Origin of the sequence: Methylobacterium carpenticola (genome assembly GCF_042748905.1) — a bacterium.
Taxonomy (GTDB): domain Bacteria; phylum Pseudomonadota; class Alphaproteobacteria; order Rhizobiales; family Beijerinckiaceae; genus Methylobacterium; species Methylobacterium carpenticola.
On sequence record NZ_JBHZEO010000001.1, the window covers coordinates 5,612,501 to 5,726,769 of the forward strand.

Below are 114,269 nucleotides of genomic sequence, written 5' to 3' on the forward strand. Positions count from 1 at the left end.
TGGTCGGTTCGTGCGCAGCGGAACCGGACCCATGACCAGTGATCGCCGGACGACCTACCGGATGGATGCCTTCAAACTGGGATTGATCCGGCCCGCGGATGGCGAGCCGATCGATTGCCTGGTCTGGAACCGCACCGCGCTCGGCCTGATGCTGGAGGTCGAACCGGAGGCCGAGGTGCCGCCGCTCTTCCGCATCGTCGTCGAGTCGCTGCGGATCGACCGCGGGTGCCGCATCCGCTGGCGGCAGGGCCGCAAGCTCGGCGTCTCCTACGTCGATTGACCGCGCCCTCCGCCAAGCGACCCTGCCAGCGCTCGGCCGCCCGGCGCGGCGTCCACGTTTCGGGCCGCGGCACGACGCGCTATCGTGACCCCTTCGGATGGGACATCCGGAGCGGCCGGAGGCGCGCGTGCTCGAGTTCAGCCAGATCCGCTGCTTCGTCGCCGTCGCGGAGGAGCTGCATTTCGGCCGGGCGGCAGCTCGCCTCAGCATGACGCAGCCGCCCCTGTCGCGGCAGATCCAGGTGCTGGAGCGCGTCCTCGACGTGCAGCTCCTCGAACGCTCCAGCCGCTCCGTGCGCCTCACCGCCGCCGGCCGCAGCTTCCTGCCCGAGGCGGTGCGCATCCTGCGCCTCTCCGAGGCCGCCACCCACGTCACCCGGCAGGTCGCGGCCGGCCGGGCCGGCACGATCAAGCTCAGCTTCACCGCGGCCTCGGCCTACGACTTCCTGCCGAACCTCGTCACCGCCTGCCGTGCCGCGCTGCCCGACGTGACGCTCGCCCTGCGCGAGATGGTGACCAAGGACCAGATCGAGGAGCTGCTCGCCGGCCGCATCGACGCCGCCCTGGTGCGCCCACCGGTCACCCATCCCGAACTCGATTCCGTGCGCGCCCGCGCCGAGCCCCTGGTTGCCGCGCTCCCCGCCGGCCATCCGCTCGCCGCGCGCGAGGCCCTGGCCCTGGGGGATTTCGACGGCCTGCCCTTCATCGCCTATGCGCCGCACGAGGCGCGCTACTTCTACGACCTCGTCGCCGGCCTGTTCGCGGAGGCCCGGATCCAGCCCGACACCGTGCAGCAGCTCGCCCAGATCCATTCCATGCTCGCCCTGGTGCGGGCGGGGCTCGGCCTTGCCCTGGTGCCGCAGGCCGCCGAGCGCCTGCGCCTCGACGGTGTCGCCTACCGGCCCCTCGCCCTGGCGCGGCCGCGGCCGGTCGAGCTCGTCCTCGCGTGGCGACGCGACCACGACAATCCGCTGATCGCCCCGCTCGTCCGCTTGGTGGAGGCGGGGGCCGGGCCTTGAGCGATGCCCGCGCCGCATCGATCCATTCAGCCTTTGGCTTGGACGAGCATCGCCGGGTGGGCCTAGATGGGCATCAAGCACGGCGCGCCAGATGCCGTGGTCCGGGAGCACGCCATGGAGACCCATGCCGGCCGCACGCGCGGCCCCTCATCCACGCCGGTCGTCACCGCCATGCGGGTGGTGCCGGTGGCCGGCCGCGACAGCATGCTGCTCAACCTGTCGGGCGCGCACGGGCCGTTCTTCACCCGCAACCTCGTGGTCCTCACCGATTCGACGGGCGCCACCGGGCTCGGCGAGGTGCCGGGCGGCGAGCGCATCCGCCGGACCCTGGAGGAGGCCGGCGACCTCGTCATCGGCCAGCCCCTCGGCGCCTGGAACCGGGTGCTCGCCAGCATGCGGGCCCGCTTCGCCGACCGCGATGCCGGCGGGCGCGGGCTCCAGACCTTCGACCTGCGCGTCACCATCCACGCGGTCACGGCGGTGGAAGCCGCCTTTCTCGACCTGCTCGGCCAGTTCCTCGACGTGCCGGTGGCCGCGCTCCTCGGCGAGGGCCAGCAGCGCGACGCGGTCGAGATGCTGGGCTACCTGTTCTATGTCGGTGATCGCCGCCGCACGACCCTGCCGTATCGCGAGCCGGAGGCCGGCGACGGCTGGCTGCGCCTGCGCGACGAGGAGGTGCTGACGCCGGAGGCCGTGGCGCGCCTCGCGGAGGCCGCGCACGAAGCCTACGGCTTCAACGATTTCAAGCTCAAGGGAGGGGTGCTGCGGGGCGAGGAGGAGATCGCGGCGGTGACCGCGATCCACGAGCGCTTCCCCGCCGCCCGCGTCACCCTCGACCCGAACGGGGCGTGGTCGCTGGAGGAGGCGATCCGGCTCTGCCGGGGCCAGGGGCACGTGCTCGCCTACGCGGAGGATCCGTGCGGGGCCGAGAACGGCTTCTCGGGCCGCGAGATCATGGCCGAGTTCCGCCGGGCCACCGGCCTGCCCACCGCCACCAACATGATCGCCACCGACTGGCGGCAGCTGACCCATGCGGTGCAGCTTCACGCCGTCGACATTCCGCTCGCCGATCCGCATTTCTGGACGCTGGCGGGCGCGGTGCGCGTGGCTCAGACCTGCCGCGACCACGGCCTCACCTGGGGCTCGCACTCGAACAACCACTTCGACGTGTCGCTCGCCATGTTCACCCACGCGGCGGCGGCGGCGCCCGGCCGGGTCACGGCCATCGACACGCACTGGATCTGGCAGGACGGCCAGCGGCTCACGCGGGAGCCCCTGCGGATCCGGGGCGGCCTCGTGCGGGTGCCCGAGCGGCCGGGGCTCGGCATCGAGCTCGACTGGGCGGCGGTGGAGGAGGCGCACGCCCTCTACGAGCGCCACGGTCTCGGTGCCCGCGACGACGCCGCGGCGATGCAGTTCCTGATTCCCGGCTGGACCTTCGACCCCAAGCGCCCCTGCCTGGTGCGCTGAAGGATTCTCGTACTGAACGATCCGGAGAGAGCGACCATGGACATCCTCACCAACCGCTTCAAGGCCGGGCTCCGCGAGGGCCGTCAGCAGATCGGCCTGTGGTGCAGCCTCGCGAGTGCGATCACCACCGAGATCGTGGCCGGTTCCGGCTTCGACTGGCTGCTCCTCGACATGGAGCACTCGCCCAACGACCTGCGCGACATCTACGGCCAGCTCCAGGCCATGGCCGAGGGCAGCGCTTCCGCCGTAGTGCGGGTGCCGAGCGACGATCCCATCACCATCAAGCGCATCCTCGATGCGGGGGCGACCTCGCTGATGATCCCCAACATCGACGATGCCGAGCAGGCCCGCCGGGCGGTGGCGGCGACGCGCTACGCGCCGAACGGCATCCGCGGCTTCTCGCAGGCCCCGCGCGCCGCCCGCTTCGGCCGCATCCCGGACTACCACACCCGCTGCGAGGCCGAGATCGCGGTCGTGGTGCAGGTCGAGTCCCGCCGCGCCCTCGACAACCTGGAGGAGATCGCGGCGGTGGACGGCGTCGACGGCCTGTTCGTCGGCCCGGGTGATCTCTCGACCAGCCTCGGCTATCTTGGCCGCCAGAACCACCCCGACATCGTCGCGGTGATCGAGGAGACCATCGGGCGCATCCGGGCGACCGGCAAGGCGGCCGGCATCCTCACCGCCAACGAGGAACTCGCCGCCCGCTACGCCGCCGCCGGCACGCGCTTCACCGCCATCGGCTCGGATCTGGGACTGCTCGCGCGCAGCTCCGAGGCGCTGGCCGCGCGCTTCCGCGCCGGCCTCTGACCATCGCAGGGAGGATTCGCATGGACGTCGGATTCATCGGGCTCGGCATCATGGGCGCGCCCATGGCCGGGCACCTCATCGCGGGCGGGCACACGCTCCACCTCAAGAGCCGCCGCAGCGTGCCCGATCACCTCGTGGCGGCGGGCGGGCGCGCCTGCAAGAGTGCCGCCGAGGTGGCGGAGCGCTCCGACGTCGTCATTCTGATGGTGCCGGACACGCCGGACGTGGAGCTGGTGCTGTTCGGGGAGGACGGGGTCGCCGACGGGCTCCGCCCCGGCACGGTGGTGGTCGACATGAGTTCGATCTCGCCCATCGCCACCCGCGACTTCGCGGCCCGCATCGCCGGGAAGGGCGGCACCTACGTGGACGCGCCGGTCTCCGGCGGCGAGGTCGGCGCCAAGAACGCCGCGCTCTCGATCATGGTCGGCGGCAGCGCCGAGGCGGTGGCCCGGGTGCGCCCGCTCCTCGACCTGATGGGCAAGACCGTGACCCATGTGGGCGAGACCGGGGCCGGGCAGGTGGCCAAGGTGGCCAACCAGATCATCGTGGCGCTCACCATCGAGGCGGTGGCCGAGGGCCTGCTCTTCGCCTCCAGGGCGGGAGCGGATCCGGCCAAGGTCCGCGAGGCGATCACCGGCGGGCTCGCCACCTCGCGCATCCTCGAACTGCACGGGGAGCGGATGATCAAGCGCACCTTCGATCCGGGCTTCCGGATCGCGCTGCACCAGAAGGACCTCAACCTCGCCCTGGAGGGCGCGCGCAGCCTCGGCCTCAGCCTGCCCGGCACGGCGCTCGCCCAGCAGCTCTTCGCGGCCTGCGTGGCGAACGGGGCCGGGGGCTCGGATCACTCGGCGCTGGTGCGCGCCCTCGAGATCATGGGCAACCACAAGGTCGCGGAATAGAGCGCTTCCCGCCGGACTGGATCCCGGTTCGGCGCAAGGAAACGCGTCATACGGTTTCCGGATGATCGCTTCGCGATGCGGAAACCGGCCTCGCTCAGGCGCCGCGCGGGCTCCTGATACGGTTTCCGAAAGTGATCTTCCGGAAACCGTATCATACCAAATCCGCCTGATCCCTCGGCGCTTGCGAACGCCATCGCTGCCGGATGGCGGATTGGGACTTCGCTCGCCCGCCGCGCGGGCTTGCCGATCCGGCATCCGCTTCAATCAAGCGGATGCCGGATCGGACCAAAGACCGGGAGCGAGGCGTGCAGCCGGGGTGGCCGCCAGCCGGGCGGCCACCGGAGGTCAATCCTCCACGAAGTAGCCCGGAACCGGCCGGCCGCGCGGCACCACGACCACCGGCGCCCGCTCGAAGCGATCGACGGCGTAGGGGTTGACCCGCTCGTCGTACCACGCGCCGTAGCGGCGCTCGAGGCCCGCGCGCGGCCCGCCGGCCTGGGCGCCGGAGGCGTTGTACGGGGAGCCACCCTGCGCGAAGGCCGGGGCGGCCGCGACCAGCAGGGCCCCCGCGGCGAGGACAGGCTTGAGGATCATCGCTCATCTCCATCGTTGAGCCGCTCTCGCGGCCCTTCGGCCGCTCGGGCGGCGTGCCCCCCGGACGGGTGGGGCCGCCGCCGGGGCCCGAGCCCGGGCCGGCGCGGCGGCCGCGTGAAGACGACGTTCGCGCTCGCGAAAGGTTCGATCCGCCAGGTGCGGCAGCGCACAAGGCGCGGCCCGTCACGCCACCGGCGGCTCCGGATGGCGCACGGCGTGGTCGACCTGGGCCAGCACGTCGAGGGCGCGCCAGGGCTTGGGCATGTAGACGGCGCTCTCCGGCAGGTCCGCGGCGCGGCTGCGCGTGTAGCCCGAGGTGACCACGAGGCGCACCCCCGGCCAGAGCGTGTTCACGGCGCGGGCGAGCGCGACCCCGTCCATGTCCCCCGGCAGCCGCACATCCGTGAACACCATGGCGACGTCGTTGCCGCGCTCCCGCATCAGCGCCACCGCCGCTTCGCCGGTGTCGCAAGTGATGACGTCGAGCACCGTCTCCTTCAGGAGCGCCACCGCGAGATCGCGCACGGCCGGGTCGTCCTCGACGACCAGGACGAGCTGCGTCGGCTCCTGCGGCCCGTTCCGGTGCGCGGTGCCCTCCCGCCGCCCGACCGCGTCGCGGGCGAGCAGGAGATCGACGAGATCGCGCAGACGGTCCGGCAGCGTATCCTGCGGGGGCGGCCCGAAGACGTCCTGCAGCCCCCGTCCGACACCATGTGCCACGGCCGATTCCGAGCTGGTCTGGGCAGTCTGAAAGACAGTATCGGCACGACGCATCAGATATCCTCACGTAGGGCGCCCCACCGCCCATCCGGCTATCGCAGGTTAAATCTCACACAGAAGGAATGAGGCCGAGTGAGGTTGGTTTCAGCGTGGCATTACCTCGTGAAAGATGTGCGCAACTCAATCGCCCTAAACTTGTCGATCGCGGCAGGTGCGCTGGACATACCATGCCGGGGTAGGGGCGGCGCGGGCGAGCGGGGCCGCTGCCGATCCCGCCCGCGGTCCCGCCGGCCCACTTGACCCAGAGACGGGCCCCGGCCCGGCCGCCTGCCGCGACCCGCGACGATCACAACCGTGGCTGGTGGAACCATCGATGCAACAGCAGGGTTGGCGTCGTGCAGTGTGCAGCGTCTTGGCTCCTCTGCGGATCTCCTCCCTATACTGGGCCGTGCTGAAGAGGCACGGCCCTTTTTCGTCATTTTACCTGTGTTAGTCGGCGGTATTGCGTCAGGTTAATCTGCGCACCCGGTGCGGTGCCGGTCCGACTCGCCGTCGCGCGCATCATCGCTTATGTCCTGTCAAGCAGCAGGACGGAGGGCCGATGCGCTTCACCGGAACCGACACCTACGTCGCCTCGCAGGATCTCGCGGTGGCGGTCAATGCCGCCGTCACCCTGGAGCGCCCGCTCCTCGTCAAGGGCGAGCCCGGCACCGGCAAGACCGTGCTCGCCGAGGAGGTCGCCCGCGCCCTCGGCGCGCCGCTCCTCACCTGGCACGTCAAATCCACCACCAAGGCCCAGCAGGGGCTCTACGAGTACGATGCGGTCTCGCGCCTGCGCGATTCGCAGCTCGGCGACCCGCGGGTCTCGGACATCCGCCACTACATCCGGCGCGGCAGGCTGTGGGAGGCCTTCTCGGCCCCCGAGCGCCCGGTCCTGCTCATCGACGAGATCGACAAGGCCGACATCGAGTTCCCCAACGACCTGCTGCTCGAACTCGACCGCATGGAGTTCCACGTCTACGAAACGGGCGAGACCGTGCGGGCGGCGCGGCGGCCGGTCGTCATCATCACCTCGAACAACGAGAAGGAGCTGCCGGACGCCTTCCTGCGCCGCTGCTTCTTCCACTACATCCGCTTCCCGGACGCCGACACGCTGACGGCGATCGTCGCGGTGCATTACCCGGGCATCAAGCAGCGGCTGATCGAGGAGGCCCTGCGCGTCTTCTTCGAGGTGCGCGAGACCCCCGGCCTCAAGAAGAAGCCCTCGACCTCGGAGCTCCTCGACTGGCTGAAGCTGCTGATGGCCGAGGATATCGGGCCCGAGCAGTTGCGCGAGCGCGACCCCCGCAAGCTGATCCCGCCGCTGCACGGCGCGCTCCTGAAGAACGAGCAGGACGTTGGCCTGTTCGAGAAACTCGCCTTCCTGAGCCGCCGCGACGGCCGCTGACCGACCGAGGACCCGATGCGCCGCCTGATCCTCCTTCGCCACGCCAAGTCCGACTGGCCGGCCGGCATGGCCGACAGCGACCGGCCGCTCGCTGCCCGCGGTCGCGCGGCGGCGCCCCGCATGGCCGCCTACCTCGCCGAGGAGGGGCTGCGGCCCGACCGCGTGCTGGTCTCGCCCGCGCGCCGCACGCAGGAGACCTGGGCGCTGGTCCGGCCGTCCCTGCCCGAGGCCGCCGAGGAGCGGGTGCCGCAGATCTACGAGGCCTCGGCGTCGCGGCTCCTCGACGTGGTGCGCAGCGTGGACGACGGTGTCGCGACGCTGATGCTGGTCGGGCACAATCCCGGCCTGCAGGATCTCGGCCAGCTCCTCCTCTCCGACGCGGATCGCGACGGGTTGCGGGCCCTCTCGAAGAAATTCCCGACGGCGGGGCTCGCGGTGATCGATCTCGACGCGGCGGAGTGGTCGAAGGCGGGGCCCGGAACCGGCACGCTGGAGCGGTTCGTGACGCCCAAGAGCCTCGGCGCGGGCGAGGACGACTGAACCGGAAGGCAACTCGGCCGTTTCCCAGGCAGAGCGGCCTGAGCAAGTCTGCTCGTCGGTTTCGCATCGCCGCCGCCGCCGCCGAACCGGTGACCACGGCGGCGGGGGACGCGCCGGGCCGGCCCTGCGCGGGGAGGAACGACACGGTGAACGCATGACGCCGGCGGCCCCCGCCACCGCCCGGTCGGGCTGAGCCGGCCGATGCTGCTCGCCCCGCTCCTCGCCCTGGCCACGGCCCTGGGCCCCGCCGCCGACGCGACGGCCGCGCTGACGCGCGAGGGACTCGCGAGCGCCGGCGCGCGCTGGCGGCAGGCCGCCGCCGCCGCCGCGGCCGCGCCGCTCGCCGAGCCGCCGCTCTACCGACCCGAATCCCGCGCCGTCTCGAACTGGCGCGCCGAGACGCGGGCCTCCCTGCAACCCGTCTCCCTCGCGCTCGTCGCCGCGACGGCGCCGGTCGACCCGGCCTTCGTCGCCCGCTGCGTCAAGCTCAACAACTACTGGTGCATCAAGCGCGCGGGCTGGGACGGCGAGATCGGCGCCGATGCGGAGGGCCATACCGGCTTCGCCACGGCGGGGCAGGGGGCGGATGCCGCGGTGGCTCTGCTGCGCCGCTACTACACGGTGCTGGGGCGCCGCTCGGCCATCGCCATCGTGCGGCGCTGGGCCCCGGCCGAATGCGGCGCGCCCGTCGCCGCCCGCCGGCCGGCCCCGGCCGCGGCTCTTCCCGCCTCGCCCGCGCTCGCAGCGCTCGCCCCCCGGGGCCTCGGCCGCACCCTGCGGGCGCGCTATCTCGCGTCGCGCGGACGGCCCCTGCGCCGGGTCGCCCGCGCACCCGTCCCGTCATCCGCAATCAAGCCATCCGCGGCCTCTGCCGGGGTCGCGGCGGCGCCGGTCGCCGACGCCGCCCTGCGCGTCCAGCCCTGGTCGGCGCGGGCGCGGATGGCGGGGCGGGTGCGCGGGCGGCCCGGCGCAGGGGCTGCCCGCCCGCTGCCCGCCCGCGCCCGGCCGCTCCCGCTGATGGCGACGCCCTCGATCGCCACCGGTATCGGCGAGGCGCCGGCGCGCACCGCCGCCGTCACGCCCGCGCGCATCCTCGACGGCGACCGGCTCGTCGCCGAGGCCGCGGCGCTGCCGACCCTCACCTCGATCGCGGCCCTGCCGCTCTCCTGGCGCCCGCCCGCGCCGCTGTGCAGCTCGGACGAGGCGCGCATCCAGGCCTATGCGGCCCGCATCGCGGACAGCGTCGGGCTCAAGGCGGGCGACGATCTCGGCCTGTTCGACGCGGACGGGCGCGCCACCGGCCGGCTTGCCCCGGTGCTGCTCGCCATGTCGGCGGTGGAGCTGGGGCGCCTGCGGGCGACCCCGGCCCTCGTCGCTGCGGCGATCGGGCGGGCCGGGACGGGCGGTCCGCGGGCCGAGGCCCTGCCGACGCCGCACCGGCCGTGAGCGCCCCAACCTTGAGCGCCCCAACCTTGAGCGCCCTTGCGGAGCCGGCCCGCGGGCGCCACCTCCACCCCGTTCATCCAACGAGAGCGATCCCCTGGTGCTGCCCCTCCCCAGCTTCGTCGAGCGGGCCGGCTCGGCCGCCCGCGCCCTCGCCGAGGCGTCGAGCGACCTCCTCGTCCAGCCGACCGTGCGCCTCGGCGTCACCGGGCTCGCCCGCTCGGGCAAGACCGTGTTCACGGCGGCCCTCGTCCACCAGCTCACCGGCCTCAACCCGCTGCCGGCCCTGAAGGCCTCGCAGGAGGGCCGCCTGCGGCGGGCGCGCCTCGTGCCGCAGCCCGACGACGCGGTGCCGCGCTTTCCCTACGAGGAGCACATCGCCGCCCTCACGCAGGAGCGCCGCTGGCCGCGCTCCACCGACCGGATCAGCCAGCTGCGCCTCGCCGTCGAGTACGAGCGGAGGCCTGGCTGGCGCAGCGGCCCGGCGAGCCTGATGGTCGACATCGTCGACTATCCGGGCGAGTGGCTGCTCGACCTCGCGCTGATCGAGCAGACCTACGAGGGCTGGTCGCGGGAGACGATCGCGGCGGCCGAGCGCCCGGGGCGGGCGGCGGTCGCGGCGCCCTGGCTCGACACCCTGCGCGGCCTCGATCCGAACCAGCCCCTCGACGAGGTGCTGGCCGAGCGGGCGAGCGACGCCTTCAAGGCCTATCTGGCGGCGGTACGGGCGGGGCCGGAGGCGGTGGCCACCACGCCGCCGGGGCGCTTCCTGATGCCGGGCGACCTCGCGGGCTCGCCGGCGCTCACCTTCGCGCCGCTGGCCCTCACCGGCCCGACCGCCCCCGACAGCCTCGGCGGCCTGATGGAGCGCCGCTTCGAGGCCTACAAGAGCCGGGTGGTGGCGCCGTTCTTCCGCGACCATTTCCAGCGCATCGACCGGCAGATCGTGCTCGTGGACGTGCTCGCGGCGGTGGATGCGGGGACGGCGGCGCTGGCGGAGCTGGAGGACGCCCTCGACCGCGTCCTGTTCAGCCTGCGGGTCGGGCGCAACACGGTGCTGTCGCGCCTGTTCGCCCCGCGGGCGGACCGGATCCTGTTCGCCGCCACCAAGGCCGACCATCTCCACCACGCCAGCCACGACCGGCTCGACGCGCTGCTGCGCCTCCTCGTCGCCCGCTCCCTGCGGCGCACGGAGGCGGCGGGCGCCCGCGTCGGCACCGTGGCCCTCGCCTCGGTGCGGGCGACCCGCGAGACCCTGGTGCATGAGGGCGCCCACACCTTCCAGGCGGTGGCCGGCACCCCGGAGGCCGGCGAGACGATCGGCGACGAGGTCTTCGACGGCGAGACCGAGGCGGCGATCTTCCCCGGCGAACTGCCCGAGCGGCCGGAGGCGGTGCTGGAGGGGGCGGTGCCGCCCGGCTCCCTGCGCTTCCCGCGTTTCCGCCCGCCGCGCGTGCCGCCGGACGCCCTCGGCCGCCCCGGACGGCTGCCGCAGATCCGCCTCGACCGCGCCCTGCAATTCCTGATCGGCGACCGCCTCGCCTGAGACCGCCTCATGAGCCAGCCCCCGAAGCCCCGCGCCTTCCGCCTGCCCCCCGATCCTCCGCCCCCCGGCACCGGCCCCGGCGCGGAGACCCCGCTCGCCGACGGCGTGCGGGTGGTGGAGCAGCCCTTCGAGATCGTGGACGCGGCGGACGGCGTGCCGGTGCCGGTCGCGCCGCGATCGGGTCCGCCCTGGGCGACGCTGCTCCTCTCGGCGCTGGGCGGCCTCGCGAGCCTCGGCATCGGGCTTTCGGTCGAGCGGCTGATCGCCGACCTCTTCTCCGCCGCGCCCTGGCTCGGCGCCCTGGCCCTGGCGCTTCTCGGGCTCGCCCTCGTGGCGCTCCTCGCCCTCGTCTGGCGGGAACTCGCGGGTGTGCTGCGCGAGCGGCGCATCGAGGCGATCCGCGAGGCGGCCCTGGAGGCGCTGGCCTCGCGCGATCACACCGCCGCCAAGGCCGTGGTGCGCGACGTCTCCGCCCTCTACGCCGACCGGCCGGGCTTCGCCGCCGCGCGCGGGCGCCTCGACACGGTGGCGGAGGCGATCCTCGACGTGGAGGACCGGCTCGGCATCGCCGAGCGCGAGCTGCTCGGCCCTCTCGACCGCATGGCCAAGGCCGCGGTGGCGGACGCGGCCAAGCAGGTCTCGGCGGTGACGGCGCTCAGCCCGCGGGCGATCGTGGACGTGGCCTTCGTGGTCTTCGCGGCGGTGCGGCTGCTGCGGCGGGTGGCGACGATCTATGGCGGGCGCCCGGGCCTGTTCGGCTTCCTGCGGCTCGCCCGCGCGGCCTTCGCGCATCTCGCGGTCACGGGCGGCGTCGCGGTGGGCGACAGCCTCATCCAGCAGGTGCTGGGCCTGGGCGTGGCCGCCCGGATCTCGGCGAAGCTCGGGGAGGGCGTGCTCAACGGCCTGATGACGGCTCGCTTCGGCCTCGCCGCGCTGGCCGTGTGCCGCCCGTTGCCCTTCCTGCGCGAGCCCGCCCCGCGGCTGGGCGATGTCGCGGGGGAGCTGATCCGCACCGGGGAGGGAGAGTGATCCGGCTTCCGGACGATGGGTTCAGCGTGGCTGTTCTTGGCGACTCCGATGGCCATACCGCTCGCGACCGATGAGGAGCGAAGGGGTGCCAGGGACGCGGGGCTCATCACGCCACGCGCGTCGGTTCGGGCCGCCCAAAACTGATCGCCCGGACATCCGATCACTCCAGCGGCAGCCCCACGTAATTCTCCGCCAGCACCGTCTGCGCCGCCGCCGAGCCGCGGATATAGGCGAGTTCGGCCACCTGCATCCGGCGGGCGAAGGCGTCCATGTCGGGGAAGCGGTGGGTGAGGCCGGTGAACCACCAGCTGAACCGTTCCGCTTTCCACACCCGCGCCAGCGCCCGGGCCGAATAGCCGTCGAGGCCGGCCGAATCCCGGTCCGCGTAGTGCTGCACCAGGGCCTCGGCCAGCATGGCGACGTCCGACACCGCGAGGTTCATGCCCTTGGCCCCGGTGGGCGGCACGATGTGGGCGGCGTCGCCCGCCAGGAACAGGCGGCCGTGGCGCATCGGCTCAGCCACGAAGCTGCGCAGGGGGGCGATGCTCTTCTCGAAGGAGGGACCGCGCACCAGCCCCTCCGCGGCCGCCGGCCCGAGGCGCAGGGCCAGCTCGTCCCAGAAGCGATCGTCCGGCCAATCCTCGATGCGTTCGTCGAGCCCGACCTGCACGTAGTAGCGGCTGCGCCGGGCCGAGCGCATGCTGGCCAGCGCGAAGCCGTTGCGGTGGTTGGCGTAGATCAGCTCGTGGTTGACCGGCGGGACCTCCGCCAGGATGCCGAGCCAGCCGAACGGATAGACCCGCTCGAAGACCCGGAGCACCTCGGCCGGGATCGCCGCCCGGCTCACCCCGCGGAAGCCGTCGCAGCCGGCGATGAAGTCGCAGGCGAGGCTGCGGCTCTCGCCGCCCGCCCGGTAGCGGATGGTGGGCGAGGGCGTCGCGACGCCCTCCAGCGCCACCTCCTCGGCCTCGAAGACGATCCGCACGCCGCGCGCCCCGGCGGCGTCGAAGAGGTCGCGCATCACCTCCTGCTGGCCGTAGACCGTGACCGCCGAGCCCCCGGTGAGCGCCGCCATGTCGATGCGGAAGATCTCGCCGTCATAGGCGAGGTTGGTGCCCGTATGGACGAGGCCCTCCGCCTTCAGGCGCGCGTGGAGGCCGAGGCGTTCGAGCAGGGCGACGGTGCCCTGCTCCAGCACGCCCGCGCGCACCCGGCCCTCCACGTAGTCGCGGGTGCGCCGCTCCAGCACCACGGCGTCGATGCCGGCCCGGGCGAGCAGGTGGGCGAGGAACAGGCCGGCGGGGCCGGCCCCGATGATGGCGACCTGCGTGCGCATGCGCGACTCCTTGAAGCGTGTCTCCCGGACCGCGGCGCTTCTCGTGGCGCGCGGCCTCCGTCTCCGAGCCGGATGATGCGCCCGCGCCCCCGCCCTGGCGATGGACGCGGCGGCGAATAAGTTGGATTTCTTGCATCCCCCGGCTCCTCGGAGGACGTCGCCCGCGATGCCCGCACCGTCCGCACAAGTGCCTGTGATCCCGCACTTCTTCCTCTACGGGGAGGCGCCGCGGGACGTGGATGACCGCTTCCTGCACTTGGAGGCGCTGGACGATCGCAGCCGGCCGAACCGCTGGAGCATCCGTCCCCACGTCCATGCCGGCCTGCACCAGATCCTGCACCTGCCCGCGGGGGGCGGGGTGATGCGGGCGGAGGCCGAGACGATCTCCTTCGCGGCGCCCTGCTTCCTGCTGGTGCCGGCGGGCACCGCGCACGGGTTCCGCTTCGCGGACGAGACCGTCGGCACCGTGCTGACCCTCTCGGAGCGCTACTGGCGCGACCTCGCCCGGCGCGAGCCCGACCTCGCCGGGCTGTTCGCGGCCCCCGGCGCGCTCCCCGCCGACCCGGCGGGCGGGGCGGGCGAGAGCATCGCGGAACTCGCCCGCGAACTCGCCTGGGCGGCGCCGGGCCGGCGGGCGGCGATCGAGGGGCACCTCCTCGTGCTCCTCGTCGCGGTGCTGCGGCAGCGCCGGGCGGCACAGGGCGCTCTCGCGCAGCAGCCCGGGCCGCAGGCGGTGCTGGTGGCCCGGTTCCGCGAGGCGGTGGAGGCGCGCCACCGGGAGGAGCGGCCCCTCGACGCCTATGCGCGCGACCTCGGGGTGACGGCGGCCCGGCTGCGCGCCGCCGTCCGGGCGGTGACGGGCGCGAGTCCCGGCCGGCTCATCCGCGACCGGCGGCTCCTCGAAGCCAAGCGCACGCTGCTCTACTCGGACCTCGCCGTCGCGGAGGTGGCCTACAGCCTCGGCTTCTCCGACCCGGCCTATTTCTCCCGTTTCTTCGCCAAGGGCACCGGCGAGGCGCCGCGCGCGTTTCGCGAACGGCGCGGCGCGACGGAGTGAGACCGGATGAGCGGGATGGATGCGGGTTCCACGCGCAGGGCCGTGCTCCAGGGGGCCGCCGCCCTCGCCACGGGCCTTCCCGCGACGGGCCTTCCCGCGACGGGCCTTCCCGCGATGGGCCTGCCCGCGCGGGCGGAGGGAACCGGCATGCTGACGCGCACCATCCCGTCGAGCGGCGAGAGCCTGCCGGTGATCGGGCTCGGCACCTGGCTCGGCTTCGATGTCGGGGAGGGCGAGGCGGAGCGGGAACGGCTCGGCGCCGTGGTCCGCATCCTCCTCGACGGCGGCGGGCGGGTGATCGATTCCTCGCCGATGTACGGCCGCGCGGAGGGGGTCGTCGGCGATCTCCTCGCCGGATCCGGCGCACGGCCCCGCGCCTTCCTCGCCACCAAGGTCTGGACCAGTGGGCGCGCGGCCGGGCTCGCGCAGATGCGCCAGTCCTTCGCGCGGCTGCGCACCGATCGCGTCGACCTGATGCAGATCCACAATCTCGTCGACTGGCGCACGCACCTGCCGGCGCTGCGGGCCTGGAAGCAGGAGGGCCGGATCCGCTACCTCGGCATCTCGCACTACACCGAGAGCGCCTTCGACGCGGTCGAGGCCGTGCTGCGGGCCGAGCGCCTGGATTTCCTGCAGATCAACTACGCCCTCGACGACCGGGCGGCGGAAGCGCGGCTGCTGCCGCTCGCGGCCGAGCGGGGCGTCGCCGTGCTGGTCAACCGGCCGTTCGGCGGGGGCGGGCTGCTGCGGCGCCTGAAGGACCGTCCGCTGCCGGACTACGCCGCCGCCCTCGGCTGCGGAAGCTGGGCCGAGATCCTGCTCAAGTTCGTGCTGAGCCATCCGGCGGTGACCTGCGCGATCCCGGGCACCGGCCGGCCGGAGCACATGGCCGCGAACCTGCGCGCCGCCACCGGCCCGCTCCCCGATGCCGATCTGCGCCGCCGGATGGCGGAAATCTGAACGACAGTTCAGGTCGAGGCACAGTCAAGCTCGCGCGGCGGCAGACGAGGTCAAGCTTTCGCGGCTGCACGGCGCGGCGAAACGCCTCCATCCGGTAGTGTCCTTCAGCTGGAACCAGGCGCGGTCGCCGCATTTCCGCCCGCTCTCCCTGGTTAATACCCTTCATCCAAGCCATCGCCGAGGTGAGCGCGACGGGGGTCGTACCCCGAGGCGCGCCCGGTCCGGGTCGTGCCCGGTGTCATTCGAGGGGACCTCATGCTCATCAAGTCCGTCGTCGCCGCACTCACCGTCAGCGCTGGGCTGGTATCGTCGCTGCCGGCCCTCTCGGGCGAGGGCCGCGGCTACAACGGCACTTGGACCGTGCAGCTCGTCACCGAATCGGGCCTGTGCGACAGCCGCTACGTCGTCTCCCTCGCGGTGCGGGACGGGGACGTCCGGCTCGCCTCGCTGGGCGAGGGCGGCGCCACGGTGAGCGGGCGCGTCGGCGAGAACGGGAGCGTCGGCCTCACCGTCCGCAAGGGCTCCGCGAGCGGTGCGGCCTCCGGCCATCTCCAGGCCAGCTCCGGCTCCGGCACGTGGTCGGTTTCCTCGCTCTGCTCGGGCCGCTGGACCGCGCAGCGCCGCTCGACGCGCATCGCCCAGGCGGATTGAGTCTTCAGGCTGCCGGAAATCCGGCCGTCTGCCGCATCGCCTCGCCGAGAATCATGGCGGCGGCGACCGCGACGTTGAGGGAGCGCAGGCCCGGCCGCAGCGGGATCACCACGCGGGCCTCCGCCGCCGCGTGCACCGCCTCCGGCACGCCGGCGGATTCGCGCCCGACGAGCAGGCAATCGTCCGGCCCGTAGGCGAAGTCCGTATAGGGCAGGGCCCCCGCCGTGGTGGCGAGGACGAGGCGGATCCCCGCCTCCCGGCGCCATCCCTCGAAGGCCGCGAAGGAGCGGTGCCGCGTGATCGCCACGTGGTCGAGATAATCGAGGCCCGAGCGGCGCAGGTGCCGGTCGGAGACGTCGAATCCCGCCGGCTCGATGATCTCGACGGCCGCCCCGAGGCAGGCGGCGAGCCGCAGCATCGTGCCGGTGTTCTGCGGGATGTCGGGCTGGTAGAGGGCGAGGCGCAGCATCGGATGGCGGGGCGAGGGCGTAAAGACCTGCGGCATCGCCCCCCGGTTGGCAGGCCGTCAAGGCGGAATACCTAACCGGGTCCGTTTCCCCGAGAAGGCTCCGGCATGTTCCTCGACTGGCTCGAGCGCCGCATCGATCCGTTCGCGCCCTTCGACGAAGGGCGCCAGCCCCCCGGCACGGTCGCGGGCTTCGCCGGCTACTACCTGCGCCCGGTGCGCAAGGCCCTCGCGGTGCTGTTCGTCGTCGGCCTCGCCGCCGGCACAGTGGAGGCCTCCCTCTACCTGCTGATGGGCTGGTTCGTGGACATCCTGGCGAAGTCCGAGCCCGCGACCCTGTGGACGGCGCACGGCACCGGCCTCGTCCTCGCCGGGCTCCTCGTCCTCGTGGTGCGGCCGTGCCTGTCCTGGCTGCACGAGGCGCTCTCGAACCAGCTCGTGGTGCCCCAGACCACCAACATGGTCCGCTGGCGCACCCACCTCTACACGCTCGGCCACTCGCTCTCCTACTTCCAGGCCGATTTCGCCGGGCGGCTCGCCAACCGGGTCACCCAGGTCGGCCCGGCGGTGCGCGAGCTGGCGGTCGTGTTCATCGACACGCTGCTCTACGTGGCGATCTTCGCGGTGACCGCGGTCGGGCTGTTCTCCTCGATCAGCCCCTGGCTGGTGCTGCCCGTCGCGGTCTGGATCCTCGCCTATGCGGGGCTCACCAGCTACTTCGTGCCCCGCGCCCGCGCCCGCTCGCTCCAGGTCGCCGACACCCGCTCGGCGTTGATCGGGCGCATCGTCGACAGCTACACCAACATCCTGACGGTGAAGCTCTTCGCCCGCGACCGCGAGGAGCGCTCGGCGGTGCGCGAGGCGACGACCGCCCATACCGACGCCTACCTGCACTCGTTCCGGCTCATCACCGCCACCACGGCTGCGCTCTCGCTCCTCAACTCGACGCTGATCGTGGCGACGGCGGGGGCGGTCCTGGCGCTGTGGTCGCAGGGGCGCATGACCACCGGCGAGGGGGCGGCGGGGCTCGCTCTAGTGCTGCGCCTCATCGCCATGTCGGGCTGGGTGATGCAGACCGTGCGCGGGCTGTTCGAGAATATCGGCGTGATCCAGGAGAGCATGCAGACCATCGCCCGCCCGCACGCCATCGTGGACCGGGCGGGGGCGGGCGACCTCGCGGTGACGCAGGGCGCCATCGCCTTCGAGCAGGTGAGCTTCCATTACGGCCGCGAGGATCGCGGGGTGATCGAGGGCCTGAGCTTCGCGATCCGGCCCGGCGAGAAGGTCGGCCTCGTCGGCACCAGCGGCGCGGGCAAGACCACCATCACCTCGCTGCTCCTGCGCCTGCACGACCTCGAAGGCGGGCGCATCCTCATCGACGGGCAGGACATCGCGGGGGTCACGCAGGATTCCCTGCGCCGCCAGATCGCGGTGGTGACCCAGGACACCTCGCTCCTGCACCGCTCGATCCGCGACAACATCGCGTATGGCCGGCCGGAGGCGAGCGAGGCGGAGATCGTCGCGGCGGCGCAGCTCGCCCACGCGCACGACTTCATCGCGGATCTGGAGGACCACAAGGGCCGCCGGGGCTACGCCGCCCAGGTGGGCGAGCGGGGCGTGAAGCTCTCGGGCGGGCAGCGCCAGCGCATCGCCATCGCCCGGGTGATCCTGAAGGACGCGCCGATCCTGATCCTCGACGAGGCGACCTCGGCCCTCGATTCGGAGGTCGAGGCGGCGATCCAGGGCTCCCTCGACACGCTGATGCAGGGCAAGACGGTGCTCGCCATCGCGCATCGCCTCTCGACCATCGCGGCCCTCGACCGGCTGATCGTGCTCGACCGCGGCCGGATCGTGGAGGAGGGCCGGCACGCGGAGCTGGTCCGCCGCGGCGGTCTCTATGCGCGGCTGTGGGAGCGCCAGTCGGGCGGGTTCCTGGGGGTGGGCGAGCGCGAGGGCTTCGATCAGGCGGCGGAGTAGGGTGCGCAGACCGGGCAGCCGGGGTCGGCTGACGCCGGCCACGCGGCACGAGGAGGGGCCCCGGCCGGGGCCTACTGCGCGTTGCGGAAGGGCTCGTACTTGGTCAGGCCGCGCAGGAGCTGGCCGAGGAAGGCCTGCTCGCCGCCGCTCGTCGGCGTCGTGCGCGAGATGAAGTCGAACACCCGGCCGTCCTGCTGGCCGTAGAGCGCCACGCGCTCCACCTTGAAGCCCTGGTTGAAGTAGACGGCGAGCACGCGCTGGTCCTCGGTGCTCTCGCCCATGAACATGACCGTGCGCTTGGTGTTCTGGCTGATGTAGTACCAGGACTTGTTGCCCACCGTGGAGACGGTGGTGGGCGTGCCGAGGAGCTGCAGCACCTGCTCGGCGCTGGCGCCCGGCTTCACCTGGGCGACGGCGGCCTCGTCGATGAGATAGCCGCGGCGGAACTCTTCTCCGATCACGCAGCCGGCGACCGACAGGCCGATGAGACCTGCCGCGGCGAGGCGGGTGAGCGACGGGATGAAGCGACGCGGCATCGCGGCCCTCTGAACAGCGCAAGCGGACGGCGCCCTTGCGCCGGAACGGAGCGCTGCCGTACCCCGGGGTTGTGGCGTTGGCAAGGCACGGCCAAGGTTCGGCCATACCCGGAAACGGGTGTTGCTCGCGAAAACCCCTCGACAGCGCAAGGGCTTCGGGTACGGAGGAGGGATGATCCGCAATCTGTTCCGGCGCGATGACGGGCGCCGCCGCGCCATCGAGGCGCTGCACATCCGCATCAACGACGCGGCCCGGGTGCCGGCCCTCTACCGCGATCTCGGCGTGCCCGACACCGTGGAGGGCCGCTTCGAGGCCCTGTGCCTGCACGTGATCCTCACCCTGCGCCGGCTGCGGCACCTGCCGCCGCCGGCCGAGGACATCGCCCAGGACCTCGTCGATTCGGTCTTCGCGCAGCTCGATTCCTCCCTGCGGGAACTCGGCGTCGGCGATTTCGGCGTGTCCAAGCGCATGAAGAAGCTGGCCCAGGCCTTCTACGGCCGGGCGGCCGCCTATGACGGGGCGCTCGATGCGGGCGACGGGGAGGCGCTGGCGGCGGCGCTCGCCCGCAACGTGCTCGGGCGCGACGAGGCGGGGAGCGCCCGGCCGCTCGCCGCCTACGTGATGGCCGGCGCCGAGGCCCTCGCGGGGCAGGACCTCGCCCGCCTGATGGCGGAGGGGCCGGCCCTGCCCGATCCGGCCCGCTTCCGCGGCCCCGCTTGACCTGATCGGAACCCGTCGCGCCGCCCCGCGTGGATTCCCATATCCCCCTTCTCGACAGGAGCGCTCCCATGACCCCCGATTCCATCGGTCCGCTGTCCCGCCCGGTCATGGTGGAGCGCGCCCTCAAGGCGGGGCAGGAGATCGTGGTCGAGGCCGATGCGGAGGAGCGTGCGGCGCTCGCCCGCGATTTCGGACTCCCGGCGATCCACAGCCTCACCGGGCGCTTCCGCCTCGCGGGCTCGCTCCACCGGCTCCAGGTGACCGGGACCGTCGAGGCGGCCATCGCGCAAACCTGCGTGGTGACCCTCGACCCCTTCGACTCGCAGATGCGCGAGGAGGTGGAGGTCGATTTCGCCGCACCCGACGCCTTCGCGGGCACCCCGGCCGAGGATGCCGACATCCCCGACCCGATCGTCAACGGCCGCGTCGATCTCGGCAGCCTGACCGCGGAGTTCCTGGCGCTCGGCCTCGATCCCTATCCGCGCAAGCCCGGCGTCGCCTTCGAGCCGCCGGAGGCCGAGGCGGCGGAGAACCCCTTCGCGGGCCTCGACCGCCTGAAGGGCGAATGAGGCCCCTGCCGGAAGGGCCGACATCCTCCCGGCAGAATTCGTTTGCGGCCCGGCGTCAGGCCGCTATTTTCCGCCGCGCCGCGGCACCCCCCCGTCCCCCCGCCGCCGGAACGAGGCTCATCGACGTCCCCATGTCCCAGAGAGTGCGCATCTCGCTCGACGCGATGGGCGGCGATCATGGTCCGTCGACGGTGGTGCCCGGGGCGGCGATCGCCCGCGAGCACCATCCCGAGACGACCTTCCTGATGTTCGGCGACGAGGCGATCATCGGGCCGATGGTGGAGGCCGAGCCGCGCCTCAAGGGCGCCGTCGAGATCCGCCACACCAGCGTGGCGGTCTCCATGGACGACAAGCCGAGCCAGGCGGTGCGCACCGGCCGCGGCAAGTCCTCCATGTGGAAGGCGATCCAGGCCGTGCGCGACGGCGAGGCCGAGGCCGCGGTCTCGGCTGGCAACACCGGCGCGCTGATGGCGATGTCGAAGATCTGCCTCAAGACCATGGCGCATATCGAGCGCCCGGCCATCGCCTGCCTGTGGCCGACGGTGCGCGGCGAGAGCGTGGTGCTCGACGTCGGCGCCACCATCGGCACGGATGCCAACCACCTCGTCGACATGGCGCTGATGGGGGCCGCCATGGCCCGCATCGTGTTCGATCTCGACCGGCCGACGGTGGGGCTCCTCAACGTCGGCACCGAGGAGATCAAGGGCAACGAGGCCGTGAAGGAGGCCGCCCGCCTCCTGCGCGAGGCCGATCTGCCCAGCTTGCGCTACCACGGCTTCGTGGAGGGCACCGATCTCGGCCGCGGCACCACCGACGTGGTGGTGACCGAGGGCTTCACCGGCAACATCGCCCTCAAGACCGCCGAGGGAACCGCCAAGCAGATCGCCACGTATCTCAAGGGAGCGATGAGCCGCACCCTGATGGCGAGGATCGGCTACCTGTTCGCGCAGGGCGCCTTCGAGGCCCTGCGCGAGAAGATGAACCCGAGCCGCGCCAATGGCGGCGTCTTCCTCGGGCTCGAAGGCATCGTCATCAAGAGCCACGGCTCGGAGGATGCGCACGGCTTCGCGGCGGCGATCGACCTCGCCACCGACATGGCCCGTCACGATCTGATGCGGACGATCCGCGACATGCTCGAGGCCACGCCGGCGACGGCCTCGGCGTGAGGGAGGAGGACCCCACCCCAATGACCCGCCTTCGCTCGGTGGTGCGGGGCTGCGGCTCCTATCTGCCGCAAACCGTCGTCACCAACGACGACCTCGCCGCCCGCGTCGACACCTCGGACGAGTGGATCGTCCAGCGCACCGGCATCCGCCAGCGCCACATCGCCGGTCCGGACGAGACCACCTCGGTGCTCGGCATCCGGGCGGCGAAGGCCGCGCTCGCCGCGGCGGATCTCGATCCGGCGAGCATCGACCTCATCGTCTGCGCCACCTCGACCCCGGACCACACCTTCCCCTCGACGGCGACGCAGATCCAGGACGGGCTCGGCATCCATGGCGGTGCCGCCTTCGACCTGCAGGCGGTCTGCGCCGGCTTCGTCTACGCGGTCGCCACCGCCGACAAGTTCCTGACCACCGGCGCGGCCAAGCGCGCCCTCGTGATCGGCGCCGAAACCTTCTCTCGCCTCCTCGACTGGGAGGACCGCACCACCTGCGTGCTGTTCGGCGACGGGGCCGGGGCGATCGTGCTGGAGGCGCAGCCCGGCGAGGGCCATTCGGGCGACCGCGGCGTGCTCACCAGCCACCTGCGCTCGGACGGGCGCTACCGCGAGAAGCTCTACGTCGATGGCGGGCCGGGCTCCACCGGCACCACCGGCAAGCTCCGGATGGTGGGCAAGGAGGTCTTCCGCTTCGCGGTGGGCTCGGTCACCGACGTGGTCGCGGAGGCCTTCGCGGCCACCGGCACCACGGCGGAGGATCTCGACTGGTTCGTGCCCCACCAGGCCAACCGCCGCATCATCGAGGCGTCCGCCGACAAGCTCGGCATCGCCCGCGAGAAGGTGGTGCTCACCGTCGACCGGCACGGCAACACCTCGGCGGCCTCGATCCCGCTCGCCCTCGACGCCGCCTGCCGGGACGGGCGCATCAAGCGGGGCGACCTCGTGATGATCGAGGCGATCGGCGGCGGCTTCGCCTGGGGCAGCGCGCTGATCCGCTGGTAGCCGGACGGTTCCGGAAACATCCGGTTGACCCAGCGGGCGCGCCCGATTAGCGTGCCCGATCATAGACATATTTCGATTTCTTGAGAATCGCCGCCGGGGAGCAGTCAGGATGGCAGGCAAGACGGTCACGCGGGCTGACCTGACCGAGGCCGTCTATCAGCGGGTGGGCCTGTCGCGGACCGAGTCGGCGGCCCTCGTGGAGACGGTGCTGTCGGAGATCTGCGCCTGCCTCGCCTCCGGCGAGACCGTGAAGCTGTCCTCCTTCGGATCCTTCGTGGTGCGCGACAAGGGAAAGCGCGTCGGGCGCAACCCCAAGACCGGCGTCGAGGTGGCGATCGAGCCGCGCCGGGTGATGGTGTTCAAGCCCTCGAACGTCCTCAAGGCCCGCATCAACGGCGGTCCGGTGGAGGCCGAGGAGGAATCGTGATCCGCGCCGGGGCGCCGTGCTCCGGCTGATTGGTCCCGAGGCGGGAGGTCCCGCACATGACGACCCTCGCGGCCGCCGGGGAGCCCGGCGGCGACAAGGCCCCGGATGCCTTCCGCACCATCAGCGAGGTGGCGGAGGAACTCGACCTGCCGCAGCACGTGCTGCGGTTCTGGGAGACCCGGTTCGCCCAGATCCGGCCGCTCAAGCGCGGCGGCAACCGGCGCTACTATCGTCCTGACGACGTTGACCTGTTGCGCGGCGTGCGCCGGCTCCTCTACGGCCAGGGCTACACGATCCGCGGGGTGCAGCGCATCCTGCGCGAACGCGGCATGCGCTTCGTCCAGGCGGTGGGCCGCGGCGAGGAGGTGGCGCCCGCCGCCTTCGCGGAGGCCGAGCCGCCCCGCGAGGAGACGCCGGGACCGCCCCTCGCGCCCGAGGACCGGGCGGCGCTGACCCGCGCGCTCGACGACCTGCACATCTGCCGCGACCGCATCGCGGCCCTGCGCCGCGTCCTGCCGCGCCGGGCGGCGGAACCCGAACCGAACCCGACCGCATGAGGGACGTTCATCGCAGATGGCCGACCCGCCACGCCACGCCTCGCCGACCACCCAGCTGATCGCCCGGCTGATGCGCATCGTGCGCACCTGTCCGGAGGCGACGGCGGACGTGCTCGAACTCGTGCTGCTGGTGAGCCAGGTCGAGGCCCTGACCAACGTCGACCGCGATTACCGCGACGCCCGCCGGGTCATCGCCCGCCTGCGCCACCCGCTCTGGGACATGGCGCCCGAGCAGCGGGCCACCCTCCTGCGGGCCGCCGACACCATCAAGGCGGCCTGCGGCCTCGCGGAGCGCGACATCCCGTCCGACCCGATCGGCGATGCGGGCGAGCGGGCGCGCGTCGAGGTGCAGCTCGCTACGGCCCTCGCGGGCGAGTTCACTCCGGCCCAGATCGCCAAGGTCACGGGCGCGGTGATGGCGGTGCTGCAATCCTCCGGGAGCGGGGGAGCCGGCAAGGAGGGCCGAGCGGGCGGCGCCGGCCAAGCCGGCGAAGGCAGCCAAGCTGGCGACGCCAGCCAAGCCGGCGACGCCGGCCAGGAGGGCGGGTGATGTTCGGTGATTATCCGGTCGAAGGGCGGGGCTACTGGCTCTGGCTCGGGGGCATCGCGCTCCTGGGGCTGTTCAACCTCTTCGTGATGCTCTCGCTGCACTGAGGAGCGTGCCGCTGCGGCAGCATCCGGCGCGCCGGACCTCGACGGCGGCGGGCGGGCTCCCCACATCCGCCGCGGAGCGTCCTCGGAGTGAGCCCTGCCATGATCCGCCCCATCCTCGCCCTCGCCGCCTGCGCGGTTCTCGCCGGCCCGGCGCTCGCCCAGAGCGCCAAGACCCTCGAGCGCAGCGTCGCCTCGGGCAAGCAGATCCGCCTGCTCGCCGTGCCCAACCTCAAGAAGGATTGCTCGCTCGGGCCGCAGCCCGAGCTGAAGGTCACCACGCCGCCGAAGAACGGGTCGCTGATCCAGCGGGCCGGGCGCATGAAGACCCCCGCCACCTATCGCTGCCCGAATGTGGAGGCGACCATCCAGGCGGTGTTCTACGAGAGCAAGGCCGGCTTCACCGGCACCGACGAGGTGACGGTCGAGGTGAAGAGCCCGGACGGCTCCACCGCCGTGCGCACCATCAAGCTGAAGGTGGGCAGCGCCGGCGAGACCAAGAGCGACGCCACGGATCTGTGAGGCCGCCCGCGGCGGCGGGACCGCGAGCCCGCTGCCGCAGGCACGCCGCGGCGAGGAACGTCCGCCTGCCGCGGGGCGTTTCCCTTCCGCGGCGAAGGTGACCCGGCGGCGAGCGGGGTCTCAGAACGGCAGCGGGCGTGACCTTTTCGTCACAGAACTGTTGCCGAACGGGCTTTCGCCTTGGCGGATCTCGAACTTTCCGCGGGAGCGCGGTGCCGGCATCGCACCGGTCTCCCGCCGTTCGGGTCCGCCGACCAGCCTCCGCAATTCCCCGCTCTCGCCGCACTGCGACAAACATGGGGATATCGATTGCAATGGAGGCGGGACAGGATGAAGCTGGCGATGTCGTGAGGGTTCGGAATGCCAATGCCGTCAGCGAGCGATCTGTTTCAGACCTTTGCCCGCAGCTACGAGGCCCGGCGTGACGCGGAACTGTCGCTCACCGAGTACCTCGAAGCATGCCGTGACGATCCCCTGATGTATGCGAGCGCCCCGGAGCGGATTCTGGAGGCGATCGGTCAGCCGGAATTCGTCGACACCGCGCGGGATTCGCGCCTCGGCCGGATCTTCATGAACCGGACGATCCGCATCTACCCGGCCTTCTCGGAATTCTACGGCATGGAGGAGACGATCGAGCGGATCGTCTCGTTCTTCCGCCACGCCGCTCAGGGCCTGGAGGAGCGCAAGCAGATCCTCTACCTGCTCGGGCCGGTCGGCGGCGGCAAATCGTCCCTTGCCGAGCGCCTCAAGGCGCTGATGGAGGTGCATCCGATCTACGTGCTCAAGGCCGGCAACGAGCTGAGCCCGGTCTTCGAGAGCCCGCTGGTGCTGTTCGACCCCGAGACGATGGGGCCGGCCCTGGAGGAGCGCTACGGGATCCCGCGCCGCCGCCTCACCGGCCTGATGAGCCCCTGGTGCCTCAAGCGCCTGGACGAGTTCGGCGGCGACATCTCGCAGTTCAAGGTGGTCAAGGTCCGGCCCTCGCGGCTGCGCCAGATCGCCATCGCCAAGACCGAGCCCGGCGACGAGAACAACCAGGACATCTCCTCCCTCGTCGGCAAGGTGGACATCCGCAAGCTCGAGACCCTGAGCCAGGCGGATCCGGACGCCTATTCCTACTCGGGCGGCCTCAACCGGGCGAACCAGGGCATTCTCGAATTCGTCGAGATGTTCAAGGCGCCGATCAAGATGCTGCACCCCCTGCTGACCGCCACGCAGGAGGGCAACTACGTCGGCACCGAGAACATCGGCGCGATCCCGTTCTCCGGCATCATCCTCGCCCACTCGAACGAGGCCGAGTGGCAGAGCTTCAAGACCAACAAGAACAACGAAGCCTTCATCGACCGCATCTACGTCATCAAGGTTCCGTACTGCCTGCGGGTGACCGAGGAGCAGCGGATCTACGAGAAGCTCGTGTCCGGCTCCGAACTCGCCGCGGCGCCCTGCGCCCCCGGCACGCTGGAGATGCTGGCCCGGTTCTCGGTGCTCTCGCGCCTGCGCGAGCACCCGAACTCGAACGTGTTCTCCAAGATGCGGGTCTATGACGGCGAGTCCCTGCGCGAGGTCGACCCGCGCGCCCGCTCGCTGCAGGAATACAAGGACTCGGCCGGCGTCGACGAGGGCATGGACGGGATCTCGACCCGCTTCGCCTTCAAGGTCATGGCCGCGACCTTCAACCACGACACCACCGAGGTCTCGGCCGACCCGGTCCACCTGATGTACGTGCTGGAACAGTCGCTGCGCCGCGAGCAGCTCCCGCCGGAGATCGAGAAGCGCTACCTCGAATTCATCAAGGGTGAGCTGGCGCCGCGCTACGCGGAGTTCATCGGCCACGAGATCCAGAAGGCCTACCTCGAATCCTACCACGATTACGGTCAGAACCTGTTCGACCGCTACATCGACTACGCCGACGCCTGGATCGAGGATCAGGACTTCAAGGATCCGGAGACCGGGCAGCTGCTCAACCGCGAGCTCCTGAACCAGGAACTCACCAAGATCGAGAAGCCGGCGGGCATCGCCAACCCGAAGGACTTCCGCAACGAGGTGGTGAAGTTCGCCCTGCGCTCGCGGGCCCAGCACGGCGGCCGCAACCCGTCCTGGACCTCCTACGAGAAGATCCGCGAGGTGATCGAGCGGCGCATGTTCAGCCAGGTGGAGGAGCTGCTGCCGGTGATCTCCTTCGGCTCGAAGAAGGACAGCGAGACGGAGAAGAAGCACGGCGAGTTCGTCGAGCGCATGCGGGCGCGCGGCTACACCGAGCGTCAGGTGCGGCGCCTCGTCGAGTGGTACATGCGCGTGAAGCAGGCCGGCTGAGACGGGCCGGACGGGACCGGCGGACGCCGCCTCGGCGGCGCCGCCGGCTCCCCGGTCGGGGCGGGCCGCCCGCGGTCCGTCCCCGCGACGCGGTTGCTGATGCCGGGAGCCGCCCGGTAGGGTAAGATGGCGTGATCGGAAGTTCGGCCTGATGCACATTATCGATCGGCGCCTCAATCCGGGCGGCAAGTCTCTGGCGAACCGGCAGCGCTTCCTGCGCCGGGTGCGCGACGTGGCACAGCGCGCGGTGCGCGAGGCCGCCCGCGACCGCGACATCCGCAGCATCGACAAGGAGGCGAGCGTCACCGTCCCGGCGGACGGGGTGCGCGAGCCCCGCTTCAGCCGCGCCCCCGGGAGCGGCGTGCAGGACCACATCCTGCCCGGCAACAAGACCTACATCGAGGGCGACACGATCGAGCGTCCGCCGCGCGGCCAGGGCGGCGGCGGGGGCGGCCAGGCCGGGGAGGGCGGCCAGGACTCGGAGGATTCCTTCCAGTTCATGCTGACCCGGGAGGAGTTCCTCGAACTCTTCCTCGAGGATCTCGAACTGCCGGACCTCGCCAAGCGCCGCCTCGCCGTGGTCGAGACCCCGGCCCTGCGGCGGGCCGGCTACATGGTCTCGGGCTCGCCCGCCAACCTCGCGCTCACCCGCACCCTGCGCAACTCGCTGTCGCGGCGCATCGCCCTCAAGCGGCCGAAGCCCGAGGATCTCGCCGCCCTGGAGGCGGAACTCGCCGCCCTGGAGGCCCGCGACCCGGATTCGCCGGAGGCGGCGGCCTTGCGGGCCGAGTTCGACCGGCTGCTCACCCGCAGCCAGCGCATCCCCTACATCGACCCGATCGACCTGCGCTACCGGCGCTTCGAGCCCTATCCGCGTCCCGTGGCCCAGGCGGTGATGTTCTGCCTGATGGACGTCTCGGGCTCGATGACCGAGCACATGAAGGACCTCGCCAAAAGGTTCTACATCCTGCTGCACATCTTCCTGGTGCGCCGCTACAAGCACGTCGAGATCGTCTTCATCCGCCACACCGACCAAGCCAAGGAGGTGGACGAGGAGACCTTCTTCGGCTCGCGCGAGACCGGCGGCACGCTGGTCTCCTCGGCGCTCGTCGAGATGAAGCGGATCGTGGCCGAGCGCTACAATCCCGAGGACTGGAACATCTACGCCGCCCAGGCCTCGGACGGCGACAACGTGTCGAGCGATTCGACCACGTCGCAGGAGCTCCTGCGCTCCGCGATCCTGCCGGCCTGCCAGCACTTCGCCTATCTGGAGGTCGGCGACGAGACCGGGCCGCGGGCGGGCTTCGTGGAGCACCGCACCACGCTCTGGCGCACCTACGAGCCGGTCTCCAAGGCCAATCCGGTGCTCGCCATGCGCAAGGTCAACCACCGGCGGGACATCTACCCGGTCTTCCGCGAGCTGTTCGCCCGCAAGGCCGGCCAGGAGAGCGCCTCGGCCTGAGCCTGAGCACCCGTCCCCGAGCACCGTCCCGAAGCGTCGAAACGAGAGCTGCGAGGTCCGATGAGTTCAGCCACGACAGGGGTGATGCCACGGCCCGCCCTGGTTCGGACGGGGGAGCCTCTGTTCACCGGCAACGACTGGGACTTCGACACGATCCGGCGCATCCACGACGCCTGCGAGGCGATCGCCGGGCCGGAACTCGGCCTGAGCTGGTATCCGAACCAGATCGAGATCATCACCGCCGAGCAGATGCTCGACGCCTACGCGTCGATCGGCATGCCGCTCTTCTACAAGCACTGGTCCTTCGGCAAGCATTTCGCCCAGCACGAGGCCGGCTACCGCCGCGGCCTGATGGGGCTCGCCTACGAGATCGTCATCAACTCGAACCCGTGCATCTCCTACATCATGGAGGAGAACACGGCGACGATGCAGACGCTGGTGATCGCGCACGCCGCCTTCGGCCACAACCACTTCTTCAAGAACAACTATCTCTTCCGGCAGTGGACGGATGCGGAGGGCATCCTCGACTATCTCGACTTCGCCAAGAGCTACATCACCCGCTGCGAGGAGCGTTACGGCCACGGCGCGGTCGAGGCGGTGCTCGATGCCGCCCATGCCCTGATGAACCAGGGGGTGCACCGCTATCCCCGCAAGAAGCGCCCCGACCTCTCCTCCGAGCAGCGCCGCGAGCGCGAGCGGCAGGAGCACCAGGAGCGGATGTACAACGACCTCTGGCGGACGCTGCCCGCCAAGGCCAAGACGGACAAGCCGGACCTCTCGGCCGAGCGCCGCCGCGCCCTGCTCGAACTGCCTCAGGAGAACATCCTCTACTTCCTGGAGAAGGTGGCGCCGCGCCTGCAGCCCTGGCAGCGCGAGATCCTGCGCATCGTCCGCCACGTGGCGCAGTACTTCTACCCGCAGCGCCAGACCAAGGTGATGAACGAGGGCTGCGCCACCTATACGCATTACCAGATCATGACCCGCCTGAGCGAGACGGGGCAGATCAGCGAGGCGGCCTACCTCGAATTCCTGCAATCGCACACGAACGTCATCCGGCAGCCGACCTACGACGACCGGCATTACGGCGGGCACAATCCCTACGCCATCGGCTTCGCGATGATGACGGACATCGCCCGCATCGCCACCGAGCCGAGCGAGGAGGACCGGATCTGGTTCCCGGACATCGCCGGCTGCCGCGACCCGATGGGCGTCCTGCGCGACGTCTGGGAGAATTACCGCGACGAGAGCTTCATCGCGCAGTTCCTCTCGCCCCGCCTGATGCGCCAGCTGCGCCTGTTCCACGTGGTCGACGATCCCGACCAGCCGGAACTGCGGGTGGAGGCGATCCACGACGAGCGCGGCTACCGCCGCCTGCGCCGCGCCTTCGCGAAGCAGTACGACGTGGCGTGGCTCGATCCGGACATCGAGGTGGTGGACGTGGATCTGGAGGGCGACCGCCGCCTGATCCTCCACCACCGCGTGCTCAACCGCGTGCTGCTGCAGAAGGACGACGCGCAGCGCGTGCTCCAGCACCTCGCCGACCTGTGGGGCTACGACGTGGTGCTCAAGGAGGTCGATCCGGCCTCCGGCACGGTGCTGAAGGAGCACACGGCGACCGCCCGGCCGACCTTCTTCTGAGGGAGATCGGCCGGCCTCTCATACGGTTTCCGGATGATCGCTTCGCGATGCGGAAACCGGCCTCGCTCAGGCGCCGCGCGGGCTCGTGATCCGGTTTCCGAAAGTGATCTTCCGGAAACCGTATCACACGCGAGGCGATCCCCTGTGCGGGTCGTCAGGCCGCCCGGTCCTCCGCCCGCACGGCCCGCGCCGCCTCGGCGCCGGCGCGCAGGAACAGGTCCGGCACCTCGGCGGCCTCCGCATCGAGGCCGCGGCCGGTCAGTTCGGTGCGCAGGCGGGCGATCAGCGCGTCGTCCGTGACGGGCGAGGCGACGGCCTCCACGAGACCCCGCGTATAGGTCTCGGCCTCCTCGTTCGTGAGGCCGAGGCGCCGGCTCATCCAGGTTCCGATGATCCGGTTCCGGCGCACCAGCGCGCGGAACCGGATTTCCTCCTCGCGGGCGAACAAAGCCTCGAAGGCCCGCTCGCGATCCTGGAACAGGGTCGTCATGGGCTCCTCCCTGCAGCGACCGTTCCGCGGATGCTACGCCGATCGCGGCCGGACGCCAGGGGGCGCCTCAGCGCCGCGGCCGGGGATGCTCCCGGAAGAAGCGCCACATCTCCCGCGAGGCGTCGGGCCCGAGGGGGTCGGTGTAGCTCCCCGCCGCGTCGCCCCCGGACCACGCATGGCCGCTGCCCTGGATCACCCAATGCTCGAAGCGCGGCCGGCCGCGCTCATCCGCCAGGATGCTGCGCCGCCACGCCCGGCCGTTCGGCGAGGTGCCGGATTCGTCGCGCAGGAGGGTGGCGCCCGTCGCCGCGATGATCGCCGCGCCGTTGCGCGGATGCACGGTCGAATCCTGGTCGCCGTGGAACACGATGGTGGGCAGGGCGTCGCCGACGGGCACCGCCCCCTTCGCGCCCTCCCGCATGGCGCGCAGGGCCGAGGGCAGGTCGCTCGCCGCACCCGCGCAGAGGCCCGAATGGATGCCCACCGCCGCGAACAGGTCCGGATAGGCCGCCGCGAGGTTCGCCGCCGCGGCGCCGCCCGCCGAGAGCCCCGCCACGTAGACCCGGCGGGAATCGATGGAGAACTCCTCCATCACCGCCCGGGCGATGCCGGCGATGATCGCCGCCTCGCCGCGGTCCCGGCGCTGGTCGGCCGTGCTGAACCAGTTCCAGCAGCGGGCGTGGTTCGCGGCGGCCGTCTGGGCCGGATAGGCGACCAGGAAGGTCTCGGCCTCGGCGATCCGGTTCATCCCGGTGCCGGCGGCGAAATCGTCCGGGTTCTGCGTGCAGCCGTGCAGCATCACCACGAGCGGCACCGCCTGCCCCCGGTAGCCCCGCGGCACGTAGAGCTTGTAGGCGCGCTGGCCGGCGGCGGCGGCGAAGTGCCGGTCGAGGAACTGCCCGGGCTCGGTGGAGGCCGGGGTGGCGGGCTCGCCGACGAGCGGCCCGACGCGGCGGCCGATCTCCCGCACGAGGTCGCGCAGGCCCTCGGGCAGACCCGGCAATCCGTCGGCCAAGCCCGCGGCGGGGGCCGGCCGGGCCCCGGGAGAGGCGGCGGGCGGCGGCTCGACGACCTGAGGTTTGGCGATCTGCCGGACGGGCCGGAGAGGGGCCGGCGGCGAACCCGGCTGGGTGGGGGAGGGTGCGGGGGAATCCTCTCCCCGCACCACGCGCTGGATCACGGTCAGGGCCTCGCCGAGGCGCCCGGCGCGGGTGAGGCGGGTCGCCTCGGCCATGCCGGGAAGGATCTTGTTGCGCATGAGGGACCCTCGTCTTGCAGACGCGAGAGGAACCGGCGCCGGATCGCATGACCCGGCGCGGTGAGGCGGCGGAGGGCGGAGCGCCTCCGTCAGCGGATGCGGTCGGCGAGCGCGGCCTTGACGGCCGGGCTCGCATGCAGGGCGCCCAGCACCTCCACCGAGGCGATGGCGGCCCGGGCGAGGTCGGGCGTCACGTCCGATGCGATGGTGGCGAGCCCGAGGACGCGGATGTCGAGGGGACGGCCCGCATCCCGGGCCGCCTCGAGATCCGCCCGGGCGAAGTGGCGCAGGCCGAGTTCCACGCTCTTGCGCGCCACCGACTGGCGCGCCGCCTCGCCGTGGCGGTCGATCTGGTTGCGGATCGCCGTGCGGATGAAGTCGGTGCGGTTGGCGTAGAACCCGTCGCGCACCAGCAGGTCCACGTGCCCGAGATCGACGTAGCCGAGATTGATCGTGATCTTCTCGCTGTCGCCCGGCCGCGCCCGCAATTCCTGCACGCTCCCGCCCATCGATCCCATCCCGTCACCATCCGACTGGATGGAAGATGGGGCATGTTCGCAGATGCAGCAAGTGCGGTGCAGCAAAAATCTCGCCGCGCGCACCCCCCCCGAAGGATGTAGGCCTTGGCGGAGCGGGGGCGTTGAGGCGCCAACAACCCTCTGTTAAGCGCCCGCCTCATTACAACGAGGAGGAACGCCATGTGGAACCAGGTCTATGACCCGTTCGGGAATGCCTGGCTGTCGACGCTCGCGGCGGCGGTCCCGGTCGTGGCCCTCCTCGCGCTGATCGCGAGCGGCAAGGTCAAGGCCCACATCGCGGCCGTCATCGCCCTGGTGCTCGCCTTCGCGGTCGCGACCCTCCTGTTCGGCATGCCCACGGGCCTCGCGCTGCGGGCCACGGGCTTCGGCGTCGTCACCGGCCTGTTCCCGATCGGCTGGATCATCCTCAACGTCATCTTCCTCTACCGGCTGACGGTGGAGAAGGGCTGGTTCGCCACCCTCCAGCAATCGGTGGCCGGCATCACCACGGACCGGCGGCTCCAGCTCCTCCTCGTCGCCTTCGCGTTCGGCGCCTTCTTCGAGGGGGCGGGCGGCTTCGGCACCCCGGTGGCGGTGACGGGCGCGATCCTGATCGGGCTCGGCTTCTCGCCGCTCGCGGCCTCCGGCCTCTCGCTCATCGCCAACACGGCGCCCGTCGCCTACGGGGCGCTCGGCGCACCGATCCAGGGTCTGGCCTCGGTCACGGGCTACGATCCCTACGTGCTCGGCGCCATGATCGGCCGCCAGCTGCCCTTCTTCTCGCTCCTGGTGCCGTTCTGGCTGATCGCGGTCTTCGCGGGCTTCCGGGGCATGGCCCAGATCTGGCCGGCGATCCTCGTCTGCGGGGCTTCCTTCGCGGCGGCCCAGTTCCTGATCTCGAACTACGTCAATCCCTGGATCGTCGATATCGGCGCCTCGCTCGTCTCGATGGGGGCGCTCGTCGCCTTCCTGAAGGTCTGGCACCCGGCCGTGATCTGGACCTCGACGGCGCTGCGCACCCACGACGATTCCCTGGCCTACGCGCCGCCGCGCCCGGCCTCCGTCGGCGCCGCCGCGGTGGAGCGCTCCGCCTCGCAGCGCGAGATCCTGATGGCCTGGGTGCCGTGGATCATCCTCTCGGTGGTGGTCGCGATCTGGGGCACGGGCTGGTTCAAGGCCCTGGTCAACCCGCTCTTCACGTGGCGCTACGAGATCGAGGGCCTGCACAACCTGATCATGAAGGTGCCCCCGGTGGTGGCCAAGCCCCATCCGGAAGCGGCGGTGTTCCTGTTCACCTACATGTCGTTCACCGGCACGGGCGTGCTCTTCGCCGCGATCATCTCGGGCTTCATCATGGGCTTCGGGCCGATCCGGCTGATCCGGGCCTATCTCGAGACGATCTGGGTGCTGCGCACCTCGCTCATCACCATCGCGGCGATGCTGGCGCTCGGCGTGCTCACCCGCTACGCGGGGGTGGATGCCACGCTCGGCCTCGCCTTCGCGGGCACCGGCATCCTCTACCCGTTCTTCGGCACGCTGCTCGGCTGGCTCGGCGTCGCGCTCACCGGCTCCGACACCGCCTCCAACGTGCTGTTCGGCGGCCTCCAGCGGATCACCTCCGAGCAGCTCGGCCTCTCGGGCATCCTGATGGCCTCGGCCAATTCCTCGGGCGGCGTCATGGGCAAGATGATCGACGCGCAATCCATCGTCGTCGCCTCCACGGCCACCGGCTATTTCGGCCAGGAGAGCAAGATCCTGCGCTTCGTGTTCTGGCACTCGATCGTGCTCGCCTGCCTCGTCGGCGGCCTCGTGATGCTGCAGGCCTACGTGCCGCCCTTCACCGCGATGGTGCTGCACTGATCCGGTTTCCGGACGATCCGCGCGGAAACCGGATCGGGCAGCCCGCGCGGCGCGGAGCACGGCTCCGCGCACGCCTGAGCGAAGCCGATTTCCGCATTGCTCGGCGATTGCCTTGGCAATCGCCGAGCAATCAATCGGAAACCGCATGACAGGAGGGGCGCCCGTGACGATCACCCTGTACGAACTCGCGGGCGCCGATCCCGAGCGGCGCTTCTCGCCCTTCTGCTGGCGCATCCGCCTCGCCCTGGAGCACAAGGGCCTCGCCTTCGAGGGCCGGCCCTGGCGCTTCACCGAGAAGGATGCCATCGCCTTCGCGGGCAGCGAGACGGTGCCGGTGCTGGTGGATGGCGGGCGGGCCGTCGCCGAATCCTCGCTGATCGCCGCCCATCTGGAGGAGGCCTATCCGGACCGCCCGAGCCTGTTCGGCGGTCCCGCGGCCCGGGCCCTCACGCGCGTCCTCGTCCACTGGACGGACGGCGTGCTGCATCCGGCCTTGGCGCCGCTCCTCCTCGCGGAGATCCACGCGATCCTGGCGCCGCAGGACCGGGACTATTTCCGGCGCTCCCGCGAGACCCGCTTCGGCAAGGCGCTGGAGGCGGTCTGCCCCGACCGGGAGGCGCAGCTGCGGAGCCTGCGGCGCACCCTCTCGCCCGTCCGCGCCACCCTGCGCCAGCAGCCCTTCCTCGGGGGCGCGGAGCCGCTCTACGCGGATTTCGCGGTGATGGGCGCCTTCCTGTGGGCGCGGGGCGTCAGCGCGCTCCCGCTCCTCGACGCCGACGATCCCGTCGAGGGCTGGCGGCAGCGCATGCTGGCGCGGCTGCAACCGGCCTCGCGGGCGCTCGCGGCGTTCTGACACCGGCTCCGGCGCGGAGTCCTGTGGACCCCGCCCGTCCCCGCGGATCGCCTCCGCCCGGCCCGTGTTAGAGATCGGGTTCGGGTGACCGCGGAGCCGTGATGACGATCAGCGTGGAGATGGGAGCGGCGGCCGGGAACCAGCCTGCCTCCCTCGATCTGGAGGAACTCCTCGCCACCCGCCTCCTCGTCCAGGGCAATTCGGGTTCGGGCAAGTCGCACCTGCTGCGGCGCCTCCTGGAGCAGAGCGCCCCTCACGTGCAGCAGGTGGTGATCGACCCCGAGGGCGACTTCGTCACCCTGGCCGACCGCTACGGCCACGTGGTGGTGGACGGCTCGCACGGGGAAGCGGACCTGCAGCGCATCGCCGCGCGGGTGCGCGCCCACCGGGTCTCGGTGGTGCTGACCCTGGAGAGCCTGGACGTCGAGGCGCAGATGCGCGCCGCCGCCGCCTTCCTCGGCGGCCTGTTCGATGCCGAGCGCGACCATTGGTACCCGGTCCTCGTGGTGGTGGACGAGGCGCAGCTCTTCGCTCCCGCGGCTGCCGGCGAGGTCTCGGACGAGGCCCGCAAGGCGTCGCTCGGCGCCATGACCAACCTGATGTGCCGGGGCCGCAAGCGCGGGCTCGCCGGGGTCATCGCCACCCAGCGCCTCGCCAAGCTCGCCAAGAACGTGGCCGCGGAAGCCTCGAACTTCCTGATGGGCCGCACCTTCCTCGACATCGACATGGCCCGCGCCGCCGATCTCCTCGGCCTGGAGCGCCGTCAGGCCGAGAGCTTCCGCGATCTGGAACGCGGCTCCTTCGTGGCCCTCGGGCCGGCGCTGGCCAAGCGCCCGCTCACCCTGCGCATCGGTGCGGTCGAGACCGCGCCGCGCTCGACGAGCCCCAAGCTCGTGCCGCTGCCCGCCCCCGCCGCCGAGGACCTGCGCGACCTGATCCTGACGCCCGCCGCCGGCGAGCCCGTGCGGATGCCGAGCCCCCGCCCGGTCCCGCCGCCGCGCTCATCGCCGGCCGACCTGCTCCAGCAATTGGCGCAGGCCCGCCCGGTGCAGCCGGAGCCCGAGGAGGTGCCGGCCCTCACCCGGGAGGAGCGCGAGGCGGCCCTCGCCGCGATCCTGCACGAGATCGCGGCCGATCCCGACGCGGGCCATCACACGATCGCGGTGCTCTACCAGGATTTCCTCGTGCGCTGCCGGATGCGCCGGGTCGGCGAGCCCCTCGACCTGCCGGCCTTCCGGCGCCGGCTCGCGGTGGCGCGGGCGGGGCTCGATGCGGGAGCCGCGGAGGAGGGCGAGGCCGACGCGGTGCTCGACGCCTGCGCCACCCTGCCGGAGGAGGTGCAGGGACTGTTCCTGCTCATCGCCCGCGCGGCCCGCAGCGGCGCCCCGTGCCCGTCCGACGATGCGCTCGCCCGGGCCATCGGCTCGCGCTCGCCCGGCCGGGCGCGGCGGCTGCTCGCCTTCGTGGAGAGCCGGGGCGCCGTCGTCTGCCGCACGGATTTCCGCGGCAACCGCATCGTGGCGATCCCGAGCCTCGGCTGCGAGACCGGCCCCGGCGACCCGAAGGCCGCCCCGGCCGAGCTGACGGGGCTGTTCGCGGCGGAGTAGCGTCACCCGGATCGCCGGCGAACCCGCAGCGTCAGTGCCGGCGTTCGCAGAGGGTCTTCACGTAGGTGCTGCGGTCCTCGCTGCGGCCGGCGCCCGCCACCATCGTCGGTCCCATCAGCAGGCATTCCTGGGGCGAATGCGCCGGGGCCGTGATCACGTCCTGCGCGGTCTCGCGGGTGCAGTCCTTGGCGGCGAGGGTGGAGGCGCAGACGAGCGCCACGACGAGGATGACGGGCATGACACCTCCGGTCGGCATGAATCCGGAAATCTAATGCCGCAAGCGCCGGCTCCAAGCATCGGTTCCTGCGCTATAATGCATCATCCTCCGACATCCGTCGCGGGCGCCGCGATCTCGGCCAGCCGCGCGACGAGGCGCCGGGCGACCTCCTCCTTGCCGAGGGTGGGCCACGTCTCGACCGCGCCGTCGCGGCCGATCAGCAGCACGGTGTTGCGGTCGCCGCCCATCACCCCGGTGGCCGCCGAGACGTCGTTGGCGACGATGAGGTCGCAGCCCTTGCGGGCGATCTTGGCGCGGGCGTGCGCGACCACGTTGTGGGTCTCGGCCGCGAAGCCGACCACCAGGGGCGGGCGGTTCCCGGCCATCCGCGACACCGTCGCCAGGATGTCGGGGTTCTCGACGAGGGCGATGCCGGGCGGGCCGTCCGGTCCCTTCTTGATCTTCTCGTCGGTCGCGGCGGCGGGGCGCCAGTCGGCGACGGCGGCGGCGAAGACCGCGATCTCGGCGGGGAGCGCCGCCTCGACGGCGGCGAGCATGGCGCGCGCGGTCTCGACCCGCACCACGCTCACGCCGGGCGGGTCGGGGAGGGCGACCGGGCCGGAGACCAGCGTCACCCGGGCGCCGGCCTCCGCGGCGGCCTGCGCGATGGCGTGACCCTGCTTGCCCGAGGAGCGGTTGGCGATGTAGCGCACCGGGTCGATGGGCTCGTGGGTCGGCCCCGAGGTGACGAGGACGTGCCGGCCCGCGAGCGGGCCTTGCGCCAGCGGGCCCGTGCCGCGGTCCCGCTCCAGCAGCGCCGCCAGGGCGTCGGCGATCTCGTGCGGCTCGGCCATGCGGCCGGGCCCGGTCTCGGCCTCCGCCATCGCCCCCGCGTTGGGGCCGACCACCGCGACGCCGTCGGCGCGCAGGGTGGCGAGGTTGCGCTGGGTCGCCGGGTGCAGCCACATCCGCACGTTCATGGCCGGGGCGATCAGGATCGGCAGCGTGGTGGCGAGCAGCACCGTGGAGGCGAGGTCGTCCGCGTGGCCGCCGGCCATCCGCGCCATCAGGTTGGCGGTGGCGGGGGCCACCACCACCGCGTCGGCGTTCCGCGCGAGCTTGATGTGGCCGATATCGGCCTCGTCGTCGCGGTCGAACAGGTCGGTATGGGCCCGTTCGCCCGAGAGGGCGGCGGCGGCCAGCGGCGTCACGAAGCCCTGCGCGCCCTTGGTCAGCACGCAGCGCACCGCCGCGCCGCGCTCGCGCAGCCGCCGGATCAGGTCGAGGGCCTTGTAGGCCGCGATGCCGCCCCCGATCACGAGCAGCACCCTGCGGTTCGCCAGGGGAAGGGTCATGGGTGTCTCGGCGAGCGCGCCGGATCCGGATGCGGCGCGGGACACCCCTCTCCCGTGCGGGAGGGGGCAAGGGGAAGGCCCGGACGGCTCCGGTATAATGCACCGGGCGCGGCGTCGGCAGTCATCCGATTTCCGATCGACGGCTCGGCGATGGCCGAGGTCGTCGCCGAGCCATGCGGATCTCGGCTTGCCCAGGTGTGCGCGGAGCAAGGCTCCGCGCCGCGCCGGCTCATGATCCGGTTTCCGGAAGCAACTGTCCGGAAACCGGATCGGACGATCGAACCGTTCCGTCGGATCATCCGGGTCCGCTCGCCGGCCGCGCCGCCATGTGGCGGCGTCCCTTCAGTTCGCCGCCTTCACCAGCGGGCAGTTGCCCTCGGAGAGGGGGCGGAAGGCCTCGTCGCCCGGTACCGTGGCGATGAGCTTGTAGAGGTCCCACTCGCTCTTCGATTCCTTGGGGGTCTTCACCTGCATCAGGTACATGTCGTGCACCATGCGGCCGTCCGCGCGCACCTTGCCGCCCTTGGCGAACATGTCGTCCACCGGCATCTCGCGCATCTTGGCGACGACCGTCAGGGCATCGTCGGTGCCGGCGGCCTGCACGGCCTTCAGGTAATGCCCCACCGCCGAGTAGACGCCCGCCTGGTGCATGGTCGGCATCAGCCCGTAGGCCGCCTTGAAGCGCTGGGCGAAGGCCCGGGTGGCGTCGTCCCGGTCCCAGTAGAAGGCGGTGGTGAGGAGCAGCCCCTGGGCCACCTCGATCCCGAGGCTGTGCACGTCGTCGATGTTGATGAGCAGCGCGAGCAGCGTCTGGCCGCCCTGCACGATGCCGAATTCGTGCGCCTGCTTGATGGCGTTGACGGTGTCGCCGCCCGCATTGGCGAAGGCGATGAGCTTGGCGCCCGACCCCTGCGCCTGGAGGAGGAACGAGGAGAAATCGGCGGTCGCGAAGGGCGCCCGCACGGTCGAGAGCACCTTGCCGCCCGAGCGCTTCACCTCCGCGGCGCCGTCGCGCTCCAGCGCGTGGCCGAAGGCGTAATCGGCCGTGACGAAGGCCCAGGTGTCGAGCCCCTTCTTGACCGCGGCGTTCCCCGAGACGTGCGAGAGCGCGTAGGTGTCGTAGGTCCAGTGCAGGCCGGTGGGCGAGCAGGCGGGCCCGGTGAGGTCCGAGGTGCCGCCGCCCGACACGATCAGCATCTTGCCCTTCTCCTTGGCGATCTGCTGGACGGCGAGCGCCACCGAGGAGGTCGGCACGTCGAGGATCACGTCGACGCCCTCGCGGTCGTACCATTGCCGGGCGATGTTGGAGCCGATGTCGGGCTTGTTCTGGTGGTCGGCGGAGACGACCTCGATCGGCTTGCCCTGGAGCGTCCCGCCGAAATCCTTCACCGCCATCTCGGCGGCGATGGCCGAGCCGCGGCCGGTGGAATCGGCATAGACGCTCGACATGTCGGTGAGCACGGCGATCTTGACCTTGCCGTCGCTGAGCTGGGGCTCGGCCGCCGCGGCGGTCCCGGCAAGCGCGAGGGCGGCAACGGACGCGAGAAGGCCGCGGACGAGGGCGTGCGTCCGCCGGTGGCGTGAAGGCATCAGGCGTGTCTCCCGGGCGTATCGTTGGGGCGTTATCGTTGGTCCTGGTGCTCAGCGCAGGGCGAGCAACAGAACCGCGCCCGCGATGGCCCAGAGCCCCAGCGTAGACCAGATGGCCCGCCGCGTCTCGGCCCGAAGCCGCCGGTCGAGACGGGCGCCCTCGCGCGGGGCCGACTCGTCGAGGCGGACCAGGATGCGCTTGACGCGCTGCGCCAGGTCCGGCGCGTCGGTGATCACGTCGGCGAGCGTCAGCGCCGCGCGGCCCGCCTGCTCCACCCGGCCGATCGGCCCGAGATTGCGCGCGAGCCACGTGCGCACCACCGGCTCGGCGGTGCTCCACATGTCGAGGCGCGGATCGAGGGAGCGGGCGACGCCTTCCACCACCACCATGGTCTTCTGGAGCATCACCAGCTCGGTGCGGGTGCTCATGTCGAAGAGCGCGGTGACGTCGAAGAGCAGGGTGAGCACCTTGGCCATCGAGATCTCGTCGGCCCGGCGCTGGTGGATCGGCTCGCCGATGGCGCGGATCGCCTGGGCGAAATCGTCGACGGAATGGTGGGAGGGCACGTAGCCCGCCTCGAAATGCACCTCCGCCACGCGCCGGTAGTCGCGCAGGATGAAGCCGAGCAGGATCTCTGCGAGGAAGCGGCGCTCCTTGATCCCGAGCCGCCCCATGATGCCGAAATCCACCGCGGCGAGCCGCCCCGACGGATCCACGAACAGGTTCCCGGGATGCATGTCGGCGTGGAAGAAGCCGTCCCGGATGGCGTGGCGCAGGAAGGACTGGATCACCGTGCGCCCGAGCGCCGCCACGTCGTGGCCCGCCGCCACGATGGCGGGCCGGTCGTTGAGGCGGAAGCCGTCGATCCACTCGCTCACCAGCACGTCGCGGCCGGTGAGTTCCCAGACCGGGGCGGGCACCCGGAAATCGGTGTCGTCCTTGATGTTCTCGGCGAATTCCGAGAGGGCGGCGGCCTCCAGCCGCAGGTCCATCTCCATGGCGACGGAGCGGGCGAGCGTTTCCACCACCTCGCGCGGGCGCAGCCGCTCGGCCTCGGGGCGCAGGGCCTCCACGAAGCGGGCCATGAAGCGCATGGCCTGGATGTCGCGGGCGAAGCGCTCGCGCACGCCCGGCCGCATCACCTTCACGGCGACCATGCGCTCGGCGCCGGTGGCGTCGCGCAGGCGCGCCTGATGCACCTGCGCGATGGAGGCCGCCGCGATGGGCGGGCTGAAGGACAGGAAGAGCTCGCCGATCGGCCGCCCCAGCGTCTCCTCGATGCTCGCGACCGCCACCGCCTGCGGGAAGGGCGGCACCCGGTCCTGCAACTGCTCCAGGTCGCGGGCCGCCGCCACGCCGACGATGTCGGGCCGCGTCGCCAGGAACTGGCCGACCTTGACGTAGGAGGGCCCGAGCCGGGTGAGCGCCTTGGGCAGCCGGGCGGCGTTGCCGAGGCCGCGGCGCTCCAGCCGGCGGCCGAGCCGCAGGAAGGCGCGCAGGTGCGGGGGCAGGGCGGCGGCGTCGACGAAGGCGAGCGCGCCCTCGCGCGCCAGCACCCAGCCGACCTCGATGCCGCGCAGGAGGTGGATGACCGCGCTCAGCAAGGCCGGCGGCCTCCCTGCGGGACGGGGGCCGTCACGCGATCTTCCAGCCGGAATGGATGGCGCAGATGCCGCCGGAGAGCGGCCGGTGCGTGACCCGGGCGAAGCCCGCCTCCTCGATCATGCCGGAGAAGGCTCCGGGCGTCGGGAAGCGGCGGATCGATTCGACGAGGTAGCGGTAGGATTCCTTGTCGCCCGCCACCAATTCGCCGAGGCGCGGGATCACCCGGAACGAGTAGAGGTCGTAGATCCGGTCGAGGCCCGGCACGTCGACATGGGAGAATTCGAGGCACAGGAAGCGCCCGCCGGGCTGCAGCACCCGGTAGGCCTCCGCCAGCGCCCGGTCGATGCGCGGCACGTTCCGGATGCCGAAGGCGATGGTGTAGGCGTCGAAGGTGGTGTCGGGCAGGGGCAGCGCCTCGGCGTTGCCGGCCACGAAGTCGATGCGTCCCGGGAAGCGGTCGCCCGCCCGCTCGCGCCCCACCATGAGCATGGCGTCGTTGATGTCGAGCACGGTGACGTGGGTGTCCGGCCCGCCCGCCGCCAGCGTCCGGAAGGCGATGTCGCCGGTGCCGCCCGCCACGTCGAGATGCCGGAACGGCCGCGTGCGCGAGGGCCGCAGGGTCGAGATCAGCGCGCTCTTCCAGGCCCGATGCAGGCCCCCCGACATCAGGTCGTTCATCAGGTCGTAGCGCCGGGCGACCGAGCGGAAGACCGCGTTGACGCGCCCCTGCTTCTCGTCGAGGGGTACGCGTGAGAAGCCGAAATCGGTGCTGGTCTCGTCGGCGGCCATCGGTCCCTCCTGCGGTGGCCTCCATAGCGGGTGAGCGGCGGAATCACCATCTGCGGACAAGCCTTCCGGGTGCGGTTCTTCGCGCAGCCGCCCCGCCGCCCGTCGGAGTCCCATGCCCGAACTGCCCGAAGTCGAGACCGTGCGCCGGGGCCTCGAACCCGCCCTCGTCGGTGCCCGCTTCACCGACATCCACCTCGCCCGCCCGTCCCTGCGCTTCCCGCTCCCCGAGCGCTTCGCCGCGCGCCTCGCCGGGCAGCGGGTCGAGGCGCTGTCGCGACGCGCCAAGTACCTCGTGGCGGATCTCTCCTCGGGGGAGGCGCTGATCATGCATCTGGGCATGAGCGGGCGCTTCGACGTGGTGCTGGCGGACGGGCGCCAGCTCTCGCCCGGCGAGTTCTACCTCGAGGGCGCGCAGGGCCAGTCCAAGCACGACCACGTCCGCTTCGCGTTCTCGAACGGGGCGCGGGTCACCTACAACGACGTGCGCCGCTTCGGCTTCATGGACCTCGTGCCGGCCGCCGATCTCGCCACCTGCCGCCACTTCGCCGGCATGGGCATCGAGCCCCTCGGCAACGAACTCTCGGGCGAGACCGTGGCGCGGCTCTTCCGGGGGCGGCGCACGCCGCTCAAGGCGGCGCTTCTCGATCAGCGCCTGATCGCGGGACTCGGCAACATCTACGTCTGCGAGGCCCTGCACCGGGCGGGCCTGCATCCCGAGACGCCGGCCGGCGCCCTCGCGGATGCGGCCGGCCGCCCGACCCGCGCGGCCAAGCGCCTGGCCGAGGTGATCCGCGACGTGCTCACCGAGGCGGTGGCGGCGGGGGGCTCGACCCTGCGCGACTACGCCCACACGGACGGGACCAGGGGCGCGTTCCAGCACAGGTTCCGGGTCTACGACCGGGAGGGGCTCGCCTGCACCGCCCGGGGCTGCCGCGGGGTGGTGCGACGCATGGTGCAGTCGGGCCGCTCGACCTTCTATTGCGAGACCTGCCAACCGGCGCGCTGAGGCCCGACTCGTCCGTGTGCGCTCTCGCACATGGGCCCGGCGGGTTTCGGATTAGGTTCTCTCCCGCAGGACGCGATGGCGTCGTGGTCCTGCAGCCCTCTTTGGGCGTTTCCTCCCTAGACTTCGGCCGCCCCGCAAGGGCGGCCTTTCTTTTGGCCGGGATCCGCACCGGCTGGAGCATGTCCCGACGAAGCGGGTCCCGGTTCGTCGTAGAAAATGGGTCACGATCAAAGACCTAGAGCCTCGCCCGGTCGCCACGGGATCGGGCGAGGCTCTAGGCCGGCCTGCGCCCGGGCGACGCGCGCTACTGCGCGGGCGGCCCGGCTGTCCAGCGGCCCGGGATCCGCGCCCGCCAGGACGCGGCGCTTGAGCGCCACGAGGTCCGGATCGCCCCAGGTCTCCAGCAGCGCCTGGAAGGCCGCGTGGCGGGCGGGGTCGAACCGGCCCCCGGCACCGGGATGCGGGGGCTGAAGCATCACGACCGGCACGAGGCCCTGCGGGATCGGAGCCGTGGCCGCGTGACCGCGCCGCAGGCGCAGGAGCTTCGGCAGGATCTGGAGGCGCGCGCCCGTGGAGCCGGGCGCGGCCTCGGCGCGGTGGCCCGCCGCCAGCACCACCCGGTCGCAGGGGAGGGCGAGAAGGCCGGCGAGGCGCGCCTCGTCGTCGCGGAGGGACAGGCCGCGGGCCGCCCGCAGGGCCGCGAGGCTCGCCGGATCGGCGCCGCGCAGGCACAGGCGCGCGGGGCCGGGACCGGAGCCGAGGCCGAGATCGAACAGGATCCCCGTGCGGTCGCGGGGGCGGACGGCGCCGGCATCCGGGCCGATCTCCGTCACCCGGTCGGGCGGGACGTCCCCGCCCTCCGCCGCGACGCAGAGCGCGACCGCGTGGCTCCAGGCCGCGCCGCCGAGCGCGGTCTCGTAGGCAACCGGGCGGAGGCCCGACACGTCCCCGAAGGCGAGAGCGCCCGTCGCGGTCGTGAAACCGAGCCGGCCCAGCAGGGGCTCGGCCGATCCGGTTTCGTCCCGCGCGATCGCGATGGCGGCCCCGTAGGCGCCGAGGCTCCAGGTCGTGGCGGGATCGGCGAGGGCCGCCGCGACGAGAGCCCGGACGGCGGAGGCCGCGGAATGCGCGCCGCTCATCGGCCGCTGCCTTGAGCGCGGCGCAGCAAACCGCTACCTGTGCGCGGGCAGGGGGCGCCTGCGCTGGTGAGGGCGAGAGCGTGCAGGATCCGTCGCCGTTGATCCACGAGCCCGACTCCGGCGCGCGCAAGCGGGTCAGCATCCGCGGCCGCCTGCGCAACTACTTCTTCACCGGCGTCATCGTCGCCGGGCCTCTGGCCATCACCATCTACATCACGTGGTGGTGCATCAGCCTGATCGACGGCTGGGTCAAGCCGTGGGTGCCGACGACCTACCTGCCGGACCATTACCTGCCTTTCAACATCCCGGGGCTCGGCCTGCTGATCGCCTTCGTGGCGCTCACCCTGCTCGGCGCCTTCACGGCGAATCTCGTCGGGCGCTCGGTGGTGGAGTTCGGCGAGGTGCTGCTCGCCCGCACGCCGGTGATCTCGGGTCTCTACCGGGGCCTGCGGCAGGTCTTCGAGACGCTGTTCTCCACGAGCGGCACCTCCTTCCGCACCGTCGGCCTGGTGGAATTCCCCGTGAAGGGCACGTGGTCGGTGGTGTTCCTGTCGGCACCGGCCGGGCCGGACGTGCAGGCGGCGCTGCCGCCGAACGGCGAATACGTCGGCGTGTTCCTGCCCTGCGCCCCGAACCCGACCACCGGCTTCTTCTTCTACCTGCCGCGCTCCGAGGTGATCGAGGTGCCGATCAGCGTCGACGACGCGGCCAAGCTCGTGATGTCGGCCGGCGTGATCCAGCCGGAGGATCCGCAGACCCGGCTGCAGGCCATGGCGGCGGGTCTGCGCGTGGCGCAGGTGGGCCCCGTCGAGATGCCCGCCCGGGACAAGCAGGACGCCTGAACCCGGCGCGCTCCGAAGCAGACCTGAATCGGGCCATTCCGCCGAGGTCCCTGGTTTCGCATCATGGGCACCGCCGAACCGGGGACCGCTTCGGCACCGGCTGCTTCGGCCGGCGGCATGATGCTTAGCGGTCGGGTCCCGCGCGGCGCAGGGCCTTCTCGGCCGCGATGCGGCGGGCGAGGTCGAGGTAGCGCTGGCTGATGGAGCCCCAGGCGTAGCGCTCGGCCGTGGCGCGGGCGCCGGCCCGCAGGGCGGCGACGCGCTCCGGAACGGACAGGGCCCGCCCGATCACGGCCGCCACGTGGGTGGCCTGCGGCCTCACGAAATGCCCGTTCAGGCCCTCGACGAGGTAATCCTCGATGCCGCCGACGCCAGTCGCGAAGACCAGGATCCCGGCCGCCATCGCCTCCATGCAGACGAGCGAGAAGGTCTCGTAGCTCGACGGGTGCACCAGCGCGTCCGCCGCCGCGTAGAAGGCCGGCACGTCGGAGCGGGAGCCGGCGAAGATCACGTCCCGGGCCCGCGCCCCCGCGAGGTCGCGATAGGGGCCGGGATTGTCGGAGCCGACCACCAGGATCCGGTATTCGGGGCCGAGCAGCGGGAGTGCGCCGACGAGATGGGCGAGGCCCTTGCGGCCGAATTCGTGGCCGACGAAGAGCAGCACCTTCGCCTCGGCCGGGATGCCGAACTCGGCCCGGATCGCCCGGCCGGCCTCCGCGGAGGCGCTGAAGCGCCCGAGATCGATCCCGTTCGGGATCACCTCGATCCGCCCGGCCGGCACGCCGTAATGCGCCTGCAACTCGGTGGCGACGCGCCGGGACACGGCGACGTAGCGGGCGTAGCGCAGGCCGCCGATCATCCGGCGGTCGCGCAGGGCGACGAACAGGTGCAGGGGGTTGAGGCGCCAGCGCCACTCGCCTCCGCGGCGCTTCTCCTCCAGGTTCTGGGCGTTCACCGCGTGCACGACGAGGACGTCGCCCGCGAGGCTGTCGCCGTGGCTGATCACGACCGCGGCGGCGTGGCGCCGCAGCCGCGCGCTCGCCGCCAGGGTGAAGGCCGGCACCACGAGGAGCCGGCCGAGATAGCGCAGCAGCCCCCGCGTCGGAATGCGCGAGAGCCAGGCCGCCGCCGGCTCGACGGTCACGCCGGGCGCCACCGGGCCGCCGACCCGGTTCGCGATGACCCGGTTCGGCACGCCCGCCCGCGCGAAGTTGTGCGCGAGTTCCCACGACACCGTCTCGGCCCCGCCGTGCAGGCTGAATTCCGGGATCACCTGCACGATCTCGGGCGCGGGCTCCGCGGCGGGAGGCGGCTCGTCCCGCTCCGGGACGCCGTGCCGAAGCGGGAGATCCGGTGCGGCTTGCTGAGGGGCGTGGGGGGACATGCGCTGGCTCCAGCCGGTCGATCGCTTCCGTTCCGTTCCGTTCCGGGACGGGCAGGGTGGCGATCGCCGTCGCCCTGCAAGTTAGAGGACTTTGGGGAAGCGGGCAGCGAACAAGACCGCGTCTCGGTAGTCGACACGGATCTCCTCGAGGGTCACGGCGGCCGGCGGAAAGAGCCTCCCGCGGGGGCATCCTCCTGCGCGAGAACAGCGCCCGATCACGTTGCCATCGGGCGCTGCTCCAGGTCTCTGATTGTGCCGCATTGTCTGCGACGAACCGGGATCCACTTCGTCGGACAATGCGCTAAGCTCGGCCCCATGCGCAAGACCGAGCCGCTCGCCTGCCAGCGCCACCTCTTCGAGGTGCCCGATTCCGTCAGCTACCTGGATGCCGCCGCCTGGGCCTGCGTCCCGCGGGCGGTTCGCGCGGCCGGCGAGGCCGGCATGCTCGTGAAGAGCCGGCCCTGGTCGCATCCCCGCAGCGAGGCCGCGGCCTGGGCGGAGCGGGCCCGCTCGGCGGCTGCCGCCCTGATCGGCGCCCGCCCGGACGACGTCGCGATCGTCGGCTCGATCAGTCACGCCATCGCCACCGCGGCCCGCAACCTCGCGCCGCCGCCGGGCCACCGCATCCTGCGCATCGCCGACGAGTTTCCCTCCCAGTGCTACGCCTGGGACCGGCTGGCGGCGGAGCGCGGGCTCGTCCTCGACATCGTGCCGCGTCCCGCGGACGGCGACTGGACGCGAGCGCTGCTCGCCGCCATCGCCCCCCCGGGCGCGCCGCCCCTCGGCATCGCCGCGCTGACGCCCCTGCACTGGGCGGACGGGACCGTGATCGACCTCGATCGCCTCGCGCCCGCGATCCGCTCCGCGGGCGCCGCGCTGGTGGTGGACGCCACCCAGGCGGCGGGCGCGATGCCGATCGACGTCGCCGCGCTCCGGCCCGACTTCCTGGCCTTCCCGACCTACAAATGGGCGCTCGGCCCCTACAGCCTCGCCTTCCTGTACGCGGCGCCCCACCGGCAGGCGGGCGAGCCGCTGGAGGAGAACGAGGGCAACCGCCCGCCCGCCGCGGGGGCGCGGCGCTACGACCGGGGCGAGCGGAACGATCCCATCGCCCTGCCCATGGCCGCCACCGGGATGGAACTCCTCGCCGGCTGGGGAACGGCGGCGGTCGCGGCGCGCCTGCGCGGCCTCACCGACCTCCTGGCGGAGGGCGCGACCGAACTCGGCCTCGCCGTCGCGCCGCGGCCGCTGCGGTCGGCCCATATCCTGGGCCTGCGCGTCCCCGGCGACCTGCCCGGGGACCTCGTCGGCCGGCTCCGGGAGCGGCACGTCTTCGTCAGCGCCCGGCTCGGCGGGCTGCGCCTCAGCCCCCATGTCTGGGTCTCGGAGGACGACGTGGCGCGCGCCCTCGCGGAGCTGCGGGCCGCGCTCGGTCGCCGGGGCGCGACCGGCGGTGACGGGCCAGGGTGACGGGGACACCGGATGAGGGCCGTGCGCCCGCCCGCCGCCTTCGCGCCGTTCGAGGACCTCGCGGCGGACCTGCTCCGGCACCTCCCGGACGGGGGCGACGGATCCCACGACCGCGCCCATCTGCACAGGGTCTGGCGCAATGCCCGGGCCATCCGGGCGGAGGAGGGCGGCGATCCCGAGATCCTGGCCGCGGCCTGCCTCCTGCACGACGGCGTCGCCGTGGAGAAGACCTCGCCGCTGCGCCCGCGCGCCTCGCGCCTCGCCGCCGCGCGGGCGGACGATCTCCTCGCCCGGCTGGGCTGGCCGGAGGCGCGCCGGGCGGCGGTGCGCCACGCCATCGAGGCCCACAGCTTCTCGGCCGGCATCCCGCCGGAGACGATCGAGGCGAAGATCCTTCAGGATGCCGACCGGCTCGACGCCATCGGCGCCCTCGGCATCGCCCGCTGCTTCTACACCGCCGGCCGCACGGGAGCCGCGCTCTACGAGGCCGCTGATCCGGCGGCGCGGGGGCGGCCGCTCGACGATGGGCGCTTCGCCCTCGATCACTTCGCCACCAAGCTGCTCCGGCTCGCGGACGGCTTCCAGACCGCGGCGGGCCGGCGGATGGCGCGCGCCCGCCACGCCCGCATGGCGCACTTCCTCGCCGGGTTCCACGAGGAGATCGGCGGGCCGGAGGACGAAACCGCCGGGCCTTGAACATCCCCATGTCACATCCGGCGGGCCGTCCTCGTCATGCTGCCCGACGCGCCCGCGCATCTCGGACCGGCCCGCTTCGTCGATTGGCTCGACCGCCGATCCTGAGATCCATCCGCGGCCCTCACCGGAGAGAACCAGCATGATCGAGAACCTTGCGCGAGCCGTTGCCCTGGGCCTGCTCCTGAGCGGGCCCGCCGCCGCCCACGACGCGCCCGGCCGGGCCGCGACGGTGACGGTGGTGTTCGACCACGCGCTGCCGAACGTCCCGGGCAAGAGCCTGCGGGGCGTGATGGTCGCGTACGGGCCGGGCGGCTTCTCGCCGGCCCATACCCATGCGCCGAGCGCCTTCATCAGCGCGACGGTGCTCGAAGGGGCGATCCGCAGCCAAGTCAACGACGGGCCGGAGCGGACCTACCGGGCGGGCGAGACCTTCACGGAGCAGCCGGGCGACCGCCACGGCGTGAGCGCGAATGCGAGCGAGACCGCGCCCGCGCGTCTCCTCGCGGTCTTCGTGGTCGATACGGCCGAGACGGTCCTGACGACGCCGATCAAGCCCTGAGGCGCGGGGAGGCGGGCGAGCATGGCGGCTCGCCCGCAGGTGGGACATTCCAACTTTGCGCCAACTTTGCGCCCACAGCCCCGATTCGCATAAGGAAGATTATGGAACAGAACCGGCGCTGGTCGCCGATGCCGCTGATCCGAATTCGCTTCTTCGTGCAAGAATGATACGGTTTCCGGAAGATCACTTTCGGAAACCGTATCACGAGCCCGCGCGGCGCCTGAGCGAGGCCGGTTTCCGCATCGCGAAGCGATCATCCGGAAACCGTATGACATGCATAATGGGGACATGACCGAGCTGCTGGAACAAGCTGTCGAGCGCGTTCGCGCGCTCCCCCCGACCAGCAGGACGAGTTCGCCCGCGTTCTGCTCCGGCTCGCAGGTGACGGCGAGCCGCTTTACCAGCTGACTCCCGAGGAGGAGGCAGACCTGATCGAGGCCGAGATCGCGCGCGGCGAGTTCGCCACGGGCGTGCCGCGCCGGGCCGGCTGTCGCTGACTGCGCCGCCCCGGAGCCACGCCCCCGCCATGCCCGCCCCGACCGCCGACCTCTTCGCCGATTGCGCGCCGCCCGGCACTGCGGACGAGGTCGTCACCGCGATCCTGGCGCGGCCGGGCCTGCGCGTCGAGCGCATCGTCTCGACCGGCCAGGCGAGCCCGCCGGGCTTCTGGTACGACCAGCCGGAGGACGAGTGGGTGCTGCTGCTCGCGGGCGCGGCGGGCCTGTGGATCGAGGGCGAGGCCGAGCCGCGGGTGCTCGGGCCCGGCCATCATCTCCTCCTGCCGGCCCGGTGCCGGCACCGGGTCGAATGGACGAGCCCGGAGGGCCCGACGGTCTGGCTCTGCGTCTTCTGTCAGCCGTCGACCGAGACGGTCAGCCCGTCATAGGCTGGCACCACGCCCTCCGGCAGCCGGCGGCGCAGCGCCGCGTAGTCGAGGTCCGTGTGCAGGTTGGTGAGGATGGCCCGGCGCGGCCGCACCTCCTCGATCAGCGCGAGCGCGTCCGAGACGGAGTAATGCGTCGGGTGCGGGGTGTCCCGCAGGGCGTCGATGATGAGGAGATCGAGGCCTCGCAGATGCGCCTTGGCGGCCTCCGGCATGGTGCTGACGTCGGGCGCGTAGGCCGCATCCGCGAAGCGGAAGCCCAACGCCTCCTCGTTGCCGTGCTCCATCCGGAACGAGGTGGCGGTGACCGGGCCGCCCGGACCCTGGAGGGTGACCGGGAGCGCGTCCGGCAGGTCGTGCAGGTCGAGGATCGGCGGGTACTGGCTGCCCGGCGCGGTCTCGAAGCAGTAGCCGAAGCGCAGCCGGAGCAGCGCCTGCGTGGCCGCGTCGGCATGGACCGGGATGCGCCGCCGCATGTGGATCACCAGCGGGCGCACGTCGTCGATGCCGTGGGTGTGGTCGGCATGGGCGTGGGTGAACAGCACCGCGTCGAGGCGCATCACGCCCGCGTCGAGGAGTTGCTCGCGCAGATCCGGCGAGGTGTCGATCAGCACCGTCGTCGCCTCCGCCGCCGCGCCGCGGCGCTCGACCAGGAGGGAGCAGCGGCGGCGGCGGTTCTTCGGCTCGGCGGGATCGCAGGCGCCCCAGCCGGAGCCGACGCGCGGCACGCCCCCGGAGGAGCCGCAGCCGAGGATGCGGAGCGTGAGCGCGGGCATGGGGCAGACCTCACGAGGCCGTGTCGATGGGCGCGGCGTCGGCCCGCGCGGCCTTGTCGAACAGCCGGTGGAAGTTGGCGGTGGTGAGCCGCGCGAAGGCGTCGGGCGTCATGTCGAGGGTCCGGGCGAGCACCCGGGCGGTCTCGGCGACGTAGGACGGCTCGTTCGGACGGCCGCGATGGGGCTCGGGCGCCAGGAAGGGCGCGTCGGTCTCGACGAGGAGGCGCTCCCGCGGCAGCGCCGCCGCGATCGCCCGCAGCTCCTCCGAGCGGCGGAAGGTCACGATCCCCGAGAAGGAAACGAACAGGCCGAGTTCCACCCCCACCTCCGCGAGGCGCCGCCCGGCCGTGAAGCAGTGCAGCACCGCCCGGAAGGCTCCGCGCGCCATCTCCTCGGTGAGGATCCGCTCGACATCCGCATCCGCCTCGCGGGCGTGGATGACGAGGGGCAGGCCGCTCTCGCGCGCCGCCGCGATGTGGGTGCGGAAGACCCGCTCCTGCACGTCCCGGGGAGCGTTGTCGTAGTGGTGGTCGAGCCCCGCCTCGCCGATCCCGACGCAGCGCGGATGGTGCGAGAGCGCCACGATGTCGGCGGCCGGGACATCCGGCTCCTCGCCCGCCTGATGCGGATGCGTCCCGACCGTGAAGGAGACCTCCGGATGCGCCTCGGCGATGGCACGGTAGACCGCGGCCTTGCGCAGGAGAGTCGAGATCGTGACCATGCGGGTCACGCCCGCCGCGCGGGCGCGCTCCAGCAGCTCCGGGATCCGCTCGGCGAGGCCCGGGTAGTCGAGGTGGCAGTGGCTGTCGACCAGCATGCCGCCTCAGGCCTCCGGCTCGACGAAGCGCGGGAAGATCGGGCTCGGCGCCGGCAGCGCCGTGCCGGGGGCGAGCCGCGCCCCCTCCCCGACCGCGGCGAGCCCCCGCGCCGCCTCGGGAACGGCCAGGAGGTCGAGGAGCTTGGCGGCGGCGGCCGGCACGAAGGGCTGCACCAGGATGCCGATGGCCCGCAGGGTCTCGGCGGTGACGTAGAGCACGCTCGCCATCCGGGCCGGATCGGTCTTGCGCAGCGTCCAGGGCTCCTGGGCCGCGAAGTAGCGGTTGGCCTCCGCCACCACGGACCAGATCTCCGCGAGGGCGTGGTGCAGGGCGTAATCCGTCATCGCGGCCCGGGTGGCGGCCGGCAGCGCGTCGGCGGCGGCGAGCATCGCCCGGTCGGCCTCGCTCAGGGCGCCCGGCTCCGGCACCGCGCCGCCGCAATTGCGCGCGATCATGGTCAGCGAGCGCTGGGCGAGGTTGCCGAGGTCGTTGGCGAGGTCCGCGTTGGTGCGGTTGACGATCGCCTCGTGCGAGTAGTTGCCGTCCTGGCCGAAGGGCACCTCGCGCAGCACGAAGTAGCGCAGCGGATCGACCCCGTAGACGCCCGCGAGCTCGATCGGGTCCACCACGTTGCCGAGGGACTTCGACATCTTCTCGCCGCGGCTGAGCAGGAAGCCGTGCCCGAACACGCGCTTGGGCAGCGGCACCCCGGCCGACATCAGGAAGGCCGGCCAGTAGACCGCGTGGAAGCGGATGATGTCCTTGCCGATCACGTGCAGGTCGGCCGGCCAGGACAGCCAGCGCGGATCGCCCTCGTCCGGGAAGCCGCACGAGGTGATGTAGTTGGTGAGCGCGTCGACCCAGACATACATCACGTGACCGTCCGCCCCCGGCACCGGGATGCCCCAGTCGAAGGTGGTGCGGCTCACCGAGAGGTCCTGCAGCCCCGAGCGCACGAAGCTCACCACCTCGTTGCGGCGGGTCTCCGGCTCGATGAAGCCGGGATTCCCGGCGTAGTGGGCGAGCAGGCGGTCCGCATAGGCCGAGAGGCGGAAGAAGTAGCTCTCCTCCTCCACCCACTCCACGGGCGTGCCGGTCTTCTCGGCGCGGCGCACGCCGTCGGGGCCGAGCACCAGCTCGGACTCGTCGTAATAGGCCTCGTCGCGGACCGAGTACCAGCCGGAATACTTCGACAGGTAGATGTCGCCGTTCGCCTCCATGCGCCGCCAGAGCGCCTGGGCGGAGGCGACGTGGTCCGGATCGGTGGTGCGGATGAAGCGGTCGAAGGAGCAGTTCAGCGTCTCGGCCATGGCGCGGAAGCGCGGCGCCATCCCGTCCACGAAGGCGCGCGGGGAGACGCCGGCCTTGGCGGCGGTCTGCTGGATCTTCAGCCCGTGCTCGTCCGTGCCGGTGGTGAAGAACACGTCGTAGCCGTCGATGCGCTTGAAGCGCGCGATGGCGTCGGCGGCGATCACCTCGTAGGCGTGGCCGATATGCGGCACCCCGTTCGGATACGAGATCGCCGTGGTGATGGTGAAGCGTTCGCCCGCCACGCGTGGAGTTCCCGGGAAAGGTTCGAGGATCGCGAGGGCGCAAGCGCCCGGTGTTCCGCAAGCCTTAGCGCAAATTCCCGGAGAGGTGGACACCCCCGCGCGCAGTTCCCCCCGCTCGCTCCCCGGAGCGGGCCTTGACAGGCCGGGGCGCATCTCCTCGGCTGGCCCGCCGGATCCGGCCCGGGCCGGAGCGGCCGGGAGGCGCGCCGGCCGCCGGGGACAAGCCCGCAGGGAGGAGACGGATGAAGGTCATCGCGGATTTGTGCATCGTGCCCATGGGCGTCGGACCCTCCGTCTCCCCCTACGTGAAGGAGATCAAGGCGGTCATCGACGCGAGCCCGCTCCACGCGGAGATGCACGCGAACGGCACCAACATCGAGGGCGAACTCGGCGACGTCTGCCGGCTCATCGAGCAATGCGAGGCGCGGCTCGCCGAACTCGGCGTCGAGCGCGTCTTCTACACGATGGTGTTCGGGTCGCGACGGGACAAGGAGCAGTCCATGGCCGACAAGCTCGACGCCGTCCGGTAAGCGCGGAAGCCCGACCCCTACCGCGCCGCCGCCACCTCCTCGAACAGCGACAGGATCACCGGGCGGCGGTCGAGGTTGTAGATCGCCGCCTCGCGGGCCGCGCGGGCGATGCGCTCGCTCGCATCGGCGAGCGCCGCGAGGCGCGCCGGCGGCTCGGCGAGGCGCCGGCCGATCTCGGCGGCGAGGTGGCGCTGCACCGTGTCGAGGGTGGTCTCGTAGAGCGCGTCGGCGTCCCGGGAGTTCAGGCGCTCGGCCAGCGCCAGCACCCGGCGCCAGTCCGGGACGGTGAGCAGCGCCTCGACCTCGTCCACCAGGGCGAGGGTCGCGGGATCGAGCAGGCCCAGCGCCCGCGACACCGAGCCCTCGCTCAGGGCGGCGGCCCGGGCCAGCACCTCGGGCGGATGGGCCGAGAAGGGCTCGCCGAGGCCCTGGAGCACCCGCACCACCGCCTCGTCGCCGAGCGGGCGCAGGGCGAGGCGTCGGCAGCGGGAGCGGATGGTGGGGAGCAGCCGGCCCGGCGCGTGGCTCACGATGAGGAACAGCGAGCGCGGCGGCGGTTCCTCGATGAGCTTGAGGAGCGCGTTGGCGCTCGCGAGGTTCAGCTCCTCCGCGCAATCGACCACGCAGATGCGGTAACCCGCATCCGCCGCGGTCTCGGCGAAGAGATGGAGCGCCCGGCGCGCCGCCTCCACGGTGATCTGGGTCGGCACCGTCTTGGCGCCCGGCGCCCGCTGGCGGCGCAGCACCACCAGGTTCGGATGCGCGAGCGTCGCCACCTGCCGGGCGACCGGGTGGCTTGCCGGCACCGCCAGGGTCTCGGGCACGCCTCGCCCGGCCCCGTGGGCGAGGAGATGCCGGGCCACCCGGTAGGCGAGCGTCGCCTTGCCGATCCCGCGCGGGCCGCCGATGAGCCACGCGTGGTGCAGCCGCCCCGCACCGATCGCCTCGCGGAACGCCCGCTCGGCCGCCTCCTGGCCGACGAGGGCGGTCTGGGCGCGCGGCCGCGTCAGGCCCGGGATCTCGCCCGGCTCGCTGTCCTCGACCGGAACCTCAGGCGGCATGGCCCTGCCCTCCGCGACGCAGCTGCGGCAGCCGCCCCTCCACCGCCGCCCGGACGGCCGCGGTGACCGCGTCCGGCTCGGCGGCGGCGTCGATGAGCACGCAGCGCTCCGGCTCCCCGGCGGCGATGCTGCGGAACGCCTCCCGCAGGCGCTGGTGGAAGGACAGGGTCTCGGCCTCGAAGCGGTCCGGCCCCTGGCCCTCGGCCCGCTGGCGCGCCCGGGCGAGCCCGGTCTCGGGCGGCAGGTCGAGGATCAGGGTCAGGTCCGGCCGGGTCGGCCCGACCACCACCCGCTCCAGGGCCGCGACCTCCTGCGGGTCGATGCCGCCGGCCGCGCCCTGATAGGCCCGGGTCGAATCCGCGAAGCGGTCGCAGAGCACCACGGCGCCGCGGGCGAGCGCGGGGCGGATCAGGGTGTCGAGATGGTCGAGGCGCGCGGCCGAGAACAGCAGGGCCTCCGCGAAGGGGCCGTGATCCTTGGCGACCCCGGCGAGGAGCGCCGTGCGGATCTGCTCCGCCCGGGGCGAGCCACCGGGCTCGCGGGTGATCACCACCTCCCGGTCGCCCCGGCGCAGGTGCTCGGCGAGCCGGGCGATCTGGGTCGACTTCCCCGCGCCCTCCCCTCCCTCGACGGTGATGAAGACGCCGGTCCGCGCCGCCCCGCTCACGAGCGGTTCGTCAGCTTGGCGAAGGCGCCGCGCACCCAGCCGGTGCCGACCTCGAGGGCGGCGTCGAGGGCGCGCTGGCTCATGGTGCCGGGGCCGACCGCCTCCGCCGTGTAGAGGGGCATGTCGAGCACCGGCTGCTCGTTGCGGGTGATCCTGAGCCGGGCCACCTCCCGTCCCTCCGCCACCGGCGCCACCAGCGGGCCCTGATAGACCACCCGGGCGGTGAGCCGGTCGGCGGAGCCGCGCGGCATCAGCACGCGCACGGGCTTCTTCGCCACCAGGGCGACCTTGCCCTTCTCGCCTCCGTAGGTGTCGGCCTCCGCCACCGTCTCCCCGGCGGTGAAGACCTGCCGGGCCTCGAAGGCGCGGAAGCCCCAATCGAGGAGCTTGCGAGCCTCCGCCGCGCGGTCGCGGGCAGTCTTGAGGCCGCTCACCACCAGGATCAGGCGCTGGCCGTTCTGCACCGCCGACCCGGTCAGGGCGTAGCCCGATTCCTCCAGGTAGCCGGTCTTCAGCCCGTCCGCCCCGACATCCATGGTGAGGAGCGGGTTGCGGTTCTGCTGGCGGATCTTGTTCCAGGTGAACTCGCGCTCGGCGAAGAGCTTGTACTCCTCCGGATAGGTCTCGATCAGGTGGATGGCGAGCTTGGCCATGTCGCGGGCCGTGACCTTCTGGTCGGGCGCCGAGTAGCCGGTGGCGTTGCGGAAGGTGGAGCGCGTCAGCCCGATCTCGCGGGCGTGGCGGTTCATGATCTGGGCGAAATTGTCCTCGGTGCCGCCGATCGCCTCGGCGGCGGCGATGGCCGCGTCGTTGCCCGATTGCACGATCAGACCGCGCAGCAGGTCGGGCAGCTTCAGCTTGCTGTTGAGCTGGGCGAACATGGAGGAGCCGCCGCCGCCCGCGCCGCCGCGCTTCCAGGCGTTCTCGCTCACCGGGAACTCGCTGTCCTGGGTCAGGCGGCCCTTGCGCAACTCGTCGAAGATCACCTCGACGGTCATCAGCTTGGCCATGCTGGCGGGCGAGAACGGCTCGTCGGCGGCCTTCTCGTAGAGCACGGAGCCGGAATCGGCATCGATCAGGATCGCGTGCGGGGCCTGGCTCTGGAAGCCCTGCGCCTGCGCCGTGGCCGCGAGGCAGGCGGCGAGCGCGACCCCCACCGCGAACCGTGCGACCGCCCTGCCCGCCCGTGCTGCCGTCCCCGCCATGCGCGATCCCGTCCCGTTTGCCGACCGGCGGCCACTCTGCCGTCCCGGCCGGAATGGAGCAATTGCGGCCGAACGCCCGCGAGGGAGAACTAGAGCGCTTCCCACCGAAGTGGATCCCGGTTCGGCGCAAGGAAGCGCGTCGAATCAAAGCTCTAGGGACCATGGGCGGGGGTGATACGGTTTCCGGACGATCACTTTCGGAAACCGTATCACGAGCCCGCGCGGCGCCTGAGCGAGGCCGGTTTCCGCATCGCGAAGCGATCATCCGGAAACCGTATGACAGGCCCGCGCCCGTCATCCCCGCCGCGCGTCGCGTCAGAGCATGTCCGCCATGCGCGCGCGAGGCGCGGAGGCGGAATGCGTCCGGTTCGCACCCGCTCCGCCGTCACTCCGGGCGGTCTGGCTGCGGGCCGCGCCTGGCTTGGCGGGCGCCGGCTGGGAGCCGGTGAGCCGGAGCGGCGTCGAGAGCGCCAGCGGCGCGCCGTGGCGCGGGGTCGCGGGCGCCGATCCGGCCTTGCCCGCGGGCTTCGCCGCCGCGGTGGTGGCCGCCACCAGCATGGCCTGGGCCAGGGCGTTGCGGTCCTTCGGGGCGGCGGGCTTCGCCGCTGCCAGGACCGGTTTGGCCCCGAGGCCGGGCTTGGCCGCGGCGACGGCGGGATTGAGCCCTTCGACCGCGAGCTTGGGCGCGGCGGCGTGGCGCGGCACGGCCTCGGCGAGCCGGACCGGGGCCGGACGGGCCGGCGCCTCGGCGACACGCAGCGCGGGGGCCGGCGTCACGACGCGCGGACGCTCCACCACCGGGGCGACGGATTCCGGTTCGGGCTCGGGCCGCCGGAAGGCGAAGGGCTTCGCCTCCTCGCCGGCATCGGCCACCATCAGGTTGGCGCCGGAGGGGCCGCCGGCGGGCCGCCCGTCGGTGCGCAGGGTCGCCATCAGCTTGCGGTCGTCGCTGCCCGCCACCGCGGCCTTGCCGATATACTCCACCCGCACCTTGGTGGTGCCGCGGCGGTGGAATTCCAGGGCCTCGGCCACCCGCTCGGACACGTCCATCAGGCGGCCCTCGTGATAGGGGCCGCGATCGTTGACGCGCACCACCATGGAGTGGCCGTTGGCGAGGTTGGTGACGCGCGCGTAGCTCGGCAGCGGCAGGGTCGGATGCGCGGCGGCCACCGAGAAGCGGTCGAACACCTCGCCATTCGCGGTCATGCGCCCGTGGAAGGCGGTGCCGTACCACGAGGCCAGACCCTCGCGGACATAGCCCTTGGGGTTCTCGCGCGGCACGTAGGTGTGGCCCGCCACCATGTAGGGCTTGCCGACCATGGCGCGGCCGCCGCCCTTCGGGATCGGGTCGTTCTCGCCGTAGAGGCGCGGGCTCGGCGCCACGCCGTATTTGGGATCGACCTGCCGCCCGCTCCGCGCCGCGCTGGCGGTGGGCGGCGGCTTGCCCGCGCAGTTGGCCGTGAGGAGCGCCACGCCGGCCACCGCCGCCAGCCGAAGCACGCCCGCCCCGGTGCCGGATGCGGCCAAGCCGCTCTTCGAGGATCCCGCCATCGTCCTTCCGGTTCCCACCTGCCGCCGACCCGGTGTCACCCGGATCTCCGCGCGGCCTGATCCGCCGCCGGAGCGACGGCACTCAACGCCACGCTGACGCGCGTTCGTGAAGGAAGGCTTGACGGCTCTTCGAGTCAAACGTCCGGCCAGGACCCTGCGGCGGCCCGAGGATATCCTGCCAAGTCCTTGACTGCGCTGGCGATAAGGCTCCGTCCATCAGACCCGGGCGGCGGTCCGGCCCATCGCGTCGGACCTCAGGATAAGCAATCAACCCATTGGCAGAGCTGACGGATTGACGATGGCGGCCGGAACCGCCCGGCTGGGCGGCTCCATCCACAGCTTGGCCGGCGGACTATTCCGCGCCGTCCTCCGGTTCGCCGGCCGGCGCGAGGCGGACCCAGGCGTCGAGGGCCCAGCGGATGCCGTGGCCGGCGAGCGTCGCGAGCGCCATCGCGCCGCCGATCTCCAGGAACAGGGATGTGTCCGTCATGGGCCAGTCTCGTTGCAGGGCCGCCCAGTGGAGCGGCGGAGACGGCGGACCGCCAGTGCCGGGATGCGACACAGGGGGCGGCGAGGCCGGATCCGGCCCGCTCGGCGGCCGTTTCATCCTGACTGTGGCATGAACGACCGATGCGGCATGTGCGACGGCTCACGCCGCGGCCTCGCGGGCGAGCGGGAGGCCGGATCATCGGCGGGTGACAGGATCGCGCCCGATCGACGAAGGATGGCAAGTCGTTACGCGGCGTTGCTGATGCTGCGTGCAAACATCCCGTCCGCGCTCCGGCTCCCGTCCCGCTCCTCGTCACGAGGAGCGTCCCGGCTTCCGGGCCCCGATTCGACGCCGGAAGCCCCGACGGGCGCGTGGGGCGGCGTCAGCTCCGCCGCTGCGCCTTCATGTAGCCGGCGATGGCGGCTTGGCAGGGCTGCGAGAGCTTCGCCTTGTTCTGCTTGAAGCAGGCCTGCACCTCCGGGCCGTCCGGCGGGAAGTTGCCGCAATAGGTCAGGTAGTCGCCCGTGCAGGACTGCTTGAGGGCTGCGCGGTCGGGCGCGGGCGTCTGCTGGGGCGAGGCCAGGGCGCAGGTCGAGGTGAGGGCGAGGACGAGGACGGTGCGGCTGAGCACGGCGAAACTCCGGTACGAACCCGATCTGGCCGGGCGGCGCCCTCAGACCAGAGGATCGCGTCCAAAAGGCGGAAGCGTGGCCTTTGGTTCCGCCCCCGCCGGGGCAGACCTGCGTTGGCCGAACGCAGGTCCGCCTCGATTCCTGATGTGTCGCGGGGTCCTGTCGCAAAACCGGTGGCCGCTCTTGCGAAACCTGCCGAGCGCTCAGGTCCGCCAGGGATGGGCGGGCAATTCGGTGCGGCCGATGGCCTGCGCGCCCGCCTCCGCCACCGCGTGGTCGTTCTCCACGGTGGAGCCGCTGACGCCGATCGCCCCCGACATCACCCCGTCCTCGTCCACGATCGGAATCCCGCCCGGGAAGGTGATGAGCCCGTCATTCGAGTGCTCGATCCCGTAGAGCGGGCCGCCCGGCTGCGACAGCTGGCCGATCTGGCCGGTGGGCATGCCGAAGAACAGGGCGGTCTTGGCCTTCTTCTGCGCGATGTCGATGGAGCCGACCCAGGCGTCGTCCATCCGGTAGAAGGCCTTCAGGTTGCCGCCCGAATCGACGATCGCGATGCACATCTGGGTGCCGATCGCCGCCGCCTTCGCGCGCGCGGCCTCGATCGCCTGCTGGGCCTGCTCGATCGTGACGTGCATGCGTTCCTCCTTGCTCCTCGCCGCGCGGCCCCGGAGCGGCCGCGCGGCTCGACTTATAGAGAGGATCGCGGGAGCGGACGATGCGCGGCGCCTCCGCCATTCGGGCGAGGCGCAGGCGGCGATCAGGGCCGGCGATAGACCCAGACGCGGGCCGGCGGCAGGTTCAGCCAGACCTTGTTCGAGCGGCTCGCCGTGTAGGTCGAGGAGCGCTCCGGGATCGGCGGCGCCACCGCGTAGGTGAACTGCACGAAGGGGGCGTTCGCCTGCATCAGCTCGTGGGCGCCCTGCAGCAGCTCCAGGCGCTGCTCCAGGGGCTTGGTGAGGAGCGGCAGGCTCGAGATGGTGGCGCAGGCCGGCTCGTCCACGACGCCCCGCAGCGTCTCGCGGATGCGGTAGGCGTCGCCCCGCAGGATCGTCGCCCGCGGGAAGCGGCGGCGCAGCAGCTCGCAGAAATCCGGATTGTACTCGACGAGGACGAGCCGCTCCTGCTCGATGCCGCGACGCACCAGGGCGTCCGTCACCGGGCCGGTGCCGGGCCCGAGTTCGATCACCGGGCCGGGCACGCGCGGGTCGACGTAGGAGGCCATGGTGCGGGCGAGCATCCGTCCGGAAGGCGTCACCGCTCCGGTCACGAGAGGCCGCTCGAACCACGAGCGCAGGAAGCGCGCCTCGTCCTCGAACAGGTCGCGCCGGGGCGCGGTGCGGGACAGGGCGACGGCTTTCGCGCTGGATCGGCGGGGCAAGGGCAAGACGGTCGGACCCTTAAATCACGCGGACGATTGGGAAACGGCTCTCGACCAAAGGGGCGCCGCCGTCAAGCCTGGAGCCGGCTCTCGACCGGTCTCCCGCACCGGAAGACAGCTTGAGCAGGCCCGCGCGTGCAACGCGCGTGCTGCGTTCCGGTTCACGGGGAAATTGCGCGGCGCGTTCCGTCCGAGCACCGGACAAGTGCGCCGCAATGCGGATTCCGGCTTCGCTCAGGCGCGTCCGGAGCCGCTCAGGCCGTCGAAGAACTCCTTCACCCGCGAGAAGAAGCCCGCGCTCTCCGGGTGGTTGTCGGCCTGGGTGCCGTGCTGGTCGAACTCCCGCAGCAGCTCCTGCTGGCGCTTGCTGAGGTTCTGTGGCGTCTCGACGAAGACCTGGATGTAGAGGTCGCCGACGTCGCGCGAGCGCAGCACCGGCATGCCCTTGCCCTTGAGCCGGAACTGCTTGTTGGTCTGCGTCCCGGCCGGGATGCGCACGGTGGTGTGCGAGCCGTCGATCACCGGCACGGTGATCTCGCCCGAGAGGGCCGCCGTCACCATGGAGATCGGCACCCGGCAGAACAGGTCGGCCCCGTCGCGCTGGAAGAACGGGTGCGGCTTGATCGACAGGAAGATGTAGAGGTCGCCCGCCGGCCCCCCGCGCAGGCCCGATTCGCCCTCGCCCGCGAGGCGGATGCGCAGCCCGTCATCGACACCCGCCGGCACGTTGACCGAGAGCGTGCGCTCGCGGGTGACCCGGCCCGCCCCGCCGCAGGCGGTGCAGGGATCGTCGATGATCTCGCCCCGGCCCTGGCAGTTCGGGCAGGTCCGCTCGATGGCGAAGAAGCCCTGCGCCGCCCGCACCCGGCCGTAGCCGCCGCAGGTCGGGCAGGTCCGCGGCTTCGAGCCGGCCTTGGCGCCGGAGCCCGCGCAGACCTCGCAGGTGACGGAGGTGGGCAGCCGGATCGTCTCGGTCTTGCCCGCGAAGGCCTCCTCGAGCGTGATCTCCAGGTTGTAGCGCAGGTCCGCCCCGCGCTCCCGGCCGCCGCCGGTCCGCCCGCCCCGGGCCCCGGGCGCGCCGCCCGCCCGGGCATCGCCGAAGAAGGTGTCGAAGATGTCCGACATGAAGTCGCCGAAATCGGCGCCGAAGCCCGGCCCGCCGGGGCCCCCCTGCGAGAAGGCGGCGTGGCCGAAGCGGTCGTAGGCGGCGCGCTTCTGGCCGTCCGAGAGGGTCTGGTAGGCCTCGTTGACCTCCTTGAACTTGATCTCGGCTTCCTTGTCCCCCGGGTTCCGGTCGGGGTGGTAGGCCATGGCGAGCTTGCGGAAGGCGGATTTCATCTCGCCCTCGCTCGCCGTCTTGGCGACGCCCAGCACCTCGTAATAGTCGCGCTTCGACATTCCCCGTCCCCGAGCCCCTTGGGGCCTCACACCCCGAACATACGCGCGGCCCCCGCCGCCTCAGGCGCCGGGGACCGGCCGGTCTTCGCTTGGCTGCTTAACTTGGCTGCTGACGCAAGACACGCGCGGCCGGGGCGAAACCCGGCCGCACCGGACCCGTGATCAGGCCCGCTTCTTCTGGTCCTTGTCGTCGACCTCCTGGAAGTCGGCGTCGATGACATCGTCCTTCTTGGCCTCGGCCTGGCCCTCCGGCCCCGCCGCGCCGGCCTCGCCGCCCTGCGCCGCGTACATGGCCTCGCCGAGCTTCATCGAGGCCTGCATCAGGTCCGTGGTGCGGGCCTTGATGGTCTCGACATCCTCGCCGGCGAGCGCCTGGCGGAGGGCGTCGATGGCCGTGGTGATGCCGGCCTTGTCGGCCTCCGAGACCTTGTCGCCGTACTCCTTCACCGACTTCTCGGTGGCGTGGACGAGGCTCTCGCCCTGGTTCTTCACCTCGACGATCTCGCGGCGCTTCTTGTCCTCGGCGGCGTTGGCCTCGGCCTCCTGCACCATCCGCTGGATCTCGGAATCGGACAGGCCGCCCGAAGCCTGGATGCGGATCTGGTGCTCCTTGCCCGTCGCCTTGTCCTTGGCCGTGACGTTGACGATGCCGTTGGCGTCGATGTCGAAGGTCACCTCGATCTGCGGCACGCCGCGCGGGGCCGGCGGGATGCCGACGAGATCGAACTGGCCGAGCAGCTTGTTGTCGGCCGCCATCTCGCGCTCACCCTGGAAGACCCGGATGGTGACCGCGTTCTGGTTGTCCTCCGCCGTCGAGAAGACCTGGGACTTCTTGGTCGGGATGGTGGTGTTGCGGTCGATGAGCCGGGTGAACACGCCGCCCAGGGTCTCGATGCCGAGGGAGAGCGGGGTCACGTCGAGGAGCAGCACGTCCTTGACGTCGCCCTGGAGCACGCCCGCCTGCACCGCGGCGCCGATCGCCACGACCTCGTCCGGGTTGACGCCCTTGTGGGGCTCCTTGCCGAAGAAGGTCTTCACCACGTCCTGGATCTTCGGCATGCGGGTCATGCCGCCGACCAGCACCACCTCGTCGATCTCGCTCGCCGAGACGCCCGCATCCTTGAGCGCCTTGCGGCAGGGCTCGATGGTGCGCTGCACGAGGTCGTCGACGAGCGACTCGTACTTGGCACGGCTGAGCTTGAGCGCGAGGTGCTTCGGCCCGGAGGCGTCCGCCGTGATGTAGGGCAGGTTGATCTCGGTCTGGGTGGCCGAGGACAGCTCGATCTTGGCCTTCTCGGCCGCCTCCTTGAGGCGCTGGAGGGCGAGCTTGTCCTTGGTCAGGTCGATGCCCTGCTCGCGCTTGAACTCGGCCGCGAGGTACTCGACGATCCGGTTGTCGAAATCCTCGCCGCCCAGGAAGGTGTCGCCGTTCGTGGACTTCACCTCGAAGACGCCGTCGCCGATCTCCAGGATCGACACGTCGAAGGTGCCGCCGCCGAGGTCGTAGACCGCGATCACGCCGGACTTCTTCTTGTCGAGGCCGTAGGCGAGGGCCGCCGCGGTCGGCTCGTTGATGATGCGCAGCACCTCGAGGCCGGCGATCTTGCCGGCATCCTTGGTCGCCTGGCGCTGGGCGTCGTTGAAGTAGGCCGGGACCGTGATCACCGCCTGCGTGACCGGCTGGCCGAGATACGACTCCGCCGTCTCCTTCATCTTCTGGAGCGTGAAGGCGGAGATCTGCGACGGCGAGAACTGCTTGCCGTCCGCCTCGACCCAGGCGTCGCCGTTGCCGGCGCGCGTGATCGCGTAGGGCACGAGGCCCTTGTCCTTCTGCGTCATCGGGTCGTCGTAGGTGCGGCCGATGAGACGCTTGATGGCGAAGAAGGTGCGCGAGGGGTTGGTGACCGCCTGGCGCTTGGCCGGCTGGCCGACGAGCCGCTCGCCGTCGTCCGTGAAGGCGACGATCGACGGGGTGGTGCGCGCGCCTTCCGCGTTCTCGATGACCTTGGGCTGCGTGCCTTCCATCACGGCCACGCAGCTGTTCGTGGTGCCAAGGTCGATACCGATGACTTTACCCATGGTGGGATCCCTCGTTGATGTTTTAAGCAGACCGCCGAGCCCCGAAGCAGCTCGGCCCATGGTGCTACAGGTGACGAAAATCAGTTGACCGGGGCGGGATCCGTCCAGACCTCGGGGGTGAGGGTCGATGGCGGCGCCCGCGCCGGACGCGATATAAGAACGCCGCCAAAGGCCCGCAAGGCGAGGTCGCGCCGGAGCGAGACGGCAGCCAGTTGCGGGGGCCGCGCGCGCGCGCCGTCAAGCCGGATCGCCGCGGGATTCGCGCATCCGGCCAAGGCGCCACGAGAATGTTGCGGCCTTGCCACGTCGGCGCCACGGGTCGCATGGTAGGGTTGGCCTCCGCGCCGATCGCCCATTGGAGCCTGATGCCCCGGACCCGCCTCCTCCTCGCCCTCGCGGTGGTCCTGCTGCCCGCCCCCGCCTCGGCCCAATCCTTCTTCGAGGAGCTGTTCGGCATCGGACGGGCGGCCCGCCCCGCGCAGCCCGCGCCCCGCGTCGCCCCGCCGCCCATGGACGTGCCGCCGCCCGAGAGCCGGCCGGCCCCGGCGCCCCCCGCCCCGCCGAAGCCCGTGGTGATCAAGGCGCCGAACGACGACGGCGCCATCGGCCAGGACCTGCAGCAGAACGGTTCCGCCGGCTCCCTTCGGCTCGAGCGGGCGCAGGGTGGCGGGCTCACGGCCCGCATCACCCTCGACGGCACCAAGGTCTCGCAGCCGACGGAATCCTGCCGGGTGCCCCTCAATGGCGGCACCCCCATCGCCCTCGCCGACCAGGGCCGGCCGAACGGCGTGACCCGCCTCGCCTCCTCGGACCCGGTCTGCCCGCTGCGGATGGAGATCCTGGACGGCAGCGTGCTGGTGACGCCGCAGACCGAGCCGGACATCTGCGTCTTCCAGGCGGCGGATTGCGCGACGACCCCGAAGGGCCTGTGGGGGCCGGGCGCCGCCGCCCTGGTGACGCGCGCCCAGGAATTCGACACCGCCCGCGGCTCCGCCGACCGGGCCGTGCGCGAGAACTACAAGGTGATGACGCAGCGGGCGCGGCGCGAGGACGTGCGTCCCATCGTGGCCGAGCAGGCGGCCTTCTCGGCCGATCGGGAGCAGATGTGCCGCGCCTATGCCCGCGAGGGCGTGCACGGCTTCTGCCACCTGCGCTTCACGGAGGCCCGGGTGCTCTCGCTCGCGACGCGGCTCGGCATCGCCACGAGCGCGTCCCCGACCGCCAGCAACACCCCGCGCCCCGCCCGGCGGCGCCCGCCCACCGTGGAGGGGCTGAACCCGGGCTTCGATCCACAGCAGCCGGAGTGATCCGGGATCCGGACGTCCGGTTCGGCAACCGGATGACGGGCGGCGCCCTCAGGCGTGCCCGGCGCTCGTCGAGAGCATGGCGGGCTCGATCCCGATCGCCCGCAGCGCCCGGTCGTACTTGGCGTCGAGGGCGGTGTTGAAGATCAGCTCCGGATCGGCCGGGCAGTGCAGCCAGCCGTTGGCCTGGATCTCGCTCTCGAGCTGGCCGGCCTGCCAGCCCGCGTAGCCGAGGGCCAGCACCGCGTCGCGCGGGCCGGTGCCGGCGGCGATCGCCCGCAGGATCTCGACCGTGGCGGTGAGGCAGATGCCGTCGTCGATCAGCAGGGTCGACTGATCGATGTGGAAGTCGGGCGAGTGCAGGACGAAGCCGCGGCTCGATTCCACCGGCCCGCCCATCAGCACCGGCATGTGCCCGACCCGGTTCGGCAGCCGGATGGCGTCGTCCTGGCGGATGATGTCGAGCTGGACCAGCAGGTCGGGCATGTTGAGGTCGGCCGCCGGCTTGTTGACGATGATGCCCATCGCCCCTTCGGCGGAATGCGCGCAGAGATAGATGACCGCGCGCGCGAAGCGCTCGTCGGTCATGCCCGGCATGGCGACCAGGAGCTGACCGTCGAGGTAGCTCGCCGCGGGCGTCTCGTCCGGCACCGTCGTCTCGTGGGGGGCGGATAAAGTGCGCATGGGGGCATGCTACGCCCCGGCCCGGCAATGTCCATCCTCGAAACCCCGCCGCGGGCGCGGAACGACGCCGCGGCGGCGCTCGCGGGATCGCCGGGGTCACACGATCGTTTCTCGCAAGGGGCTGTTTCCCGCTGATACCTTCGGGACGCGTGGCGTGCGGACGACGAGGTCATGACCCTTCCTGCTCCGGGGCGGCGCCGGATCCGCCGCGCTTCCCTCGCGCTCGCGCTCGCCCTTCTGGCCTGCGCCGGAGGAGCGCCCGCGCGGGCGGCCTCGGCCTGGGCGACGGGGCTGCACGCCCGGGCGCGGCTGGTGCCCGGCGGCCAGGCCGGCGGGGTGCGCTACGCGGGCCTGGAGATCCTCCTCGACCGCGGCTTCAAGACCTTCTGGCGCGATCCCGGCGAGGCCGGGATGCCGCCCGCGATCGACTGGTCCGCCTCCCTCAACGCCGCCGCGGTCGAGGTGCTCTGGCCGGTCCCGCGGCGGATGACGGAGGCGGGCGACGTCGTCTTCGGCTACGTGGACCGTGTCGTGCTGCCGATCCGGGTGGTGCCGGCGGACGCGCGCGGCCCGGTCTCGCTCCGGCTCCGCCTCGATTACGGCGTGTGCAACGACATCTGCATCCCGGTGCGGGCCGACCTGTCGCTGACCCTGCCGGCGGATGCGGCGGCGGTCGGCGACCCGCGCGTGGCCGAGGCGGTGGCCGCCGCGCCGCGGCCGGTCCGTCTCGGCGAGGGGGCGCTCACGGTTCTGGGCGCCGTGCCGGAGCCGCCGGGTCTCGCCGGCCGGCTCTTCGTGGCCGTGCGGGCCCGGGTGCCGAGCGGCGACCGGGCGGACCTGTTCGTCTCCGCCCCGCCGGGCTGGCTGCTGCTGCCCCCGCCCCGGCCGCGGCCCGAGGCGCCCGGGACGGTGCTGTTCCGCATTCCCGTCCTGGAGCGGCCCTCGGCGCGGGACGACCGTCTCTCCCTGAACCTGATCCTGGCGAGCCCGGGGGAGCGGCCGGTGACGACCGAGGCCAACCTCGACACCCGGGAATGGCCGCGCTAAGCAGCGGGCGCGGCCCGGACGCGGCGGGGCGGTCATCCGTCCCCCGGGGCCCGGCACAGGAGCGGAGGCTCAGGCGACCGGGCGGCAGGCGCCGCCGGTCGGCCTTCACCGATCGGAGAGCACGATGACGATCCAGGTAGGCGACCACCTGCCCCAGGCGACCTTCCGCGTGATGACGGCGGACGGCCCGGCGGCGAAGACCACCGACGACGTGTTCAAGGGCCGCCGCGTGGTGCTGGTCGCCGTGCCGGGCGCCTTCACCCCCACCTGCCACCGCAACCACCTGCCGGGCTACATCGCCAAGCGGGACGAGATCCTGTCGCACGGGGTCGAGGCGATCGCGGTGACCTCGGTCAACGACGTCTTCGTGCTCGACGCGTGGTCGAAGTCGGCGGGCGCCGAGGGCATCGAGTTCCTGGCCGACGGCAACGGCGACTTCGCCAAGGCGATCGGCCTCGACATGGACGGCGCGGGCTTCGGCCTCGGCGTGCGCTCCAAGCGCTACGCGATGCTGGTCGACGACGGCGTGGTGCGCGCCCTCAACGTCGAGGACTCGCCCTCGAAGGCCGAGGTGTCGAGCGCCGAGACGCTGCTCAAGTCGCTCTGATCCGGCCGCGCCGGGGCGGGCGGTCCCGCCCTCCCCGGCCCTGCCTTCCGCCCCGGCCTCGCACGGTGCGGAAGGCCCGCCGAAAAGGGTTGCACCCGCGACCCGGGACGGCTAAGAACCGCGAGCTTCATCGCGGCACCGGCCGGGATCAAGTGTCGGAGCGTAGCGCAGCCCGGTTAGCGCACTAGTCTGGGGGACTAGGGGTCGTGGGTTCGAATCCCGCCGCTCCGACCATTCGAAATCAAGCACTTAGTCGGTGATGGTAATGCTTGTGGCTTCCGAAGACCCGAGATTAGGAAGCCAATCGGAAGCCACCTCACCCTTCAGGCTGTTTGGCCTTTGGCTTGCCGCGGATCGGTGCAGCGCCTGAAAGGCACGCCGACCATTTTGCTAGGCGCGCTCACGTTTGCGGATCCAAATCATACAGGGACTGTGATGGGTTGCGCCCCCTCATGCATAATGAGGTGAGGCCAGGGTTGGAATCCCTCCTGTGGCACCATTCCTGAACTGAGTTGCGAACCCTTTTTGGTTTGGGCTTGCCTGTCACGGCAGCGGCCAGGTTGTCGTTGAACCCGACGACACGCGGAGTGTCCTCGGTGACGATCACCGCGTCGACGATGGACGCGATGTAGGCCTTGCGCGCAGGCACATCGCCAGAACGCAAACGCTTGCGAACCGAGCGGGTGAGCTGCTCGCCTCTCTCTGGATCGATGGTGACCGTTTCCGCCTGGGTGGCACGGGCGTAGTCCAGCGCCTCGCGCAAGTGACCCCGCTTGCCGCCTATTGCGGCAATCCGCTGCTTCAGCGTCGGGTTGGCCCCGTCGGTCGCGCCGGCCTCGCCGTGTAGTTGCACGAGCTGAACCGGGGCCTAATAGGTCACCATCGTCCGGATCCTGCGCGAGCGTCCCAGGGCGACAAGTTCGCCGATGGACCAGCGCTTCCTTTACGTTGGTTCCATCGTTCCAGGGTGCGCTGGTCCATTGACGAGCTGGTGAGCGCCTCAAGCTCAAACTCCATCATACGCTCACCCGCAAGGCCAAGAGACGGCACGAAGCGAGCGGCCGCCCCTTCCCAATCATGTCAATCAGGGTCATTCTGTAGTGAACCATTGTTGTCTCTGATCAGGTGGAAATTCGCAAATCGAATCCTATTCAACGGCGGTTGGAGACAACCTCAGCCGCAGTTCGCTCCCACAGCGATCCCTACGGCACGCCCGTTGTGCGTGCGACTCAACGGGCACAGCGCGCTCCATTCATCTAGATTTGAGGATCAAAAAAGCCGTATGCCTGACACCGTCGATCGTCACTGGCTATGGGCGGCCTTCAGTGAGGACTCCGCCCTACTCTATGGATGTCTCATCCATAAGGCGGATCCATGGGCAGCTATTGCTGAGAGCGACAAGCTCTCAAGCACATCCTTGGGCGAACAGCGCATCCAGATTGTTCAGAATCTCGTTAACACAGCGAAATCACAGCAAATTATCGATGCACTTGGGGGTCAATCTGTGATCGATCTCACCGATATGGGCGGACCAACGTTCAAATTTGGGAGTTCACGGAGAAGGTTACTCGATGGATTCGGTCGCACAGCTCAATCATCAACGACATATGCGAGCTTGCGTATTCCTGAACTATCGGATGCAGAGTGGCGAACAGCATTCGATTTTCTAAAATCCACAATTGGTATTGATTTTCGGCGAGCATCTGATCGCATTGGCGCATTCGATATTTTCGACAGCCCGAAAATCGAGTCAAGTGAGATGCTGATCGATTTAGATATTGATCGTGAAAATAATCTCGAGGCAACGAATTATCCAGACAGTGTTATTATCCGTCATCGCCGGATTGGATCCTCGGCCGTCAACGTACAGTTGCAATTGAAGCTTAGCGGCGACTGGGTATTTTCGAGATTATTCGTATTGAGTCCTGGTCAAGAATTGCGATTCAAGGCGGTGCCTTTCGATCACTATTGCATGTCTGTGTTTGATGAGGCGGGTTCACTTGCTCAATTTGAGGAACACTCCTTATTTCTTCGCGCGGGCTTAAACATGTCCATGCTGGCCTCTGTGCGCGAAGTTGATGATCGATTAGCCCGCTCAGCGCAGGGTCTTAGTTCGCCGCTTCGCGACCGAGCAAGCGTGGTACAAACCCGGTCGACGAGGCGGTCACTGATTGGCGTTAATAACGTGCCTTTTGACGTATATCAGGCGCAGATGCGGGCTTTGATCAAGCGCTTGGTTCCCCCAATCGGAAGCGATCGGTGGTTTCCGCGTGGTGTGGCCCACGAAGTCAATGTCATCAGCTATTTAAATACGTTGCTGGACGGTGCTCGTGTAAACGCCGGTGTGCTAGTTGATCCATTTTTTGGAGTCGATACTCTGAAGAGGGTTATTGCCAGGCTTGAAAGCGTGGACGTGGCCCTCACAGTCGTGACAAGTCTGAGAGGTATTGATCCAGAAACAAACCAACAGAACGAGGATTTGATCTCTAAGTTGCGGCAGGCCCTTGATGAACTTCGAAGTGATAGGGTTCCGAATGCGTCACATCGCCTACAGGTCATAAATTTGGTTGATGGGTCAGATCAGGCTTTTCATGACCGCTATCTTCTGCTGAATCCGCATGAGGGCGAAAAGGAAGTCTATCTACTTTCAAATAGTCTTAATCGCTCGGCGGGCGTATGGCCGTTTTGCATATCAAAATTGGATCCCGCTGCGGCCCACGATGCCGCGCTTTATATAGACGGTTTGACGCATGGGCGGGACATCTCTAGCTCCACTCAACCCACAATAACATTTCAATGGCCTTCAAATGATAAACGGTAATTCCGATCCGTGCCGAGCGCCGGGAGTGCTTACTGCTGCGGCTTGGCTAATTGATGCAAAGAGCGACAGTGAACGTAAGCTTTTGAAGCAAGCCTATCTCAAATGCCTACTGAGCAGAACAGCGGCCGGTGGACGTTGGGATTGTGATGGGCTGCTCCTGGGTCGTCTCATCGAGCAGCGAATGCGATCTGGCGATATGCCGCGTCAAGGTGCGGTTCTCATTGGCATCGGCGAAATGGTTGCACGTTCGCATGCGCCAGAAGAAGCTATCAAAGCTGTATTATGCAGAATATTCCGTCGCTCAAGCCCTGAATCAACAATCCTTACGTGCCTTACCGAAGCCCTCGATCTCGCTCAGAAACATACCAGCGCACGACAGAGAGCAGTATCGCCTATATATAAGAGCCAGGAGCTCTCGATCAACGATTGGAACTCTCTACCGCTGGCCGACGGATGGATGCGACATCCAGCACCAGTAGGTGCTTTCGCTGGTTACGGACTGGGTTTCGTCACCCGTCTTCTGCTGCGTGGTGCTCCTGATCGGTTGCGCTGGTTTGCAGCAGAAGCCGACAAACGGCAAATTCTTCCAGCCGTGGTTGGCGCCGTTGGTGAAGCTTGTTGCTGGAATGAGGCGGTCGCCTGCAAGGCGCTGCAGAGCGGCGTTCCTCTTTTCATCGGCTTCGGAGTAGCGCGCCTCCTGCACGGTGGCGAAGACGGAGAAGGTTGGAAAGCCTCTTCCGTAGATCACATGCTTACTACAAGCGAAGTACCGCTAGCGGGGCGGGTGCGGGTCAGCGCGCTTATGTTAAAAGAAATGGTTCACGCTTGGCATCGGCAGAAAGACCGGCCTTACGAGAATCGTCGCAGGCGTGTCCTACTTCGTTTCGAACCGAAGCATGCGATAGGCGGCGAGCGGTACGCTGCGAATGAAATCGAGCGTTTAGCAGAGGAAGAGGCCTCTCTTGAGGCAAGACGAGCCGCCGTCATGGCCGCTCTAGATGATGCGCTCCACGCTGCAGCTCAGCTGGACGTTGATCCTGGAAAATTGTGGAGCGTATTTGAGCCATCATTGGTTGACACACCTGAGATAAGGCACCGCTTTGCAGCTGCGCACCCCGAAGGCCCGATCCGTTGTGCGGCCTTTGAAGCTTCCTTGGCGGTGTTCGACGAAATCCTCGGAGTGCGACGCCCAGAACGCATTTGTCGTGAAAATTTTGAGTCGTTCCGTTCTGGCCGCGACCTCGCCTTGTGGGCGGCTCATTCGCAGATCATGCTTTCTAAAGCCAACCGGCGTGATGCAGGCCATGACGCGGCCCGGAGGATCGGGCGGGTGGAGCAAGCTCTGCGCAACTTCGTTCTCCAACCGTTCGCGGCATCCCGGTTCGGCGAGCTTTTTCAGCACGCGCTCGAACGCTGGTCATTGCTGCTTCAGTTCGCCTTTTCTGTCGCTTTACTGGACTCTAACGCCCCATTGGTTCGGCTTCGCGACCTCGCGCTTCAATCTGCTCTTTCATTCCTGCCGGTTGGCGATCGCCTTTGTTACAGCCATAAAGCAGTAGATTTCGTCGCTGGATTGACTGCTGATGCATTGACGACCGCTTCGCCTGAAGATTGCTGGAAATGGATCAACGATGAAAATCAGCCGATTCTTCTCCGTGCGCAGATTGTCTGGTCGCGTTCGGATACTATAGGGGTAAATTGCGGCCTCGGCGAATCGCTGATTGAGAAGGTAGCGGCTCGCGAGACTCCGCCCGGTTTCCCCGGACGCAATGGGAGTGCACTCTTCGATATTCTCGATCGGGCAGCAGCCATGATCAAACAGGATGCTCGACTGGATCTCAGCCCTCTGTTAGCCGCTCCTTATAAGAGGGCGGCAGCAGACATAAACACGCCGCTTGCTCAGAGTCTTGATCTTGCGACGCTGCTTGCCGCACTCAATGGCGATGCCGACGCCCATCGGCAGGTGAGGGAAGACGCTATTTGGGGCCAGAGCCGGCTCAGCGAAGTCCTCAGTCGATGAAGTGCGAGCAGTCACTAGCTGCCCGACTGCCTGAGCCGAATGGTGACGTGTTGAGCCTCTGAGCTTCACGCCCCTCCAGCTCAGAATCTTGGAACTATCACGCGTCAAGGCGCGCCCGCCCAGCCCGCAGCACCGCAACCACCACATCCTGCCGCCGGGCGGCAGCCTCGAGCGCCATAAGATCGGCGCCGCAGGCTGCAAACGTGCCGCTCACCAGCGCCTCGCGCCGTCTGGCCTCGCTCTCGGCGATACCAGCCTCTTCCGGATCGCTGATCACCTTCCACAAGGCCGCATCGAAGTCTACGCCCCACCGCACTGGCGGCTCCAGGTGCCGGGCGCCCTGGTAGCGACGCCAGTGCGCGCCCGTCGATCCAATTGGCGAACATAGCTTACGGCTTTATTGGGCAAGAATTGCTACCCACAAATCGCAATCTATACTGAAATTTCGTCTATCTGCTACCGAGCTGCTTTATATCGGTAGCGCCCCCCGTGCAGTAGGTGCGCGAAGCAGATCAACCATAAGATTCAAGAGCTACGGAATGGGAGGGGCGGGACGCGGACCTCCTGACCGGCAAGACTGATAGGTCCTATTGCCGGCTCCACGTTCGGGTCGGGGTGTCTGGCCACCTCGGCGTTCCAATAGCGTGCCAGCCACTCCACCTTGGCATAGACGTCGGGCTGATCGAGCGTCAGGTCGAGCTTCGTCTGGATGATCTGTCGGATCGACCGTCCTACACTGCACAAAGGGTGCCGGAGCATGTCCGGGTTGCCCGGATCCTGCCGGTTGTAGCAGCCGAGTTCGGTTAGGTAATTTAAGAACCAGACGCCATCCCGGTCGCGCAGCAGCCTCGCGTTGCGATAGACGGCCCAGACCTCGGTTTCGCGGGCATATCGCTCGGCGGCTTCAAAGGCCCGGGCGCCCAACACCACCCTCGGCATCTTCGCGACCGTCGACTCGAGGCGATAGGCCTCGTTCACCCCGACACCGAACACGAGGTTAGGATCGTGTCGCATACCCCCAATTGTCACACCACCGCGGATTAGGACCCCGATTTGAAGCAAGTTCCAGGCGAGCGCATCAACCGAGAACAGCAGGTGCCAGAGCCCGTCCGGCGTGTTCGCGGCGGACAGGATGAGGCTGTCGGAAAAGTTCTGGCTGCGCAGGTCGGTTTCCCCGCCACTCGGCGACGAGACCGCCCGGACCTGACCCAACGCCTCCGCGATTTGGTCGCGTAGTCCGGGGTCGCGGTCAGCGCGCCGGACTAGCATTACAGTTGCATGGTGTTGCGCCTATCTGAAGGGTTTCGGACGGAGAGCCCGATGCCCTCAGCCTCGTTGGAGACCACGTTGGAGCTCTGGTCGACGTCGCTGCGCGAGGCCAAGCAGCGCATGCGACCGCTGTTTGCTGCTCCCAGTGTCGCCGCCTCCGCGAACGCCTTCCTGGATGGGCTGCTCGGGGGCGAGCGGCGCAAGACTGGCTGGATGCGCGCGGAAGCAGCCGGGGATCCTGGGCCCTGGCGTCAGCAGGCGATCCTGGGCCGCAGTCACTGGGACGCGGACGCTCTGCGCGACGTGGTACGCGACCTCGTGATCGAGACGCTTGCCTCACCAGATGCGACCCTCGTGCTCGACGAAACCGGCTTTCTCAAGCAGGGCAAAGCCTCGTGCGGCGTCGGCCGTCAGTACACGGGCTCGGCCGGCAAGATCACGAACTGCCAGATCGGCGTGTTCGCGGCCTACGTCTCGGATCAGGGGCACGCCTTCATCGACCGTCAGCTGTATCTACCCAAAGCGTGGAGCGGTGATCCAGCGCGTAGGCGGGCGGCGCATGTTCCCGACGAGATCGCCTTTTCGACCAAGCCACAGCTGGCGCGGGGGATGATCCAGCGCGCGATCGCCGCGGGGGTGCCGTTTGCCTGGGTGGCGGCGGACAGCGTCTACGGGGTGAGCGAGATTGAGATGGCGCTGCGGCGCGCCTCCAAAGGCTACGTGCTGGGCGTCACCGGCCAACACAGCTTCTGGTCCTGGATCACCGAACGTCCCATTGCCGGCACGGCCGAGGAGATCGCCAAGGCTCTCTCGGAGACGGACTGGGTCCGCTTATCAGCTGGGGCGGGCACGAAGGGCGCACGCCTGTTCGACTGGGCCTACCTGCCCCTGGCCACCCTGCCGGCCAGCGCCGTGGATCCGGCCCTCGATGAGAGCGAGTGGACGCGCGGCTTGCTGGTCCGGCGCAGCCTCTCGGACAGGGCTCTGGCCTACTTCACGACCTGGTGCCCGGCCGGGACACCCGTCTCGACGCTGGTGGCGGTGGAGGGCCGGCGCTGGGCGATCGAGGACGCCTTCGAGACCGCCAAGACGGAACTCGGCTTGGCCCACAACGAGAGCCGCTCCTGGCATGGCTGGCACCGGCACGTCTCGCTGGTGATGCTGGCCTTTGCGATGCTGGCGCGGGTGCGCCGATTGGCGAACGGCGCGCCCCCAAAAACCGCGCTCATCGCCACGCTCGCCGGTGCCCTGGTCGGTCCAGGAGATCCGGCGCGTGGCGATGCGGCTGGCACAGCGACGCATTGAGCCCGCTGTCGTCATTGCATGGTCAGCCTGGAGACGCGCTCATCAAGCGGCAGCCCGAGAAGCACATCTGAAACGCCGCATGCAACTGTAATGCTAGGGCCTGTCGTCACTTGAGCCAATCGAGAGTGGCGGCCAGACAAAGGATGCCCATGAAGCTGACGGCGGTCTTTTCGTAGCGGGTGGCGATGGCCCGCCACTCCTTGAGCCGGGCCCGGAGCCGCTCGACAATGTTGCGGTTGCTGTAGATCCACTCAGGACAGGCGAGCGGGGCCTCGTTGCCCTTGGTCGGGATCGCTGGCCGTGCACCGGCGGTCCAGATCGCCTCGCGAAAACGGTGGCTGGAGTAGCCGCGGTCACCCACCACCCACTGCGGCACGCCGGGCAGTCGATCGAGCAACGGGAGAGCGTGCGGCAGTTCATGCGCCTGGCCGGGCGCGAGGCGGAACGCGATCGCGCGTCCTCGCCCGTCGGCGATCACGCAGGCCTTGGTGCCATAGCCGCCACGCGAACGGCCAAGAGCTTCACGATGGTCTCGCTCGGCTCCAGATCCCCCCTTTTGGCCGCGCCCGCCGCCTTCTGGTGAGCCCGAATGCTCGTGGCGTCGAGAAACACCATGCCGAGCGCGACGCCGCGGGTCTGCACGAGGTCGAGCAGCCGCTCCCAGACACCGGCGCGCGCCCAGCGGATGAAGACCTGGGCGGCTTGCCACCAGGGACCCAGCTCGGCCGGGATGGCGCGCCAGGAGGCGCCGTTGTGATGCCGCCAAAGGATGGCTGAGATCGTGCGGCGCAGTTCAAGGGGCGGCGTCTTGCCTTTGGGCCGGCAGGCTTCCACCAGCGGCTCCAACTCGGCCCACTGGGCGTCCGTCAGCATCGCGTCTCCTCACTCAAAGTGGGGAAACGCTCATCAGCCCAGAGGGTTCAAGCGACAACAGGCCCTAGCATTACAGTTGCATGCGGCGTTTCAGATATGCTTCTCGGGCTGCCGCTTGATGAGCGCGTCTCCAGGCTGACCATGCAATGACGACAGCGGGCTCAATGCGTCGCTGTGCCAGCCGCATCGCCACGCGCCGGATCTCCTGGACCGACCAGGGCACCGGCGAGCGTGGCGATGAGCGCGGTTTTTGGGGGCGCGCCGTTCGCCAATCGGCGCACCCGCGCCAGCATCGCAAAGGCCAGCATCACCAGCGAGACGTGCCGGTGCCAGCCATGCCAGGAGCGGCTCTCGTTGTGGGCCAAGCCGAGTTCCGTCTTGGCGGTCTCGAAGGCGTCCTCGATCGCCCAGCGCCGGCCCTCCACCGCCACCAGCGTCGAGACGGGTGTCCCGGCCGGGCACCAGGTCGTGAAGTAGGCCAGAGCCCCGTCCGAGAGGCTGCGCCGGACCAGCAAGCCGCGCGTCCACTCGCTCTCATCGAGGGCCGGATCCACGGCGCTGGCCGGCAGGGTGGCCAGGGGCAGGTAGGCCCAGTCGAACAGGCGTGCGCCCTTCGTGCCCGCCCCAGCTGATAAGCGGACCCAGTCCGTCTCCGAGAGAGCCTTGGCGATCTCCTCGGCCGTGCCGGCAATGGGACGTTCGGTGATCCAGGACCAGAAGCTGTGTTGGCCGGTGACGCCCAGCACGTAGCCTTTGGAGGCGCGCCGCAGCGCCATCTCGATCTCGCTCACCCCGTAGACGCTGTCCGCCGCCACCCAGGCAAACGGCACCCCCGCGGCGATCGCGCGCTGGATCATCCCCCGCGCCAGCTGTGGCTTGGTCGAAAAGGCGATCTCGTCGGGAACATGCGCCGCCCGCCTACGCGCTGGATCACCGCTCCACGCTTTGGGTAGATACAGCTGACGGTCGATGAAGGCGTGCCCCTGATCCGAGACGTAGGCCGCGAACACGCCGATCTGGCAGTTCGTGATCTTGCCGGCCGAGCCCGTGTACTGACGGCCGACGCCGCACGAGGCTTTGCCCTGCTTGAGAAAGCCGGTTTCGTCGAGCACGAGGGTCGCATCTGGTGAGGCAAGCGTCTCGATCACGAGGTCGCGTACCACGTCGCGCAGAGCGTCCGCGTCCCAGTGACTGCGGCCCAGGATCGCCTGCTGACGCCAGGGCCCAGGATCCCCGGCTGCTTCCGCGCGCATCCAGCCAGTCTTGCGCCGCTCGCCCCCGAGCAGCCCATCCAGGAAGGCGTTCGCGGAGGCGGCGACACTGGGAGCGGCAAACAGCGGTCGCATGCGCTGCTTGGCCTCGCGCAGCGACGTCGACCAGAGCTCCAACGTGGTCTCCAACGAGGCTGAGGGCATCGGGCTCTCCGTCCAAAACCTTCAGATAGGCGCAACACCATGCAACTGTAATGCTAGCAGGGTGCTGAAAAACCCCGTGGCACGCGGGACGGCGGCGTGATTCACTCCCGACGCGACCGTTGTCGGGGGCGGGAATGCGGGGATCAGACACACGCTCTGGATCGCTGTTCTCTTACGTGGACCTGGAGGCGCGCGTCAGAGCCGACCACCCGCTCCGCACCATTCGTCAAATCACCGATGACGCCCTGCAAGCCATCAGTGGTGCGTTCGCGCCGCTCTGCTACCTTGTCAGGGATCAATTGATGGGTAGAGACTGCGCAGCTTGTCGCGAGCTTGACCGGCGGTGAAGTGCCAGTCCACCTTGGTCTGCCCGGCGTTGCGGGCCTCCTCCCAGCGGGCCAGCTGTTGAGTGAGCGTGTCCACCTGGGCGATGCGCCGGGCCAAACATTGCTGCCCCAGCGCGCTCAACTCGATCTCGGCCATGTTAAGCCACGAGCCGTGCTTGGGCGTGTGATGAAGCTCGATGCGCTCGGCCAAGCGGCGCGCCTCGGCGGCCGGGAAGGCCTCGTACAGGCTGGCCAGGGCATGAGTGTTGAGTTGATCCATCACCAGCACCACCCGCTCGGCCTCGCGATAGCGGCCGTCGAGCAGGTCGCGCACGACGCGCGCCCAGTCCACGCGGCGTCGCTGGGCGGTGACGGCCACGTGCCGCCAGCCCGCCAGCGGCTCACAGGCGAGGAACAGGCTCGCCACGCCGTTGCGCACGTAGACGTGATCGTGGCGCGCCACCGCCCTGCGGCGCGGGGCAGCGCCGGGCGGGTCTCACCGATCAGTTGCTTGAAGCTCTCGTCCAGGCACACCACCGGCCGACGCGGATCATAGGGTCGGCAGTAGACCTCCAGCACGTCCTCCATGTGGAAGACGAACTCCGCCGAGTGCTTGGGCGGGATACACCACATCTTCCTCAGGTGCGGCTTGAGAGTGTTTTTTTGAGTGTCTGACGCACCGTCTCGTGAGACACGCCCGGCACGGGCTGCAGTTCGACCATGCGGCTGGCCAACAGGCGCAGCGTCCAGCGCGCCCGTCCTTGAGGCGGCGATGAACAGGCCAGGGCGATCAGGTGAGCCTCCGCTTCGCCGTCGAGCGCGCGGGCGTAGAGGCGCTGGCCCTTGCGGTAGGGGCTCAGCGCCCGCTCCAGCCCCTCCTCGACGAAGCGCCGTCGCACCCGCTCCACGCTCGCCGTTCCGACCCCGACCCCTGCGGCGATCCGCTCGTCGGGCCAGCCCGGTCCCGCGGCGCTCGCGTCAGCCTTGAGCAACACCTGCGCGTGCTTGAGACGGCGCACCTCGGCCTTGCCGCGCGACACCAGCCCAGAAAGCTCATCCCGCTCCGCCGCCGTGAGCGTCACAACGTACTTCTTCATCGCGCGCCTCCCGGGATCGTTCCCCACCAACGCGCAACTCATCAAATCAGCCCAGACAAGCCACTACTCGCGCGTCGGACGGCCTTCGGTCGCACCCGAAATGCTGCTCAAGGCCATGCTTCTGCAGGCGTTCTACTCCATCCGCTCAGAGCGGCAGCTGATGGAACGACTGGAGTTCGATCTCCTGTTCCGGTGGTTCGTGGGTCTGGGCATCGATGAGGCGGTGTGGGACGCCTCCGTATTCGCCAAGAACCGGGACCGGCTGCTCGAAGGCGACATCGCGGCCAAGTTCCTGGCTGCCGTGCTCAGCCAGCCCAAGGTGACGCGCCTGCTCTCCACCGAGCACTTCAGCGTGGATGGCACCCTGGTCGAGGCATGGGCTTCGATGAAGAGCTTCAAGCCGAAATCCAACAAGGATGCGGACGCACCGCCCGTCGGCGGACGCAACGCGGACGTCGACTTCCGCGGGCAGAAGCGCCCGGACGACACACACCAGAGCACGACCGACCCGGAGGCGCGGCTCTGCCGCAAGGGGTCCGGGATGGAAGCCAAGCTGTGCTTCATGGGCCATCTCCTGATGGAGAACCGCGCGGGCCTGCTCGTCGGCACCTGCCTGACGAGCGCTGACGGCCACGCGGAGCGGATCGCGGCCTTGGCGATGATCGAGCCGCGCGCCGACCGGCCCCAGGCCATCTCGGTCGGGGCAGACAAGGCCTTTGACGCCGAGGATTTCGTCAATGAGCTGAGGTCCAGGAACGTGCGCCCGCACGTGGCCCAGAACACCAACGGCCGGCGCTCGGCCATCGACCGGCGAACGACGCGCCATGCGGGCTATGCCATGAGCCAGAAACTGCGCAAGCGCATCGAGGAAGGGTTCGGCTGGATCAGGACGGTGGCGGGCCGACGCAAGACCCGCTTCCGCCGCAAGGACCGGGTTGGGTGGGACTTCACCTTTGCTGCGGCCTACACCTTGATCCGGCTGCCGAAGCTGCTGGGAGCCCTGGCGTGACGCGCCGCGCGTCCGGGCTGGCCAAGGCCTTCCAGGGCCGGTGGCGGATCGTCGAGATGGACCTGTGGGACACCGACTATCTTGACCTGCTTGAGCCGGCCCACATCACCTTCGCGGGCGAGCACGATGGCCGCTTCGTGTTCGGCGCGGTCCAAGGCAGCCTCGACGTGCGTTACGGATCGCGCGACGGTTCGGCTTGCGCTGAGTTCTCCTGGGAAGGCTTGAACGACGCTGATCCTGCCTGCGGCCGCGGCTGGGTGATGCTGGGCACCGCGGGCCGGCTCGTCGGGCACATCTTCATCCACAACAGCGACGATTCGGGCTTCGTCGCGGAGCCAGACTGAATTTTTCAGCACCCTGCTAGCGGCTCGATTTCGCTGCCGCTCGGCAGACCGGACGTTGTACGTCGCAAGCGCTGCGGTCAGCGGCAGCGTCTACATCGGTCAACTCACCGCAGGAGGCGGCAGACGTATTCACCACTGCGCCCGATCGTATTCGTCCTGCGATATCGAACGAACGCGGCGACGGTACTCCCATCCGCCGTCGCCGAGACGGCGCTCAACAATCAACATCCAGACCAAACCGCGTAACGGCCATCGGGACACATCGGGAACAAGAGATGCATCCGGATCTTTTGTGGGTACATACGATACTGTGACTGGCCACCAGGAGAGCCACGGCTCCCAAGATCTATTGTCATCATGTCGATAAGTCTCGACGCTTCGAGAAGCCGCTTCCGAAAACATGACCATGCTGCGCTAACACGATTAGCCCTGATCAAGCTTGGATCGCTGCAAGTCAAGGAGATTTTTTTAAGGCAATCCGTTCAAAACATGGCCGCTAGCCGCCCTTATAATAATCCGATCATGAGATGAAATATTGGGAGATATATAATTCGACATTTGTAAATTACCATCAAGCAAAAATACATCCGATATGACGACTTGCTTATTTTGGCCACTCATTTATTGAAGGGGTCGATAAATAATAGTCAAATACACGGAACTGTTTGGTGCAGATGTCTCGCTGCCGCTCGGAACTGGGCGCGCTGCTCAAGCCTGCGTTGTGCCCGCCCTTGTGGCTTGGCTTCTGCCTAATGATGGAAGAGGGCCCGATCCTCTGTCCGTGACAGGACTGCATCCTGTCACAATTCTACAACGATGATGCCCTGGGATCTGGGCGGCTCAGCGACGAGCGCGGCCTTCGGGGGCTCCCAACCTGAGTGAAGAACGGCGCGCCCGTCCGGCCCATATGGGGCGCGTGCGTCGTTGCGCGAGTCTCCGAGGGCCCCCGGGGGGTGCGTGCCGTGCCACCAGCGGGCCGGGGCAGCCACCCTTCAATCCCGGCCGGCTGCCGCCTCGGACGCGCGCAGTTCGGAGCGGCCGATGCCATGCTTCGACTCCGACATCCTGGACGGCGGACCGCACCATCGCCAGGGAGGAGATCCCGGCCGGGAGCGATCATCGCACCGTCCCGGTTGTCGTGCCGCGACGAGGGCGGGGGCGCGATCGACACGGCCACCCTCGGTTTCGCAGGATTGTGGCTGATCGATCGTTCTTGACGTCTCCCGGGCGGGCGCCAAGGAGCGCATGTGGAGGCGGACTTACGCGAACCGGAAGTCCGTCGCATGCAGGAAGCTGCTCGTCGCGGTGCCCGTCGGGACCGTGAAGGACGCGAGGGCCACGCCCGCGCCGGCTCCGACCCCGTCCGCGTCCCACACCAGGGTTCGCGAGCTGGTGTTGAACAGGAATTCGGCATGCGCCTTCGTGGATCGGGTGCCCGCCTCGAAGTAGTCGGCGCTCAGCGTGCCGTCGGCGTTCAGTCCGGCGCCGGTGATCAGGGCATAGTCGCTCGCGTGGAATTGCAGCCTGTCGCCTGACGCCGAGGAGAAGTCGGTGACGGAATCCGTGCTCGCGGCGCTGGCTGGGCCGAACACGAAGGTGTCCGCGCCCGCCCCGCCCGTGAGCGCGTCCTTGCCGGCGCCGCCCGCGAGCGTGTCGGCGCCGGCCCCGCCGACGAGGGTGTTGGCGAACTCGTTGCCGGTGAGGCTGAGCCCGGTGCTGCCGGCATTGGCGCGGAGGGCCTCGATCTCCTGCCCCGCCGCGAGCGCGTAGCTGATGCTGCTGTAGACCGTGTCGGTGCCCTCGCCTGCCTTCTCGATCACCTGATCGGCGGGATTGTCGACGTCGTACACGTCGTTCCCGGCTCCGCCGAGCATGGTGTCGCTGCCCGCCCCGCCGTCGAGCCGGTCGTTGCCGCCTGCGCCGGTCAGCCGGTCGTTGCCGCTCAGGCCGAGGATCAGATCCGCCGCGCTGGTGCCCGTCAGCGTGTTGGCGACGCCGCTCCCCACCACCGCCGTCTCGCTCGACGCGAGTGCCGCGGTGCCGAACGGATCCGTGTAGCGCGCCACGGCGCGCAACAGGGCGCCGGCCTGCGCGGCGGACGGCGTGTAGCTCGCGCCCGTCGCGCCGGCGATCGCGGTCCAGGTCGTCCCGCCGTTGGTGGATGCCTCCCAGCGATACGCGATTGTGGGCTGCGCCACGTCCGGATCGACGATGTCGTTGCTTGCCGTGAGCACCGCGCTGCTGGCGGTCTGCGCGGAGGACGCGAGGTGGACCCCGCCCGAGGCCGCCTCGTTGACGTTGGTCACGCCGATCGCGAGGGCCTGCGTGTCGCTGAGCTGGCCGTCCGAGGCCGTGACGATGACGTCGTAGACGTTGTTCGCGCCGGCATCGGCCGGGGCCTCGAAGTTCGGGGCCGTCTTGAACGCCAGGGCGCCGGTCTGGGCGTCGAGCGTGAACAGGTTCGCGTCGGCGCCGCCGGCGAGCGAATAGGTGAGCGCCGGGGCGGGGTTCGGGTCGCTCGCCGTGACCGTGGTCACGGCCGTGCCGTTCTCGGGGATGCTCAGCGCCGCGGTGTCGCCGCCCCCGTTCGAGGTGATGACCGGCGCGGAGGCGCCCGTGCTGCTATGGGTGATCTGGTAGCTCGGTCCGACCCCCTTCGTCGTCTGGTTGAGCAGGACCGAGATCGTCCCGTCATTGTAGTTGGGGGTGACCACGTCGGGCCGGCCATCCCCGTTGAGGTCGGCGGTGGCGAACAGCGACGGGAAGTTGCCGGTCGGCACCGTCGTCTGCGGCCGCAGCGTGCCGTCGCCGTTGCCTATCAGCACCGACAGCGTGGCGTCGCCCGCGTTCGAGACCAGCACGTCGAGCCGACCGTCGCCGTTCACGTCCGAGAGCGCCACCGCGTAGGCCTGCGCCCCCGCCTGGTAGACGACGCCGGGCCGGAAGCTCCCGTTGCCGTTCCCCAGCAGAACCTCGATGCTGCTGTCGCCGTAATTGTCGACCACGAGGTCCGTCTTGCCGTCGCCGTTCAGGTCGCCCACCGCGATGCCGTTGGGGATCGAGCCCACCGCCAGGGCGGTGGCGGGCGCGAAGCTGCCCGTCCCGGTCCCCCGCAGGATCGACAGCGTGCCGTCGAAGTTGTTGGCCGTGATCAGGTCGGCATTGCCGTCCTGATCGAGGTCGGCGATGGCGACGAAGTTCGGGCCCTGCCCCGTCGCGTAGGCGGTGCGGGCCTGGAAGGTGCCGTCGCTCCGGCCGAGCAGGACCGAGACCGTGTCGGATTCCGCATCCGCCACCACGAGGTCGGACAGGCCGTCGTGGTTCAGGTCGCCCATGGTCATGGCCTCGGGATCGGCCCCGACCGTGTAGTCGGCGCCGAACCGGAAGGCGCCCGTGCCGTCGCCGAACAGGATCGAGACGCTGCCGTTGCCGTTGCCCGTGTTCTTGAAGCCCGCGAAGGCGTTCAGCACGGCGAGGTCGACATTGCCGTCGTGGTTGAAGTCGGCCGTCTGGACCACGTAGGGGCCGGCGCCCGCCGCGACCGAGACCGGCTGGCGGAAGCTCCCATCGCCGTTGCCCATCAGCACGGAGAGGGTGCCCGCGCCGAAGGTCCCGTCCGCGTTCTTGGGCGAGCTGTAGAGATTGGCGACGATCAGGTCGGGGATGCCGTCGCGGTTGACGTCGGTGACGGCGACGGAGGCCGGGTTGGGACCGACCGTGTAGGTGGTGCTCGCCGTGAAGGGGCCGCCGAAGGGATTGCCCGCGAGATCCTGGACACTGTTCCCGAGGAGCTGGAGGGCGAGCGCGCCGTTGCCGGTGCCGGTCGAGGCCTCGACCGTGTAGGCCTTGCCGCCGGAGCCGGCCACGCCCGTGATCCGGGTGATCGCCGCGCCGCTCAGGCCGCCGGTGCTCACGAGCGCGAAGTCGCTGGCCTGGGGCGCGGTGACGGCCTCGGAGAAGGTCACGGTGAACTGGACGGTCGCGGCGCTGGTGCCGGCGGCGCCGACGAGGGCGATGGCGGCGAGGGTCGGGGCCTGGGTGTCGATGGTGAGGACGACGGGGTTGGAGAGGGCGGAGCTGGCGACGCCGTCATCGGCGATGGCGAAGATCTGGTAGGCGCCGTCGGGCAGTTCGAGGATGGTCGAGTAGGTGCCGTCCGCGCCGGCATAGACGCCGCCGACCGTCTGGTCGGGGTAGTCCGCGATGCCGTCGCGGTTGACGTCGTTGAAGAGGATGACGCGGTTGCCGGGCGTGGCCTTGCCGCTGACCTTGATGTAGCGCGTCTTGGTGATGCCGTCCGATGATGAAACACCCGTATCCTGGTTGGAGGCCAAGAGGAGCGTAGGCGTACTCGTTGCCATGTTGCCTCCACCGATGCAGGCGATGAGGATCGATGATGATGCGACCGGCGTGCGCCTGCCCGCAGCAAGATCATTTGCTGTCGTCCGATCCGGGCCGTACGCGGGTCTGTGCCGTGCAGTGGCGGCACTTTTCACAATTCATTCAGACGCGAAAAGTAAAAATAAGTCGTAATCCAAAAGGGATATTTTGGTGGGTTTGATCGTGGTCGGCCGCCAATGTTACGACTTGCCGCATGTCTATACTGGCAACGATAGAATCAGATCCGATAGAGGTTGTGAAGTCTGCTTGGCGATCTTGTTTCTGGAATGAAGCCGGGCCGGCTCCGCCGCGGGCGGGCGAGGCGCCCGGCCGGGATCGGGCGGGACCGGGATCGGGGCCTGTCACCACCCGCCGCGGGTGATGCTCCCCGTCCTCCGCGCGCGGTGTCATCGTGCCGATGTGGATCGGCACGGGCCGGTGTTGACGGTCTGCACAGTCTATGGAAGTTGCGCCCGCTCCGGAGCGGAGCAAGTCTGATGTCTGACGATGATACCCTCGCGCGGGCCTTGGCTGACGTGAGCGAGAGGCGTGCCGCCCTTCAGGCCGAGTACGACCGCATCGCGGCGGAACTGGCGAAGCTGAACCAGGCCGAGAACGCCCTGCGGGCGATCGTCGAGAATGCCCCGCTTCCGGATGCGATCCTCGATCTCGGCGGGGCCGAGCGGGCGCTGCGCCTTGAGGCGCGCGCGCCGTCGCGGCGGGGGGCCCGCGGGCCGCGCGCCAACTCGGCCAAGGGCCGCCTGCGGACGCTGCTGGACGAGGCGGGGCCTCAAGGGCTGTCCCACGCGCAGATCGTGCAGCGCCTGCCGGACGTCGCTCCGGCCACGCTGAACGCGTATCTGAGCACGATGGTCACCAACGACGAGGCGGTCCGCAACGGCGACTTCTACAGGAGCCGGCGGCCGGAGCCGTCCGAGGAGACCGACGAGGCCGACGGGATCGCGTCCGGCGAGGATTCCGCTCCCGAGAACGACGGCAGGGCCGCCGAGTGATGCCGGGCTTCGGCTGATCGGCTCCCAGAGCAGCGCGACGCCGCAACCATCCGTGGGGCGTCGCGGACGGCCGCCGCGCCGCTCCGGCCGGGGATCGCCCGCGCCCTGCGGAAGGAGCGCGGTGACGTCGACCCTGGCCAGCAGGTAGGCCGTGATGAGCAGCGACGGCACCCTCTCCGGCAGCAGGGAATTCACGCGGAGCGCCGCCAGGATCGTCACCAGCGGAACCTCGATCGCGAACAGGGATGTGAGATCCCGCAGGGCCGCCAGGCGGCCGGGCGATGCGGTCGGGATCGTCGCCAGCTCGTAGGCGGAATAGACGATCGCGGCGAGCTTGGTGACTGTCTCGCGCCGCGGGTACATCGAACGAACCGGCCCCGTCCCGCGCCGCCGCGATCCCGAATCGCGGATCCGGCCCCCTATGATACGGTTTCCGGAAGATCACTTTCGGAAACCGTATCACGAGCCCGCGCGGCGCCTGAGCGAGGCCGGTTTCCGCATCGCGAAGCGATCATCCGGAAACCGTATGACACGAAGCCGGCCGCGCCCGGAGCGGGGCGGAACGCGGCATCCGGGCTGTGCGGCCCGCCCGCGCGAGGGCGGCGGCGCTGTCCGGAACCGGCACGCCCGATCCCCTCTGGCACGCGGATGTGCCGCCCTGATGCGAAAATCCGTGGCCCGATCCGCGCAGGGAGAGGGTGCGCCGATCGGCGGCGCGGTGCGGACGGGACCGGTCATGACGCAGAGCCCGGAGGAGATGCGAGCGGCGGAAGCCGGATCCGCGCCGTGCGCGTCCCCGGTCCTGCCCTGCCGCCGCACCGTGCTCGCGGGGCTCGCGGGGATGATCGCGGGCCCCGCGCGCGCCGCGTCGCCCGCCCCCGCCCCGGTCGAGCGCTTCCTCGACAGCGTCGGGGTCAACGTCCATCTCGGCAGCGAGCCTTATCGGTCGCGCTTCGACACCGTCGCCGCGCTGCTCGCGCGGAGCCGCATCCGGCACGTCCGCGACGAACTCCGCCCCGGCAACGACCTCGCGTGCTGGAGGCACCTCCACGCGGCCCACGGCGTGCGGGCCCAGCTTCTGGTGTCGCCGGCGACCAACACGGTCCCGGAGATGCTCGCCTATCTCGACGCGGTCGGCCCGGGCAGCGTGTCGGCGATCGAGGGCCAGAACGAGGGCGACAGCGACTGGTTCATGGCCCAGCCCGCCGCCCGCCCGGACTGGAGCGGCGCGGTGGTCGCCTATCAGCGGGCCGTCTATCAGGCGCTGCGCCAGCGCTTCGACCGGGCGACCCTGCCGGTCGTCTCGCCCAGCATCATCGACTACAAGCCGCAGGACGTGGCCCTGATCCGGGGCGCGGCGCCGTTCAGCGACATCGTCGCGATCCATTCCTACGTGCAGGGCGGCCAGGAGCCCGAGACGGCGGACGATTACGCCGCCCTCTCCTGGTATCTCACCCACATGCGCGACGGCTTCAAGCCGGGCGCGCCGGTGATGAGCACCGAGGTCGGCTACTGCACCCGGCCCGTGCGCGGGCGCAGCGACGTCTCGGAGGCCGCGGCGGGCATCTACATTCCCCGCCTGCTGCTGCACAATTTCAGCGCGGGCGTGCAGCGCACCTTCCTCTACGAGCTGATGGACGAGGGCGACGACCCGCGCGAGGGCGAGCAGCATTGGGGGCTCGTGCGTCCCGACGGCAGCCCGAAGCCGGCCTATCGGGCGGTGAGCGGGCTGCTCGGCGCCCTGGCGGCGCCGGGCGAGCCGGCGGGCGGCGGTCCGCCGATCCGGGCCGCGCTGCCGGAGGCCGCCCCCGATCTGCGCAGCGTCGCGTTCGTGCGGCCGGATGGCGGCACGGTCCTCGCCCTCTGGCGCGCCCTGCGCTGCTGGGATCCCGTCCGGGGCGTCGATCTCGCCGTGCCCGATGGTCCGCAGCGCGTCCTGCCGAGCCGCCGCCCCGCCCGCGCGCGGATTCTGGTGCCGAACGACGCGGAGGCCTGGACCGACCTCGCGCCGCGCGACGGGACAGTTGAAGTACCGGTCGGTGCCAAGGTGGTTCTGTTATGGCTAATCTAACCCAAGGTCATCATGCGCCAACCGGAGCCGCGCCGGAATGTCCAGGCCCGGAAAGAGCGCGACTGACGGCCGCGGCACGAGACCCACATCAAAAAAATGGCATCGGAAAACGGGTCTCATCGCGAAATTACGTAGTTGACCACAGTGTGGTTGGCAGAGATGCCGGATTAGCTAATCTTCGGATAAAGTCGTCGCTCCGTTCTGAAATCGAGCCGGACGCAGCGGATGCGGCCGGGCTGCGGAGGCAGGCATCGCCGATCATCGAACGGACTGCGAAGGAGGGTCGCCGCGTGCGTGTCGCCATCGTCCATGACTGGCTCTACGTGGTCGGTGGGGCCGAGCGCGTGCTGCGTGAGATGCTGGCCTGCTACCCGCAGGCCGACGTCTACACGCTGTTCGACGTTCTCACCCCCGAGAACCGCGCCCGGATCGGACTCGGCGCGACGCGCCAGAGCTTCCTGCGGCGCCTGCCCCGCCTCGGGCGGTCGCACCAGATCTACCTGCCGTTGATGCCGCTCGCGGTCGAGCAGTTCGACCTGTCGGGCTACGACCTCGTCCTGTCGTCGAGCTACGCGGTGGCCAAGGGGGTGATCACCGGTCCCGATCAGGTCCACATCGCCTACGTGCATTCGCCGATGCGCTACGCCTGGGATCTCCAGCACGCCTATCTGCGCGGGAGCGGCCTGCTGCGCGGGCCCAAGAGCCTGCTGGCGCGGCTCCTCCTGCACTACCTGCGGCTCTGGGACGTGCGCACCGCCGCCGGCCCGGACGCGATCATCGCCAATTCGCGCTTCATCGCGCGGCGGATCCGCAAGATCTACGGGCGCGAGGCGACGGTGATCCACCCGCCCGTCACCCTCTCGGACCGTTCCGTCGACCTCCTGCGCGGCCGCCACTTCCTGGCGGCGAGCCGCCTCGTTCCCTACAAGAACATGGAGGCGATCGTCGACGCGTTCCGGCTCACCCCGGATCTGGAACTCGTCGTGGCGGGCGACGGCTCCGAGGCGGAGCAGCTGCGCCGCCGTGCCGGGCCGAATGTTCGCTTCGCCGGGTTCGTGAGCGACGCGGAGCTGCGCCACCTGATGGCGACCGCGCGGGCCTTCGTCTTCGCGGCCGAGGAGGATTTCGGCATCATTCCCCTGGAGGCCCAGGCGGAGGGGACGCCCGTGCTCGCGCTCGGCCGCGGCGGGGTCCGCGAGACCGTGGTGACGCAGGGGCCCGGGCGGACCGGCCTGTTCTTCCCCGAGCCGAGCGCCGAGGCGATCGCCGCCTGCCTGCGCTCCTTCGTGTCGATGGAGGACAGCTTCTCGCGCGCGGCCTGCCGGGCGCAGGCCGAGCGCTTCTCCGCGGAGCGCTTCCGCCGCGAGTTCACCGACTTCGTCGAGGCGACGATGCAGGGGCTCGACCCCCGCGACGCGCCCAAGGAGCAGTACCTCTACGCGGTCGAGATGCACAGATAAGCGGGCGGGTGTGCGGTGAGCGTCGTTCTGACCAAGACGGATGTCGGAGTGCCGCCCGGGCCGGTGCCGCGGGTCGGCCTCGTCACGCGGCTGTGGCGCCGCCGCGGCTTGTTCCTGGCGGTCTTCGCGACCGTCCTGGGCGCGGCGATCGCGGCGCTCCTGATGCTGCCCGTGCGCTACGCGGCGACCGGTTCGGTCATCGTGGCCGAGCCCGAGCCGGGCGGCGGCAACGGCTCGGCGGCCTGGGCCCAGAAGGTCGGCGACCCGGCCGATCTCGAGAGCCAGCTCCTGCTCGTGCGCTCGCCGCGCATCCTGCGCCTCGCCATGGCCCAGCCGGGCATCGCCGAGGCGGCGCAACGCGAGTGCCGGCTGGCGGCCGAAGGCGGCCCGCTCCGGCTCGGCCGGCTGACGGGCGCGTCGGCGACGATCTGCGACGGTCTCCAGCCGGGCAGCGCCGCGCTCCTCGACTACCTCGACACGCGCGTGGGCGTCGGCACGGTGGGGCGCTCGCGCATCATCAGCGTCTCCTACCAGTCCACGCTGCCCGAGGTGGCCCAGACCATCACCAACGCCGTCATCACCTCCTTCCTGGACGACCAGCGCACCAACCTCGCCAAGAGCCGCGAGGCGGCGGCGGCCTGGATCTGGCAGGAGATCCGGCAGCTCGACCGGACGCTGCGCGAGGAGGAGGAACGGATCCAGGCCTATCGCCGCAGCCGCGGGCTCGTGCGCGGCGCCACGGCGCCGATCAGCTCCGAGCGGCTCACCAGCATCAGCCAGCAGCTCGCGAGCGCCGAGGCGGCGCGGGCGGAGGCCGCCGCGCGGCTGCACGAGATCAACGCCGATCAGGCGCGCGGCTCGGCGGATTCGCCGGCCGTCCTCGCCAGCCGGACGATCGGGGACCTCAAGCAGCAATACGCCACCCTGTCGAGCCAGCTCGCCAACGCCGCGACCACGCTGGGGCCGAGCCACCCGACCATCCAGGGCCTGCGGCGCGAGCGCGAGGCGCTCCAGGCGCGCCTGCGGCGCGAGGTGGCGAGCGTGGCGGCGAGCGCCCGTCAGACCTACGACGCGTCGAGCACCCTGGTCGCCTCGCTCCGGCGCCAGCTCGAAACCGCCAAGGCCGATGTCGGCTCGGCCACCGATGCCGAGGCCGCCATCGCCGCCATGGTGCGCAGCGTCGAACTGAAGCGTGGCCAGTATGTCGACCTCTACAAGAAGGCGAGCGAACTCGAGACCGAGCGGCGCATCCTCACCGGCAGCACGCGCCTCGTGAGCCTCGCCGAGCTGCCGGCGCGGCCGTTCTTCCCCAAGCGCCTGCCCTTCCTCGCCGCGGGCTTCACCCTGGCGGCGCTGCTCGCGACCGCCGCGGCGCTGCTGCGCGACCGCACCGACGGCAGCGTCCGGGCGGCGGCGGAGATCGACCAGGCCGCCGGCACCACGACCCTCGCGCAGCTGCCGCGCCTGGGCGGCCGCGGGATCCTGTCCGCCCTGCCGCGCCGGGATCCGTCCCTGGCGGCGGCGCTCGACCGGGCCAGCGCCGATCCGGCCCTCCAGGCGGCCCTGCGCACCCTCTACGCGCGCCTCACGCTGCGGCCCTCCGGCCGGCCCCTGCGCACCCTGCTCGTGACCTCCGCCGCGCCCGGCGAGGGCAAGACCTTCACCACCCTCGCGCTCGCCGGCCGGATCGCGGCGAGCGGGCAGCGGGTGCTGGTGGTCGAGGGCGATCTCGGCGCCCCGGCCTTCGCGGGCGCCCTCGGCCTGCCGCCGGGCCCCGGCCTCGGCGCGGTCCTGCGCGGCGAGGTGCCGGCCCGCGAGGCGGTGATGCGCACCCACCAGCCCAACCTGGACGCCATGCCGGCGGGCGCCCCGATCGAGGCCTCGACGGAGCTGCTGATGGGCCAGCGCGTCGCCGGCCTCCTCGCCCTGGCGGAGGATTACGACCTCGTGCTGATCGACAGCCCGCCGCTGGGCCTGCTGATGGATGCCTCGGTGCTCGCGCGGCGCGTGGACGGGGTGCTGGTCTGCGCCCGCTGGGGCCGCTCGCCGATCGAGGCCACCGCCGCCACCGTCGCGGCCATCCGGGCCGCCGGCGGCACGGTGGCGGGCGCCGTCATCACGGTGGCGCGGCCGCCGGCGCCGGTGATCTACGGGGAGCGGCCGGGCCGCGTCCCCGCCTCCGTGGGGGCCGCCTGATGACGCGCCCGCGGGTCCTGTTCGTCAACCATTCGAGCCTGCTGTCGGGGGCGGAGCTGGTGCTCGCCGACGCGGTGGGGCCCTGGCGCGGCGCCACCGCCTTCCTGTTCGAGGACGGGCCGCTCGCCGCCGCCCTCGCCGCGCGGGGCCTCGCGGTGGAGCAGGCCGGAATGGGCCGCGCGCTCGCCGGCCTGCGCCGGGATTCCTCGCCCCTGCGGGCGCTCCCGCTCGCCGGCCGCCTCGCCGCCCTCACCCTGGCGCTCGCCGGCCACGCGCGCCGGCACGACCTCGTCTACGCCAATTCGCAGAAGGCCTTCATCCTGGCGGCGCTCGCCACCGCGGCGGTGCGCCGGCCCCTGATCTGGCACCTGCACGACATCCTCGATCCGGTCCATTTCGGCCCCGCCCAGCGCCGGCTCCAGATCGGGCTCGCCCATGCCCGCGCGGCCCGGGTCGTCGTGCCCTCCGCGGCGGTGGCGGAATCCTTCGTGGCGGCGGGGGGGCGCCGGGATCTGCTCACCGTCGTGCCGAACGGGCTCGACGTGATCCCCGACCCCCGGCCCCGGTCCGAACTCCGCCGCGCCCTCGGCCTGCCGGAGGGGCCGCTCGTCGGCGCCTTCAGCCGCCTCGCCCCCTGGAAGGGCCAGCACGTCCTGCTGCGCGCCCTGGCGCGCCTGCCGGGCGTGCACGGCGTCGTCGCGGGTTCGGCCCTGTTCGGCGAGGACGCCTACGCGGCGGAACTCGAGGGTCTCGCCGCCACCCTCGGCCTCGCCGGCCGGCTGACCTTCCTCGGGCAGCGCAGCGACGTGCCCCGCCTGATGCAGGCGATGGACGTCGTCGTGCATCCCTCCATCCATCCCGAGCCCTTCGGCCGCACCCTGGTCGAGGCGATGCTGGCCGGAGTGCCCGTCGTGGCGACGGATGCGGGCGCCGCCGCCGAGATCCTGGATGGCGGGCGGGCCGGCACCCTCGTGCCGCCGGACGATCCCGCGGCCCTCGCCGCGGCCCTCGCCCGCATCCTCGCCGGGGAGGCCGCGCCCGCCGCGGCGGTGGCCGTGGCCCGGACCCGCGCCCGCACGCTCTATCCGGTCGGGCGGATGCAGGACGAGATCGCCGGGATCATCGGCCGGGTCGCCCGGGAGGCGCGGGCGTGACGGATCAGCTCGTCGCGCCCGCCGCCCTCGGCCGGTCCCTGCCCGGCTGGCTCGCCGCCGCGCTCCTGCTGGCGGGCACCGCGCTCGCCGGTCCGCTCCTCGGCGGGGCGTCCCGGCCGCTCTTCATCCTCGGCTGCGCGGCGGTCGGCGGCTACGCGTGGCGCCGCTCGGCGGCCGAGCACCTCCAGGCGGCGCTCCTGCTCTTCGCCTTCGCGCCGTTCCTGCGCCGCGTCGTCGATCTCTCGGCCGGCTACGAGGCGAGCGGGCTGATGCTGGTCGGGCCGCTCCTGGCGGTCCTGGCGCCGCTCCCCGGCCTGCGGGTCCTCCTCGACGGCGACCGGCCGGTCCCGGCCGCCCTGGCGGCGGTCTTCGGGGTGGGAGCTTGCGTGGCCTACGGCACCGCCCTGTCCCTGTTCCAGGGCGAGTGGATGAGTGCCGCCACCGGCTCGATCAAGTGGTTCGCGCCGCTCCTCTACGCCGCCGCCCTCGCCCTGCGGCCGGCGGAGGAGCGGCCGGAGCTCGTGCAGGCCATGGCCTCGGTCTTCCTGGCGATCCTGCCGCTGACGGGGCTCTACGGCATCCTGCAATACGTCGACCCGCCGGCCTGGGACCGCTACTGGATGAGCCTGACGCCGATCCTCTCGATCGGCCAGCCGGTTCCCTACGGCGTGCGCACCTTCAGCACCATGAACGCACCGGCCTCCTTCGCGACCTTCACGGTCGCCGGCCTGCTCCTCGTCGGCTTCCTGCGCCCGGGCCGCGCGGCCCTGCTGGCGGCCAGCCCGGCCGCCCTCGCCCTGCTCCTGTCGATGTACCGCACGGCCTGGATCTCGCTGGCGGCGGGCCTCCTGTTCTGCCTCCTGTTCCAGGCCACCCGGCGGCGGGCGGTCGGCGTCCTCGTCGGCGTCGCCGCCGCCGTCGCCGTGGCGGCGACGCTCACCCCCTTCGGCGAGGTCATCGGCGACCGCCTCGCGACGCTCGGCTCCGGCACCGGCGACGACAGCGCCCGCGAGCGCCTGGAGCAGTACGTCACCCTGTGGAACCTCCCGGATAGCGGGCTGATCGGCAACGGCTTCACGGTCACGGATGTCGGCAGCGCCGGGGCCATGGCCATCGACGGCATGATCGTCTCCTGCTGGGTCACCATGGGCATCGTCGTGGGGATGATCTGCATCGCGGCCCTCCTCCTCGCCGCCGGCCGGGCGATCGCGGCGGCCTGGGGCGGCCGGGCCGAGGCCGTGGTGGTGGGCGCGATGGCCTGCGGCGCCCTGGTGCAGATCCCGCTCTCCAACGTCGCTTCGGGCGAACTCGGGGTCCTGTTCTGGATCGTCGCGGTCCTCGCCCCAGAGGGCGGGCCCGGGGGCCGGGCGTGAGCGGCGAGGCGGGCACCGCCCCGACCCGGCCGGGCCGCGCCGCGGCGGTGCCGGCCGTGGAGCCGGGGCTCGACCCGGCGCTGGGCGAGGAGATCGTCGCCGAGGCCGCGGCGGCTGCGGCGCGGCCCGGCCGGGATCCCGCCGAGAGCGGCCGCCACCGGCGCTTCGCGGTGCTGCTGATGGGCGGCGCGCTCGTGAGCAAGCTCCTCGGCTTCGTGCGCGAGATCGTGATGGCCCACACGCTCGGGGCCTCCCTGGCGGCGGACGGCTTCCGCGGGGCGATGACGGCGATCCTGCTGCCGCTGGCCGTCCTCCAGAACGAGAGCGTGCCGGCCCTGCTCGTGCCGATGTACCGGGAATGGCGCCGGTCCGGGGATGCCGCCCGGCGCCTCACCGCCCTCACCGTCGCCATCACCGGCATGGCCGTGGCGCTGATGCTCGGCGTCCAGGCCCTCGGGATGCTCTGGGTCGACGCGATCGTGGGCGGCTACTCGCCCGCCGGGCAGGCGCTGACCCTCGACTTCGTGCGGGTGATGGCCCTCGGGATGCCGGCCTCGGCGTTGCTGAACTGCCTCGCGGCGGGGGAGATCGCGCTCGGCCGCTCGCGGCTGACCATCGTGCGGGCGAACATCCTCAACGTCGCGGTGCTGGCCGGCCTCGTGCTGATGGGCTGGACCGGCTGGGTCCTCGCCCTCGCCTGGGCCTTCACCCTGGCGATGAACGGGGTCGCCCTCTGCGGCCTGTGGTGGCTGTGGCGCGAGGGGCTGCTCGATCCCGCCGGGGCCCGGCCCGCCCTGGTACGGGCGGTGGGCGGCGAGTTCCTGCGCGGCCTGCGCCCGCTCCTGCCGATCCCCGCCGTCGAGCAGGCCAATGTCTGGATCGAGCGCGTGCTCGCCTCGCGCCTCACCGCCGGCACCGTCGCCTCGATCGACTACGCCCGCACCCTCACGGAGAGCGCCCTCCTGCTGATCAGCCAGCCGCTCGGCCTCACGGTCCTGGCCGGGGGGCCCGCCGCGGACATGCGCCGGCAGGCGGAGGCCATCGCCCGGCCGATCCTCGCCGTGATGCTGCCGGGCTCGGTCTTCGTCGCGGCCTTCGCGCCCGAGATCACGCGCCTCGTCTTCGCGCGGGGCGCCTTCGACGAGGCCGCCGTGCTCCTGTCGAGCCAGGCGCTGCGGGGCATCGCCGCCGGGCTGTGGGCGGCGACCCTCGGCTGGATCCTGATGCGCATCCTCAACGGCGCGGGGCGCAACGGCGCGGCGGCCGGGGTGCTCACGGGGGCGCACGCGGTCAACATCGCGCTCAACCTCGCGACCGGCCTGGCGCTGCCGGACGGCTGGGCGAGCCCGCTGATGCTGGGATTGGGCGAGGCGGCGCGCGGGCTGGTGCTCCTCGTCGGCACCGGCCTGCTTCTCGGCTGCACGCGGCGCCTCGCCGTGGCCGTTCTGCTGGCCGCCGGCCCCGCCGCCCTGACGGGGCTCGCCGCGTGGCAGATCCACCTCGCCTGGAGCGGGACGCTGGCGCGGCTCGCGGCCGGCGCGCTGGCCTGCGGCATCGGCATCCTGCTCGCCCTCGCCCTCGCGGCGCCGGACCTGCGCGGGATGGCCGGGCGGATCGTCCGGGGGCGGCCGGGCACGGCAGGGCACTGAATTCACGGCCGTCCGGGCGCCAGGAGCCCCGGCGGCGGAGCGAGCGATCGGAGGACGGGATGCAGATCATCACGCAGCCGCGGGCGCATCCGGCGCGGCCCGGATCCCTCGGGCGGAGCTTGGCGACGCTCGCCGGCTCGCTGCTCGGGCCGCGCGGCTGCCTGTTCACCTTCCACCGGGCGGTCCCCGGCGCGGATTGGGCAGACATGCCGAACCGCGGCTTCCACCTCGATCTCGACTTCCTCGACCGGCTGCTCACCCATCTGCGCGCCACCGGCTGGGCCGTCGTCACCCTGGACGAGGCCCTGCGCCGGGCCACGGCGCCGGAGAGCGGGCGCTACGCGAACTTCTCCGTGGACGATTGCTACCGCGACACCGTCGAGGCGGTGGTGCCGCTGTTCCGCCGCCACGGCATGCCGGTGACGCTGTTCCTCACCACCGGGATCCCGGACGGCACCCTGCCGCTCTGGGGCGCGGGGCTGGAGGATGTGCTGCGGGTGCGCGACGGCGTGACCCTGCCCGAGGGGCCCCTCGCCCTGCCCTCGCCCGAGGCCAAGCGCGCGGCCTATGCCCGGCTCGCCGCCGCCTGGGACGGTCCGCAGGCGGGCGAGCACTACCGCGCCTTCTGCCGCCGCAACGGCGTCGACGAGGAGGCGATGCACTGGCGGCACGCGATCACCTGGGAGATGCTCGACGCCCTCGCCGACGATCCCCTGGTGGAGATCGGCGGCCACACGGTGAGCCACGCCCGCATCGCCGCCCTCGATCCGGAGGCGGCCCATGCCGAACTCGCCGGCTGCCGGGAGCGGATCGGCACCCGGCTCGGCCGCGAGGCGCGCCACTTCGCCTTCCCGTACGGGCGCGGGGCCGATTGCGGCCCGCGCGACTTCGCCCTCGCCCGTCGGGCGGGCTTCGCCAGCGCCGCGACCACCCGCAAGGGCCTGGTGCGGCGCGGGCAGGACGCCTGGAGCCTGCCGCGCAACACGCTGAACGGGAGCCATCGCAGCCTTGCCGCCGCCGAGGCCCATCTCACCGGGGCGACCGCCGCCGCCGCGCGGATCCTCGGCCGTGTCTGAGCCGCTGCGGGTCCTCTCCATCGCGCATCCGGCGGTGAGCCGCGAGGCCGGCCGCCTGCGCTACCATGCCTTCGCCGGCAACCCGGATCTCGACGTGCACCTCGTGGTGCCTGCGCGCTGGCACCAGTTCGGCCGGGTGCTCGACGCCGACCCCCCGGACGATCCCGGCATCACCGTCCACGTCCTGCCGATCCGGCTGCCGAAGGCCGGCCCGATGGGCTGGTATCTCCATGTCTATCCGGCCCTGGGGCGGCTGATCCGCCGGCTCGACCCGGACGTGATCCATCTCTGGGAGGAGCCCTGGAGCGTCGTCGCCCTCCAGGCCTGCCTGCTGCGCGGGCGGGCCGGGCTGGTGCTGGAGGTCGACCAGAACATCCTCAAGCGCCTGCCGCCGCCCTTCGAGGCGATGCGGCGCTTCACCCTCGCGCGCACCGCCCATGTCCTCGCCCGCAGCCCGGACGCGGAGGCGGTGGTGCGCGCCAGCGGCTATGCCGGACCGGTGACGCCGATCGGCTACGGGGTCGACACGGCGACCTTCCGGCCGGCCGCTGCGCCCCCTCCGCCCGGCGGGCCCCTGCGCCTCGGCTATGTCGGCCGCCTCGTGGTCGAGAAGGGCCTCGACGACCTCCTCGACGCGATGGCGCGAAGCCCCGCCGAGACCCGCCTCGCCCTGATGGGCGAGGGCCCGCACGAGGCGGCCCTGCGCGCCCGCGCCGCGGCGCTCGGCCTCGCGGAGCGGGTGAGCATCCAGGGCTGGGCTCCGCCCGCCGGGGTGGCGCGCTTCATCCAAGGCCTCGACGCGCTGGTCCTCCTCACCCGCACCACCGCCGCCGTGCGCGAGCAGTTCGGGCGGGTGATCATCGAGGCGCAGGCCTGCGGGGTGCCGGTGATCGGCTCGACGGGCGGGGCGATCCCCTCCGTCGTCGGCCCCGGCGGCTGGATCGTGCCCGAGAGCGACCCGGACGCCCTCGCCCGGCTGCTGGCGGCGGTCGCGGCCTCCCCGGACGAGCGGGCCGCCCGCGGCGCGGCGGGCCGGCGCAACGTCGCCGCGCGCTTCACCTACGCGGCGGTGGCTGCGGCGCTGGCGCGGGCCTGGATGGCGGCGGCACCGGCCCGGCGGGAGATCCCGCCGGAGGAAGGGATGGTGACGCCCGATCCCCCGCATCCGTCATCGGGCTGAGGCTCGGGGGCGGAACCGGGGGCACCGACGCCACCTCTTGAGGTGGATCAACGCGGGCCCGGCCGCGGCTGCGCAGAATGCCGGTCGAGCATGCGGAGCATCTCATGACCCGGACGACAACCTCCCCCTTGTCGACGATCCGTGACGTCCTCGTCGGCCTGACCGAGGAGGGGCGCGGCGACGAGCCGCCGGCCGCCATCGGCTACGGCCTCACCCTCGCAGCTGAGGCAGGCGCGCATCTCACCGTGCAGGCGGCCTCGCGGCGGATCGTGGCCGTTGGCGCCTCCATCCCCGGCCTGATGCGGTCGCTGGTCGCGGCGGAGAACCGTCGCCTCGACAGGCTCGCCCACGCGGTGGCGGAGCGGGCGGCAGGTGATGCGGCCATGGCGGGCGTGGCCTGCACGGTCGAGGCGCCCTCCCTGAGCCAACCGGCCCTCCTCGCACGGCTCGCGTGGCGGGCCCGGCTGCACGATCTCACCGTCCTCGACGCGGAGCCGTGGGCCGAGGACATCGACCGCGACCTGATCGAGGCCGTCCTGTTCAGCAGCGGACGGCCCGTCATCGTGGTGCCGCCGAACCGGAACACCTTCCGCGCCCGGCGCATCATGATTGCCTGGGATGGGAGTGCGTCGGCAGCGCGGGCCATCAACGACGCGATGCCGCTCCTGCGGGCGGCCGATACGGTCGAGGTCGTGTCGGTGGTGGGCGAGAAGGAGCTTCCGTCCTCCGCACTCGGTGCCGAGATCGCGCCGCACCTCGTGCGTCACGGCGTGAACGCCACCGTGACCGAACTGCCGATGCAGGCGAGCGTGGCCGACACCCTGCGCCTGCATGTCGACCTGACGCGTGCCGACGTGCTGGTGATGGGCGCCTTCCGCCACGGCCGCCTGCGCGAGTGGCTGTTCGGCGGGGTGACCCAGTCCCTCCTCGGCCGCTCCCCGGTGCCGCTCTTCCTCGCGCATTGAGAGTGCGCCGGGAACGGGCGACACGTATTGGATACCCACGGGTACCATGCTTGTCGGTCATCCGGTCCGATAGCAGGCTCGACTTCAACTCGTCCGACCACGAGTTGGACAAGGCCGCGGAAGGAGACCGGCTGCTCCTCCTGCGCCCTCCCGCCGGCACGCGGCCCGAAGTCGGCCGGACAACGGCACCGACCAGCACGGCCTGATTCTGCCTGACGCTCGCGACCGGCGCAGGCCGCAAAGCCTGTCGTACTCATCGCGCGTGGACACAGCCTTTCGGCTCCTCCCGCTGCCGCAAGACACGCTTTGGCTCGACGCGAGAAGACAGAGCGCGTGAGCGCCGCGCCCATCACCCTCCTGATCCGGCGAGACCACGGTGGCGCGAGATCCTGGATCTGCTCGCGCTCCATTTCGCATGACGGGTATGGCCGCGCTCGGCCAATGAGAGTGCCACAGACACGAACGCCCCTCCGTTCTGGCTGTTTGCCAAGCGAGAACTCAAGCCGAGCGCGATAGACGGCAGTCGCAATTGAGCACAAATAGATTCATGAAATCGTTTCCATACACGAACTGTCCGTAGAAAATATAACTTATTTATCGCTGGGTGTGCCTGAAGTCGACCGGCCGATACAGATCGCGTAATCGTGGCTGCAAGGGAACAAATTGCCGGTCCTCGGCTTGATCACGCTTGAAGCGAGCGAGGATGCATGCACGACGCCAGAACCCATCCCACGACGACGCGCGCCAACCGCCGGAACTGGCTCGCTCCCGCCCTGATCGGGTCCGCTGCTGCCCTCGGCGCCTCGGCGCTCTATGCCCTTTCGAAAGCCCGCGAAGCCGAGCGACATCATAAGCCGATCGGCCATTTCATGACCGTCGATGGTGTGCGGCTGCACTACATGGAACGCGGGAAGGGCGAGCCCTTGGTGCTCATCCACGGCAACGGCACCATGATCCAGGACTTCCTGGTCAGCGGCATCGTCGAGGATCTCGCCAGACGCCACCGCGTCATCATCATCGACCGGCCTGGCTACGGTTACAGCACGCGCCCGCGAGCACTCTGGACACCCCGGGCACACGCCACCCTGTTCCAGAAGGCGCTGGAGCGTCTCGGCGTGGCGCGAGCCGTCGTGCTCGGGCACTCGTGGGGCAGCTTGGTCGCGGTCGCCCTCGCGCTGCAGGCGCCGCACCTCGTGCGCAGCCTCGTGCTCGCCTCGGGCTACTACTATCCCACCCTGCGGGCGGACGTGCTCCTGTTCTCGCCCCCGGCCATTCCGGTGCTCGGGGACGCGATGCGCTACAGCGTGTCGCCGCTGATCGCGCGCCTGATCCTGCCGGGGTTGATCAAGGCCATGTTCGCGCCTGCTGAGGTCCCGGAGCGGTTCGACGCACAGATGCCGAAGGAGCTGATGCTGCGGCCCTCGCAGCTGCGCGCAGCGGCCGAGGATGCAGCGCTCATGACGCCGGTCACTGTGGAGCTTCAGGAGCACTACCGCGAGTTGACGCTGCCGCTGGTGATCGTCACGGGTGCCGACGACCAGATCGCCGATGTCGGCCGCCAGTCGGTGCGGCTCCACCGGGAGGTGCCGCACAGCGACTTCATCGTCGTTCCGGGCATGGGCCACATGATCCATCACTTGGCGCCCGATCGGGTCATCGAAGCTATTGAGCGTGCGTCGGAGAGGTCGCTCGATACGGGCGTACCCGCCATAAGACGGTCGCGCGACCGACGGCTGTGGGGTCAAGCTGCGGTGGGGTAGCGTCGAGGACGCGGGCCGAGACGGTCTCGACTGGCTGCCGGACGAAATGACCTGGGGCGGGATGGCGTGAGGTGGTTCCGAACGCTGGCCTCATGGAAAATCGGCGCAGGCCGTACGACGAACCGCGGGCTTCAAGCTCCGCTGCCACTTGACGACCAGTCATTGCGGCCATAGTGGCTGAATGTCCAATACGGGTCGATTTATCGGAAAATTTAGGGGCGACGCCTGATGCGTCGCCGTATGACTGGCTGCAAGGAATAAGTTTCTCTTTCCGGACTCTTGTATTCTGACCTGTAGAGGATTGCTCGAGCCAGCGCGCAAGGCTTTTCTCCGCCCAGCATGGTGTAGAGCATCGCATCGGCCCAGCCCTTCCATTAATCAAGAAGTACGGCCTGAGGAGCCGTTTGGGAGCTGCACGTAACCGCAAGACAGCTGACAGAAACAGGTTTTCACCGCCTCCTGCGCAGGGCGCAGCCAATCGCGCTCACGAATACTTGAAGACGATCGTCTCATGAGGGCCCACGCAGAGCGGCTGCGCCCTATCAATTCGATCAGTGCGGCCCAATGAAGAGAGCAGAATATGGCCGCGTCGCCGCAGGGCAGCGGATTCGACTGCCCCTCCGAAATTGAGTACAATTGCAAACGCCTGGTCGCTCAATTCCCGTTCATACGTCAAAATGTTGCCACGCGCTGCAACGGCCGAAATGGTGCCGCTTGCCAAAGCTGGCTCGCGCCTTCTGAGCTTCAGGAGTTCTCGGTACAGCGAGAGGAGCGACCTCGGATTGACCCTGACCCCGCAAACTGGTCCGCACCCAGCGCAAGTTTTTCGGGCATTGGTCCTGCCCCGGTTTGTGGTCCAAGGCCTATGCAAGTTCTCGGGCTGTGATACCGCCGCGCTTATGAACTGATCTGTTGCAGGTAGGGGTAGGCGCAGAGGGACTTGATGCGGCCGGTCTCTGCCGCGAGCGCAGTCCAGGCCCGGCAGCACGCCTCGACGACGGCCTCGTAGTCGGCCAGGAGCCGATGGGAGAGGTAGCGCTCGCGCAGGTAGAGCCAGACACGCTCGACCGGGTTCAGCTCGGGACTGTAGGGCGGCAGCGGCACGAGGGTGAGGTTGGGCGGGAGCGTCACCGCGCGCGGATCGTGCCAGCCCGCACCGTCCAGCACCATCACAGCGTGGGTGTCGGCTGGGATGCTGGCCGCAAAGTCGGCCAGGAAGCGATCCATGGCCTGAGTGCAGACCCGCGGCAGCACGAGGGCGAACTCCTCGCCTGTGGCGGGCCGCACGGCTGCGAAGATGTAGGCTGAGGCGAAGCGCTTGTCGCACAGCCCTGGTGGGCGTTGGCCGCGCACCCACCAGCGATGGCCGGTCCGGCCCTTCTGGCCCACGCGCGCCTCGTCCATGAACCAGAGCGCGATCGTCTTGTCCGGATGGGCTTGGGCCGCCGCCGCTACGGCGGTGCGAAGCCCCCTTTGGCGAAAGCGGCCGCCGCACGGGCGTTCCGCTTCGGGTGAACGGGCCTGGCCTTCTGCTTCGACAGCCCGAGCCGACGCACGACCCGCGACATGGATTGCGGGCACATCGTCTTGTCGAACCGCTCCTCGATGAAACGGCAGAGGTCCGGCAGCGTCCAACTCGACGGCTCCCCTTGCTCGGGATCTGGCCCAACCAGGATCCGATGCACCAGAACTGCTTGCTCACCCTCGCTGAGGATCTCTCGCCTGTGGCCATGCGGACGATCCACCAGCCCGGCCAGCCCCTCGGCATTGAACCGGATCACCGCATCGCGCAGAGCTTGGCGCTCCATCCCGGCCGCCCGCGCCGCCTCGGCGCGGCTCATGCCTTCCAGCGCATTGGCGATCGCCAGCATCCGCTGCGCTGTCGAACGGCGAGGCTCTTTCCTGGCCCGCCGCCTCAACTCAGTCGGCGTCGCGACATCCTCCCGGATTGGCAAACCGCGTCCCATTCCGACCTCCCGCTCAGGCAGGAGCCAATTGAATCAGCTGCTTCGTTCCCGGGGAACACCCAGCCGAGTCACCTCAATCGCGCGCCGGTATGATACCGCCGCGCTTATGAACTGATCTGTTCCAAGTAGGGATAGGCGCAGAGGGACTTGATGCGGCCGGTCTCTGCCGCGAGCGCAGTCCAGGCCCGGCAGCACGCCTCGACGACGGCCTCGTCGTCGGCGAGGAGCCGATGGGAGAGGTAGCGCTCGCGCAGGTAGAGCCAGACACGCTCGACCGGGTTCAGCTCGGGACTGTAGGGCGGCAGCGGCACGAGGGTGAGGTTGGGCGGGAGCGTCACCGCGCGCGGATCGTGCCAGCCCGCACCGTCCCGCACCATCACAGCGTGGGTGTCGGCTGGGATGCTGGCCGCAAAGTCGGCCAGGAAGCGATCCATGGCCTGAGTGCAGACCCGCGGCAGCACGAGGGCGAACTCCTCGCCTGTGGCGGGCCGCACGGCTGCGAAGATGTAGGCTGAGGCGAAGCGCTTGTCGCACAGCCCTGGTGGGCGTTGGCCGCGCACCCACCAGCGATGGCCGGTCCGGCCCTTCTGGCCCACGCGCGCCTCGTCCATGAACCAGAGCGCGATCGTCTTGTCCGGATGGGCTTGGGCCGCCGCCGCTACGGCGGTGCGAAGCCCCCTTTGGCGAAAGCGGCCGCCGCACGGGCGTTCCGCTTCGGGTGAACGGGCCTGGCCTTCTGCTTCGACAGCCCGAGCCGACGCACGACCCGCGACATGGATTGCGGGCACATCGTCTTGTCGAACCGCTCCTCGATGAAACGGCAGAGGTCCGGCAGCGTCCAACTCGACGGCTCCCCTTGCTCGGGATCTGGCCCAACCAGGATCCGATGCACCAGAACTGCTTGCTCACCCTCGCTGAGGATCTCTCGCCTGTGGCCGTGCGGACGATCCACCAGCCCGGCCAACCCCTCGGCATTGAACCGGATCACCGCGTCGCGCAGGGCTTGGCGCTCCATTCCGGCCGCCCGCGCCGCCTCGGCGCGGCTCATGCCCTCCAGCGCGTTGGCGACGGCTAGGAGGCGCTGCATCGTGCGTCGGCGGGGCTCGCGCCGGGCCAGGCGACGCAACTCGGCGGCGCTGGCGAGATCGGTGCGGATCGTCAGGCCCGGTCGTGCCATCGCGGCCTCCTGCTGCACAGGCCGCAGGCCAGCACAGACGCGCTGCACAACCAACTCACGTTCGAGTCAACGCCAAAGCGCGGCGGTATGACAGCTTGGTTGGCGAAGGCTCGCGGCGTCAAGCCGCCGAGGGCCGTATGAGGCCGGTCTTCGTTGTAGTGGACCTCCATTCTTCGATGCGCTCGCGGGCATCGGCCAGCGACAGGAACCATGAGGCATTCAGGCATTCCGCCCGCAGGCGGCCGTTGAAGGCCTCGATGTAGGCATTGTCGGTCGGTTTTCCGGGCCGAGAGAAGTCGAGCTCTACCCCGTTCAGGTCGGCCCATTGATCCAGCATACGACCGGCAAATTCCGGCCCATTGTCCACCCGCAGGGTCTTGGGGCAGGCTCTTGGGCCGGCCGCGGAGCCTCACCAGAGCGTTGAGGGCCTCGACCACTTGGTAGGCCCGGAAGTTGGCTCTCGGCGCCAGCGAGAGCGCCTCTCGCGTGTGGCAGTCCACGACCGTCAGGATCCGGAACGGACGTCCGTCGAAGAGACGGTCGGCCATGAAGTCCATCGCCCAGATCTCGTTGGGAGCACCGATGGCGGGACGTCCTTGCCGGTAGCGCCAAGCCCGCTTGCGCCTGGGCAGCTTGGGCCGGATCGACAGGCCCTCGTCCCGGTAGAGCCGGTACGTGCGCTTGTGGTTCACGGCCCAGCCCTCCCGTCGCAACAGGATGTGCAGCCGCCGGTAGCCGTAGCGCACCCGAGCGGCGGCGAGTTCCTTCAGCCGCATGCGTAGCGCCACCTGCGGATCCGACCGCCGGCGGTAGCGCTGGGACGAGCGACCGAAGCCGGTCGCCTGGCAGGCCCGCCGTTCGCTGATGCCGTAGGCCGCCTGCAGGTGACCGGCGACCTCGCGGCGAACGGCGGGCCTCACCACTTTCGCTTGAGCACGTCCTGCAGCATCGAGCGATCCAGCGTCAGGTCGGCGACCAGCCGCTTGAGCTTGCCGTTCTCCTCCTCCAGCTGCTTCAACCGCCGGATCTCCGGCACGCCCATGGCGCCGAACTGCTTCTTCCAGCGGTAGAAGGTCGGCTCGGACACGCCCATCTTCCGGCAGACTTCGTCCACCGTGCTGCCGTTCTCCGCCTGACGGAGGGCGAAGGCGATCTGTTCGTTCGTGAAGCGTTTGCAAGGCATGGCATCCACCCTCCTTCAGGGATCAGGATGCCCGAAAAACTTGCGCTGGGTGCGGACCAGTTTGCGGGGTCAGGGTCAACCTGGAGGACGGGTCATCCTTCGGAACATCGCGCGGCAAGCCGAAATCGACCGATACGGTGGCATTTTATCGATGCGACTCCGTTCGACGCAATGAAACGGCCTCATCCTGGGAACCAGGAAGAGGGCCAGGCCCCCTTCTCGGCGGTGCACCGCCTTCCCGGTCCAATCCCGTGAGACAGCATCATGACCAGCATAACGGCAAGCAATTCCACCGTCAGAACCCTCACGAACACCATGCCGCAGGGATTGAGCGGCCTGACTGCGGCGAGCCGGGCGACGCTGGCTGCACCGGTCGCCCCTGCGGCATCCGCGGCGGCGACACCGCCATCGGCCTCCAAAATCGCCGTCACAAGCCCGGTGACATCCACGCCACAATTATCGTTGGGCGCCATTCTGACGCTTCAGGACGCGCGGTCAGGAGAGCTTACCAAGGAGACGATCACCAAAGCCCTCAACGGTTATGGCGCAAATAGGCCGACGCTTCAGGACGCGCCAGCGTCCGACACGGATGTCAGGAAACCTGCCGCTTCCACTTCGAGGCTCACGTTGGCGGAACTAAACTGGGAGGGAACCAGCCTCGTCAATCTACAGACGCGGACGCCGATCGGAACGAACACGTTGTCCCTGGCCAACCAGTTTCCCCAGAGCCTTCTGAAACTCTTGTCTGCGTAGCTCGGTAAGAAGGTGCGCGACAGGCGCAGCTCGGAGGTGATCAGCCCCCACAGGGTGGCCCGAGTGGAATGTTAGTGGAGCGTCGGCCTGTCCACCACGGGTAGCTTGGCCGGCGGAGCCGGTCGGGCGAGCGCAGCCGGCCAAGCGGTCAGGGCCGGCACGAACACCTCCGGGGCTGGCGGGCGGTAGCCCAAGGAGGCGTGCGGCCGCACGCCATTGTAATGTCTCCTCCAGTTCTCGATCAGGATCTGCGCCTCCCGCAGAGAGGAGAAGATCTCCCCGTTCAGCAACTCGTCTCTCAGGCGAGCGTTGAAGCTCTCGATGTAGCCGTTCTCCCATGGTGATCCCAGGGTGATGTAGGCCGTCTTTGCACCCACGGCGGTGATCCACTTCTGCACAGATGCGGCGATGAACTCAGGTCCGTTGTCGGAGCGAACATGCCCGGGCACGCCGCGCAGGATGAACAAGTCCGAGAGCACATCGATGACGTCCGCCGCCTTGAGCTTGCGCGCACCCGGATCGCCAGGCACTCGCGGGTGAACTCGTCGATGACGTTCAGCAGGCGGACCTTGCGGCCGTCGTGCGTGCGCGCCTCGACGAAGTCGTAGGACCAGACGTGATCGCGGTGCGCGGGCCGCAGCCGCAGGCAGGAGCCGTCCCCGTCCCACAACCGGCCCTTCTTGGGCTGGCGGGCGGGCACCTTCAGCCCCTCCCGCCGCCACAGCCGCTCCACCCGCTTGTCGTTGACCCACCAGCCCGCCGCCCGCAGCAGGGCGGCGATCTTGCGGTAGCCGTAGCGGCCATACCGGCGCGCCAGTTCGATCAGGTCGGCCAGCAGCACCGCCTCGTCGTCTCTCCCCCGCGGCACCTTGCGCTGCGTCGAACGATGCTGCCCGAGCGCGCGACAGGCGCGCCGCTCGGAGACCCTCAGCACGGTCCGGACATGCTCGATGCAGGTGCGCCGGCGCGCGGGGCTCAGAAGTTTCCCCGGGCGGCCTCCTGCAGGATCAGCTTGTCGAGCGTGAGGTCGGCGATCGCCTTGCGCAGCCGCTGGTTCTCGGTCTCCAGCTCCTTCATCCGGCGCACCTGGTCGGACTTCAGCCCGCCGAATTCCTTGCGCCAGCGGTAATACGTGACCTCCGTCACGCCGATCGCGCGGATCGCGTCCGCCACGCTCTGCCCCTGCGAGACCAGCACGTCGACCTGCCGCAGCTTGGCCACGACCTCTTCCGGCCGGTGCTTCTTCGTTCCCATCGCGTCCGTCCTCCATCGGCTCAGAGCCATACTTCAGGCCGGACCACGCCGATGGGGGCTGACCACTCGAAGGCGTTGGAGCGCCAGGGATCCAGCACTCCCCCAGGCGGCTCGAGCTGGAGCTTCGCTTGCGCGATATTACGCGAACGCTCAGCGATCGGGCGTTAGCGGTTGCGGTTGCCCAAGTCGATGTTCTGCTGCAGGAGCGGATTTAAGCGTCAGCTCAGTAGCCGGCGCGGGTGCGAGACGAGTTTCATATCCGGCCATAGTTCAACCGGGTGGGTCCGCGGACGTCCGCTGATATCCACTCGAACTGTTGGGGCCTGAATTAGGGCCGTCAGCTGGGCGATTGAAATAAACCTTGTTTTTCAATACCTTGAGACGAGCCCTGGCGGAAGGGGTGGGACATTCCGAGCCAACCTTGCAACGCCTTATAGATCAATGGTTTAGTACCTATCATTCCCCTCCCCTGTAGCACAAAACTGTAGCACTCAGAGGCGCCGCGGGCGCTGTTTGGCGGAGCCTTTGGGAGTCGAACTCGGTCCACCTCAGGGCATCGAGGGCTCAGAAGGTGGCCGTATGGGTGCGTGAGACCGTGAAGCTGGATGCCGAGGTAGACCCTGACCACGGCTGGCGACATACGTGGAAAACGAGGGCGCTCGGGGTGGGGATTGAGGAGCGCATCAGGGATGCCGTTACGGGGCACCGCGTTGCCACCGTGGGGAGGCAGTACGAGACCCCTTCTCTACCGATGCTGGCGCAGGCGATGGAGCAGTTTCCGCGGTACACCCTCACGGTCTGAGTGCCGGCCTCGTTGCTGCATGTGCGCCTTCGCACCGCAACAAGGGCTTGCTCCCTGTATCACCACACATGCCCCTCGTGGGGCGTTTCCTCCCTAGACTTCGGGCCACTCGCAAGGGTGGCCTTTCTTTTGTCTGGCCCACAGCCCTCATGGGTGAGCGGGAGGGACACGCTGACTACCGACAAGGGACCAGCACAGGGCGACGGTTCGGCAACTCACCCGTTCGCAGAGCAGCCGAACCGTCGCTCGTTGGAGCAAGGCTGTTGCCGAAGTTGGAGACAACTCGCAAAGATGGATTGCTTACCTACCTACCGGTGTGTTGCATTAGAGCGGCCGAAGTGGGTGAGGAAACATGCTCCGGAAAAGATTGGTTGATGTCACGGCCGACGATCTAAACGACTTGGTCGCCCGCAAGGCTCAGGAAGATACCGTCCTTGATTTTAAAAAGACACTCTCAACTCGTGATGGAACTCCGGACGCATGGGAGAGCGGGCAAGACAAGATTGGAAGTGTAGCTAAGCGCGATCTTACAAAGGAACTGATTGCTTTCGCCAACACAAGAGGAGGCACTCTCATCCTGGGCGTTGAGGAGGATGGCGAAAAGCGCGCCGCACGACTGAACCCAATACGAGACTGTCGCGTTCTTGTCGATAGATTGGCAGCTAGCATAGTGGCTAGTGTGGACCCGCCCTTGACATCTTTAGAAGCCGTCGGGATTGAATTGGACGGTACGACCGGCGTTATAGTCTTCCGTGTACCTCCATCCCATCGTGCCCCACATCGCGACAAAGATGATCGTGAGTGCTATCACCGCTCAGGCGATAGCTCCTTATCCATGAGCATGCGTCAAATACAAGACCTTGCAGTTGGTAAGGCGCGCGAAGCCGAGAGTGTCTCCCAAACGCTTGATAAACGAAGCATTACCTTTGTAGTACGACAGCCTCAGGCGGAATTCGTCTTGTTGGATGGCGTTGGAAATGTTCCAGCAGTTCTCTGTGGAATGAGGGGGTCTGCCTATCCCCTTGAATCTGTCTTCATCGAAGAGATGAATAAACGCCGTGAGTTCAATCTCATAGTGCCTACATTGGTTAGATTGACGGATGATGGCGGCCAGAAAGTCTTTGCGCCGTCAGAGGGACTGAACTGGTCACCAATATTGCGTGGGCTGAGATGCCGGGAAGGCTACTCTGATCACCACGAGGTAACACATACAATCCGCTCTGACGGCCTTGTCGAGATTACGACCAGGATTAGGCAGGAGCCTCGCTATGGGCGGGGATGGGACGGCTTAGGTGTGCATGTGAAATTCATGCTCTGGACCTTTGCTCATTTGATTGTGCGAACAGAAGTTCTTCGAACTCTGATCGGAAGACCGGAACTTGAATTCGCGCTTGACTTCGAATGGATATTTCCGAATGGCGCTCGGATTGTGTATTCATCTGACGACGGTTTCGGGAGCTTCCGCTCCGCTGTCGCTGTTGATGAACGGAGCCGAGTTTCCGACTACGAGATGCCTACAAGAGACCGCATTCCTCAATTCTGGATGCAGTTGCAGGATGATATCAGGTCATCTTTCGGCCTTGATGGAGTTGTGGTTCACCGGTTTGACTTCAATGAGGCTATATCACAAGTTCTTGCCAGAGTGGGGCAGCTTAGCTGAACTGGCTACTTGGCGAGGATTGGCATGAGTTAGTCTGACTCCTCGGCCAGCCTCCCCGCTCGCGATCTCGTCAACGCGCTCGTTAAGCTCATCCCCAGCGTGGCCCTTGGTCCACGTCCAGCGCACCTCAGCGTGCCTGGACACGGCCTCACCGAGCACCTTCCAAAGCTCCACGTTCTGGACGGGCTTCCCTCCCCCGGTCTTCCAACCCTTGGCCTTCCAGCCAGGGAGCCATTCCGTGAAGCCCCTTACGACGTACTGAGAGTCCCCGACCATGGTCACGTAGGCCCCTGGACGGAGCGCCCTCAGGCCAGCAATGGCGGCTGAGAGTTCCATCTGGTTGTTCGTGGTCGGGCCGGCTGAGTGGCCCTTAACGATCCTCTCTCGACCTGTGGCCTCGTTGATGAGGATGGCTGCGAAGCCTCCTTTGCCAGGGTTGCCCTTGCAGGCGCCATCAAAGGCGATCGTGATACGGCGTGCCGGAGCCTTGGTGGTCCCGTCCATGGTGGCTGCTCTCTCGTGGGTTGATGGAAACGAAAAAGGGGCCCCGACTAGGGACCCCTCGAACGTTGTTTGATGATTAGGTTCCTTGCAGAAGCTACCGGAGCTTGTCGTCTTCTGCTGGGTTAAAGGAACCGGCAGGCTCTTGGGTTCGCTTGATCGCCTTCTGAACGGGGTCGGTTGCATTCTTGATTTGCGTGCTTCGGATGCGTTCGCGGGCGGCATCCAGCTTCTCAGGGGTCAAAACGGTTTCCTCACCCGGCACGCCAAGGGCTCCGATCGGTCCGATGAGGCGGCCCTTCGCCATGATGATAAAGACGTCACTCATCTCACCAGACGGAACAAGGTACAGGTCACGAGCACTGGAGATGCCAAGCTCCTTCCCGTATTTCTTATAGACCTCATTCAGATGGTCCTTAGCGAGTTCTTCAAAGTCCGGGGGGATGCGCCTATCGTTGACATCGAGAGCCATACCATGAATGACCGTGTAATGGCTCCTAGTGTTCTTGATAGCTGCGGAGATAGCATCCTTCGGCTTCAGGCCAAACGCTACCGAATAGAGTGCGGCCTGCTGGGACACCCTGTTCCTAAGGAGGTTAGGGTTCTCAATCAACTCCTGACCACCTAAGTCAGCCCTGATCTCTTTCAGCCAACGATCATCCAACTTATCAAGCTGCTCAGTGACCTCCCGCTGTACGACCTTCTCCCGCTCCTTATCGCGGTTAGCCATGTAGTTAGCGGCAGCCTGAAGCTGAGCCTGAGGAGTGTCGTAGCCGATGCCCTTAGCAGCCCTAGCATTACAGTTGCATGGTGTTGCGCCTATCTGAAGGTTTTGGACGGAGAGCCCGATGCCCTCAGCCTCGTTGGAGACCACGTTGGAGCTCTGGTCGACGTCGCTGCGCGAGGCCAAGCAGCGCATGCGACCGCTGTTTGCCGCTCCCAGTGTCGCCGCCTCCGCGAACGCCTTCCTGGATGGGCTGCTCGGGGGCGAGCGGCGCAAGACTGGCTGGATGCGCGCGGAAGCAGCCGGGGATCCTGGGCCCTGGCGTCAGCAGGCGATCCTGGGCCGCAGTCACTGGGACGCGGACGCTCTGCGCGACGTGGTACGCGACCTCGTGATCGAGACGCTTGCCTCACCAGATGCGACCCTCGTGCTCGACGAAACCGGCTTTCTCAAGCAGGGCAAAGCCTCGTGCGGCGTCGGCCGTCAGTACACGGGCTCGGCCGGCAAGATCACGAACTGCCAGATCGGCGTGTTCGCGGCCTACGTCTCGGATCAGGGGCACGCCTTCATCGACCGTCAGCTGTATCTACCCAAAGCGTGGAGCGGTGATCCAGCGCGTAGGCGGGCGGCGCATGTTCCCGACGAGATCGCCTTTTCGACCAAGCCACAGCTGGCGCGGGGGATGATCCAGCGCGCGATCGCCGCGGGGGTGCCGTTTGCCTGGGTGGCGGCGGACAGCGTCTACGGGGTGAGCGAGATCGAGATGGCGCTGCGGCGCGCCTCCAAAGGCTACGTGCTGGGCGTCACCGGCCAACACAGCTTCTGGTCCTGGATCACCGAACGTCCCATTGCCGGCACGGCCGAGGAGATCGCCAAGGCTCTCTCGGAGACGGACTGGGTCCGCTTATCAGCTGGGGCGGGCACGAAGGGCGCACGCCTGTTCGACTGGGCCTACCTGCCCCTGGCCACCCTGCCGGCCAGCGCCGTGGATCCGGCCCTCGATGAGAGCGAGTGGACGCGCGGCTTGCTGGTCCGGCGCAGCCTCTCGGACGGGGCTCTGGCCTACTTCACGACCTGGTGCCCGGCCGGGACACCCGTCTCGACGCTGGTGGCGGTGGAGGGCCGGCGCTGGGCGATCGAGGACGCCTTCGAGACCGCCAAGACGGAACTCGGCTTGGCCCACAACGAGAGCCGCTCCTGGCATGGCTGGCACCGGCACGTCTCGCTGGTGATGCTGGCCTTTGCGATGCTGGCGCGGGTGCGCCGATTGGCGAACGGCGCGCCCCCAAAAACCGCGCTCATCGCCACGCTCGCCGGTGCCCTGGTCGGTCCAGGAGATCCGGCGCGTGGCGATGCGGCTGGCACAGCGACGCATTGAGCCCGCTGTCGTCATTGCATGGTCAGCCTGGAGACGCGCTCATCAAGCGGCAGCCCGAGAAGCATATCTGAAACGCCGCATGCAACTGTAATGCTAGGGCCTGTTGTCGCTTGAACCCTCTGGGCTGATGAGCGTTTCCCCACTTTGAGTGAGGAGACGCGATGCTGACGGACGCCCAGTGGGCCGAGTTGGAGCCGCTGGTGGAAGCCTGCCGGCCCAAAGGCAAGACGCCGCCCCTTGAACTGCGCCGCACGATCTCAGCCATCCTTTGGCGGCATCACAACGGCGCCTCCTGGCGCGCCATCCCGGCCGAGCTGGGTCCCTGGTGGCAAGCCGCCCAGGTCTTCATCCGCTGGGCGCGCGCCGGTGTCTGGGAGCGGCTGCTCGACCTCGTGCAGACCCGCGGCGTCGCGCTCGGCATGGTGTTTCTCGACGCCACGAGCATTCGGGCTCACCAGAAGGCGGCGGGCGCGGCCAAAAGGGGGGATCTGGAGCCGAGCGAGACCATCGTGAAGCTCTTGGCCGTTCGCGTGGCGGCTATGGCACCAAGGCCTGCGTGATCGCCGACGGGCGAGGACGCGCGATCGCGTTCCGCCTCGCGCCCGGCCAGGCGCATGAACTGCCGCACGCTCTCCCGTTGCTCGATCGACTGCCCGGCGTGCCGCAGTGGGTGGTGGGTGACCGCGGCTACTCCAGCCACCGTTTTCGCGAGGCGATCTGGACCGCCGGTGCACGGCCAGCGATCCCGACCAAGGGCAACGAGGCCCCGCTCGCCTGTCCTGAGTGGATCTACAGCAACCGCAACATTGTCGAGCGGCTCTGGGCCCGGCTCAAGGAGTGGCGGGCCATCGCCACCCGCTACGAAAAGACCGCCGTCAGCTTCATGGGCATCCTTTGTCTGGCCGCCACTCTCGATTGGCTCAAGTGACGACAGGCCCTAGCCATCTCGTAGAACTCACGAGTGGTCTCGTCAGTGGCCTCACGAACAAGGTTAGGGTACTTCTCAGCCATCAGGTTGTATCTGTTGAACTGCTGAAGGGTGATCTCAGGGGGAGCCTTACCAGTAGCCGCAGAGGCGGTCATCTGGCGGAACCCTGCCTTCATATCGTCCTTCCACTCGTCAGGGACCATTCCATTCTGTGAATAGCGGTCCAACTCACGAGCCGTCATGAAGTCCTCAACCTGCTCCTTAGGAGTTCCTTTGTTGAGCCACTGGGCACGCTCGTAGTCCATACGACGCTTGAAGGCGTTGGTTACTTCCTTCCTACGCTGCTCAGCAGAGAACTTCTCATCGTAGGTGGTGTTGTTCTCCATGAGGCTCTTAGCAGTCGGAAGGGTACGATCCTCCACACGGAAGAAGTCACCATCCTCGAACTTCTGAAGGTCCTGAGCTACCACTTGGTTCTTGACACCCTCAGCCTGAGACTGAGCCTGGAGTTCGAGAGCCTGCTTACCGAGAGCATCAATGGCCTTCTGACGCTTGATCAGGATGCTATTGATCTGCTCCTCAGAGGCAACACCAGGGAACTGAGACTGCCACTTACGAACCTTCTCAGGGTCCACCTTGTCAGGATGACGCTCAGCGTTGTAGTTCCAGGCTTCGAGGTCACCTGCGTATTGCTTATAGTTTAGCTCATCACGCTTCTTCTCAAGCTGAGCGAGCTTCGCACGAGCAACCTCACCGACACCTTCAGGCGCCTCAATGAGTCTCGTCTTGATACCATTCTTCTCATCCACGCGCTCACCAGTGAGAACTTCACGGGTAGCAGCGATGATGCGATCACGCCTCTCCTTGTCGTTTCCTGCCCTATCGAGGTCCCCCAAGAGGGGATCGATAGCGTCCAACAGCATCTTCTGTTGGTCCTTGTAGGACAGACGTTGCCAATCCTTGTTGGCATCGAAGAGGTCCTTAACGCCCTTCGCAGCGTCTTGAGCAGGAAGACCCTGATCAACGACAGTACGGAGAACACCAAGAGCCGCATTCTGAGTAGCGTTGGCCTGTTCGTACTTGAAGGCTTCCTGTGAACGAGCAAGGTCCTGGCGTGCTACGTGGTTCATAGCAGCGGCCATACGGGTATTGTAGAGCTCTTGGAAGCCGTTCTGGTTCCCGTACTCCTTAGCCCGCTGAGCTACCAGGGAGTTGAATTTGTCCTGATAGGTAGCCTTATCAGCCTCAGACGCCTTGCTATACCAGTCCTGTAGGAAGACAGCATCAGCATCAGCCTGAGCGAGGGCCTGTTGATTGCGAAGGGTCTCCGTACCGAACTGTGTACGAAGCCTCTCAGGGACACGTCCAGCGGCAATATCAGCCTGGACTTCCTCCGGCTTGCGTCCTGCGATGAACCGAGCGGCCTCGTCACCAACCCCTCTCTTGTCCTGCTTAGCGTTCACATCAGCCCAGTGCTG

General features: G+C 70.0%; 97 protein-coding genes, 1 tRNA gene and 7 pseudogenes (1 of these 105 cut by a window edge). 60 read left to right on the plus strand and 45 right to left on the minus strand.

Annotation, left to right across the window (positions count from 1 at the left end; translation table 11 throughout):
- Nucleotides 1-31: 31 nt before the first annotated feature.
- The 5 genes from ACE101_RS25965 to ACE101_RS25985 all read left to right on the plus strand — a co-directional run bounded on the left by ACE101_RS25965 (nt 32) and on the right by ACE101_RS25985 (nt 4,477).
- Entirely contained in the window at nt 32-280 is a 249-nt protein-coding gene (locus ACE101_RS25965; RefSeq protein WP_379135918.1) for a pilus assembly protein PilZ, read from the plus strand.
- Nucleotides 281-407: 127 nt separating this feature from the next.
- Entirely contained in the window at nt 408-1,298 is an 891-nt protein-coding gene (locus ACE101_RS25970) for a LysR family transcriptional regulator (RefSeq protein WP_379135921.1), read from the plus strand.
- Nucleotides 1,299-1,412: 114 nt separating this feature from the next.
- Entirely contained in the window at nt 1,413-2,768 is a 1,356-nt protein-coding gene (gene gudD, locus ACE101_RS25975; protein WP_379138943.1) for a glucarate dehydratase, read from the plus strand.
- Between the two features lie 36 nt (nt 2,769-2,804).
- Nucleotides 2,805-3,575, plus strand: coding sequence for an HpcH/HpaI aldolase family protein (locus ACE101_RS25980; protein WP_379135924.1), 771 nt, complete (start codon nt 2,805-2,807; stop codon nt 3,573-3,575).
- Between the two features lie 20 nt (nt 3,576-3,595).
- Nucleotides 3,596-4,477, plus strand: coding sequence for a 2-hydroxy-3-oxopropionate reductase (locus tag ACE101_RS25985; protein ID WP_379135926.1), 882 nt, complete (start codon nt 3,596-3,598; stop codon nt 4,475-4,477).
- Nucleotides 4,478-4,822: 345 nt separating this feature from the next.
- On the opposite strand, the gene ACE101_RS25990 is transcribed toward ACE101_RS25985, so the two are convergent.
- Complete coding sequence (locus ACE101_RS25990) at nt 4,823-5,071, minus strand: hypothetical protein (protein ID WP_379135929.1); 249 nt, start codon at nt 5,069-5,071, stop codon at nt 4,823-4,825.
- 183 nt (nt 5,072-5,254) lie between these two features.
- Nucleotides 5,255-5,791, minus strand: a complete 537-nt coding sequence (locus ACE101_RS25995) for a response regulator (protein ID WP_379135931.1) — start codon at nt 5,789-5,791, stop codon at nt 5,255-5,257.
- 601 nt (nt 5,792-6,392) lie between these two features.
- Here ACE101_RS25995 and ACE101_RS26000 point away from each other — a divergent pair.
- The 5 genes from ACE101_RS26000 (at nt 6,393) to ACE101_RS26020 (ending at nt 11,796) form a co-directional block, all read left to right on the plus strand.
- Entirely contained in the window at nt 6,393-7,238 is an 846-nt protein-coding gene (locus ACE101_RS26000) for an AAA family ATPase (RefSeq protein ID WP_379135934.1), read from the plus strand.
- A gap of 15 nt (nt 7,239-7,253) precedes the next feature.
- Nucleotides 7,254-7,778, plus strand: a complete 525-nt coding sequence (locus ACE101_RS26005) for a SixA phosphatase family protein (protein ID WP_379135936.1) — start codon at nt 7,254-7,256, stop codon at nt 7,776-7,778.
- Between the two features lie 201 nt (nt 7,779-7,979).
- Nucleotides 7,980-9,224 (plus strand): hypothetical protein, encoded by a 1,245-nt coding sequence (locus tag ACE101_RS26010; RefSeq protein WP_379135938.1) that lies wholly within the window; start codon nt 7,980-7,982, stop codon nt 9,222-9,224.
- A 97-nt stretch (nt 9,225-9,321) separates the two neighbouring features.
- On the plus strand, nt 9,322-10,767 hold the full coding sequence (locus ACE101_RS26015) for a YcjX family GTP-binding protein (RefSeq protein ID WP_379135940.1): 1,446 nt from the start codon (nt 9,322-9,324) through the stop codon (nt 10,765-10,767).
- Nucleotides 10,768-10,776: 9 nt separating this feature from the next.
- Complete coding sequence (locus ACE101_RS26020; RefSeq protein WP_379135943.1) at nt 10,777-11,796, plus strand: YcjF family protein; 1,020 nt, start codon at nt 10,777-10,779, stop codon at nt 11,794-11,796.
- A gap of 160 nt (nt 11,797-11,956) precedes the next feature.
- On the opposite strand, the gene pobA is transcribed toward ACE101_RS26020, so the two are convergent.
- Nucleotides 11,957-13,132: a 4-hydroxybenzoate 3-monooxygenase gene (gene pobA / locus ACE101_RS26025; RefSeq protein ID WP_379135945.1), complete on the minus strand. Its 1,176-nt coding sequence runs from the start codon at nt 13,130-13,132 to the stop codon at nt 11,957-11,959.
- A 166-nt stretch (nt 13,133-13,298) separates the two neighbouring features.
- Between pobA and ACE101_RS26030 the strand changes: the two genes are divergently transcribed.
- The 3 genes from ACE101_RS26030 to ACE101_RS26040 all read left to right on the plus strand — a co-directional run bounded on the left by ACE101_RS26030 (nt 13,299) and on the right by ACE101_RS26040 (nt 15,800).
- Nucleotides 13,299-14,189, plus strand: a complete 891-nt coding sequence (locus ACE101_RS26030; protein ID WP_379135948.1) for a helix-turn-helix domain-containing protein — start codon at nt 13,299-13,301, stop codon at nt 14,187-14,189.
- 6 nt (nt 14,190-14,195) lie between these two features.
- The gene (locus ACE101_RS26035; protein WP_379135950.1) at nt 14,196-15,149 is read left to right on the plus strand and encodes an aldo/keto reductase; all 954 of its coding nucleotides are present in this window, start codon (nt 14,196-14,198) and stop codon (nt 15,147-15,149) included.
- A gap of 255 nt (nt 15,150-15,404) precedes the next feature.
- Nucleotides 15,405-15,800, plus strand: coding sequence for a hypothetical protein (locus ACE101_RS26040; protein WP_379135951.1), 396 nt, complete (start codon nt 15,405-15,407; stop codon nt 15,798-15,800).
- Between the two features lie 4 nt (nt 15,801-15,804).
- Here ACE101_RS26040 and ACE101_RS26045 read toward each other — a convergent pair whose 3' ends face one another.
- Nucleotides 15,805-16,269 (minus strand): tRNA (cytidine(34)-2'-O)-methyltransferase, encoded by a 465-nt coding sequence (locus ACE101_RS26045; RefSeq protein ID WP_379138946.1) that lies wholly within the window; start codon nt 16,267-16,269, stop codon nt 15,805-15,807.
- Between the two features lie 105 nt (nt 16,270-16,374).
- On the opposite strand from ACE101_RS26045, the gene ACE101_RS26050 reads away from it, so the two are divergent.
- Nucleotides 16,375-18,243: an ABC transporter ATP-binding protein gene (locus ACE101_RS26050; RefSeq protein ID WP_379135954.1), complete on the plus strand. Its 1,869-nt coding sequence runs from the start codon at nt 16,375-16,377 to the stop codon at nt 18,241-18,243.
- A 71-nt stretch (nt 18,244-18,314) separates the two neighbouring features.
- Here the strand turns inward: ACE101_RS26050 and ACE101_RS26055 are convergent, their stop codons facing one another.
- Nucleotides 18,315-18,779 (minus strand): outer membrane protein assembly factor BamE, encoded by a 465-nt coding sequence (locus ACE101_RS26055; RefSeq protein WP_379135957.1) that lies wholly within the window; start codon nt 18,777-18,779, stop codon nt 18,315-18,317.
- A gap of 172 nt (nt 18,780-18,951) precedes the next feature.
- On the opposite strand from ACE101_RS26055, the gene ACE101_RS26060 reads away from it, so the two are divergent.
- From ACE101_RS26060 to ACE101_RS26110, 11 genes and pseudogenes are all read left to right on the plus strand, one after another.
- Nucleotides 18,952-19,500 (plus strand): ubiquinol-cytochrome C chaperone family protein, encoded by a 549-nt coding sequence (locus ACE101_RS26060; RefSeq protein WP_379135960.1) that lies wholly within the window; start codon nt 18,952-18,954, stop codon nt 19,498-19,500.
- 68 nt (nt 19,501-19,568) lie between these two features.
- On the plus strand, nt 19,569-20,069 hold the full coding sequence (locus ACE101_RS26065; RefSeq protein WP_379135963.1) for a YceD family protein: 501 nt from the start codon (nt 19,569-19,571) through the stop codon (nt 20,067-20,069).
- A 131-nt stretch (nt 20,070-20,200) separates the two neighbouring features.
- Nucleotides 20,201-21,235 carry a phosphate acyltransferase PlsX gene (gene plsX / locus ACE101_RS26070; protein WP_379135965.1) on the plus strand — a complete coding sequence of 345 codons (1,035 nt, stop codon included), beginning with the start codon at nt 20,201-20,203 and terminating at the stop codon, nt 21,233-21,235.
- Nucleotides 21,236-21,255: 20 nt separating this feature from the next.
- Nucleotides 21,256-22,233 (plus strand): beta-ketoacyl-ACP synthase III, encoded by a 978-nt coding sequence (locus ACE101_RS26075; protein ID WP_379135967.1) that lies wholly within the window; start codon nt 21,256-21,258, stop codon nt 22,231-22,233.
- Between the two features lie 109 nt (nt 22,234-22,342).
- Nucleotides 22,343-22,660 carry an integration host factor subunit alpha gene (locus ACE101_RS26080; protein WP_379135969.1) on the plus strand — a complete coding sequence of 106 codons (318 nt, stop codon included), beginning with the start codon at nt 22,343-22,345 and terminating at the stop codon, nt 22,658-22,660.
- Between the two features lie 56 nt (nt 22,661-22,716).
- Entirely contained in the window at nt 22,717-23,217 is a 501-nt protein-coding gene (locus ACE101_RS26085; RefSeq protein ID WP_379135970.1) for a MerR family transcriptional regulator, read from the plus strand.
- Between the two features lie 16 nt (nt 23,218-23,233).
- Nucleotides 23,234-23,647 (plus strand): annotated as a pseudogene (locus ACE101_RS26090) (hypothetical protein); the annotation flags it as partial.
- Between the two features lie 323 nt (nt 23,648-23,970).
- Entirely contained in the window at nt 23,971-24,390 is a 420-nt protein-coding gene (locus tag ACE101_RS26095) for a 4-aminobutyrate aminotransferase (protein WP_379135973.1), read from the plus strand.
- 360 nt (nt 24,391-24,750) lie between these two features.
- Nucleotides 24,751-26,703: a PrkA family serine protein kinase gene (locus ACE101_RS26100; RefSeq protein WP_379135975.1), complete on the plus strand. Its 1,953-nt coding sequence runs from the start codon at nt 24,751-24,753 to the stop codon at nt 26,701-26,703.
- A 151-nt stretch (nt 26,704-26,854) separates the two neighbouring features.
- Complete coding sequence (locus tag ACE101_RS26105) at nt 26,855-28,165, plus strand: YeaH/YhbH family protein (RefSeq protein ID WP_379135977.1); 1,311 nt, start codon at nt 26,855-26,857, stop codon at nt 28,163-28,165.
- 60 nt (nt 28,166-28,225) lie between these two features.
- Entirely contained in the window at nt 28,226-29,803 is a 1,578-nt protein-coding gene (locus ACE101_RS26110) for a SpoVR family protein (RefSeq protein ID WP_379135979.1), read from the plus strand.
- 154 nt (nt 29,804-29,957) lie between these two features.
- Here ACE101_RS26110 and ACE101_RS26115 read toward each other — a convergent pair whose 3' ends face one another.
- From ACE101_RS26115 to ACE101_RS26125, 3 genes are all read right to left on the minus strand, one after another.
- A complete protein-coding gene (locus ACE101_RS26115; protein ID WP_379135981.1) occupies nt 29,958-30,293 on the minus strand; it encodes a DUF1476 domain-containing protein in 336 nt (111 codons plus the stop codon).
- A 67-nt stretch (nt 30,294-30,360) separates the two neighbouring features.
- The gene (locus tag ACE101_RS26120; RefSeq protein ID WP_379135983.1) at nt 30,361-31,551 is read right to left on the minus strand and encodes an extracellular catalytic domain type 1 short-chain-length polyhydroxyalkanoate depolymerase; all 1,191 of its coding nucleotides are present in this window, start codon (nt 31,549-31,551) and stop codon (nt 30,361-30,363) included.
- Nucleotides 31,552-31,640: 89 nt separating this feature from the next.
- On the minus strand, nt 31,641-32,060 hold the full coding sequence (locus ACE101_RS26125) for a ribbon-helix-helix domain-containing protein (protein ID WP_502361935.1): 420 nt from the start codon (nt 32,058-32,060) through the stop codon (nt 31,641-31,643).
- A gap of 189 nt (nt 32,061-32,249) precedes the next feature.
- Here ACE101_RS26125 and ACE101_RS26130 point away from each other — a divergent pair, with 189 nt between their 5' ends.
- The 3 genes from ACE101_RS26130 (at nt 32,250) to ACE101_RS26140 (ending at nt 36,389) form a co-directional block, all read left to right on the plus strand.
- Nucleotides 32,250-33,929, plus strand: coding sequence for an L-lactate permease (locus ACE101_RS26130; protein WP_379135987.1), 1,680 nt, complete (start codon nt 32,250-32,252; stop codon nt 33,927-33,929).
- A 145-nt stretch (nt 33,930-34,074) separates the two neighbouring features.
- Nucleotides 34,075-34,782 (plus strand): glutathione S-transferase family protein, encoded by a 708-nt coding sequence (locus tag ACE101_RS26135; protein ID WP_379135990.1) that lies wholly within the window; start codon nt 34,075-34,077, stop codon nt 34,780-34,782.
- A 101-nt stretch (nt 34,783-34,883) separates the two neighbouring features.
- Complete coding sequence (locus ACE101_RS26140; protein WP_379135993.1) at nt 34,884-36,389, plus strand: helicase HerA domain-containing protein; 1,506 nt, start codon at nt 34,884-34,886, stop codon at nt 36,387-36,389.
- Between the two features lie 31 nt (nt 36,390-36,420).
- On the opposite strand, the gene ACE101_RS26145 is transcribed toward ACE101_RS26140, so the two are convergent.
- The 5 genes from ACE101_RS26145 to ubiE form a co-directional block, all read right to left on the minus strand.
- A complete protein-coding gene (locus ACE101_RS26145) occupies nt 36,421-36,627 on the minus strand; it encodes a hypothetical protein (RefSeq protein ID WP_379135996.1) in 207 nt (68 codons plus the stop codon).
- Nucleotides 36,628-36,707: 80 nt separating this feature from the next.
- The gene (gene coaBC / locus ACE101_RS26150; protein WP_379135999.1) at nt 36,708-37,961 is read right to left on the minus strand and encodes a bifunctional phosphopantothenoylcysteine decarboxylase/phosphopantothenate--cysteine ligase CoaBC; all 1,254 of its coding nucleotides are present in this window, start codon (nt 37,959-37,961) and stop codon (nt 36,708-36,710) included.
- Between the two features lie 342 nt (nt 37,962-38,303).
- Complete coding sequence (locus tag ACE101_RS26155) at nt 38,304-39,551, minus strand: ABC transporter substrate-binding protein (protein WP_379136002.1); 1,248 nt, start codon at nt 39,549-39,551, stop codon at nt 38,304-38,306.
- 51 nt (nt 39,552-39,602) lie between these two features.
- A complete protein-coding gene (ubiB, locus tag ACE101_RS26160) occupies nt 39,603-41,156 on the minus strand; it encodes a 2-polyprenylphenol 6-hydroxylase (RefSeq protein ID WP_379136005.1) in 1,554 nt (517 codons plus the stop codon).
- Between the two features lie 31 nt (nt 41,157-41,187).
- Nucleotides 41,188-41,946, minus strand: a complete 759-nt coding sequence (gene ubiE, locus ACE101_RS26165) for a bifunctional demethylmenaquinone methyltransferase/2-methoxy-6-polyprenyl-1,4-benzoquinol methylase UbiE (RefSeq protein ID WP_379136008.1) — start codon at nt 41,944-41,946, stop codon at nt 41,188-41,190.
- A 112-nt stretch (nt 41,947-42,058) separates the two neighbouring features.
- On the opposite strand from ubiE, the gene mutM reads away from it, so the two are divergent.
- A complete protein-coding gene (mutM, locus tag ACE101_RS26170; protein ID WP_379136010.1) occupies nt 42,059-42,952 on the plus strand; it encodes a bifunctional DNA-formamidopyrimidine glycosylase/DNA-(apurinic or apyrimidinic site) lyase in 894 nt (297 codons plus the stop codon).
- 227 nt (nt 42,953-43,179) lie between these two features.
- Here the strand turns inward: mutM and ACE101_RS26175 are convergent, their stop codons facing one another.
- Nucleotides 43,180-44,091 (minus strand): DUF6925 family protein, encoded by a 912-nt coding sequence (locus ACE101_RS26175; RefSeq protein WP_379136013.1) that lies wholly within the window; start codon nt 44,089-44,091, stop codon nt 43,180-43,182.
- 98 nt (nt 44,092-44,189) lie between these two features.
- Between ACE101_RS26175 and ACE101_RS26180 the strand changes: the two genes are divergently transcribed.
- Complete coding sequence (locus ACE101_RS26180; protein ID WP_379136015.1) at nt 44,190-44,933, plus strand: DUF502 domain-containing protein; 744 nt, start codon at nt 44,190-44,192, stop codon at nt 44,931-44,933.
- Nucleotides 44,934-45,057: 124 nt separating this feature from the next.
- Here the strand turns inward: ACE101_RS26180 and ACE101_RS26185 are convergent, their stop codons facing one another.
- Complete coding sequence (locus tag ACE101_RS26185) at nt 45,058-46,317, minus strand: glycosyltransferase family 4 protein (RefSeq protein ID WP_379136018.1); 1,260 nt, start codon at nt 46,315-46,317, stop codon at nt 45,058-45,060.
- A 315-nt stretch (nt 46,318-46,632) separates the two neighbouring features.
- Here ACE101_RS26185 and ACE101_RS26190 point away from each other — a divergent pair, with 315 nt between their 5' ends.
- From ACE101_RS26190 to ACE101_RS26205, 4 genes are all read left to right on the plus strand, one after another.
- On the plus strand, nt 46,633-47,787 hold the full coding sequence (locus ACE101_RS26190; protein WP_379136020.1) for an aminotransferase class V-fold PLP-dependent enzyme: 1,155 nt from the start codon (nt 46,633-46,635) through the stop codon (nt 47,785-47,787).
- Nucleotides 47,788-47,799: 12 nt separating this feature from the next.
- The gene (locus ACE101_RS26195; RefSeq protein WP_379136023.1) at nt 47,800-48,483 is read left to right on the plus strand and encodes an HD domain-containing protein; all 684 of its coding nucleotides are present in this window, start codon (nt 47,800-47,802) and stop codon (nt 48,481-48,483) included.
- A gap of 139 nt (nt 48,484-48,622) precedes the next feature.
- Nucleotides 48,623-49,042: a cupin domain-containing protein gene (locus tag ACE101_RS26200; RefSeq protein WP_379136026.1), complete on the plus strand. Its 420-nt coding sequence runs from the start codon at nt 48,623-48,625 to the stop codon at nt 49,040-49,042.
- Between the two features lie 526 nt (nt 49,043-49,568).
- The gene (locus ACE101_RS26205) at nt 49,569-49,928 is read left to right on the plus strand and encodes a cupin domain-containing protein (RefSeq protein ID WP_379136029.1); all 360 of its coding nucleotides are present in this window, start codon (nt 49,569-49,571) and stop codon (nt 49,926-49,928) included.
- On the opposite strand, the gene ACE101_RS26210 is transcribed toward ACE101_RS26205, so the two are convergent.
- The 3 genes from ACE101_RS26210 to metG are packed head-to-tail and all read right to left on the minus strand — an operon-like array spanning nt 49,895 to nt 53,072.
- The gene (locus ACE101_RS26210) at nt 49,895-50,701 is read right to left on the minus strand and encodes an MBL fold metallo-hydrolase (protein WP_379136031.1); all 807 of its coding nucleotides are present in this window, start codon (nt 50,699-50,701) and stop codon (nt 49,895-49,897) included. The two genes, ACE101_RS26205 and ACE101_RS26210, sit on opposite strands and share 34 nt — an antisense overlap.
- Before the next feature lie 10 nt (nt 50,702-50,711).
- The gene (locus ACE101_RS26215) at nt 50,712-51,518 is read right to left on the minus strand and encodes a TatD family hydrolase (protein WP_379136034.1); all 807 of its coding nucleotides are present in this window, start codon (nt 51,516-51,518) and stop codon (nt 50,712-50,714) included.
- Between the two features lie 6 nt (nt 51,519-51,524).
- Entirely contained in the window at nt 51,525-53,072 is a 1,548-nt protein-coding gene (gene metG / locus ACE101_RS26220) for a methionine--tRNA ligase (RefSeq protein WP_379136037.1), read from the minus strand.
- A 242-nt stretch (nt 53,073-53,314) separates the two neighbouring features.
- Here metG and ACE101_RS26225 point away from each other — a divergent pair, with 242 nt between their 5' ends.
- Nucleotides 53,315-53,602: an MTH1187 family thiamine-binding protein gene (locus ACE101_RS26225; RefSeq protein ID WP_379136040.1), complete on the plus strand. Its 288-nt coding sequence runs from the start codon at nt 53,315-53,317 to the stop codon at nt 53,600-53,602.
- 17 nt (nt 53,603-53,619) lie between these two features.
- On the opposite strand, the gene ACE101_RS26230 is transcribed toward ACE101_RS26225, so the two are convergent.
- From ACE101_RS26230 to dnaK, 10 genes are all read right to left on the minus strand, one after another.
- Nucleotides 53,620-54,663 carry a DNA polymerase III subunit delta' gene (locus ACE101_RS26230; RefSeq protein WP_379136042.1) on the minus strand — a complete coding sequence of 348 codons (1,044 nt, stop codon included), beginning with the start codon at nt 54,661-54,663 and terminating at the stop codon, nt 53,620-53,622.
- The gene (gene tmk / locus ACE101_RS26235) at nt 54,653-55,330 is read right to left on the minus strand and encodes a dTMP kinase (protein ID WP_379136044.1); all 678 of its coding nucleotides are present in this window, start codon (nt 55,328-55,330) and stop codon (nt 54,653-54,655) included. The genes ACE101_RS26230 and tmk overlap by 11 nt, the downstream gene beginning before the upstream one ends.
- Nucleotides 55,327-56,535 carry a D-alanyl-D-alanine carboxypeptidase family protein gene (locus ACE101_RS26240; RefSeq protein ID WP_379136046.1) on the minus strand — a complete coding sequence of 403 codons (1,209 nt, stop codon included), beginning with the start codon at nt 56,533-56,535 and terminating at the stop codon, nt 55,327-55,329. Before ACE101_RS26240 ends, tmk begins: the two co-directional genes overlap by 4 nt.
- A 315-nt stretch (nt 56,536-56,850) precedes the next feature.
- Nucleotides 56,851-58,086 (minus strand): septal ring lytic transglycosylase RlpA family protein, encoded by a 1,236-nt coding sequence (locus tag ACE101_RS26245; RefSeq protein ID WP_379136048.1) that lies wholly within the window; start codon nt 58,084-58,086, stop codon nt 56,851-56,853.
- Between the two features lie 352 nt (nt 58,087-58,438).
- Nucleotides 58,439-58,576 (minus strand): hypothetical protein, encoded by a 138-nt coding sequence (locus tag ACE101_RS26250; RefSeq protein WP_379136049.1) that lies wholly within the window; start codon nt 58,574-58,576, stop codon nt 58,439-58,441.
- Between the two features lie 382 nt (nt 58,577-58,958).
- Entirely contained in the window at nt 58,959-59,207 is a 249-nt protein-coding gene (locus ACE101_RS26255) for a hypothetical protein (RefSeq protein WP_379136051.1), read from the minus strand.
- A gap of 204 nt (nt 59,208-59,411) precedes the next feature.
- The gene (locus tag ACE101_RS26260; RefSeq protein ID WP_379136053.1) at nt 59,412-59,846 is read right to left on the minus strand and encodes a GlcG/HbpS family heme-binding protein; all 435 of its coding nucleotides are present in this window, start codon (nt 59,844-59,846) and stop codon (nt 59,412-59,414) included.
- A 122-nt stretch (nt 59,847-59,968) separates the two neighbouring features.
- On the minus strand, nt 59,969-60,595 hold the full coding sequence (locus ACE101_RS26265; protein ID WP_379136054.1) for a class I SAM-dependent methyltransferase: 627 nt from the start codon (nt 60,593-60,595) through the stop codon (nt 59,969-59,971).
- 228 nt (nt 60,596-60,823) lie between these two features.
- Entirely contained in the window at nt 60,824-61,987 is a 1,164-nt protein-coding gene (gene dnaJ / locus ACE101_RS26270) for a molecular chaperone DnaJ (RefSeq protein WP_379136055.1), read from the minus strand.
- A 162-nt stretch (nt 61,988-62,149) separates the two neighbouring features.
- Nucleotides 62,150-64,066: a molecular chaperone DnaK gene (dnaK, locus tag ACE101_RS26275; protein WP_379136057.1), complete on the minus strand. Its 1,917-nt coding sequence runs from the start codon at nt 64,064-64,066 to the stop codon at nt 62,150-62,152.
- A 365-nt stretch (nt 64,067-64,431) separates the two neighbouring features.
- Between dnaK and ACE101_RS26280 the strand changes: the two genes are divergently transcribed.
- Entirely contained in the window at nt 64,432-65,373 is a 942-nt protein-coding gene (locus tag ACE101_RS26280; RefSeq protein WP_379136060.1) for a hypothetical protein, read from the plus strand.
- 48 nt (nt 65,374-65,421) lie between these two features.
- Here ACE101_RS26280 and ACE101_RS26285 read toward each other — a convergent pair whose 3' ends face one another.
- Nucleotides 65,422-66,054, minus strand: coding sequence for a YqgE/AlgH family protein (locus ACE101_RS26285; RefSeq protein WP_379136062.1), 633 nt, complete (start codon nt 66,052-66,054; stop codon nt 65,422-65,424).
- A gap of 171 nt (nt 66,055-66,225) precedes the next feature.
- Between ACE101_RS26285 and ACE101_RS26290 the strand changes: the two genes are divergently transcribed.
- The 3 genes from ACE101_RS26290 to ACE101_RS26300 all read left to right on the plus strand — a co-directional run bounded on the left by ACE101_RS26290 (nt 66,226) and on the right by ACE101_RS26300 (nt 67,942).
- Nucleotides 66,226-67,101, plus strand: coding sequence for a protein-disulfide reductase DsbD domain-containing protein (locus ACE101_RS26290; protein ID WP_379136064.1), 876 nt, complete (start codon nt 66,226-66,228; stop codon nt 67,099-67,101).
- Nucleotides 67,102-67,225: 124 nt separating this feature from the next.
- A complete protein-coding gene (locus ACE101_RS26295; RefSeq protein WP_379136067.1) occupies nt 67,226-67,708 on the plus strand; it encodes a peroxiredoxin in 483 nt (160 codons plus the stop codon).
- A gap of 156 nt (nt 67,709-67,864) precedes the next feature.
- Nucleotides 67,865-67,942: transfer RNA gene (locus tag ACE101_RS26300), tRNA-Pro, on the plus strand.
- 166 nt (nt 67,943-68,108) lie between these two features.
- On the opposite strand, the gene ACE101_RS26305 is transcribed toward ACE101_RS26300, so the two are convergent.
- Nucleotides 68,109-68,561 carry a hypothetical protein gene (locus ACE101_RS26305; protein WP_379136070.1) on the minus strand — a complete coding sequence of 151 codons (453 nt, stop codon included), beginning with the start codon at nt 68,559-68,561 and terminating at the stop codon, nt 68,109-68,111.
- A gap of 429 nt (nt 68,562-68,990) precedes the next feature.
- On the opposite strand from ACE101_RS26305, the gene ACE101_RS26310 reads away from it, so the two are divergent.
- On the plus strand, nt 68,991-70,529 hold the full coding sequence (locus ACE101_RS26310) for a VPA1262 family N-terminal domain-containing protein (protein ID WP_379136072.1): 1,539 nt from the start codon (nt 68,991-68,993) through the stop codon (nt 70,527-70,529).
- Between the two features lie 25 nt (nt 70,530-70,554).
- Nucleotides 70,555-72,549 (plus strand): hypothetical protein, encoded by a 1,995-nt coding sequence (locus tag ACE101_RS26315; protein ID WP_379136075.1) that lies wholly within the window; start codon nt 70,555-70,557, stop codon nt 72,547-72,549.
- Nucleotides 72,550-72,646: 97 nt separating this feature from the next.
- Here the strand turns inward: ACE101_RS26315 and ACE101_RS26320 are convergent, their stop codons facing one another.
- A complete protein-coding gene (locus tag ACE101_RS26320) occupies nt 72,647-72,835 on the minus strand; it encodes a hypothetical protein (RefSeq protein WP_379136078.1) in 189 nt (62 codons plus the stop codon).
- Between the two features lie 239 nt (nt 72,836-73,074).
- Nucleotides 73,075-73,761, minus strand: coding sequence for a hypothetical protein (locus ACE101_RS26325; RefSeq protein ID WP_379136080.1), 687 nt, complete (start codon nt 73,759-73,761; stop codon nt 73,075-73,077).
- Nucleotides 73,762-73,869: 108 nt separating this feature from the next.
- Here ACE101_RS26325 and ACE101_RS26330 point away from each other — a divergent pair, with 108 nt between their 5' ends.
- On the plus strand, nt 73,870-75,123 hold the full coding sequence (locus ACE101_RS26330; protein ID WP_379136082.1) for an IS701 family transposase: 1,254 nt from the start codon (nt 73,870-73,872) through the stop codon (nt 75,121-75,123).
- A gap of 106 nt (nt 75,124-75,229) precedes the next feature.
- Here ACE101_RS26330 and ACE101_RS26335 read toward each other — a convergent pair.
- Together ACE101_RS26335 and ACE101_RS26340 are read right to left on the minus strand one after the other, a co-directional pair.
- A protein-coding gene (locus ACE101_RS26335) for an IS5 family transposase (RefSeq protein ID WP_379136084.1) occupies nt 75,230-75,996 on the minus strand; the annotation gives its coding sequence in 2 pieces (ribosomal slippage) (nt 75,230-75,681 and nt 75,681-75,996; 768 coding nt in all).
- Nucleotides 75,997-76,157: 161 nt separating this feature from the next.
- Entirely contained in the window at nt 76,158-77,411 is a 1,254-nt protein-coding gene (locus tag ACE101_RS26340) for an IS701 family transposase (protein WP_379132658.1), read from the minus strand.
- A gap of 134 nt (nt 77,412-77,545) precedes the next feature.
- Between ACE101_RS26340 and ACE101_RS26345 the strand changes: the two are divergent.
- Nucleotides 77,546-77,689: pseudogene (locus ACE101_RS26345) on the plus strand (IS5/IS1182 family transposase); the annotation flags it as partial.
- Nucleotides 77,690-77,699: 10 nt separating this feature from the next.
- Here ACE101_RS26345 and ACE101_RS26350 read toward each other — a convergent pair.
- Nucleotides 77,700-78,834, minus strand: a pseudogene (locus ACE101_RS26350) (IS630 family transposase).
- On the opposite strand from ACE101_RS26350, the gene ACE101_RS26355 reads away from it, so the two are divergent.
- Both ACE101_RS26355 and ACE101_RS26360 read left to right on the plus strand, forming a co-directional pair.
- Nucleotides 78,809-79,843: an IS5 family transposase gene (locus ACE101_RS26355; RefSeq protein ID WP_379136087.1), complete on the plus strand. Its 1,035-nt coding sequence runs from the start codon at nt 78,809-78,811 to the stop codon at nt 79,841-79,843. The pseudogene ACE101_RS26350 and the gene ACE101_RS26355 sit on opposite strands and share 26 nt — an antisense overlap.
- 56 nt (nt 79,844-79,899) lie before the next feature.
- On the plus strand, nt 79,900-80,187 hold the full coding sequence (locus ACE101_RS26360; RefSeq protein ID WP_379138948.1) for a hypothetical protein: 288 nt from the start codon (nt 79,900-79,902) through the stop codon (nt 80,185-80,187).
- 1,259 nt (nt 80,188-81,446) lie between these two features.
- Here ACE101_RS26360 and ACE101_RS26365 read toward each other — a convergent pair.
- Entirely contained in the window at nt 81,447-84,548 is a 3,102-nt protein-coding gene (locus ACE101_RS26365) for a beta strand repeat-containing protein (RefSeq protein ID WP_379136089.1), read from the minus strand.
- 516 nt (nt 84,549-85,064) lie between these two features.
- On the opposite strand from ACE101_RS26365, the gene ACE101_RS26370 reads away from it, so the two are divergent.
- The 11 genes from ACE101_RS26370 (at nt 85,065) to ACE101_RS26420 (ending at nt 100,464) form a co-directional block, all read left to right on the plus strand.
- On the plus strand, nt 85,065-85,580 hold the full coding sequence (locus ACE101_RS26370; protein WP_379136092.1) for a hypothetical protein: 516 nt from the start codon (nt 85,065-85,067) through the stop codon (nt 85,578-85,580).
- 736 nt (nt 85,581-86,316) lie between these two features.
- On the plus strand, nt 86,317-87,651 hold the full coding sequence (locus ACE101_RS26375; protein WP_379136094.1) for a glycoside hydrolase: 1,335 nt from the start codon (nt 86,317-86,319) through the stop codon (nt 87,649-87,651).
- 290 nt (nt 87,652-87,941) lie between these two features.
- Entirely contained in the window at nt 87,942-89,111 is a 1,170-nt protein-coding gene (locus ACE101_RS26380) for a glycosyltransferase (RefSeq protein ID WP_379136096.1), read from the plus strand.
- Between the two features lie 15 nt (nt 89,112-89,126).
- Nucleotides 89,127-91,307: a GumC family protein gene (locus ACE101_RS26385; RefSeq protein WP_379136098.1), complete on the plus strand. Its 2,181-nt coding sequence runs from the start codon at nt 89,127-89,129 to the stop codon at nt 91,305-91,307.
- The gene (locus ACE101_RS26390; RefSeq protein WP_379136101.1) at nt 91,307-92,461 is read left to right on the plus strand and encodes a glycosyltransferase; all 1,155 of its coding nucleotides are present in this window, start codon (nt 91,307-91,309) and stop codon (nt 92,459-92,461) included. The genes ACE101_RS26385 and ACE101_RS26390 overlap by 1 nt, the downstream gene beginning before the upstream one ends.
- Nucleotides 92,458-93,834, plus strand: a complete 1,377-nt coding sequence (locus ACE101_RS26395; protein WP_379136103.1) for an O-antigen ligase domain-containing protein — start codon at nt 92,458-92,460, stop codon at nt 93,832-93,834. The genes ACE101_RS26390 and ACE101_RS26395 overlap by 4 nt, the downstream gene beginning before the upstream one ends.
- Nucleotides 93,831-95,483, plus strand: coding sequence for a lipid II flippase MurJ (locus tag ACE101_RS26400; protein WP_379136106.1), 1,653 nt, complete (start codon nt 93,831-93,833; stop codon nt 95,481-95,483). The genes ACE101_RS26395 and ACE101_RS26400 overlap by 4 nt, the downstream gene beginning before the upstream one ends.
- A 59-nt stretch (nt 95,484-95,542) precedes the next feature.
- The gene (locus ACE101_RS26405) at nt 95,543-96,559 is read left to right on the plus strand and encodes a polysaccharide deacetylase family protein (RefSeq protein ID WP_379136109.1); all 1,017 of its coding nucleotides are present in this window, start codon (nt 95,543-95,545) and stop codon (nt 96,557-96,559) included.
- Nucleotides 96,552-97,739, plus strand: coding sequence for a glycosyltransferase (locus tag ACE101_RS26410; RefSeq protein ID WP_379136111.1), 1,188 nt, complete (start codon nt 96,552-96,554; stop codon nt 97,737-97,739). The genes ACE101_RS26405 and ACE101_RS26410 overlap by 8 nt, the downstream gene beginning before the upstream one ends.
- A gap of 104 nt (nt 97,740-97,843) precedes the next feature.
- A complete protein-coding gene (locus ACE101_RS26415; RefSeq protein ID WP_379136114.1) occupies nt 97,844-98,704 on the plus strand; it encodes a universal stress protein in 861 nt (286 codons plus the stop codon).
- A gap of 707 nt (nt 98,705-99,411) precedes the next feature.
- A complete protein-coding gene (locus ACE101_RS26420) occupies nt 99,412-100,464 on the plus strand; it encodes an alpha/beta fold hydrolase (RefSeq protein ID WP_379136117.1) in 1,053 nt (350 codons plus the stop codon).
- A gap of 897 nt (nt 100,465-101,361) precedes the next feature.
- Here the strand turns inward: ACE101_RS26420 and ACE101_RS26430 are convergent.
- The 5 genes and pseudogenes from ACE101_RS26430 to ACE101_RS26450 form a co-directional block, all read right to left on the minus strand.
- Nucleotides 101,362-101,898, minus strand: a pseudogene (locus ACE101_RS26430) (IS630 family transposase); the annotation flags it as partial.
- Nucleotides 101,899-101,915: 17 nt separating this feature from the next.
- A complete protein-coding gene (locus tag ACE101_RS26435) occupies nt 101,916-102,335 on the minus strand; it encodes a winged helix-turn-helix domain-containing protein (RefSeq protein ID WP_379126108.1) in 420 nt (139 codons plus the stop codon).
- A gap of 200 nt (nt 102,336-102,535) precedes the next feature.
- A pseudogene (locus ACE101_RS26440) lies at nt 102,536-103,072 on the minus strand (IS630 family transposase); the annotation flags it as partial.
- 17 nt (nt 103,073-103,089) lie between these two features.
- On the minus strand, nt 103,090-103,608 hold the full coding sequence (locus ACE101_RS26445; RefSeq protein WP_379129366.1) for a winged helix-turn-helix domain-containing protein: 519 nt from the start codon (nt 103,606-103,608) through the stop codon (nt 103,090-103,092).
- 89 nt (nt 103,609-103,697) lie between these two features.
- Nucleotides 103,698-104,791: pseudogene (locus ACE101_RS26450) on the minus strand (IS3 family transposase); the annotation flags it as partial.
- Nucleotides 104,792-105,055: 264 nt separating this feature from the next.
- On the opposite strand from ACE101_RS26450, the gene ACE101_RS26455 reads away from it, so the two are divergent.
- The gene (locus ACE101_RS26455; protein WP_379136123.1) at nt 105,056-105,544 is read left to right on the plus strand and encodes a hypothetical protein; all 489 of its coding nucleotides are present in this window, start codon (nt 105,056-105,058) and stop codon (nt 105,542-105,544) included.
- A 71-nt stretch (nt 105,545-105,615) separates the two neighbouring features.
- Here the strand turns inward: ACE101_RS26455 and ACE101_RS26460 are convergent.
- A pseudogene (locus ACE101_RS26460) lies at nt 105,616-106,798 on the minus strand (IS3 family transposase).
- Between the two features lie 1,154 nt (nt 106,799-107,952).
- Between ACE101_RS26460 and ACE101_RS26465 the strand changes: the two are divergent.
- Nucleotides 107,953-109,260 (plus strand): AlbA family DNA-binding domain-containing protein, encoded by a 1,308-nt coding sequence (locus ACE101_RS26465; RefSeq protein ID WP_379136124.1) that lies wholly within the window; start codon nt 107,953-107,955, stop codon nt 109,258-109,260.
- On the opposite strand, the gene rnhA is transcribed toward ACE101_RS26465, so the two are convergent.
- The gene (gene rnhA, locus ACE101_RS26470) at nt 109,225-109,764 is read right to left on the minus strand and encodes a ribonuclease HI (RefSeq protein WP_379136127.1); all 540 of its coding nucleotides are present in this window, start codon (nt 109,762-109,764) and stop codon (nt 109,225-109,227) included. The genes ACE101_RS26465 and rnhA overlap by 36 nt on opposite strands.
- A gap of 94 nt (nt 109,765-109,858) precedes the next feature.
- Nucleotides 109,859-110,635, minus strand: a complete 777-nt coding sequence (locus ACE101_RS26475) for a hypothetical protein (protein WP_379136130.1) — start codon at nt 110,633-110,635, stop codon at nt 109,859-109,861.
- Between ACE101_RS26475 and ACE101_RS26480 the strand changes: the two genes are divergently transcribed.
- Both ACE101_RS26480 and ACE101_RS26485 read left to right on the plus strand, forming a co-directional pair.
- Nucleotides 110,610-111,863: an IS701 family transposase gene (locus tag ACE101_RS26480; protein ID WP_379132658.1), complete on the plus strand. Its 1,254-nt coding sequence runs from the start codon at nt 110,610-110,612 to the stop codon at nt 111,861-111,863. The two genes, ACE101_RS26475 and ACE101_RS26480, sit on opposite strands and share 26 nt — an antisense overlap.
- Before the next feature lie 161 nt (nt 111,864-112,024).
- Nucleotides 112,025-112,791 (plus strand): IS5 family transposase gene (locus tag ACE101_RS26485; protein ID WP_379126120.1). Its coding sequence is split into 2 segments (ribosomal slippage): nt 112,025-112,340 and nt 112,340-112,791, totalling 768 coding nucleotides; the frame shifts between segments, so codons are not numbered across the junction.
- Here ACE101_RS26485 and ACE101_RS26490 read toward each other — a convergent pair.
- Nucleotides 112,722-114,269: the 3' portion of a hypothetical protein gene (locus tag ACE101_RS26490; RefSeq protein ID WP_379136133.1), read on the minus strand. 228 nt of this gene lie beyond the right edge of the window; the window shows 1,548 of its 1,776 coding nt (coding positions 229-1,776); its start codon lies beyond the right edge, outside the window; its stop codon occupies nt 112,722-112,724. The genes ACE101_RS26485 and ACE101_RS26490 overlap by 70 nt on opposite strands.

Coding starts and splice junctions, on each gene's coding strand:
- ACE101_RS25965 (WP_379135918.1), top strand. CDS start 32: ATGACCAGTGATCGCCGGACGACCTACCGGATGGATGCCTTCAAACTG.
- gudD (WP_379138943.1), top strand. CDS start 1,413: ATGGAGACCCATGCCGGCCGCACGCGCGGCCCCTCATCCACGCCGGTC.
- ACE101_RS25980 (WP_379135924.1), top strand. CDS start 2,805: ATGGACATCCTCACCAACCGCTTCAAGGCCGGGCTCCGCGAGGGCCGT.
- ACE101_RS25985 (WP_379135926.1), top strand. CDS start 3,596: ATGGACGTCGGATTCATCGGGCTCGGCATCATGGGCGCGCCCATGGCC.
- ACE101_RS25990 (WP_379135929.1), bottom strand. CDS start 5,071: ATGATCCTCAAGCCTGTCCTCGCCGCGGGGGCCCTGCTGGTCGCGGCC.
- ACE101_RS26000 (WP_379135934.1), top strand. CDS start 6,393: ATGCGCTTCACCGGAACCGACACCTACGTCGCCTCGCAGGATCTCGCG.
- ACE101_RS26005 (WP_379135936.1), top strand. CDS start 7,254: ATGCGCCGCCTGATCCTCCTTCGCCACGCCAAGTCCGACTGGCCGGCC.
- ACE101_RS26010 (WP_379135938.1), top strand. CDS start 7,980: ATGCTGCTCGCCCCGCTCCTCGCCCTGGCCACGGCCCTGGGCCCCGCC.
- ACE101_RS26020 (WP_379135943.1), top strand. CDS start 10,777: ATGAGCCAGCCCCCGAAGCCCCGCGCCTTCCGCCTGCCCCCCGATCCT.
- pobA (WP_379135945.1), bottom strand. CDS start 13,132: ATGCGCACGCAGGTCGCCATCATCGGGGCCGGCCCCGCCGGCCTGTTC.
- ACE101_RS26030 (WP_379135948.1), top strand. CDS start 13,299: ATGCCCGCACCGTCCGCACAAGTGCCTGTGATCCCGCACTTCTTCCTC.
- ACE101_RS26035 (WP_379135950.1), top strand. CDS start 14,196: ATGAGCGGGATGGATGCGGGTTCCACGCGCAGGGCCGTGCTCCAGGGG.
- ACE101_RS26040 (WP_379135951.1), top strand. CDS start 15,405: ATGCTCATCAAGTCCGTCGTCGCCGCACTCACCGTCAGCGCTGGGCTG.
- ACE101_RS26045 (WP_379138946.1), bottom strand. CDS start 16,269: ATGCTGCGCCTCGCCCTCTACCAGCCCGACATCCCGCAGAACACCGGC.
- ACE101_RS26050 (WP_379135954.1), top strand. CDS start 16,375: ATGTTCCTCGACTGGCTCGAGCGCCGCATCGATCCGTTCGCGCCCTTC.
- ACE101_RS26055 (WP_379135957.1), bottom strand. CDS start 18,779: ATGCCGCGTCGCTTCATCCCGTCGCTCACCCGCCTCGCCGCGGCAGGT.
- ACE101_RS26060 (WP_379135960.1), top strand. CDS start 18,952: ATGATCCGCAATCTGTTCCGGCGCGATGACGGGCGCCGCCGCGCCATC.
- ACE101_RS26065 (WP_379135963.1), top strand. CDS start 19,569: ATGACCCCCGATTCCATCGGTCCGCTGTCCCGCCCGGTCATGGTGGAG.
- plsX (WP_379135965.1), top strand. CDS start 20,201: ATGTCCCAGAGAGTGCGCATCTCGCTCGACGCGATGGGCGGCGATCAT.
- ACE101_RS26075 (WP_379135967.1), top strand. CDS start 21,256: ATGACCCGCCTTCGCTCGGTGGTGCGGGGCTGCGGCTCCTATCTGCCG.
- ACE101_RS26080 (WP_379135969.1), top strand. CDS start 22,343: ATGGCAGGCAAGACGGTCACGCGGGCTGACCTGACCGAGGCCGTCTAT.
- ACE101_RS26085 (WP_379135970.1), top strand. CDS start 22,717: ATGACGACCCTCGCGGCCGCCGGGGAGCCCGGCGGCGACAAGGCCCCG.
- ACE101_RS26095 (WP_379135973.1), top strand. CDS start 23,971: ATGATCCGCCCCATCCTCGCCCTCGCCGCCTGCGCGGTTCTCGCCGGC.
- ACE101_RS26100 (WP_379135975.1), top strand. CDS start 24,751: ATGCCAATGCCGTCAGCGAGCGATCTGTTTCAGACCTTTGCCCGCAGC.
- ACE101_RS26105 (WP_379135977.1), top strand. CDS start 26,855: ATGCACATTATCGATCGGCGCCTCAATCCGGGCGGCAAGTCTCTGGCG.
- ACE101_RS26110 (WP_379135979.1), top strand. CDS start 28,226: ATGAGTTCAGCCACGACAGGGGTGATGCCACGGCCCGCCCTGGTTCGG.
- ACE101_RS26115 (WP_379135981.1), bottom strand. CDS start 30,293: ATGACGACCCTGTTCCAGGATCGCGAGCGGGCCTTCGAGGCTTTGTTC.
- ACE101_RS26120 (WP_379135983.1), bottom strand. CDS start 31,551: ATGCGCAACAAGATCCTTCCCGGCATGGCCGAGGCGACCCGCCTCACC.
- ACE101_RS26125 (WP_502361935.1), bottom strand. CDS start 32,060: ATGGGCGGGAGCGTGCAGGAATTGCGGGCGCGGCCGGGCGACAGCGAG.
- ACE101_RS26130 (WP_379135987.1), top strand. CDS start 32,250: ATGTGGAACCAGGTCTATGACCCGTTCGGGAATGCCTGGCTGTCGACG.
- ACE101_RS26135 (WP_379135990.1), top strand. CDS start 34,075: ATGACAGGAGGGGCGCCCGTGACGATCACCCTGTACGAACTCGCGGGC.
- ACE101_RS26140 (WP_379135993.1), top strand. CDS start 34,884: ATGACGATCAGCGTGGAGATGGGAGCGGCGGCCGGGAACCAGCCTGCC.
- ACE101_RS26145 (WP_379135996.1), bottom strand. CDS start 36,627: ATGCCCGTCATCCTCGTCGTGGCGCTCGTCTGCGCCTCCACCCTCGCC.
- coaBC (WP_379135999.1), bottom strand. CDS start 37,961: ATGACCCTTCCCCTGGCGAACCGCAGGGTGCTGCTCGTGATCGGGGGC.
- ACE101_RS26155 (WP_379136002.1), bottom strand. CDS start 39,551: ATGCCTTCACGCCACCGGCGGACGCACGCCCTCGTCCGCGGCCTTCTC.
- ubiE (WP_379136008.1), bottom strand. CDS start 41,946: ATGGCCGCCGACGAGACCAGCACCGATTTCGGCTTCTCACGCGTACCC.
- mutM (WP_379136010.1), top strand. CDS start 42,059: ATGCCCGAACTGCCCGAAGTCGAGACCGTGCGCCGGGGCCTCGAACCC.
- ACE101_RS26175 (WP_379136013.1), bottom strand. CDS start 44,091: ATGAGCGGCGCGCATTCCGCGGCCTCCGCCGTCCGGGCTCTCGTCGCG.
- ACE101_RS26185 (WP_379136018.1), bottom strand. CDS start 46,317: ATGTCCCCCCACGCCCCTCAGCAAGCCGCACCGGATCTCCCGCTTCGG.
- ACE101_RS26190 (WP_379136020.1), top strand. CDS start 46,633: ATGCGCAAGACCGAGCCGCTCGCCTGCCAGCGCCACCTCTTCGAGGTG.
- ACE101_RS26195 (WP_379136023.1), top strand. CDS start 47,800: ATGAGGGCCGTGCGCCCGCCCGCCGCCTTCGCGCCGTTCGAGGACCTC.
- ACE101_RS26200 (WP_379136026.1), top strand. CDS start 48,623: ATGATCGAGAACCTTGCGCGAGCCGTTGCCCTGGGCCTGCTCCTGAGC.
- ACE101_RS26205 (WP_379136029.1), top strand. CDS start 49,569: ATGCCCGCCCCGACCGCCGACCTCTTCGCCGATTGCGCGCCGCCCGGC.
- ACE101_RS26210 (WP_379136031.1), bottom strand. CDS start 50,701: ATGCCCGCGCTCACGCTCCGCATCCTCGGCTGCGGCTCCTCCGGGGGC.
- ACE101_RS26215 (WP_379136034.1), bottom strand. CDS start 51,518: ATGCTGGTCGACAGCCACTGCCACCTCGACTACCCGGGCCTCGCCGAG.
- ACE101_RS26225 (WP_379136040.1), top strand. CDS start 53,315: ATGAAGGTCATCGCGGATTTGTGCATCGTGCCCATGGGCGTCGGACCC.
- ACE101_RS26230 (WP_379136042.1), bottom strand. CDS start 54,663: ATGCCGCCTGAGGTTCCGGTCGAGGACAGCGAGCCGGGCGAGATCCCG.
- ACE101_RS26240 (WP_379136046.1), bottom strand. CDS start 56,535: ATGGCGGGGACGGCAGCACGGGCGGGCAGGGCGGTCGCACGGTTCGCG.
- ACE101_RS26245 (WP_379136048.1), bottom strand. CDS start 58,086: ATGGCGGGATCCTCGAAGAGCGGCTTGGCCGCATCCGGCACCGGGGCG.
- ACE101_RS26250 (WP_379136049.1), bottom strand. CDS start 58,576: ATGACGGACACATCCCTGTTCCTGGAGATCGGCGGCGCGATGGCGCTC.
- ACE101_RS26260 (WP_379136053.1), bottom strand. CDS start 59,846: ATGCACGTCACGATCGAGCAGGCCCAGCAGGCGATCGAGGCCGCGCGC.
- dnaJ (WP_379136055.1), bottom strand. CDS start 61,987: ATGTCGAAGCGCGACTATTACGAGGTGCTGGGCGTCGCCAAGACGGCG.
- dnaK (WP_379136057.1), bottom strand. CDS start 64,066: ATGGGTAAAGTCATCGGTATCGACCTTGGCACCACGAACAGCTGCGTG.
- ACE101_RS26280 (WP_379136060.1), top strand. CDS start 64,432: ATGCCCCGGACCCGCCTCCTCCTCGCCCTCGCGGTGGTCCTGCTGCCC.
- ACE101_RS26285 (WP_379136062.1), bottom strand. CDS start 66,054: ATGCGCACTTTATCCGCCCCCCACGAGACGACGGTGCCGGACGAGACG.
- ACE101_RS26290 (WP_379136064.1), top strand. CDS start 66,226: ATGACCCTTCCTGCTCCGGGGCGGCGCCGGATCCGCCGCGCTTCCCTC.
- ACE101_RS26295 (WP_379136067.1), top strand. CDS start 67,226: ATGACGATCCAGGTAGGCGACCACCTGCCCCAGGCGACCTTCCGCGTG.
- ACE101_RS26310 (WP_379136072.1), top strand. CDS start 68,991: ATGCCTGACACCGTCGATCGTCACTGGCTATGGGCGGCCTTCAGTGAG.
- ACE101_RS26330 (WP_379136082.1), top strand. CDS start 73,870: ATGCCCTCAGCCTCGTTGGAGACCACGTTGGAGCTCTGGTCGACGTCG.
- ACE101_RS26340 (WP_379132658.1), bottom strand. CDS start 77,411: ATGCCCTCAGCCTCGTTGGAGACCACGTTGGAGCTCTGGTCGACGTCG.
- ACE101_RS26360 (WP_379138948.1), top strand. CDS start 79,900: ATGGACCTGTGGGACACCGACTATCTTGACCTGCTTGAGCCGGCCCAC.
- ACE101_RS26365 (WP_379136089.1), bottom strand. CDS start 84,548: ATGGCAACGAGTACGCCTACGCTCCTCTTGGCCTCCAACCAGGATACG.
- ACE101_RS26370 (WP_379136092.1), top strand. CDS start 85,065: ATGTCTGACGATGATACCCTCGCGCGGGCCTTGGCTGACGTGAGCGAG.
- ACE101_RS26375 (WP_379136094.1), top strand. CDS start 86,317: ATGACGCAGAGCCCGGAGGAGATGCGAGCGGCGGAAGCCGGATCCGCG.
- ACE101_RS26390 (WP_379136101.1), top strand. CDS start 91,307: ATGACGCGCCCGCGGGTCCTGTTCGTCAACCATTCGAGCCTGCTGTCG.
- ACE101_RS26405 (WP_379136109.1), top strand. CDS start 95,543: ATGCAGATCATCACGCAGCCGCGGGCGCATCCGGCGCGGCCCGGATCC.
- ACE101_RS26415 (WP_379136114.1), top strand. CDS start 97,844: ATGACCCGGACGACAACCTCCCCCTTGTCGACGATCCGTGACGTCCTC.
- ACE101_RS26420 (WP_379136117.1), top strand. CDS start 99,412: ATGCACGACGCCAGAACCCATCCCACGACGACGCGCGCCAACCGCCGG.
- ACE101_RS26435 (WP_379126108.1), bottom strand. CDS start 102,335: ATGCTGGCGATCGCCAATGCGCTGGAAGGCATGAGCCGCGCCGAGGCG.
- ACE101_RS26445 (WP_379129366.1), bottom strand. CDS start 103,608: ATGGCACGACCGGGCCTGACGATCCGCACCGATCTCGCCAGCGCCGCC.
- ACE101_RS26455 (WP_379136123.1), top strand. CDS start 105,056: ATGACCAGCATAACGGCAAGCAATTCCACCGTCAGAACCCTCACGAAC.
- ACE101_RS26465 (WP_379136124.1), top strand. CDS start 107,953: ATGCTCCGGAAAAGATTGGTTGATGTCACGGCCGACGATCTAAACGAC.
- rnhA (WP_379136127.1), bottom strand. CDS start 109,764: ATGGACGGGACCACCAAGGCTCCGGCACGCCGTATCACGATCGCCTTT.
- ACE101_RS26480 (WP_379132658.1), top strand. CDS start 110,610: ATGCCCTCAGCCTCGTTGGAGACCACGTTGGAGCTCTGGTCGACGTCG.